This window comes from Georgenia sp. G2120 (genome assembly GCF_055326485.1).
The window spans coordinates 1-111962 of record NZ_JBUZNL010000003.1 but is presented as its reverse complement, the minus strand read 5'-3'; the positions used below and the strand labels follow the sequence as shown (position 1 = coordinate 111962).

The following is a 111962-nucleotide window of genomic DNA, read 5'->3' as shown; positions in this document are numbered from 1 at the left end:
CGGAGGGCTGCCCCTCGGCGGGGCCGCCGGCGGCGACGGCCTCCTTGCCCTGGTAGCCCGAGAGCAGCTGGATGACCTGCTGGCGCACGCGGTTGAGGTCGGCGCCGAGCTTGGTCAGCACCTGGGCGGCGACGCCCTCGCCCTCGCGGATGAGGCCGAGGAGGATGTGCTCGGTCCCGATGTAGTTGTGGCCGAGCTGGAGGGCCTCGCGCAGCGAGAGCTCGAGCACCTTCTTCGCGCGCGGCGTGAAGGGGATGTGGCCGGCCGGGGCCTGCTGGCCCTCGCCGATGATCTCGGTGACCTGGGCACGGACGGCCTCGAGCGAGATGTCGAGCGCCTCGAGCGCCTTCGCCGCCACTCCCTCGCCCTCGTGGATGAGCCCGAGGAGGATGTGCTCGGTCCCGATGTAGTTGTGGTTGAGCATCCTCGCCTCTTCCTGGGCGAGGACGACGACGCGACGGGCGCGGTCGGTGAACCGTTCGAACATGGGCACTCCCTGGGTGTGGTGCGGTCGCCGCACGGGTCGAGCGGGGACCCTCTGCGGGCGTTCGACGACGATAACCGCGCGAGGGTGCCGTACCTGCCCGTGTTCGCCATGGGCGTGAGCGGTCGTCGCGGGCGGGGACCTCGGCCCACCCCGGGCACTTGCCGCCGCGCCGGGGGCCGCCGACGATAGGGGCATGTCGACCGACGAGCAGCCGCTGGGCCGCGGGGTACTCATCCTCGCCGCCCTCGTCACGGCTGCCCTCGTGGGCGCACTCACCCTCACCGTCATCCTGTGGCCGCGCGGCGGCGACGACGGCGCGACCGACGGCGATGCGCTCACCCTCGAGGACCCGGGCACGTCCGAGACGGAGTCCGACGGCGGCGCGGACGTCGAGGAGCCGACCACGCAGGCGCCGGAGCAGGAGACCGAGGAGGAGACCGGGACCGGGTTGCGCGACCTCACCGACAGCGCCCTGGACGAGGCGGAGCGCCTCCGGGAGCGCGCCGACGAGGAGGCCCGCGAGCTTCGCGACCGCGCCGAGGAGGAGGCACGGAGCCGGTTCAGCGACCCCCTCGACACGCTGCGCGAGCTGTTCGGCCGGGGCGACGCCGACGAGGACGACGCGGAGGACGCCACGCCGTCCGACGAGGACGAGGACGAGGACGATCGGGACCGCGGTCGCGACCGCGGCGAGGACCACTCCGACGACGAACGGCGCGACGCCGACCGCGGCGAGCGCAACGGCAACGGCAACGGCAACGGCAACGGCAACGGCAACGGCAACGGCAACGGCAACGGCAACGGCAACGGCAACGGTCAGGGTCGTGGCGGCGAGGGCGAGGAAGACGGCGACGACGCGCCCGAGGACGAGCGCAGCATCCTCGACGAGCTCATCGACGGCGCCCGCGACTACTTCGGCCGACCCTGAGCCGCACTCTCGACCACGGGGGCTACCCGGTCTCGACGAGGACGGTGACCGGCCCGTCGGCGACCATCTCGATCTCCATGTGGGCCCCGAACCGGCCGGTGGCCACCTCGACGCCCGCCGCGCGCAGCCGCTCGACCACCTCCGCGACGAGCGGCTCGGCCACGGGCCCCGGGGCGGCCGCCGACCACGACGGGCGGCGCCCCTTGCGGGTGGCCCCGTAGAGCGTGAACTGGGAGACGACGAGGACCGGCGCGGCGGCGTCGAGCACGGAGCGCTCGTCGTCGAGGATCCGCAGTTCGGCGATCTTGCGGGCGACGACCTCGGCCTGGGCGCCGGCGTCGCCGTGCGTGACCCCGACCAGGGCGAGCAGCCCGGGCCGGTCGATCTGCCCGACCACCTCGCCGTCGACGCGGACGGCCGCCCGGGTGACGCGTTGGAGGACGGCCCTCATCGCAGCGCCCGGCCGGCGGGGTGCCGGCGTGGCGGCAGCGGCGGCGGCGCGAGGTCGCTCGGCGAGAACCTCACGAACGCCAGGCGGTCGGCGGCCGGTCGTCGAAGCCGCCGCGACCACCGCGGCCACCCCGACCACCGCGGCCACCGCGACCGCCGCGCCTGCGGGGCGAGGCGTCGCGGACGGCGGGTCTCACGTCGGCGAGGTAGACGGCTCCGGCGACCACGGCCGCGAGCGAGAGCAGGCCGCCCACTCCCCCGCCGACCCCGATCGGCGGCGGCACCGACACCAGCGAGACGCCGAGCGAGGCCGCGAGGATGACCATCCAGACGCGCCGCTGGAGCTTGCCGGCCGCCACGTAGGCCGCGTCCTTGCGCATGAGGGAGTCGACGAGCGCCCACCCGGTGAGCACGACCGCGCCGAGGCTCAGCGCGAGCATGACGTAGGTCTGGAGGGCGGCGAACATGACTGACACGGTAGTCGCCGCACGCCCGGTGCAGCTGCCGGGCCGCGGCATCCGGCACGCGGCGACGGTCAGGACGCCGGGCGCTGCTCGTCGTCGTCCCGCTCCTCGTGGTCCTCGTGGTCCTCGTGGTCCTCGGCGTCGGTCCACCGCCAGCCGCCGTCGACGGCGGGGAGCTGCGTGCGCGCGTCGGCGGCGGTCATGCCGGCGATCTGGAGGACGTCGACGACCAGGGAGCGCAGGACCGACACGAGGGTCTGCGTGGGCCAGCCGTCGGAGGCGTAGTCGTCGGGGTCGAGGGTGTGCGCGGCCTCGGTGAGCCGGGTGCGCGAGAGGTCGGGGGCGTCGCCGCGGCCGAGCTCCACGGCGAGGAGCCGCAGCCCGGAGGACATCGCGTCGAGCGAGCGCGCGAGGTCCGGCCGCGGCCCCGTCTCGACCACGCTCTCCGCCTTGCGGGCCACGACCCGGGCGTTGCGCACGGCCCGGTCCGCGAGGACGGAGGCCCGGGCGAGCCGCCGGACCTCCCCGCGGTCGCCGCGCATCGTGGGGTTGACCGCGATGACCTGCCGCGCGTTGCGGACCGTGCGCTCCCACGTGTCGAGGACCTGCTGCGTGTCCCGGCCGAGCGTGAGGGCGTCCCGGGCGAGCTCGCGGTCGCCGAGCCGCAGCCCCTCGCCGAGGGTGCGCAGGAGGTCGGCGAGGTCGGTGATCGCGGCCTGCGCGCGGCGCCGGGGCCGACGGATCGCGTTGTCCGGCAGGAACGCCGCGACGGCGAACGCGAGGGCGGCGCCGACGAGGGCGTCGCTCCAGCGCCCGAAGGCGCCGTCGGTCACCGCCGCGCTCGCCGGCATCGCGATGACGACGATCCCCTGGATGCCGGCCTGGTAGGTGAGCAGCTCGCCCCGGTCGACCACGCGGGCCAGCATCGTGGCGACGACGAGGACGGCGAAGACCTGGACCGGCCCGACGCCGAACAGCGAGGCGAACAGCTCCCCGAGGGCGACCCCGAGCGTGCAGCCGACACCGAGCTCGGCCACCCGCCGCAGCTGCCGGTCGGAGGTGAAGCCGAGGCAGAGCCACGCCGCCGTCGGGGCGAAGATCGGCATCTCGTGCCCGAGCACCTCCGAGGAGATGAGGAAGGCCAGCGCCGCGGCGGCCGCGGCCACGACCGACGGGACGAACGCCCAGCGCGCGCGCCGGGTCCCCTGCCGCAGGCGCGTGCGGGCGTGCAGGGCGAGGCGGCGCAGACCTCGGTCGGGGCGCCCCTCCTCGTCCGCCACCGGGTCTACCTCAGGCGGCGCAGACCCGCGCCGGGCCGCTCGCCCGGCCGGGCGTCGGTGACCCCGGAGGGGTCGACGACGACCTCTTGCGCGGCCGTGACGCCGCCGGTGGTGAGGACGGCGTCGGTCGGGACCGAGCGCTTGACGACCGCGAGCGCGAGCGGGCCGTCGGTGCCGTGCCGGACCACGGAGGTGAGGCGGCCGACGACCTTGCCGTCGTTCTCGACCGGGGCGCCCGCCTCCGGGGTGATGTGCTCGCTCCCGTCGAGGTGGAGGAGCACGAGGCGGCGCGGCGGCCGGCCGAGGTTGACGAGCTTGGCCACCGTCTCCTGGCCGCGGTAGCAGCCCTTGGTCAGGTGGACGCCGGTGCGCAGCCAGTCGAGCTCGTGCGGCAGGGTCCGGTCGTCGACCTCGCGGCCGTGCCGCGGGCGGTAGGCCGCGACCCGTACGGCCTCCCACGCCCAGGTGCCGGCGAGCGAGCCGACCGACCGGGCGTCGGCGGGCGCGAGCGCGGCGGCGACGGCCTCCTCGAGCCGGTCACGCGCGAGGAGGGCGAGGACGACCGGGTGGTCCGCGCCGGGGTGGTCGGCGTCGGCGGGCCCGTAGGCGGTGGAGCCGGGCGCGGTGACGGGCCACGGGTCGTCCCACACGGCGAGCGGGTCTGCGGCGCGCAGCCGGTCGCGGCCGCCCCCGAGGGCCCCGAGGACCGCGACGTCGGCGCGGACGCGGACCTCGACGTCGAGCATGAACCGCATCGAGTCGAGGAACGCGGCGAGCGGGGCGGCGCAGGCGCCCTCGACGACGAGCCACGTGGTCTCGGCGTCGTCGACCACGGCGGCCGCGAACGCGATGTGCCCCTGGTTGTCGAGCAGGAGGAGCTCGGCGGCCTGCCCGGGCGTGAGGTCCCGGACCCACTGCGAGGACAGGGTGTCGAGCCAGGTGAGCCGGTCGGCGCCCGAGACGGTGACGACGCCGAGCTGGGAGAGGTCGACGACCGCGTCGCCCGCCTCGAGCGCACGCTGCTCGTGCACCGGGCGGCCGAGGTGGAGCGGCACGCCGGCGTCGGGGCCGGAGCCCTCGACGGCGCCCTCGCGCGCGAGCAGCGGGGAGGGCTGGGGGTGCCAGTCGGTGAGGTCCGGCGCGGCGGCCGGGGTGGTGCCGGGCAGCATCACTCGACCCGTCCGAGCCGGCCGGAGGCGTAGGGGGCGAGCGGCTTGCCGAAGGCCGCGATGTCCCGCGCCCACATGAGATCGGACTGCACGAGCCCGAGCATCCAGGAGCCCGCCGACAGCTCGGACGCGCTGGGTGAGCGGACGACCGCGTCGGTGGTCAGCTCGATCCGGGCGGGCTGCGAGCGCCCGACGTACAGCGAGAGGTGGCCGGCCGGGTCCGCGAGCAGGACCTCGAGCTCCGCGGTCTGCGGGGCGGGCTGCCCGGCGGGGACCGGCTCGCCGGGCACCGTGCGGACGTAGCCCGTCTCGGTCGACCACTGCTGGCCCTTGACGAGGTTCGCGTAGCGCTCGAGGCCGGGCATCTCGTTGGCCACGGGCCCGGACAGCCCGGGCTCGGCGAGCCAGATCGTGGCCTGCCAGCGCAGGTAGGGGCCGCCGTCGTGGTCGACCTCGATCTCCTGGACCACGACCTGCTCGTCGATGCCGTCGTAGCCGATCGCGCCGGACCCGTGCCACGTCCCGACGAGCCACGCCACCGGGTAGTTCTCGGGTGCCAGTCCCTCGGGGAACGTGAACGTCATGCCACCAGGGTAGGCGAGCGCGCGGACGGCGTCGCCGGGCGGGGCGCTCCTCGACCTACGTGGTACCGAGCAGGATGACGGTGACGACCGCCCCGACGGCGAGGAGCGGGATCGTGGCGGCGGCGAGTGCCGGGCGCAGCCGCGAGGAGCTCGGCGAGCGGGCGGACGTGCGGTGCAGCGCGGCGGTGAGGACGCCGACCACGAGGCCGAGGAGGGCGCCGCGCCACCAGCCGACGTCGGGGACGAGCGCCCCGAACCCGGCGGTGACGAGGCCGCCGGCCGTGACCGCGAGGCTCGCCGCGAGCCAGGAGGTGACGGGCAGCGCGGCGCATGCCGTGCCGACCACGACGGCGAGCGCGCCGGCCGTCACCCACTGCTCGCCGCCCGGCTCGCGGGCCACGACGAACCAGCCGGTGCCGAAGGACATGAGGGCGAGGCCGAGGACGTCCCCGGCGACGGACTCGGTGAGCCGGGGCCGGCCGTCGCGCCGGACCATCTGGTGGACGAACGCGGTGGCGACAGCGCCCGCGACGAGCAGCACGACCCGGTCGAGGCCGCCGAACCACACGACGCCCGGGATGACGAGCGCCCCGCCGGAGAGGAACCAGGCGGCGCCCGAGCCGTGCGGGAGGTCGAGCAGGCGCGGGAGCCCGACCGCCAGGAGGATCGAGCACACGAGGGTGACGACGGCGACGCCCGCGGGCGGCCCGAGGGAGACGGCGGCGAGGACCGCCGCGAGGACCGCGGTCAGCGCCGCGCGCAGCGACGTCCCGCGCCGCGAGGGCGGGACGGAGCGCGGGGACGGCGACGACACCGGTCGATCATCCCAGGTCCGTCCCGGTACGCCGGGAACCGGGCGCCCCCGACCCGCATAGACTGGACAGCCAGACCGAAGGAGAGCGGATGGCCGAGCTGGTGCTCCTCACCGCCGACCCCGGCGGTGCCGTCCGGGCGCTGCCCGCCCTCGCCCTGCTCCGCCACCGCGTCACCCTCGCGCCGCTGACGATGAGCGCGCTCGTGGCTCAGGACCGCGCCGACGTGCTGCTGGTCGACGGGCGACACGACCTCGTCGGGGCCCGGGCCCTGTGCCGCACCGCCGGGGTCGGGGGGACGCTGCCGGAGGGCGTGCCGCTGCTGCTCGTCCTCGCCGAGGGCGGGTTCGCGGCCGTCTCGACCGAGTGGGGCGCCTGGGACGTGGTGCTCGAGAGCGCTGGTCCCGCCGAGGTCGAGGCCCGCCTGCGCATGCTGCTCGACCGCTCCGCCCCCGCCCGCGCGCAGGCCCTCGCGGCGTCCGGGGCGGGCACCGGCATCGGCTCCGGCCCGGGTGACGAGGCGGAGGTCATCGAGGCCGGCGATCTCGTCATCGACCCGACGGCGTACACCGCCCGGATCCGCGGCCGGGTGCTCGATCTCACCTTCCGCGAGTTCGAGCTGCTCCGGCACCTCGCCGCGCACCCCGCCCGCGTCCACACCCGCGCCCAGCTCCTCCAGGCCGTGTGGGGGTACGAGTACTACGGCGGCACGCGCACCGTGGACGTGCACGTCCGCCGGCTGCGCGCCAAGCTCGGCGCCGAGCACGACCAGCTCATCGGCACGGTGCGCAACGTCGGCTACCGGTTCGAGGTCCGCGCGGCGGGGTCCGGGGACGACCGGCCCGACGACGACGCGGACGGCACCGGCGACGACCGACCTGCGCGCCGGGACGCGCCGGCCGGGAGCTGACGGCCGCGAGCTGACGGCAGCGATCTGACGGCCGGGACGTGACAGCCGGCGGCGCGAGGGCGTACGTTGGATCTCGACGGCGGGCCGCGAAAGCCCCGGGCTCCAACATTTGCCGCTACGAGCGGCCTTCGCGCCGACAGGCGCTCTCCGGTCCGCCGTCCCTCCTTCGCCGGTGACGTCCCCCGGCACCCCAGGACCCCGTCCGGACGGGCCCCTCGATCGCGCGCGCCCGCCTGTTAGGGTTCCCGTTCATCCGCCCGTCACGCCTCGTTCACCTGGAGTCGCCGTGCGCCTGTCGCGCCGCCCGTCCGTGGTGTCCGGGGACGGCCCCAGCCTCGCGTCGAGCTCCCGCCTCATGGTCGACACGGCCATGCTGCTCGTCCGGGTCGTCGGCGCCACGACGGCTGACGTCCCCGAGCTCGACGAGCAGGTCGGCGACATCGCCCGGAGCACCGACCGGCTCGGCGAGGAGGTGACGGACCGCCTCGTCGGCGACCTCGTCCTGCCGTTCGAGCGCGGGGACCTCCATCGCGTGCTCTCGGCCCAGCGCGTCGTCGTGCGCACGCTGCTGCGGGTGTCCCGCACGCTGCTCGCCGACCGGTCCGCCCCCACGCACCACTCGGTCGTCCACGCCGCCGACGAGGTGCTGCGGGCCGCCGAGCTGGTGGGCGTCGCCACCGGGGCGCTGCGCGCGACGGGGCGGCTCGCCGACATCGCCCGCGAGACAGCCCGGGTCCGGGAGGACCTCGAGGCCTCCCTCCAGCGGGCCGTCCGCACGGCGTCGACCTCTGCCACGACCGACCGCTCCCCCGCGGCCGCCCCCCACGTCGTCCTCGCCGCGCTCGCCGACGCGGTCGCGGGCTGCGCCGACGTCGTCGTCGACATGCGGATCCTCGCGGCGGGAGCCGGCCGCCGGTGACGGACGTCCTCCTCGCGCTCGCGGTCCTGCTCGGCCTGGGGTTCACGTTCTCCGTCGGGGTCCAGGACGCCTCCAACGCCGTGGCCACCGCCGTGGCCACCCGCTCCCTCGGCCCGCGCTCGGCCACCCGGTGGGCGGCCGTCATGGTGCTCGTCGGGTCGCTCGCGGGCTGGTGGCTCCACCCGGCCCTGTCCGACCAGGCGGGCCTCGGCGTCGCCGAGCTGCCGGGCGGCGACCCCGGCCTCGCGGTCCTCGCGGTGGCGCTCGCCTGCGCGACCGGCTGGCTCGCGCTCGCGGCCCGCCTCGGCCTCCCGGTCTCGACCACGTACACGCTCGTCGGCGCCCTGGCCGGCGCGGCGGCCACGAGCGGCGCGCGCGTGGACTGGGCGCGGCTCGGCACCGGTGTCCTCGCCCCCATGGTCCTCAGCGCCGTGGCGGCGCTGGCGGTGACCTACGCGGGTACGCAGCTGGGCCGCAGGCTGGCGATGTCCACCCCCGCCGACCGGGTGGAACCGGCCGCCCGCGTCGCGCTGGCCGCCGCGACCACCGCGTCGGCGATGCTCATCGGCCTGCTCGGCAGCGCGAAGTCGGTCCTCGTGCTCGTCCTCGCCCTCACGCTCGCCGGTCGGCCCGCCGGGGAGGTGCCGGCCTGGGTCGTCGTCGCCACCGCGTGCGCCCTCGCCGCGGGGACGGCGATGGGCGGGCGCCGGATCATCGCCACCCTCGGCGACCTCATGGTCGGGCGCGCGGTCACCCGCGGGGCGTTCATCCAGGGAGCCGCGGTGACGGTGCTCGGCGTCGTCGCGCTCGCCCCCGGGCTGCCGGTCTCGACGACCCACACGATCGGGTCGGCCATGATCGGCTCGGGCCTCGTCACGCCCGGCCGCATGCGGTGGTCGACCGCCCGCCGGGTGCTCGTGGCGTGGCTCGTCACCCTCCCCGCCGTCGGGATCGTCTCCGCCCTGCTCGCCGGCATCGTCCACCAGAGCCTCACCGCGCTCCCCATGGGCTGAAGTCCCCCGGTCGAGCGGGGTTTCCGGGCCCCCGCTGGCGATATCCTTCCCAAGGCCTCACCGGCTCCGACCTCTCTCCCTTCCGGAAGGACTCCTCCCCCATGCGCGCCACCCACGCCCGCCGCGCGGCCGCCGTCGCCGCCGCCGCGCTCGCCGTCCCGTTCCTCGCCGCCTGCGGCTCGACCGTCCAGCAGTTCGAGGCCGGCCAGTGCCTCGACATGTCCGACGCGACCGGCGGCCAGGTCTCCGAGATCCCGGAGGTCGACTGCGAGGACGAGCACACCGGCGAGGTCTACCTCGTCCACACCTTCGACGGCGACGAGTTCCCGGGCCAGACCGAGGTCGGCACCGAGCTCGAGACCGCCTGCGCGGACGCGTTCGAGGGCTACGTCGGGACCGACTACGCCTCGAGCCAGTACATGGTCCAGCTCCTCACGCCCACCCAGGAGACGTGGGACGAGGCGGACGACCGCGACGGCATCTGCATCCTCTCGACCAGCTCGCCCACGACCGGCTCCGCCGAGGGCTCGGCCAGCTGATCCCCGCCGGTCGGCGCGTACCCCCGACCGGCCCCCGCACAGCCGCGAACGGCGCCGCACCCTGCGAGGGTGCGGCGCCGTTCGTCGTCGTGCGTGGTGGTGCGAGGTCAGCCGAAGCGGCCGGAGACGTAGTCCGAGGTCTGCTGGTTGGCCGGGTTCTGGAAGATCGTCTCGGTGACGTCGTACTCGATGAGCCGACCGGGCTTGCCGGTGCCCTGGATGTTGAAGAATCCCGTCTTGTCCGACACGCGCGCCGCCTGCTGCATGTTGTGCGTGACGATGACGATCGTGTAGTTCTCCTTCAGCTCGGCGATGAGGTCCTCGATCGCGAGCGTGGAGATGGGGTCGAGCGCCGAGCAGGGCTCGTCCATGAGGACGACGTCGGGCTTGACGGCGATCGCGCGGGCGATGCACAGGCGCTGCTGCTGACCGCCCGAGAGGGACGAGCCGGGCCGCGCGAGGCGGTCCTTGACCTCGTTCCACAGGTTCGCGCCGCGCAGGGAGCGCTCGACGAGCGCCTCGGCGTCGGAGCGGCTGATGCGCCGGTTGTTGAGGCGCACGCCGGCGAGCACGTTCTCCGCGATCGACATCGTGGGGAACGGGTTGGGGCGCTGGAAGACCATGCCGACCATGCCGCGGACGTCCACGGGGTCGACGCCGGGGGCGTAGAGGTTCTGGCCGTCGACGTTCACCTCGCCGTCGACGTACGCGCCGGGGATGACCTCGTGCATGCGGTTGAGCGTGCGGAGGAACGTCGACTTGCCGCAGCCGGACGGGCCGATGAGGGCCGTGACCGAGCGGGGCTCGATGGTGACGGTGACGTCCTCGACCGCCTTGAAGGAGCCGTAGTAGATGTTGAGGTCCTTGACCTCGATGCGCTTGGACACTCGGTCAGATCCTTCCGTTCAGGGCCGGCCGGTGGCCGAGGGGGACGGTGGCGGTGCGGGAGGCCGTACGGGTGGTCGGTGCGTGCGTCATGCCGGCGCTCACCGCTCGCCCTTCGGCGCGAACATCGCCGCCACGAAGCGGGCGATGAGGTTGAAGACGAGGACGATGAAGATGAGGACGAGCGCGCCGCCCCAGGATGCCTCGAAGTTGCCGGTGCGGAACGTGTTGTAGACGTACACCGGCAGCGTCATCATGTAGTTGTCGAACGGGTTGTAGTTGAACACGTCGGTCGACATGGCGGTGATCATCAGCGGGGCCGACTCACCGATGACGCGGGCGACGGCGATGACGACACCCGAGATGATGCCCGCGACCGAGGTGCGCAGGACGACCTTGACGATCGTCAGCCACTTCGGCACGCCGAGCGCGTAGGAGGCCTCGCGCAGCTCGTTGGGCACGAGCCGCAGCATCTCCTCGGTGTTGCGCACGACGATGGGGGTCATGAGGACGATGAGCGCGACCGCACCCATCGCGCCGGAGCGGTAGGCCGGCGCGCTGTCGAACCCGAGCTGGCCCATGACCATCGTCAGCATCGCGACGGCGAACAGTCCGGCGACGATCGAGGGGATGCCCGTCATGATGTCGACGAGGAAGGTGACGGCGCGGGCGAAGGGGCCCTTGCCGTACTCGACGAGGTAGATCGCCGTGAAGATGCCGAGCGGGATGGCGACGAGCGCCGTGAGCAGCGTGACGTAGAGCGTGCCGATGATCGCGTGCCCGAGGCCGGTCTCGACGTCCGCGATGGACGCGCCGACGTTGTTGTGCGTGAGGAAGCTCCACGAGATCGCCGCGATGCCCTGCTGGATGGAGGTCCACAGGAGGGAGACGAGCGGGAGGAGCGCGACCAGGAACGCGCCGCCGATGATCGTGGTGGCCACCCGGTCGCCGCCGTAGCGACGTCCCTCGTAGAGGTAGGCCACGAGGATCATGACGACGATGTAGGTGACGACGGCGTAGAGCCCGATGGTCAGGAGCGGCAGCGAGTACTGCGACTCGCGCTCCGGGTCCGACCAGGTCTCGACCGCCGGCCCGAAGGTCTCGGTGCGCATGCCGAAGAAGATGCCGACGGCCAGCGCGAAGGCGATGACGACCCACTGCACCCACCCGGGCAGGCGGCGGCCGTGGCTCGTGATGGACGGCGCCCCGTGGGCGCGCGTCGGCGGGCCGTCGCCGACCCGCTTGCCCAGCGCCGCACCGGCGTTGGTCGTCAGCTGGTCGTTCGCGGCGGTCTCCCGCCCGACGTGGCCGGTGGGGTCGGTGTCGCTCATGCGTTGGCTCCCGAGAACTCGGCGTACCGGGCGACGATGGCCCGGGAGATGTAGTTGACGACGAAGGTGAGGATGAACAGCATCAGGCCGATCGCGATGAGGACGTCCTGGCCGGCGACCGGGTCACCGGTGGCGTGCGCCTCGGGGAACGACAGCGCGATCTGCGAGGCGATCGTCGCGTGCTGCCCCGGGGACATGAGCCAGAAGTTAACCGCGAGGCCGGGCGAGAGGACCATGAGGAGGGCCATCGTCTCGCCGAGGGCGCGCCCGAGGCCGAGCATCGACGCGGACACCATGCCGGAGCGGCCGAAGGGCAGCACCGTCTGCTTGATCATCTCCCAGCGGGTGGCGCCCAGCGCGAGCGAGGCCTCCTCCTGCAGGCGCGGGGTCTGCAGGAAGACCTCGCGGCACAGGGACGTGATGATCGGCAGGATCATGATGGCGAGGATGAGCCCGCCCATGAGGATGTTGCGGGCCGGCGGGGTGAAGTCGAAGAGGAACGGCGAGATCGGCCACCACTCGAAGTTCTCCGCCATGTAGCTGAAGCCCGGCAGGCCGCCGTACCACTGCTCGGGGTCCTGGCCGAGCTCGGAGTCGCCCCAGTTGCCGGCGATCCACTCGAGCACGGGCGTGAAGGTCTCGGAGACCCACGTGAACGCGGGGCGCAGGAGCGGTTCGAGCAGGCGCATGCCCCACAGACCGAAGACGACCGAGGGGATGGCGGCGAGCAGGTCGATGACGTACCCGAGCGCGGAGGACATGCGGCGCGGCGCGTAGTGCGAGATGAACAGCGAGATCGCGATCGCGAACGGGACGGCGATGATCAGCGCGATGATCGACGCGAGCAGCGTGCCGAAGATCGTGATCCCGGCGTAGGCCCAGAAGCCGTTGCCGCTCGTGAACGGCGCGGCGGCGGCCACGTCCTCCGAGCTGGAGGTCAGCGCGGGGATCGACTGCAGGAGCAGGAACAGCGCGACGGCGCCGAGGACCGCGATGATGACGGCGCCCGCGGCGAACGAGAGTCCGTTGAAGACCCGGTCGCCGGTGCGGACCTTGCCTCCGTCGACCCGCTTGGACGGTGGGCGTTCAGCTGGCGGTGCGGAGGTGGTGACAGCTTCAGACACGGGGTGGCTCCAGTCGCCGTGGCGGTGGGGTGGGCCGGCCGCGCCGGGCCGGGGTGGACCCGACGAGCCCGAGGGGATGTCGGTGAGCGCGTCGACGGTCCGGCCCCGCTCGGGGCCGGACCGTCGACGTGGTCAGGCGTGGGTCAGCCGGCCGAGATCTGCTCGATCACGGTGTTGACCTGGCCACGCAGGTTGTCCGAGATCGGGGCGACACCGAACTCCTCGGCGGCCGACTGGCCCTCCGCGGAGGCGATGTAGGCGAGGAAGCCCTGGACGTTGGCGGCCTCGGCCTCGTCCTCGTACACCGAGCAGGCGGCGTGGTACGAGATGAGGACGATCGGGTACGCGTCGGGGATCGAGCCGTCGCGCTGCAGGTTGATCGTCAGCTGCGTCTCGGTGGCGCCCTCCGCGGGCTCCGAGCCGTCGACGATGGCCGCGGCGGCCTCGGCCGAGTACTCGACGAAGTTGCCGTCGCCGAGGCCGATCGCGGCGGTGCCGAGGTCACCGATCTGCGAGGCGTCGGCGTACGTGACGGCGCCCTCGGTGCCGGTGACGAGCTGGACGACGCCCGAGGTGGCCTGGGCCGACTGCGTGCCGTCGATCGGCCACACGTCGGACGGCTCGTGCTCCCAGCCCGAGCCCGACTCCTGCAGCCACTGCTGGAAGTTCTCCGTGGTACCGGAGTCGTCCGAGCGGTTGACCGGGATGACCGGGAGCGCGGGGAGGTCGGCGTCGGGGTTGTCCGCCGCGATCTCCTCGGCGTCCCAGGAGGTGATGTCGCCGTTGAAGATGCCGGCGACGGTCTCCGGGGTGAGGTTGAGGGTGTCGACGCCCGGGAGGTTGAACGTGACGGCGATCGGCGACACGTAGGTCGGCAGCTCGACGATCGGGTTCCCACCGCAACGCTCCTCGGCGGCGGCGAGCTCGTCGCCCTCGAAGTAGGAGTCGGTGCCGATGAAGGAGACCTGGCCACCGACGAACTGCTCGCGGCCGGTGCCGGAGCCCGTGGCGTTGTAGTTGACGGTGACGTCCGACTCCTGGCCGAACTGGTCACGCCACGCCTGCATGGCGGTCTCCTGCGAGGAGGCGCCCGAGCCGTTGAGCGTGCCGGACAGCGAGGCGTAGTCGATGCCGAGGTCCTGCGGGCCGGACGCACCGGCGTCGCCACCCTCGGACTCGGACTCGGAGGGCGACTCCTCGGACTCGGACTCCGAGGGGGCCTCCTCGGACTCCGACTCGGTGTCCTCCTCCTCGGAGGACTCCTCCTCCGAGGTCTCCTCCTCGGTCGACTCAGCGTCGTCGCCGCCACAGGCGGCAAGGGTCATGGCGACAGCGCCGACGGCGGCCAGGCCGGCCAGACGGCGGGAACCAGCAAGCTTCACGGTATTTCCATCCTCTACAAGTGGAGTCCGGTTCGGGAAAGCCCGACCACGTGGGGACGTTAGGCACCGCGGGTGTACGGACATCACGTCGTAAGTGAACAATCGGTGAACTCGACCAGTCACCTCAGTCACAGATTGACCACGGGCCACGGCTTGACCAGGATTTTTCGGACGCATGACGGTGGGATCAGACAGTCCCGGTCTACCGGGCCACAGCCGCGCCGACCTGGGCGGACGCCGTTCTGGAGGGGTGCCGGTGGGTGGTGGTTCGTCGTCGTCGGGGGCCGTTCCCGGCCCGGGGACACCCCCGCGCGCACGGGCGATCATCCGGAGGGTGAGTCTGCGCTCATTCGTCCTCGACGGCGCGGACCCGCTCGACGGCGACGACGACGGGGCCGTGCCGCGCCCGGCGCGCGCAGTGCACGACCAGCATCTCGCCGGTCCGCAGGAAGGGGTCCTTGTCCGGGACCGTGCGGCGCAGGGCGTGGGGCGCCCGGTCGAGCAGCGTGGCGACCACCGTGGGCAGCACGGGGCGGTGCGTGCAGATCGCCGTGGGCCGGGTGGGGCGGCTGAGCGCGGCCGCCACGAGGTCGCGGACGGGGCGCTTCCGGCGCTCGTGGGCGGCCTCGGTCAGCTCCTCGTGGAGGTCGACCTCGATGCCGCCGCGCTCCGCGTACGAGGCGAGGGTCGCCCGGCAGCGCTCCCACGGCGAGCTGACGAGCTGCTCGACCCCGTAGGCCGAGAACAGCGACCCCATGCCGACCGCCTGGACCGCGCCGCCCACCGTGAGCGGCCGGGTCGCCTCGGAGCCCTTCCACGACTTCCGCGCCCGCGCGCGGGCGTGCCGCACGAGGAGGACCGTCCAGGTGTCGAGGCGGGAGTCCTTCCACTGGTCGACGAGGCGGCCGAGGACCTCGCGGTCGCCGTCGTGCACGAGGGCCTTCTCGGCGTCGCGCACGGACATCCACCGCGTCTCGTCGATCTCGTCGGCGGACGCCGCCGGCGGGACGCGGCGCACCCGGGACCAGGCGCCGTCGGGCGTCGCCGCGCTGCTCGCCCAGTAGCTGACGTGCTTCCGGCGCCCGTCCCGCAGCCGGTAGCGCACGACCCCGAGGGGCTGGCCGACGACGACGAGCTCGCCGGTCTCCTCTGCCACCTCGCGGACGGCGCACTCCTGGAGGGTCTCGTGCGGGTCGAGGTGGCCCTTGGGGAAGCCCCACTCGTCGTACCGCGGCGAGTGGACGAGGAGGACCTCGAGCCGCCGGCCCTCCTCGCGCCAGACGACCAGGCCGGCGGCCCGGACGTTCCCCCGGCTCACCTCGAGCTCGCGACCCGCCGTCGCGCCTGGCGCATGTGGTGCTGCTGGACGTCGCGCAGGCGGTTGCCGTCGGCGTCGTGCGTGACCCTGGTCCAGCCGTCGGGGCCGAGGCGCCACGAGGACGTCTCGTCCGAGGCGGCGAGGTCGACGAGCTCGACGAGGCGCTCGCGCTGGCCGGGGTCGACGATGCGGATGAGGGCCTCGACGCGGCGGTCGAGGTTGCGGTGCATGAGGTCCGCGGAGCCGATCCACACCTGCGGGTCGCCGTCGTTCGCGAAGGCGAAGATCCGGGAGTGCTCGAGGAAGCGACCGAGGATCGAGCGGACCCGGAGGTTGGCGCCGGTGCCCGGCAGGCCGACCTTGATGGCGCAGATGCCGCGGACCACGACGTCGACCGGGACGCCCGCGCGGCTCGCCCGGTACAGGCCGTCGATGAGGCGCTCGTCGACGATCGAGTTGACCTTGATCTTGATCCACGCGGGGCGGCCCGCCTCGTGGTGGGCGATCTCCTTCTCGATGCCCTCGAGCAGGCCGGGGCGGATGTCGCGCGGGGCCACGAGCAGGCGGTGGTAGCTCGTGCTCGGCGCGTAGCCGGAGAGCTGGTTGAACAGGCGCGTGAGGTCCTGGCCGACGTCGCGGTGGCACGTGAACATCCCGATGTCCTCGTAGCCGCGGGCCGTCTTCGGGTGGTAGTTGCCGGTGCCCACGTGGCAGTAGCGGCGCAGCCCGTCCGCCTCCTGGCGCACGACCATCGACAGCTTGCAGTGCGTCTTGAGGCCGACGATCCCGTAGACGACGTGGACGCCCGACTCCTCGAGCTTGCGCGCCCACTCGATGTTCGCCTGCTCGTCGAACCGGGCCTTGATCTCGACGATCGCGAGGACCTGCTTGCCGGCCTCGGCGGCGGCGATGAGGGCGTCGACGATCGGCGAGTCGCCCGAGGTGCGGTACAGCGTCTGCTTGATGGCGAGGACCTTCGGGTCCTTCGCGGCCTGCTGGAGGAACTGCTGGACCGACGTGGAGAACGAGTCGTAGGGGTGGTGCAGGAGGACGTCGCGCTCGCGGATGGCGGCGAAGATGTCGGTCGGGTTCGCCGACTCGACCTTCGCCAGGCCCGCCGCCGTGACCGGCACGTACTTGGGATACTTGAGGTGCGGGCGGTCGAGGTCGTGGATGACGTTGAGGCCCGTGAGGTCGAGCGGCGCGGGCAGGCGGTAGATCTCCTGCTCGCCGACGCCGAGCTCGCGCGCGAGCAGGTCGAGCACCCGCTCGGAGATGTGCTCCTCGACCTCGAGGCGGACGGCCGGGCCGAAGCGCCGGCGGGAGAGCTCCTTCTCGAGGGCCTGGAGCAGGTTCTCGGCGTCGTCCTCCTCGACCTCGAGGTCCTCGTTGCGGGTGACGCGGAACGTGTGGTGCTCGACGATCTCCATGCCCGGGAACAGGGCGTCGAGGTGCTGCCCGATGATCTCCTCGAGCGGGACGTAGGAGGTGCGGCCGCCCGCGTCCTCCGGCACGTCCTCCGGGCGGTAGGGGCGGCCCTCGGCGTCGACGGCGATGAACCGCGGCAGCAGCGCCGGCACCTTGACGCGGGCGAAGTGCTCCATCCCCGTCTCGGGGTTGCGCACGAGGACCGCGAGGTTGAGCGAGAGGCCCGAGATGTAGGGGAAGGGGTGCGCCGGGTCGACCGCGAGCGGCGTGAGCACCGGGAAGATCTGGGTGCGGAAGAACTTGTGCAGGCGCTCCTTCTCGCTGTCCGCGAGCTCGCCCCAGTGGAGGATGTCGATGCCCTCCTCGGCGAGCTTGGGCTGCACGTCGTCGAGGAAGACCTTCGCGTGGCGGGACATCAGCTCCTGCGCGCCGGCCCCGATGCGCTCGAGAACCTGCCGCGGGCTCAGGCCGGATGCGCCCGGCACCGCGAGGCCCGTGCTGATCCGGCGCTTGAGGCCGGCGACGCGGACCATGAAGTACTCGTCGAGGTTGGAGGCGAAGATGCCGAGGAACCACGCGCGCTCGAGGATCGGGAGGCTCTGGTCCTCCGCCTGCTCGAGCACCCGCTGGTTGAAGGCGAGCCAGCTGATCTCGCGGTCGGCGAAGCGGTCGTCCGGCAGGTCGCCGTCCGCCGTCGCGGGCTCCTCGTCCTCGGGGTCCGCGGGGCTGCCCTGGATGACGAAGGTCGGCGGACCGTCGGTGGCGGAGTCGCCCGGGCCGCCCTGGGCGCCCTCGCCGGTCAGCTGCCGCGCGACCCGCGCCTCGACGTCCTCGCGGTCCTCGTGCAGGTCGGGGGTGTGCTCGTCGGTGCCGTGCGGCGCGGAGGAGGAGCTCATGGCGCCATCCAACCACCTCGCGGTCAGGTGGCGCTGCGGAGGGTCAGGCGTACTGGCTGTGCCGCTCGACGACCGCGAAGCCCTGCCGCTCGTAGGTCGCGAGCGCCGGCGCGTTGTCCCCCTCGACGTAGAGGTCGACCGAGCTCCGCCCGCGCGCGGCCACCTCCGCCAGGCCGCGGGCCGTGAGGTCGCGGCCGAGTCCGCGGCCCTGCGCCGACGGGTCCACGCCGAGGACGTACAGCTCCGCCTCGCCCGGATCTCCCGGCTTCATCCAGATGAAACCGAGCGGATCGGGGGCGCGGGGTCCGTCGTCGTCGGCCGCCTCGTTCGCCTCGTCGTACGCGAGGAGGAGCAGCTCGGCGTCGAACCACGGCTGCGCGAGACGCTCGTCGAGGTCGGCGCGCGTCATCCGCCCCTGCTCGGGGTGGGTCGCGAACGCCCGCGCGTTGACCCGCAGCCAGGGCTCGGCGTGCGCATCGACGTCGAAGGTCTCGATCCGGGTCCCGGCCGGCGGCTGTGGCGCGTCGTCGGTGCGGACCTGGGCCCCCATCCGCAGGAGCTCGCGCACGCGCGTGAGGCCGAGCGAGCCCGCGAGCGCCTGGGCGCCGGGGAGGTCGCCGTGCGCCCAGACGGCGAGGCCCGCGTCGGTACCGGACGTCCCCTCCACCGAGACGTCGCCGCCGATCTCACGCGCCGCGACCAGCAGCTGCCGGCCGAGTCCGCGCCGCCGGGCGGCGGGGGCCACGACCAGCTCGCCCGAGCCGTCGGCGACCTGGGCGTAGCCGAGCAGCGCGCCGTCCTCGTCCTCGAGCAGCAGGTGCGTGGCCGCGCGGGCGGAGTCGGGGGCGAGCCGGAGGAGGGTCTGCTCGTCGAGGGGGCCCACCCCGTCGGCGGCCTCGGCCTCGGCGGCGAGTGCTCGGACGGCGTCGGCCTCGTCGGCGCTCAGGCGGTCGGCGGTGCGCATGGGTGGATCTCCCGTTCGGTCGGGCACGTGCTGGTGGGCGGGGCTCAGTCGAGCTGGCCGCTGCCGTGCAGGGTGGCGGCGGCCTCGAGGTCCTCCGCGGTGCCGAGCAGCCCGCCGGCGCGGCGGGTGATCTCGAACGCGAGGTCGGCGCCGTCGCCCTCGGACTCCTCGTGGTCCGCGTGCAGCGCGGACCCGGTCGCGAGCACGCGGAGGAACGCGGCCGCGCGGTCGAGCGCGACGGCGAGGTCACCGGCGTAGACGCCGGAGAGGACCTGGTCGACCACGCCGACGACCTCGTCGGGACCGTTGGGCGCGGCCACGCCGGCGACGGCGCCGGCCACCTCGGCGCGGGTGAGCCCCTCGCGGTAGCGGGCGGCCACGGTGGCCGGGTCGCGGCGCACCCACTCGCGCAGCAGGTAGAGCCGCCACAGCGCGCCGGGCAGCGTGGCGGCGGGGCTGCGCGACCAGAGCTCGGCGATCGTGTCGAGGCCCTCGGAGTCGACGAGGGTGACGAGCCGGTCGAGCAGGTCGGGGTCGGTCCCGGAGTCGCGGCGGCCGCCGTCGACGATGAGGCGCGCGGTCGTGTGCGCGAGCTCGGACCGGGTGGCCGGGTCCTCGTCGCCCTCGATGCCCTCCGCCACGGCGGGGTCGAGCATCGCGGGCCGGCGGGGTCGTCGTGGTTCGTTCATGTCGACCTCCTTCGGCGTGCCCGGCGGACGGCCGGGCGGCGTCCGCCATTGTCGCGCATCTCGTCGCCGGAGGCCTCCGGGTCGAGCGCTCGTGCGGTGGCACCTACGCTGGCGAGCGTGCAGCGTTCCGTCACCGCCAGCCTCCAGATGACCACCCGCCGCGGCGCGACCCGCCTCGCCTTCCTCGTCTCGGTGGCCCGCCAGCCGGGCCTGACGATCGACGAGCGGCTCGTCTGCCGGCTCGGGGAGAGCGAGGTCGACCTCGTCGAGTTCGTCGGCCGGCACGGCACCGTCACCCACGTCCTCGACCTGCCGGACGACACCGAGCTCGGCACGCCGCTCACGCTCGACTACGAGGCGCAGGTCGGCGGGGACGGGGACCTCGGCGACATGGACGAGCCGGCCGAGCTGCTCGAGTTCCTGCGCCCCTCGAGGTACGCCGAGTCCGACCGCCTCTTCCGGTTCGCGCGCTCGCAGTTCGCCGGGCTGACGGGCCTCGAGCTCGTCCGTGCCGTCGAGTCGTGGGTGAACACGTCGCTCGCCTACGTCCGGGACTCCTCTCGGCCGACCGACGGCGCGGTCGAGACGATGCTCGCCCGCCAGGGGGTGTGCCGGGACTACGCGCACCTCGTCGTCGCCCTCCTGCGCGCGATGGACGTGCCCGCCCGCGTGACCTCGGTGTACGCGCCCGGGCTCTCCCCGATGGACTTCCACGCCGTGGCCGAGGCGTGGCACGAGAACCGCTGGCACGCGATCGACGCGACGCGTCTCGCCCCCCGCCAGCCCCTCCTGCGCATCTCGACCGGCCGCGACGCCGCCGACAACGCCTTCCTCTCCTCCTACGGCGGCGGGATCAACTTCCGGACGTTGCAGGTCGCGGCCACGATCGACGGCGACCTGCCCGCCGACGACCACGCCGACCCCGTCCAGATCGCCTGACACCGTGCCGACCCCCGACTTCATCCTCGAGCTCCGCGAGCACGTGGGGCACGCCCTGCTGTGGATGACGGGCGCCTCCGCGGTGGTCGTCCGGGAGGACCCCACCTCCCCCGCGCAGCACCAGGTCCTGCTCGTGCGGCGCGCGGACAACGGCAGGTGGACTCCGGTGTCCGGGATCGTCGACCCGGGCGAGCAGGTGGCGGACACGGCCGTGCGCGAGGTGCTCGAGGAGACCGGCGTGCGGGCGCGGGCGGACCGGCTCGTGCACGTGAGCACCTCGGGGCCGATGACGTACCCGAACGGCGACGTCGCGCAGTACGTCACCCTCGCCTTCCGCTGCTCGTGGATCTCCGGCGAGCCCTACCCCGCCGACGAGGAGAACACCGAGGCCCGGTGGTTCGACCTGACGGACCTGCCGGAGATGACGGACGACATGCGCGAGCGCATCGACGCCGCGCTCGACCCCGACGCCCCCGCGCGGTTCACGGGCGGACAGCCGCCGGCCGAAGAGCCGCCGGCCGGCTGAGTCGGTCGACGTCAGTGCCGGCCGGCCCAGTGCGGGCTGTGCATGAGGCCGAGCATGTTGCCGAACGGGTCGATCACCGACGCGGTGACGAATCCTTCCCCGCGCTCGGTCAACGACTCGGCGGGGGTGGCGCCGCGCGCGAGGAGGTCGGCGAGCGTGGTCGCGACGTCGTCGACGTGCCAGTACGTGGTCGACGTCCCCGGGCCCGCCGCGCCCGGCAGGTAGCTGCGGTCCATGAGGCCGAGCTCGTCCTCGTCCGGTCCGACCCGGAACTCGACGTAGGCCGCGGGGCCGGTCTCCGGGCGCCGGAAGTAGGGCTCGGCGCCCAGGACGTCGGCGTACCAGCGCGCGGCGGCGTCGACGTCGTCGGCGGTGAGGACCATCGTGGTCAGTCCGTGCAGCGTGCTCATCAGGGTGCCCTCTCTGTGCGTGGGTGGTCGGTGGTTCGTCGTCGTCGGGATTCACGCGTCGCTCCGATCCCGACGTAACCTGTGCGCTCGCGGGCCTCTAGCTCAATCGGTAGAGCAACGGACTTTTAATCCGTGGGTTGTGGGTTCGAGCCCCACGGGGCCTACTCGGCCTGCGGGTCAGTCGAGGCAGAACTCGTTGCCCTCCGGGTCGGCCATGACGATGAAGCCGATGCTCAGGGGCGGCTCGGGCTCGTGCCGACGCAGCCGCGACGCCCCGAGCCCGACCAGGCGGTCGCACTCGGCCTCGAGCGCGGCCATCCGCGGCGCGCCGCTGAGGTCGGAGGCCGTGCGGACGTCGAGGTGGACGCGGTTCTTCGCCACCTTGTCCTCGGGGACCTGCTGGAAGAAGATCCGCGGGCCCACGCCGTCCGGGTCCTCGAGAGCGGAGGACGAGTTCCGCTGCTCCTCCGGGACCCCGGCCGCCTCGAGGAACTCGTCCCAGGCGGCGAGCGGCTCGGCGCCGTCGGGCAGGTCGACGCCGGGCGGCGCCGGGTGGACGTAGCCGAGGACCTCGCGCCAGAAGATCGACAGGGCGCGCGGGTCGTGGGCGTCGAACGTGATCTGGACCGTCGCGCTCATGACTGCACCGCCCCTCCGGAGCTCTCGCCCGTCGTGTGCAGGTGGAGGTCGCGCAGGAGGGCGACCTCGGCGAGGTGGTGGACGAGCTCGCGATTGATGTGCAGGACGAGCCGCGCCATCGGGTCCTCCGCGAACGGGCCCTCCGCCTCGCCGCAGGGCCGCGCGAGGCCGTCCTCCCCCAGGCTCGCGACCCCCTCGGTCCACCGCGCGTACTCCTCGTCCAGCTGGGCGAGGGCGGCGTCCGCCGTCGGCGCGTAGTCGAAGGACTGGTAGTCGGCGGCCGCGCGGCCGAAGTGGGCCGCGTTGCGCACCGCCAGCACGCCGACGATCACGTGGCCGAGGCGCCAGGCGATCGTCGTCATCGGGGCGGGCTCGGGCGGCGGGAAGGCGAAGTCGATCGTCATCTCGCCGGAGCCGGCCTGGACCGGGGCCCTCCCGGTCCCGCGCGGGCGGACGTTCCAGGCACCGGGGGCGGGCTCCCAGAGGTACTCGTCGTCGGTCAGCCCGGTGAGGCGCTCGCGGACCTGGTTGGTCAGGTGCCAGTCGGTCTGGTCCCGGAGCAGCGCGTTCCAGGACGTGTCGGTCAGGGTCGCTGTCGGTTCGCTCATGACCACACCGTGACGGAGAACAAGGACAGATCCGGTCCGCGTTCGGTGGAAGAGTGTCCGCATGCGCACCGAGGGGACGACCGAACGGGTCCTGCGGCTGCTCGGTCTGCTGCAGCACCGCTCGCAGTGGACCGCCGCCGAGCTCGCCGACGAGCTCGACGTCACGCCGCGCTCGGTGCGCCGAGACGTCGAGCGGCTGCGCCGGCTCGGCTACCCGGTGGAGGCGGCGCCCGGGATCGGCGGCGGGTACCGGCTCGGCGCCGGGACGCGTCTCCCTCCCCTCCTGCTCGACGCCGACGAGGCCGCCGCCACCGCCCTGTCCCTGCGCCTGGCCGCCGGCGGCACGGTGGCCGGCGTGGGCGAGGCTGCGCTGCGCGCGCTGACCAAGCTCGACCAGGTGCTGCCGCCGCGCCTGCGCGCCGAGGTGCGGGCGCTCTACGACGCGACGGGCGCCGTCGTCGGCCCCCACTCGACGATCGACGCCGACCTGCTCGTCCGCCTCGCCCGCGCCTGCCGCGACTCGGTCCGGGTGCGCTTCCGGTACACGGCGCGCGGCGGGGACGAGAGCGAACGGACGGCCGAGCCCGTGCGCATGGTGTCCGTGGGGATGCACTGGTACCTCATGGCGTTCGACGTCGACCGGGACGGCTGGCGCACGTTCCGGCTCGACAGGATGCGCGCGGTCGAGGCCTCCACCTGGCGCTTCACCCCGCGCGACCACCCGGACCCGGTGGAGTACGTCCAGCGGTCGGTGACGACGTCGCCCTACGCGTTCGTCGCCCGGGTCCGCCTGCGGGCGGCGGCGGAGGACGTGCGGGCGCTCGTCCCGGCGACCGCCGGGCGCGTCGAGGAGGAGGCCGACGGGTGGTGCGTGCTCATCTCCGGCGGCACGGAGCTCGACTGGATCGCCATGCACGTGGCCTCCCTCGGCTACGACGCCGAGATCCTCGAGCCGCCCGAGCTGCGCGAGGCGGCGGCCCGGCTGGCGCAGCGGCTGTCGCGGATGGCCGACGATCCGCGGGATTCGGCAGAAACGCAGGACACGGCGGGATCGCCGACATGACGGGACCTACCAGGGCTCGCTCCCGCGCCGGATCCGTGCCGCGATCTCCGACACCTCGTCCAGGTCGCCGGCCGCCACGCTCATCACCAGCTCGTACGCCTCGTCGTTGGACAGGGTGAGCCGGCGACCGTTGATGCCGAGGAAGGCGATCAGCGAAGCCAGGCCCAGGCGCTTGTTGCCGTCGAGGAGAGGGTGACTGCGGGTGATCGAGTGCAGGAGTGCCGCACCCTTCTCCTCAAGGGTCGGGTAGGCGTCGGACCCGAGCACCGTGGAGCGAGGACGAGACACCGCCGCGTCGAGCAGACCGTGGTCCCTGACCGGCACCTCGCCCCCGAGGGTCCGTTCGCCGACGTGGATCACGTCGGCCAGGGTCAGGTAGATCACCGGCCGAGCCGCTCGAGCGCCTCCGCGTAACGGGGCAGCTCGTCGTCGAGCACTCGGTCGATGAGCTCGGACCGGCTGTGGTTCTCGATGTACTCGCGCACGGCCTGGCGCGCAACCTCCTGCATCGAACGGGACTCGTGCTCGGCGCGGCGGCGCAGGGCGCTGGATTCTGCGTCCGACAGACGCAAGGTCATGGACATCGCCCCACGGTATCAGCAGTGATACCACCCGGGCGAGGGTGCCCCGCACCGGCGAGCAGCTCGTCGGCAGCGCGCCCGGGACGACGCCTACCCGCACCGGCGAGCCGCTGACCTGGCACGCTCCTTCCATGCGCCGGCGCACCTCGATCGCCCTCCTCGCGGTCGGGCACGCGTGCGTCGACGTCTACCAGGGGGCGGTCGCCGCGCTCGTCCCCTTCTTCGTCGCCGAGCGGGACTATACGTACGCGGCGGCGTCGGCGATCGTCCTCGCCGCCTCGCTCGTGTCGTCGATCGTCCAGCCCCTGTTCGGCGCGCTGACGGACCGGTGGTCGATGCCGTGGCTCGTCCCGGTGAGCACGGTCCTCGGCGGGCTCGGCGTGGCGCTGGGCGGCGTGAGCGAGAACTACGTCCTCACCCTGATCTTCATCGGGGTCTCGGGCATCGGCGTCGCGGCGTACCACCCGGAGGGGGCCCGGCTCGCGCGCACGGCGAGCGCCGGCAGCCACACGGCGATGGCCTGGTTCTCCACCGGCGGCAATGTCGGGTTCGCCCTCGCGCCGGTCGTCGTCGGGCTGAGCGTCGGCGTCGGCGGCCTCGCACTCACGCCCGCGCTCGTGCTCCCGGCGCTCGTCGGTGCGGTCCTCACGCTGCCCGTCGTCCGCGTCCTCACCCGGCAGGTCGCGACCTCCCGCACGACGGCGACACCCGTCCGCCCCGACGACTGGTCCTCGTTCGGCCGCCTCAGCCTCGCAGTGGCCACCCGCTCGATCGCGTTCGTCGGGCTCGGCGCGTTCGTCTCGCTGTACGCGGCTGAGCGCGTGGACGGGGGCGAGAGCGCCGGCCTCGTCGCGCTGTTCGTCCTCTATCTCGGGGGCATCGTCGGCTCGATGCTCGGCGGCGCCCTCGCCCAGCGGTTCGGTCGGGTCCGGGTCTCGCGGTGGGCGTACGTCGTCAGCACGGTCGCGGTGGCCGGGGCCGTGTGGGTTCCCGGCTACTCGATCTACGCGTTCCTCGCGCTCGCGTCGATCGGCATGTACACGCCCTTCTCGCTCCAGATCACGCTCGGCCAGGACTACCTGCCCAGCCGGGTGGGGACGGCGAGCGGGGTGACCCTGGGCCTCGCGGTGAGCGTCGGCGGCCTGGCGAGCCCGGGGATCGGCGCCCTGGCCGACCGCACGTCGCTGCAGGTGGCGCTCGCCCCGCTCGTCCTCATGCCCGCGATCAGCTGGCTGATGTTCGCCACGCTGCGGGAGCCGGGTGGGCGAGGCGAGGCCGACGGACAGGGCACGTGAGGCAAGCCGGGCAAGCGGCGCTAGCCAGGTCGACGGGGCGAGCCAGGTGAACCTGACGAGCCAGATGAACGCGACCGGCCGGGGCCGTCGGACGGCTGAGCGACCGAACCGCTGTGGGCGTCCCTTCCGTCAGCGCCGGGCGTCGGCTCTCGCCGCGTGCAGAGCGCGCACCCGCTCGGCGAGCTCCGGGTCCGGCCCGTCGACGACCGCGCCGGGTACGACCGCCTGGATCGGCAGGCTCGCGAGCGGTCCGGACGGGAGCCCGAGCTCGCGCGACCACTGCGTCAGCTGCTCGGTCGACGACGCGTAGACGATCCGCCCCAGCCCCGCCCAGCCGTGGGCGGCCGCACACATCGCGCAGTGCTCGCCCGAGGTGTAGACGACGCACCGCGCCGCGACGCCGGGCTCGAGGTGCTCCGCAGCCCAAAGGGCGATGACGAGCTCGGGGTGCCGCGTACGGTCCCCGCCGGAGACGTGGTTGTGGTCCTCGAGAAGGACGTGGCCGTCGGGCGCGACGAGAACGGATCCGAACGGCTCGTCACCGGACTCGAGCGCCGCCTCGGCCAGCTCGACGGCGCGGACGAGGAAGGCGCGGTCGGTGTCGGTGATCATGCCGCCATCCTGCCCGTCGACGGTCGGTGGGTGTCAGCCGCGTCGGCCGGCCCCGGCCGCCTGCGCATCGGCCCACAGGTCGGCGACGATCCGCGCGGCCGGGCCGCTCGGCGCGTACTGCCACCGCTGCCCCGCCCACAGCGGGATGAACCGGGTGTCGCCCGCCGCACCGCCGGCCTGCCGGATCGGCCAGGTCACGTGGTTGAGCGCGGGGTAGGCCGCGGGCGCCACGGCGTCGAACCGCCGGACGAGGTCGTTGACGAGCGAGCGCGCGGGGCGGCCGGTGAACGCGCGGGTGACGGCGGTCGCGGTGAGAGCGGGGTCGCGCAGCGCGGCGCGGTGGCCGGGAGAGGTGCCGGCCTCGTCGGAGTCGAGCAGCGCGGTGCCGACCTGGACGGCATCCGCGACCTCGAGCGCCCGCGCCACCTCCTCCCCCGTCGTCAGCCCGCCGGCCGCGACCACGGGCACGTCCACCGCCGCGCGCACGGAGCGCAGCAGCTCGCCCAGCGGGGCGTCGTCCGGGGTGTCGACGACGGCGAACGTCGACCGGTGCCCGCCCGCCTCTGGCCCCTGCGCCACGACCGCGTCCGCGCCTGCGGCCACCGCGGCCTCGGCGTCCCGGGCGTGCGCGACGGTGACCCACACGGCGGTGCCGACGTCGTGGAACCGGGTGATCGTCTCCCCGCTCGGGAGGCCGAACGTGAAGGACACGAGCGGCACCGGGTCCGCGAGCAGGGCCTCGACCTTGGCGTCGAACCCGGAGTCGTCCTGGCGCGGCGTACCGAGCTCGTCGATGCCGAGCTCGACGGCCAGGGGCGCGAGGGCGTCGCGGTAGGCGAGGGCGGCGTCGAGGTCCGCGGCCTCGGGGTCGGGGACGAAGAGATTGACGCCGAACCGGGTGGCGCCGAGCTCGCGCGCTCGGCGGACCTGCTCGAGCAGCGCGTCGACCCCGCCGTAGCCGGACGCGAGGAATCCGGTCCCGCCGGCCTGCTCGGCGGCGGCGACGAGCTCGGGCGTCGACGGCCCTCCGGCCATCGGGGCAGCGATGAGCGGAACGGTCAGGTCGGCGGGGGTGAGCACGGCCTCGAGCCTAGTGACCGGCCGGCGCTCATGGCCCGGGAGGCGGCGGGAGCTCGACGACTCGTGCGCCCGGTCCCACCCGGTCGAGCTCGTCCGCGACCGCTTCCGCGAGCGCCGCGAACGCGGGGTGGACCGGGTGGCGCCGGTCCGCGTCGGGCGGGGGCGCGGTCGTCCGCACGAGCGTGACGTCGTTGCGCTCCCCGCAACGACGGCACACGGTCTCCCACCCGTCCTCGTCCGCGGCCACCGGGCCGACCGCGACGAGCCTCGCCCCCTCGACGTCGCCCTCGGCGAGCGAGCGGACGGCGACGGCGCCCGCGTGCGAGTCGAGCCGGGCCACGGCCGCGCTCACGGAGGTCAGCCAGCCCAGGTCCACGGACAACAGGTGCGGGCGGGCGCCGCGATCGGCGAGCGCGTCGGCGATCACGAGCTCCGCGCGCCCCCCGTCGCCCAGCACAGCCACGGTCGTGTCACGCATGCGTCGATCGTCCTCCTAGTTCCTGCGGCCCGCACGTCGGCGCCCGCCCGGCGGTCCCTGGCAGGCCGCATCCCCCGCGCCACCCGTCTCCGTCGGCCGGGCCCGAGACCGGTGCGGCCGCCCGAGGAGTCGGTAGACTGGCGCCTCGGTGACGGTCGGCCGCTCGCGCCGGACCGCGCCCACCCGGGGGCACGCACGCCGCCCGGACGACGGAGGTGTGGTGGCGGACGAGGACTTCTTCTCCCGGATGGCGCTCGACCTGCAGGCCGGGTCCGGTGCCGGGAGTCGCACGACGATCGAGCGGATCGCGGACTACGCCCGCTCCGCGGTCACGTGCGACGACGCCGGCATCATGCGTACTCACGCCCGTGACCGGCTCGAGACCGCCGCCGCCACGTCGAGGGCGGTCGCCGAGGCCCACCACCTGCAGCTGCACCTCGACGAGGGGCCGTGCCTCGACGCGCTGACCGCGGCCGAGGGCGGAGAGTACGTCTCCGGGGACGTCGGGGCGGACGCGCGCTATCCGGCCTGGGGCCCGGCCGTCGCCGCCCTCGGGTTCCGCAGCGTGCTCAGCGTGCCCCTGCGCACGCAGGAGCGCCGGTACGGGTCGCTCAACCTCTACTCGGCCCGGCGGGACGCCTTCGACGAGGAGGACGTCGCGGTCACCCACATCTTCTCCCGGCACGCCTCGGTCGCGATCGCGTCGGCGCACGAGCACGAGGGGCTGAAGGTCGCCGTCGACTCGCGCAAGCTCGTCGGTCAGGCCCAGGGGATCCTCATGGAGCGGTTCGACCTCGAGGCCGACCAGGCGTTCGCCTTCCTCCGGCGGCACTCCCAGGACCACAACATCAAGCTCCGCGAGGTCGCCGAGTGGGTGGTCGAGCACCGTCGTTCCCACCGCACCCCCCCGTCCGACGCCGGACGCGAGCACCAGCCCGCCGGCAACGGGACCGTGTCCTCCGACACCGAATCGGGCTGAGCGCTCACTCACCGGGCGCCGCGACCGTCCGCTCCTGCCCGTCCTTCTGGCGCGCCGTGGCGAAGGCGTGGCCGGTGACCCGGTCGTGCAGCCGGCCGATGACCTCGGCCTGCTGACGGGCGTCGTCGGCGAGCTGGTCGAACACCGCTCGGGGCAGCCCGAGCTCGTCGGCGAGGCGCGCGAGCACCTCCCAGACGCCCAGCTTGCCGATGACGGCACTGCGCAGGAGCTCGGTCTCGAGCACCGGTGTCATGGGCGAGTCCACCAGCCGTCCGTTGAGCTTGAGCCTGCCGATCCGCTCGGCCGCCCACGCCGCCACCTGGCGGTGCGCGCGTGGCCGCAGGTCGAGCGTCTCGACGAGGTCACGGAGGAAAAGTCGCTCGGACTCGATCTGCTCCGCCAGGTCCGCCAGCTCGGGGCCGAGCTCCGTGCGGCCGTGGGCGTCGGCCATGCGTCGCGCGCGTGCGCTGCCCCCCGTCGCCCCCGTGAGGTGGTCGGAGAGGTAGAGGCCGAGCAGGTGCCGGTCGAGCGTCGCGGGAACCCGGTGAGCGGCGGGCGTCCCGCCGGACTCCTGGGCGCGGAACCGCAGCGCGCCGCCGGCCGGGGTGGCGTCCGTCGGCCACGCCTCGGCCGGCCGCATCGGAGTGCTCGGCATCCCGGTCCCGTCGGCGATCCCCGTCAGGAGCGCGCGCAGCGCGCTGCCGGCGTCGTGCCGGGGGTGCCAGCCGAGCTCCGTGCGGGCGCGCGTCGCATCCATCACCGGGACGGCCATGCCCATGTCGAGCCATCCGGCGTCGGCGGCGACCGCGCGTGCCTCCCACGCGAGCGAGACGGCCGGCCGCAGCAGCCGCGACGGGACGCGGACGAGCCGGCCGTGGTCGAGGACGTCCGCCAGGTCCTGCGCGGTGAGCACGGGGTCGGCGGCGATGTTGAAGGGTCCCGCCGCCCGCTCGAGGACGACCCGCAGGTAGGCGTCGGCGAGATCGTCGGCATGGACGACCTGCAGGCGCAGACCCGTCGGCACGGGCATCACGGGCAGCCGCCCGGGCCGCAGCAACCCGGCGGGGACGAGCGGACCGAGGAAGTACCGCCGGATCTCCGCGGCCGGTTCGCTCCCGAAGACGAGCGCCGGGCGCAGGCGTGCGACCCGCAGGTCGGGGTGCTGCTCCTCGTAGTGGTCGAGGACCCGCTCCTGGGCGGCCTTGTCCACCGAGTAGTGGGACGTGGGGATCCCCTCGGTGGGCCAGGACTCGTCGCGGGGCGTGTCGTCGTCGACCGGTGTGTAGGCACCCACCGAGGAGGCGACGACCAGGTGCGGGACCCCCGCCCGTGCCGCCGCCTCGGCGACCCGCGCCGTCCCGGTGACGTTGGCTCGCCGCAGGAGGTCGCGCTGCCGGTTCGGCTGGATGAGCCAGGCCAGGTGCACGACGGCGTCCGCGCCGCGGATCGCCGTGGCGATCTCGTCGATCAGCCGGTCCTCGTGCTCCCGGGTGCGCGCCGGCAGCGCGAGGTCGATGCGGTGCCACGTGGCGGACGCGTACGGCTCTGCGTCGGGCTCGGGCAACCGCCGGGCGATGGCGACGATCTCGTCGACCTCCGCGGATCCGGCCAGTGCGCGCAGCACCGCGGTGCCGGCGTTGCCGGAGGCTCCGACGACGGCGACCCTCACGGTCCGTCCTCCGGCTCGCCCTCGGCCTGGGAGGGATGTCCGCCGGGCGGTTCGGGGTGGTCCTCGGAGTGGGCGTCCGACGGGTCCTCCCCCTCCGCCTGCGACGGCCGGCCGGTGGGACGGTCGTCCGGCTCCTCCCGCTGCGCGGGGTCGCCGGCGAGCGCCTCCCCGGTGCCGGTGAGCTCCTCGGTCGTGGGGTCGTCCCTACGGTCGGGCATGGCTGGTCTCCTTCTCCTGTGCGTGCCCGACGCCGACCCTCGGCGTCAGGGTGAGTCGCACCCTGACCGGTGCGAGGGTGCGCGGGAGCGGCGCGTCGGCGGACAGGTCGGCCGGGTCCGCCAGGCCGACGTCGAAGCGGCGCACGAGCGCGGCGAGCACCTCGCTCGTCACGTCGAGCACGAGCGTTCTCCCCGGGCACCGGGCGGGTCCGGCGCTGAACGGCACGAGGCCCCGGTCGGCGTCGGCGCGGCCGTCGCTCCACGCCTCGGGCGTGAACCGGTCGGCCCAGCGGTGGCGGCGCGGGTCCCGGTGGAAGAACGTCGACACGACGACGAACGCCGTCCCCGCGGGGGCCTCGCGACCCCGCCATGTGGTCTGGGTCGTGGAGTCGCGCAGGATCGCGAGCGTGGTCGGCCAGAGCCTGAGCGACTCGAGGACGGTGGACCGCGCGGCCGGACGCAGCCCCCGGTGGTCGGCCGGGTCCTCCGCCCGGACGCGCGCCTGGGTCTCGGGATGGATCGCCAGCAGCGCGAGTGCCCGATGGACCGCGATGGCGGCGGTGTCGAAGGCGAACAGCCAGTGGGGAAGCTGGCCGACCGTCGCGGTCCCCCGCGCGGCCGGTGTGGCGGCGACGAGACCGGCGAGGCTGTTCGGGTCGGCCGTGAGCACGTACCCGCGAAGCGAGGCGGCGAGCTCGCGCATCCTCGCCGTGCTCCGCGGCACGAGGAAGGCCCAGTTCGCCCGGGCCCGCAGCTGGTCGAGGACCGTGGTCACGCGGGTGTCGTCCCGCGCCAGGTCTCCGAGCGTCACGCGGCGGGCGACGCGACCGAACGAGGCGCGCAGCCGAACCCACGTGAGGTCCGGCCCGGTGAGCGCGCCCATCTCCTCGTCGGCCGCACGGACGCACGTCTCGTGCAGGCGGTGCAGGTCCGCCCCGTGGTCGAGGACGGCCTCGTTGAACGGCCGGCGGAGTCGGCGCCGTGCGGCGTCGGAGACGAGCAGGCCCGCCGGCTGGAAGTGGCTCAGGGAGGCCACCTTCTCCCGGTTGGCCGGGGTGAACGTGTCGACGTCATCAAGCAGTCGCTCGACGTCACCGACGTCGAGCGGGAGCGCGATCTCTCGCAGCGGCAGGCGCAGCCGGACGGGTCCGGGCCCGTACCGCTCGCGGAGCGCGGCGAGGACGTCGGCGACGCGCCGGTCGGCGTCGAGCCGGTCGACGAGGGCGGTCGCGCGCGGCCGGCGCACGATGATGCCGCGGACGAGCAGCGGCAGCAGGACGCCCGTGACGGCGCGCGCGGTGTCCCGGCGACCGAGCGTGACGAGCCCGGTCACGGTCCGAACATCCCGCCCGTGACGCCGAGCGTCTCGCCGACGACGTAGCTGGACTCCGGGGACGCGAGGAAGACGAACGCCGGGGCCACCTCGGTGGGCTGGCCGGCCCGGCCCAGCGGCGTGGACCGTCCGAACTCGGGCAGCTCCTCGGTCGGCTGGCCGTCCGAGGGCTGGAGCGGGGTCCAGATCGGGCCCGGTGCCACGGCGTTGACGCGGATGCTCCGCGGGGCGAGCTGCTGCGCGAGGTTCGTGCTGAAGTTGTTGATCGCGGCCTTCGTCTCGGCGTGGTCGAGCAGCACGGGCGGCGGCTGGAAGGCGACGATCGACGTGGTGCTGCGGACGTCGTCGGACATCGCGTGCTCCCGTTCGTCGTCGGAGGATCGGTGCGGGGTGGGCATGCCCCCGACGTACCCGCGGGGACGTCCGGCAAACCGAGGGCCTCCGTTTGACACACGTCACGGACTCGGCAAGGTTGGAGACCTGGTGATGCAGCCGCCAGGACGCGCACGTTCTGCTCGGGGGGACCTCCGTGAACGTACGACCGACAGCTGACCACCGTGGGAGCCGGCGCTCCCGCACCCACCGATCCGGGCGACGCAGCACCGCACGCCGACGCGGCGGCGAATCTCGCGGCCAGGAACCGTCGCCCGACCCGGCTCACGCCGACCACGACGACGCGGTGCTCGAGCATCTCGGCCTCGCCCGCACCCTCGCCCGCCGGTTCCGGGGCCGCGGACCGGAGCCGGAGGACCTCGAGCAGGTCGCCTACCTCGGGCTGGTCAAGGCCGTGCGAGGTTTCGACGCCGGCCGCGGCAGTCTCGCCGCCTACGCGACCGCCACCATCCTCGGCGAGCTCAAGCGCCACTTCCGCGACGGCGGGTGGATGGTCCGCCCCCCGCGGCCCGTGCAGGAGCTGCAGATCGAGATCCGCGGGGTAATCGACGAGCACCTCCAGCGCCACGCGTCCCCACCCTCCGACGCCGAGCTCGCGCGTTCGCTCGGGCACGACGTGCACGCGGTCCGCGAGGCCCGCGCCGCCGTCGGATGCTTCGCACCGCAGTCGATCGACGCCGCTCCCGGCCCGGACACCCGTCCGATCGGCGAGGACCTGCCGGCCGCCGACGACGGGGCGTTCGAGCGGGTCGAGGAGCTCGCGAGCCTCGCGCCGTTGCGCGGGCGGCTGACCGGGTCCGACCGTGTGCTCCTGCGGATGCGGTTCGTCGAGGAGCACACCCAGCAGGAGATCGCCGACGTGCTCGGCGTCAGTCAGATGCAGGTGTCCCGCCGGCTCGGCCGCGTGCTCGCCACGCTCAGGCTGGCCGCGGGGACACCGGCCGCGGCGTCACGGCGGGGCACGGCGGCGCCGTCCCCGACCGGTACGACCGCCACCACGCCAAGGACCCGCGCCGCCTGAGGGCCGCGTGCGCGACGACCACAGGAGGCACCCGATGGCTGAACTGTCCCGACTTCCCGAACCGCTGCTGGACGTGTGGAGCTGGCAGCTCGAGGGGGCGTGCCGCGAGGTCGACCCCGAGGACTTCTTCCACCCCGAGGGCGAGCGCGGCCAGGTCCGGCGGCGCCGCGACGAGGCCGCCAAGGCGGTGTGCGCGGCCTGCCCCGTCATCGACGCCTGCCGTGAGCACGCGCTCGCCGTCCGCGAGCCGTACGGGGTCTGGGGCGGCATGAGCGAGGACGACCGCCTGGCCGCCTACCGCGCGGCACGTCGGGCCGGCTGAACCCCCGACGGCCCGTTCGACGGGGCGCCGCCCGAGGTCGCATGCATGCCGCGGCCGATCGCGGGTACGACCCGGGCAGCGCCGCCGACGGCGGCGCACCGACGACGGGAGCGAGACCATGGACACGGCACGCGACATCATGACGCCCGACGCCCGCTGCGTGGGCGAGAACGAGACGCTGGTCGACGCGGCGCGACAGCTGGCCGAGCTCGACGTCGGCTCGATGCCGATCTGCGGCACCGACGACCGGCTCAAGGGCATGCTCACCGACCGCGACATCGTCGTGAAGTGCCTCGCCCAGGGCGGTGACCCGTCGACGACGACGGCGGGGCAGCTCGCCGAGGGCAAGCCCGTGACCATCGGCGCCGACGACTCGATCGAGGAGGCGCTGCGGACGATAGCGGCGCACAAGGTCCGTCGACTCCCGGTGATCGACGGGCACGACCTCGTCGGGATCGTCAGCCAGGCCGACGTCGCCCGGAGCTGGCCCGACGACCGGGTCGGCGAGCTCGTCGAGCTGATCTCGGAGTGACGCCGACGTGCGCGCACTGACCTGGCAGGGGCCCGAGCACGTCAGCGTCGAGGACGTCCCCGACCCGACCGTCGTGGAGCCGACCGACGCCGTGGTGGAGGTGACCTCGACCGCGATCTGCGGCTCGGACCTGCACCTCTACAGCGTCCTCGGCGCCTTCCTCGACCCGGGGGACGTCCTCGGCCACGAGACGATGGGCATCGTGCGAGAGGTCGGGGCGGAGGCCACCGACGTCTCGGTCGGCGACCGGGTGGTCGTCCCGTTCCCGATCGCGTGCGGGAGGTGCCGGATGTGCGCGCGCGGCCTGCACAGCCAGTGCGAGACCACGCAGGTGCGCGAGCACGGCAGCGGGGCTGCGCTGTTCGGCTACACCAAGCTCTACGGCCAGGTGCCCGGCGGCCAGGCGGAGTACCTGAGGGTCCCCCACGCCGGCGCGGGGCTCGTCCGCGTGCCGGACGACGGCGAGCCGGACGAGCGCTACCTCTACCTCTCCGACATCCTGCCCACCGCCTGGCAGGCCGTGCGCTACGCGCAGGTGGAGCCGGGGTGCGCCGTGGTCGTGCTCGGGCTGGGGCCGGTCGGCCAGCTGGCCGCGCGCGTCGCCCGGTACCTGGGTGCCGGTCGGGTGATCGGCGTCGACCGCGTGCCCGAGCGGCTGGCGATGGCGGCGCGGCACGAGATCGAGGTGATCGACGAGCGGGACGTCGACGACGTCACCGCCGCCCTGCGGGACCGGACCGACGGCGAGGGCCCGGACGGGGTGATCGACGCCGTCGGGATGGAGGCCCACGGCTCCCCCGTGGTCGGCGTCGCCCACCGGGCGATGGCGAAGCTGCCGGACGCCGTCGCCGCCCCGTTGATGGAGCACGCCGGCGTCGACCGGCTGGCCGCGCTGCGGACCGCGATCTCCGCCGTGCGCCGCGGCGGCACGGTCTCCGTCTCCGGCGTGTACGGGGGCGCCCAGGACCCCCTGCCGCTGCTGGAGATGTTCGACAAGCAGCTGACCGTGCGGATGGGGCAGGCCAACGTCCACCACTGGGTCGACGAGCTCCTGCCCGTCGTCATGGACCGCGAGGACCCGCTCGGCGTCCTCGACCTGCGCACGCACCGGCTGCCGCTCGAGGAGGCGCCGGCCGCGTACGCGATGTTCCAGAAGAAGGAGGACGGCTGCGTCAAGGTCGTCCTCGACCCCAGGGCCTGACGGGGCGCGCCGGTGCGGCGGCCGATCTGCCGCCCGGTGCGCCGGCTGTTTGACTCCCGGCGGATCGGGTACGAGGCCCGGGAGGCACGACCAGCGGCGCGGCTCACGCGCCGACGAGGAGGGAGACGACATGCCGAGGGACGAGACACCCAGCCTGAAGAAGCCCGAGATGTACGAGGAGCTGCGGGACGAGGGCGCGTCGAAGGAGAAGGCGGCCCGCATCTCGAACGCCGCGGCGAACGAGAGCAAGAAGGAGGTCGGCCGCCGCGGCGGGGAGGCCGGCAGCTACGAGGACTGGACCGTGGAGGAGCTCAAGGACCGGGCGAAGGAGCTCGGCATCGAGGGCTACTCCGACAAGAGGAAGTCGGAGCTCGTCGACCTGCTCCGCAACCACTGAGGGGGACGCCATGGCCATGTGCGCCACGTGCGGGAACAGCTACGAGAAGACCTTCACGATCACCACGCACGACGGCACGACCGCGGACTTCGACTCGTTCGAGTGCGCCATCCACGCGGTGGCGCCGACCTGCGCCCACTGCGGGTGCCGGGTCGTCGGCCACGGGGTCGACGTCGACGGCACGTCGTACTGCTGCAGCCACTGCGCGCGTCAGGTCACCGCGGCCGACCTCACCGACAGCGCCTGAGGCCCGGCCCGCCGCCGGTCGGCCCGCGGTCGTCAGGCCGTCCGACCGGTGAGGCGCTCGTCCGACGTCGGACGAGCGCCCTGCGGCGAGGGGGCAGGTGACGGTTCGGCGTGCGCGCCGCCCGTCGCGGCGGTCCGTCCGTGCACGAGGTGGTAGCGCCCGAGGGACACGACGACGACGCCGGCGAGCACGAGGTACATCTCGGCGTAGCCGGTCACGCGCAGGAGCTGGGCGAGGATGACCGGCCCGAGGCCGACGCCGAGGTCGACCATGAAGAAGTGCGTCGAGATCGCGAGGCCCACGCGCCGCATGGGCACCTTGGACACGGCGATCGCCTGCAGGGCGGACATGAGCGTGCCGTAGCCGAGGCCCATGAGCGCGCCGGCGACGACGACCATCCAGTCCGCGGTCGCGAGCCCGAGGACGGCGAGGCCGGCGGCGAACGCGACGACGGCGATGCCCACGACGACGTTGTCGCCCCGGGGGTCCTGCAGCGTGCCCATGAAGAACCGGGTGAGAAACATGACGACCGCGTAGACGAGGAAGAACGCGCCGGCGCCCGCGACGAGGTTCGCTGCCTCCGCGTAGGAGTTGAGGTAGGTGAGCACGCCCGAGTAGGCGATGGCCATGACGAGCATGAACGAGGCGATCGGCAGGACGGCGGGATGGAGCATCTGGGCCGGGTCGAGGCGGCGCATGCGGGCGCGCTCGTCGTCGGGGATGGGCTCGTCCTGGGTGCGCAGGAACAGGGAGACGACCATCGCGAGGACGGCCGCCACGGAGGCGACGACGAACATCGCGGTGGCGCCGGGCCCGTTCCACAGCATCAGGCCGAGGAAGGGGCCGACCGCCGTCGCGAGCGTCATGCTGAGCGAGAAGTAGCCGGTGCCCTCGGCGCGCCGGACGGACGGGATGACGGACTGCGCGATCGCCATCGCCGCGGTGCTGGCCAGCGCGAACGCCACGCCGTGGATCGCGCGGACCGCGAGGAGCAGTCCGAGCGAGTCGACGAGCAGGTAGGCCAGCGAAGCGACGACGAACGCGACGAGCGACCCGGTGAGGACGCGCCGCTTCCCGAGGAGGTCACCGAGCCACCCGGCGAAGAGGCGCGCGACGGTCGAGCCGATGACGAAGATCGAGGACGCGAGTCCGCTGGCCGTCTCCCCCGCCGCGAACCGGTCGACGGCGTACATCGCCATCGTCGTGACGAGGAAGTAGAAGACGAAGGCGAGGAGGAAGTTGACGATCCACGCGAGGACGAGGTCGGCCGTCCAGAGGCGGGCCCTGCCGGCCGGTCGCGGGGAGGAGGTGCCGTCCGGCCGTCGTGCCGTCCGCCGCGGGCGCGCGCTCGTCGACCACTGCTGACCATCCGTTCCCGTCTCAACTCGCCCGGCTCGCGCCGGAGGACCGGTCGGAGGGGTCGGGCCCAAGGGTTCCGGGCCGCCGATGATCCTGACATCGGGTACGCCGTTATGCCGGTCGTGCGAATCCTCACCCCGGTGCCGCTTGCGGGATCTTCGGGCACCCGCTCGAGCGCCGGCGGGCGGGGCGGGGCGGCCGGGGGTAGCGTCGGGCTCACCATCGGCGGGGCACCGGTCCCCGCACCGAGAGGGGGCCAGGATGGCCGACCCCGACCGCGACACGGTCGAGATCGACGGCCGCCGGGTGCGCCTCACGCACCCCGAGAAGGTGATGTACCCGTCGACCGGGACGACGAAGCGCGACGTCGTCGACTACGTCGTCGCCGTGGCTCCCCTCGTCGTGCGGCACGGCGCGGGCCGGCCGGCGACCCGGAAGCGGTGGCCGGACGGCGTCGGGACCGCGCAGGATCCCGGCCAGTCGTTCTTCGCGAAGGACCTGCCCGGCAGCGTCCCGCACTGGGTGCCGCGCCGCGAGCAGCAGCACGCCGACCACGTCAACACCTATCCCCTGCCCGACGACGCCGCGACGCTCGCCTGGTTCGTCCAGATGGGGACGCTCGAGATCCACGTGCCGCAGTGGCGGTTCGGGCCGGCGGCGAGGCAGGAGCTCCCGCCCGACCGGCTCGTCCTCGACCTCGACCCCGGGGAGGGCGCGGGGCTCGCCGAGTGCGTCGAGGTGGCCCGGCTGCTGCGGCCCCGGCTCGACGACCTGGGCCTCACCTCGGTGCCGGTGACGAGCGGCAGCACGGGGGTGCACGTCTACGCCGGGCTCGACGGCTCGGCGACCAGCGACGAGGTGGCCGAGGCCGCCGCACGGCTCGCCCGCGAGATGGCGGAGGAGCACCCGGACCTCGTCGTCAGCACGATCCGCCGGGACGTGCGGCGCGGGAAGGTGCTCATCGACTGGAGCCAGAACCGGGCGGCGCGGACCACGGTCACGCCGTACTCGATGCGGGGGCGCACGCGACCCACCGTCGCGGTCCCACGCTCCTGGGACGAGCTCGAGGACGCGGACCTGCGCCAGCTGACGATCGACGAGGTGCTCGAGCGGGTGCGGGACGTCGGCGACCCGATGGACGTCATCGCTCCGCTCGAGGGCCGCGCGGGCACCCGCCACGGCGCCGCGATGCCGGTCGAGGAGGGCGGCGACGCAGGGACGACGGAGGACGGCACGGGCACGGGGACGGGGACCACGGGGGACGGCACGGGCACGGGGCGCTACGAGGACCGCACGGTCGCCGAGCTGCGGCGCCGCGCGCGGGATCTCGGCCTCCGCGGCTACTCCGACCTGAGAAAGGCGGAGCTCGTCGACCTGCTCCGCAACCACTGACCGACCGCCGGACGTGCCGGAGGGGCCGGCGCCCGGTCGGGAGCCGGCCCCTCCGGGCCGTGCAGGTCGGACGGTCGGTCGACCGCCCGGTGCGGGCGCCGGGTGGCGCCCCGGGGTCAGAGCCCCACGGGTCAGCGTGCTGCGCGACCCGCGCGGCCACGGACCGCGATGAAGATCGTGATGAAGACGATCGCGAGCACGACGCCCGCGATCCAGGTGACGATCGTGGAGCCGTCGAAGAGCGAGTCCGCGATCCACCCGCCGGCGAGCGCTCCGAGCGCGCCGAGGATGATGGTCCACAGGATGCCGAGGTTCTGGTCACCCTTCATGAAGAGCCGGGCGAGGGCGCCCATGATGGCACCGACGACGACGAGAGAGATGAACGACCACATGATGTGCCTCCTTGTCCGAGGGCCGGTGGGCAGCCCCCTGTTGTGACAGCGGGCCTACTGTTGCACCATCTGCGCACAACCGCACGCAGGCGCGGCGAGGGGAAAGTCACGGTTCGGCACCGCGTTATCGGGAGGCCCCCGCACGGTCGCCCGCCGGACATCTCGTCCTTCTCGGCGCGATCAGGCCTTCTCGGACCCCGGCCGACCCTGCCGCGGCGGCGCTGGGCGGCTTGCAAGCCCCACGGCGACCGAGACCATGACGAGCCCGGCGATCTCGGCGGCGTTGGGCACCTGCCCCAGCAGGACGAGTCCCACGAGCAGCGACGTCACGGGCAGCAGCGAGCTGAGCAGGGCGAACATCGCCGCGGTGAGCCGCCGGAACGCGACCTGGTCGATGACGTAGGGCACCACCGAGGACAGCACGGCCACGGCGACGACGAACAGCAGGTTCTCCGGCCGGAACAGCGGGCCCGACCCGGGCAGCCCGACCGGCGCGTACACCACGGCGGCGATCGCCAGCCCGACGGCGAGCGTGTCCGCCCCCGGCACCCGCGCGGCCTGACGCTGGCCGACGAACATGTACATCGCCCACGTCGCCCCCGCCAGGAGCGCGTAGATCGTGCCGACGAGCTGGTCGGGGTCGGTGAGGTCGACCCCGAGGCCGCCGATCGTCGCCACGCCCGCGAAGGCGAGCACGACCGCCGCCCGGGCGAGCCACCCGCGGCCCCCGATCGCCGCGAGGATCACGGGACTGAGGTATTCGAGGGACACGGCGGTGCCCAGCGGCAGCCGGGCGATCGACTCGTAGAACAGGAGGTTCGTCCCGCCGAGGGCCAGCCCGAACGCGACGGTCCAGCCGAGCGCCGTCCACGGGTGCTCGCGCGGCCAGCGCCGCCACGGCCGACGCCACGCCACGAGGATGAGCGAGGCGACGAGGATCCGCCCCCAGCCGACGGCGAGCGCCGGCGAGGACGCGAACAGCCCGACGGCGAGCCCCGAGCCGACGTAGCTCGACGTCCCCGACATGAGGAAGTACACCGGCGGCGGCACCTTGCCCACCGCGCGGGAGAGCGCCCCGCCTCGGCCGGGACCGCCGCGCGAACCGCCGGGCGGTCCGCCGGGTGCGCCGTCCGGCGTCGTCGGGCCGGGTGTCCCGCTCACGACAACAGCCCGGTCGCGGCGACGATGACGGGCACGCACGCCACGCTGGTGACGAGGATCGCGCGGCGGGCGAGGTCGACGTGGGCCTCGTAGCGCATGGCGTAGACGAAGACGTTCTGGGCCGTGGGCAGGGCGGCCACGACGACGACGCCGAGCAGCACGTCGCCCTCGAGGCCCGCGACCGGCCCGCCGATCACCCAGGCGAGGAACGGTCCGAGAGCGACGCGCATGGCGATCGCCGTCCACACCACCGGGGTCGGTTCCCGGTCCGGCCCGCTGCCGCCGCCGTGGATCGACAGGCCGAACGCGACGAGCAGCATCGGCACCGTCATGTCGGCGAGCATCTGGACGGGCTGCGCGAGCACGGTCGGCAGCTCGAGGCCGGTGAACGACAGGACGAGGCCCGCGATCACGCCGAGCACCGGAGGGGAGAGCACCGGGGTGACGACCCGCCGCCGGCCGGAGCCGGAGCGGCCGGTGAACCGGTCGAGCAGGGCGAAGCTGAGCGGCGCGAGCACGAGGAGCTGCAGCATCATCGCGGGCACCACGGGTGCGGCCGTACCGACGGCGAGGACGAGGATCGGCAGCCCGATGTTGCCCGCGTTGACGTAGGACGCGGACAGGGCGCCGACCACCGTCCCGGCGGCGTCGACCCTGAGGATCGTCCGGGCCACGACGACGAAGAGCGCGGCGACGACCAGCGCCGTGACGATCGTGACGACGGAGGCGAGCGAGAGGACGTGCGCGACGTCGGCCGTCGCGACCGTCGTCAGCATGAGCATGGGCACGCCCACGTGGAAGACGACGGTGCTCAGGGTGTCGGCGCCGCCCTTCCCGACGACGCCGGTGCGCGCGAGCACGTAGCCCACGACGACGATGAGGGTGAGGCCGGCGAACCCGGTGACGACCCCGGTCACGAGGCGCCGGTGGCGTGCGCGCCGGCGACCCGGGCGTCGGTGATCGTCGCGACGAGCGTGAGGTGGTCCGAGACGGGCAGGCGGTGGACCTCGCCGGAGGCGACCAGGTCGCTCGTGCCGAGGACGTGGTCGATCTGGCGGTGCGGGCGGCGGGCGGGGAACGTGGGCCCGACGGCGAGGGGCGTGAGCCCGGTGGCGGCCGCGACGTCGTCGGGGCCGAGGTTGAGGTCGCCGGCGAGGACGTGGGTGCCGGGCAGGGCGGTGAGCCGCTCGGTGACGGTGCGGAGCTGGGCACGCGCGGCGTCGGCGCGGGTGCTCAGGTGCGTGGCGGCCACGGCGAGCGGGCCGCCGGGGGCGTCGATCTGGGCGGCGAGCGCGACGCGGGCCTCGTCGCGCCGGAGCACGCGCGGGCCGACGCGGAGGACGGGGCCGCCCTGCGCGAGCGGGTGGCCGGGGCGCAGGAGCCGCAGCTCGGCGGGGAAGCTCCATGCGTGCCAGGCGCGCACGGGCAGCCGGCTGAGCAGCGCGACGCCGTAGCCCGGCTGCCACACCGCCGGCGCGACGAGCGGGCGGAGGCGGGGGCCGCCGCGCGGGCCGACCTCGGCGGCGGCGAGGCGCCACCACGACGTGCCGAGCATCCGCGCGAGCACCCGGGCCTGGTCGACGTAGCGCGAGCGCCGCTGACCGCGGTCGACCTCCTGGAGCGCGACGACGTCGAGGTCGAGCGCCGCGAGGGCCCGGCCGGCGGCGACGAGCGACGCGTGGTCGGGGTGGAGCGCGCAGGCGCCGGCGCGCGCGGGCGCGGTGCCGGTGGGCGTGGTACTGGTGGGCGCGGTGCCGACGTCGGCGGGCAGGCCGGGGCCTCCCCCGCTCGCCGGAGTTCCGTGCTGGAGGTTGACCGTGGCCACCCGGATCGGGCGGCCGGCCGTCACGGTCGCGACTCGGGGGCGGCCGCGTCGTCGGCGGTGGGGGCGGCCGCGTCGTCCGCGGGCGCGAAGCTGAGCGAGACCGAGTTCATGCAGAAGCGGTCGCCGGTGGGGGTCTGCGGGGCGTCGTCGAAGACGTGCCCGAGGTGCGAGCCGCACGTCCTGCAGCGGACCTCGGTGCGGACCATCCCGTGGGAGCGGTCCTCGATGAGCTCGACCGCGTCGGAGTCCTGCGGGGCGTAGAAGGAGGGCCAGCCGCAGTGCGCGTCGAACTTGGTCTCCGAGCGGAAGAGCTCGGCGCCGCACGCGCGGCAGGAGTACAGGCCCTCGCGGTGCTCGTCGAGCAGCTCGCCCGTGCCGGGGCGCTCGGTGCCCGCGAGGCGGAGGACCTGGAACTCGGCCGGGTCGAGGATCTGCCGCCACTCCTCGTCGGTCCTGCTGACGGCGTAGTCGCCGGTGGAGGTCGTCATGAGGCCATCGTCCTCCTCTTCGGCGCGGACGTCACGTCCGTCCGCCCCCGGCCGATGTGGTCGAGAGTGCGGGTCAGTCGCCGCCGCCCCCGTCGCCACCCTCGCCGCGGCCGGCGCCCGTCGCACCGCCGCCGCCGTCCGAGGCGTCGCGGCCGTAGACGACCTCGTGGCCGCGCGGCGGCCGGCCCGACCGGTCGCGGTACCGGCGCGGGGTGGACCCGGGGTCGACGCCCGGGGTGGACTCGGGGTCGTCGGCCGGGGCGACCGCGGGATCGTCGGCCGGGGCGACGTCCGCATCGGCGCCGGGCCCGGTACCGGCACCGCCCGCGGCCCCTCCCGCCGGCTCGACGGCCGCATCGGTCGCGGCGAAGTGCTCGGCGTCCAGTGCCGGCAGCACGGACGTCTCTCCGGAGCGCGGCGGCTGCACGTCGGCGGGCGGGGCGTCGCCCAGCGCGCCGGTGACCTCGACCGGCCCCTCGACGACCCGCTCGTCGCCGAACGCCTCCGACCCGTCGTACACGGCGGCGCGATCGTCGTCGTCGACCACCGGGATGCCACCCGTGGCGACGGAACCGAAGGCGACCGCCGCGGCGTCCGAGGTGTGATCCTCGCCGTCGACCGCCTCGCCCTCGCCGGTGGTCGCCGCCCGGCGCCGCTCCACGCCGGCCTCGAGCTCGGCCTGCACGGCCTCGTCGGGCCCGGTGAACTTCGCGCCGCGCTCCTCGTTCTCGGGGGTGCCCGTGTACATCGAGGAGGCGTGCGCGCCGGTCGTCGTCGTGACCGACGTCGCGTCGGACACGTCGGGCCGTTCCGCCGCCGACTGCGGCGTGATGACGGGCGGGAGCTGCCCGGCTGCGGCGGCGGAGCGCGCGCTCGGCGCCGACAGCCCGCGGCCGAACCGGTAGACGAGGCTCGTGCGCAGGGGGCCGAGCGGGAACTCGTCGCGCAGGCCGGGGACGGCGGACCCCTCGGCGGACTCCCCGCGGTTCTGCCACACCATGTCGTCCGGGTAGCCGGGCGGGTAGACGGCCGCGGTGTTCGCCGAGCCGGCGGAGATCGCCGAGACGGCCGACGTCCGTGTCCGGGCCGTCCACGCCACCGGCCCCTCCGACGCCGACGACGCCGAGGGCGCCGCCGCGTGGGCCGCGGACTGGGCCGAGTGCGCCGACTGGGCGGAGGAGGCCGACTGCGCCGACCCGGCGGAGCTCGCGGAGCGGGCGGACCAGGCCGAGCGGGCCGAACGCGCGGACCGGGGCGATCGTGCCGACCTGCCCGAGCGCTCGCCGCGCTCCGCACGCTCACCGCGCTCGCCGCGATCCGCCCGCCCCGGACGCCCGGAGCGGGTCGCTCGGCCCCGCTGCCCGTCCGTCGCTCCCGTCGAGGGCGCGCCGGTCCCGCTGGTCCGGGAGTCGGCGTCGGGGGCGTGGGTCGTGTCCCCCGGGCGCGAGGCGGCGAGCGCCTCCTCGAGGGCCTCGGTGCTCATGACGGTGGTCTGGGAGCCGGTGTCGTCGTGGTGCCCGACCTGCCCGCGCCGACCGAGCGCGCCGCCGACCTCGCGGGCCCGGCGCCGGTCCTCGCGGGCCGCCCGCCGACGCGCCCGGCGCGCAGCCGACTCGCGCTGCTTGCGCGCCTCGACCGTCTCCTGCCGGACGGCCGCGGCCTTCTGCGCCACCTGCTCCTGGTCGCGGTAGCTCTTCTCGATCTCCGCGAGCTCGGCGAGGTCGGCGTCGAGGTCGGCCTGCTCGTGGACGTCGCGCGGGCGGGGCGGCGTGAGCGCCTCCAGCGGCGGCTCGTGGTCCTCGATCCGCGTGCGCGGCAGCGCGTAGGGGGCGTGGGTCTGGAGGAAGTCGAGGAGCTCCTCGCGCAGGTAGTAACGCAGGTCGACGAGCGTCCCGGGGTCCTTCGCGGAGACGAGCGCGCGGACCGTGACGAACCCGCCGACGGCGTCGTACACCTGGAAGATCCCGAGATTCTTGTCCCACAGCGGCGTGGCGTCGAGGAGGCGCTGCATCTCCGCGCGCATCGCGGGCACGGGCACGCGCCAGTCGACGTCGAAGGTCACCGTGCCGAGGATGCTCGTCTCGCGTCGGGTCCAGTTCTCGAAGGGGTTGGTCGTGAAGTGCGACGACGGGAGGATGATCCGCCTGTTGTCCCAGGTCAGCACCACCACGTAGGTAAGGGTGATCTCCTCGATGTAGCCGTACTCGCCGTCGATGACGATCGTGTCGTCCACGCGGATCGCGTCTGTGAACGCGAGCTGGATGCCGGCGAACAGGTTGGCCAGCGTGCTCTGCGCCGCGATACCGGCGACGACCGACAGCACACCCGCCGAGGCCAGCATCGAGGCGCCGGCCGCGCGGGCCCCCGGGAAGGTCAGCAGCACGATGGCGATGCCGATGATCCAGACGACCACCACGCCGACGCGGCGCAGCATGACCGCCTGCGTCTGGATGCGGCGCCCGTGGGTGGAGACCTCGCCGCCGCCCGCGCGCTCCCGGACGCCCTTGAGCGCGAAGTCCTCGGCCACGTTGGCGAGCGCCGCCACGAGCCACGTGACGCTGAGGATGATCGCCACGACGAGCGCGTGCTGGATGACCCCGCGCCAGCCCGGCACGCGCGCGTCCGCCGGGAGCCGCGTGGCCAGGTAGAAGCCGACCATGGTGCCGATGACCATGAGCAGCAGCCGGACCGGCCCCTTGATGCGGGCGTAGACGATCCGGATGCCGGCCCTGCGGCGCGCGAGGAAGCCGAACACGGCGCCGAGCAGCAGCGCGACGACGAGGCCGGCCGCCGCCCCGATGACCGAGCTGCCGGCCACCGAGAGGACGTCGAGCGTGGTCTCGATGGCCTGGTCGGTCTGCTCGTCGTCCATGCCTCCAGGCTAGGGCGCGGGGCCCTGCCCGTGCGTCACCCCCAGCCGAGCTCGTGCAGCCGCTCGTCGGAGATGCCGAAGTGGTGGGCGATCTCGTGCACCACGGTAACCGCGACCTCGTCGACGACCTCCTCGACGTCCTCGCACCAGCGCAGCGTGGGGCCGCGGAAGATCGTGATGCGGTCGGGCAGGGACCCGGCCCAGCCGTCGTCGCGGTCGGTCAGCGGCGTGCCCTCGTAGATGCCGAAGAGCTCGCCCTCCTCGACGCCGTCCAGCTGCTCCGGCGTGGCCTCCTCCTCGATGAGGACCACCACGTTGTCCATCGCCGCCGCGAGCTCGGGCGGGACGAGGTCGAGCGCGTCGGCCACCGCCTCCTCGAACTCGGCCTCGCTCATCTCCACCACGGGGCCATGGTCGCACCCGGCCCGCGGTGGGCCCGGGACGGGGGCGGCGTCGGGACGGGGGTGGCGGCCGGGGCAGTTCGTCGTCGTCGGATGTTCGTCCGGGCATGACGGAGCGCACACCCGAACTGGTTGGAACCATCGCCGCGGGCCACCTATGCTTGTCCAGGCCTCAGGACGCCTGGGCGACGGGAGTCTCCGGCCCCCATCGTCTAGCGGCCTAGGACCCCGCCCTTTCACGGCGGTAGCACGGGTTCGAATCCCGTTGGGGGTACGCTCCTTGACCGGTGCGTACCGAGCAGGTCAGCACGACAGCAGGATCAGAAGTACACAGCAAGGCCCTGTAGCGCAGTTGGTTAGCGCGCCGCCCTGTCACGGCGGAGGTCGCGGGTTCAAGTCCCGTCAGGGTCGCAGTCGAGCCGGTCGAACGGCCGCGCGTCGGCGCAGGGCTCTGTAGCTCAGTTGGTAGAGCGTCCGACTGAAAATCGGAAGGTCACCGGATCGACCCCGGTCGGAGCCACTGCACAGAAGGGGCCGGATCCCACGCGGATCCGGCCCCTTCTCGCGTCTGCGTCACGAGAAGCGGTAGATCCCGAGCGTGTCGGAGCCGTCGCCGTCCCAGTCGCCCACGTAGGTCTCGTCGGCGGCGCGGCCGTAGTCGATCTGGGTGTCGGCCCAGCCGGACTCCATCGAGTTGCGCACGAAGTAGGTGAACCCGCGGCGCACGGCGAAGGTGTCCTCGCCGTCGGCGTCCCAGTCGCCCACGTACACGTCGTCGCCGGCGCGGCCGTAGGAGATCTCGGCGTCGGCCCAGCCGGACTCCATCGTGTTGGACACGAAGAACTCGTTGCCCCGGCGCACGGTGAACGTGTCGGTGCCGTCGCCGTCCCAGTCGCCGACGAGCACCTCGTCGCCGGCGCGGCCGTACTGGAGGACGACGTCCGCCACGCCCGACGTCAGCGAGTTGCGGATGTAGAACTCGTTGCCGCGGCGCACGGCGAAGGTGTCGGTGCCGTCGCCGTCCCAGTCACCCACGTACACCTCGTCGTCGGGGCGTCCGTAGTTGATGGTGACGTCCGGGTTGCCCGGGCTGTTGGTCTGGCGGATCCGGTAGGTGGCCTCGCGGCGGTAGGCCACGGTGTCGGTCCCGTTGCCGTCCCAGTCGCCCACGTAGAACCGGTCGTAGTAGCTGCCGAAGCTGAAGATCGAGGTGGCGCTCGTCGTGAAGGTGTCGGCGAGGAAGAATCCCTCGTCGATCCCGTGCCGCACGCCGGGGGTGACCGCCACGGTCGAGTGGTGCAGCCAGCCGGAGCGGGAGCCGACGGTCACGCGGTACCAGCCGTCGATGAGGGCGTCGACGACGTCGATCCGCGCCCCCGCCCCGAGCGACGCCACCTGGTTGCCGGCGTCGAAGGCGCGGGAGGAGCGCAGGATGGTGGCCGCCGTCGTGCGGGCCTGGGGCTCGCCGGAGCGGACGGGCGAGACGTCGGAGGCGTGCGCCCAGCCGGTGACCCCGTTCGCGCGGACGCGGACCCAGTCGCCGGTCTTGTCGCCCGGCCAGCCGGTCATCGGGGTGAAGTTCGGGACGGTCGTCAGCACCCGGGCCCCCGACGACGCCGACGCCCGGATCGGGGTCGACCCGATCGCGTAGTACCGGCAGGTGGCGGGCGTGGTCATGGGGACGGCGCGCACGGCGGCCTCGCGCAGGTCGACGCCGCGGCCCGAGAACCAGCCGATCGGCTCGACGCGGGTGCCGCGCAGGTAGGCGTCGAGCCAGATCTCGAGGTGGAGGTGCGGGGCCGTGGACACGCCGGTCGAGCCGACGTCGGCGATCCGCTGGCCCGCGCGCACCGTGTCGCCGACCCGGACGTAGCGGTCGCGGTCGAGCGTGTGGGAGTAGCTGGCGAACACGTGCCGGCCGTCGATGGTGTGGCGCACGAGCAGCCACTCCCCCGCCACCGGGTCGTTGAGCTGGTTGACGACCACGCCGTCCGCGATCGCGTAGAGCGGCGTGCCGGCGGGGGCGCCGAAGTCCACGCCGCCATGGCTCGTCGAGCCGTACATGATCGGGATGCAGCGCGGGCCCATGTACGAGGTCAGCGCGTACGTGTTGCTGCCGAGCGGCCCGACGATCCCCCGGTTGCCCGCCGGCGGTGCGTCGATCTGGGCGAGCGGCCCTGCCGTGATCGGCGCGTTGCTGCGGGTCTGCGGGACGAGCTCGCCCTCGCGCAGGGGGTCGTCCGAGGGGGCCGGGTCCGCCGGGAGGGCGTCCGGGCCGGTGGCGCCGGGGGTGTCGGCGTCGTCGGGGGCGTTGCTGCTGTCCTCGGTCCCCGGGACGGTCGTGGGCTCCTCGAGGGCGGGGTCCTCGGGCGCGGGTTCCGGGGTGGTGGGGGCCGGAGTCGCCGCGGCGGGGCCGGCGGCGGCCGGACCGGCGAGCGTGAGGAGCAGGCCGAGCCCGACGGCGGCGCTCAGGCCGGTCGGGCGACGTCGCCCGGTCGAGCCGGTCGGGAGGGGAAGGGACGAGCGCACGGTGGTCCTCATGGTGGTCTGCGGGGTGGCCGGGGAAGTGGAGCCGCGCACAGCGTGCCACTCGCGCCGGCTCCGGAAGCCGTTATGCGCGGGAGGTCGCCGGTTGTTCACCTCGGGGAGGTTGTGGATGGCGCCGACGGCCCGACGCGAACCGGCCGGTCGGCGCTCCGGTTGGGGTCGGGTGGCGCACACCATTACGCTGAGCGAGAGTCACACCAGGCGGCATCAACGGCCGCCGGTGCAGCGACACGGAGGAGATGATCCACGGTGAGCCAACCCGATCTGGGCGGCGTCGACCCCACAGAAGCGCGCCAGGCACCGGGGCTGTCCCCGAACGCCCCGAACGCCGAGCCGTCGGTCGGCGAGCTCTTCAGCCGGATGTCCCAGCAGGTCTCTGCCCTGGTCAAGGGTGAGATCAACCTGGCGAAGACGCAGGCGACCGAGAAGATCAGCAAGATCTCCAAGGGCGCCGTCTTCCTGGCGGTCGCGGGCGTCCTCGCGCTCTACGGCCTGGGCATGGTGTTCCTCACCGCGACGTGGGGCATCGCCGAGGCGCTGCCGCTGTGGCTGTCGGCGCTCATCGTCACGGTGGCGATCTTCCTCGTCGTCGGGATCCTCGCCCTCGTCGGGATCAAGACGCTCAACAAGCACAAGCAGTACAACGTCGCCCCGCAGGAGGGCCTCAAGGAGGATGTCGCGGCCCTGAAGAAGGGTCTCGGCAGCGACGACGACACCACCTCGGACGAAGGGTCTCAGCGATGAGCGAGGCGAACGGCTCCGCGCCGGAGAAGAAGAAGCAGTCGGCCGAGGAGATCCAGGCCGAGATCGAGCGGACCCGGGCCGAGCTGACGTCGACCGTCGGCGAGCTGTCCTACAAGCTCGACCCCAAGCGTCAGGTCGAGGCCGCCAAGGCCGGGGCCAAGGACGCCGTGGGCGGGGTGAAGGACAAGGCCACCGGCCTCGCGAAGGGCGTGAAGGAGGGCGACTCCGGCGCGCTGACGGTCGCCGGTGTGGCCGCGGCCGTCGTCGGCGTCTTCGTCATCGCCGCCATCCGCGGCAAGAAGGACTGACCGGAGCAGACGCTCCACGCGCCGAGCCCGCAGGCCCCGTGCCGAGCCCACCGACGCCGTCGGTGAGGTGGACGCACGACCTACGGGCTCGGCGTCGTTCTGTGCGGCCTCACCCGGCGGCGCGCTGCCGGGCCTCCGGGTCCAGCCCGACGCTGCGCATGAGCTCCTCGACCTCGTCGCGGCGGAACCGGCGGTGCCCACCGAGGGTGCGGACCGCCGCGAGCTTGCCGGCGTTCGCCCACCGCGTGACCGTCTTGGGATCCACCCGGAAGCAGGCGGCCACCTCGGCGGGTGTCATCAGGTCGTCGGTCGGCGTCGCGTCCATCTTCTGCATCCCTCGTCCCGGTTCGAGCGGTCCTCATCATCGTCGGCCTTGCACGGTCCGAAATCCTGGGCCCATGGTCCCGACATAAGGGACCACTCCGGCGGACCGGGCAGCGGTGGACGGCGGCACATCACACCCCGCACGACGCCGAACAGCAGAGCGCTCCGGGCCGGCGCGTCGTCGTCGTGCACCCGTGGTGTGTGCCCAACGACGCCCTGGCGGGAATGGGCACCCGCCCCGACGGCGGGGTACGGTGGGCCCACGACAGATACTTGACCACTCAGCCGGGACCCCATCGTTCGCGATGCTTGCCCCGGTTCCTACGTTGGAGGGGGTCGGCTCCATGGGGCGCGGCCGTCAGAAGGCAAAGCAGACCAAGGTTGCCCGCGAGCTGAAGTACTTCAGCCCTGCGACCGACTACGCGGCACTCGAGCGCGAGCTCGCGTCCCGGGGAGACGGTGGCGACAACCAGAGGTCGTACGAGACGACTCCGGCGGCGGACGACGACGACGAGTGGGACGGCTACTCGGCCCGTTCCTGACGCCGAACGCCCGGTGACCGCCGGGCGAGGTCAGGGCGGGGCGTCACCACCCCGGTACGTCGGACGAGGTCCACAGCGACACGGCGCGAGGCGTCGTCGGTTCGGCGTGCCCGCGGGCGTGGGAGGCGGCTGAGCCGCGCTCTCGACATGTGCGCGGGGCGGGCGGCGGCTCCCCACCGCAATGTCGGCGTGCACCAACCGCAATCTCGACGAGAGACGACGGCGCTGGACCGCACCCTCGACACGTGCGGGGCTCCCAACCGCAATCTCGACGTGCACCAACCGCAATCTCGATGACGACCAACCGCAATCTCGACGAGGGAGAGCGAGCGCCGGTCAGGCGGGGCGGTAGCTGCCCGTGAGGTGGACGGCTCCGCCGTCGACGCCCTTGGTTCCGCTGACGACGCGCGCGCCGTCGGGGGCCGAGCCGTCACCGAGCGCGATCTCGCCGATGACCCACGAGGGCACGTCGGCGTCCGCGAGCAGGACCATCGCCTCGTCGACGCGGTCGGCCGCGAGCACGGCCACCATGCCGACGCCGAGGTTGAGCGTGCCCTCGAGGTCGTCCCACGGCACGCGCCCGAGGCCCTGGAGCAGGCCGAAGATCGGCGGCACGGCCCACGAGCCGCGGTCGACGCCGGCGACGAGCCCGGCCGGCAGCACGCGCGCGAGGTTCGCCGCGAGCCCTCCCCCGGTGACGTGCGTGAACGCGTGCAGGTCGGCACCCAGCGCGCCGGCGAGGTCGAGCGAGGGGCGCGTGTAGAGGGCCGTCGGCTCGAGCAGCTCCTCCCCCAGCGTCCGGCCGAGCTCGGGGACGTCGCGGTCGAGGGCCCAGCCGGCCGCGTCCACCACCCGCCGCACGAGCGAGTACCCGTTGGAGTGCAGGCCCGAGGACGCCATGGCGAGCAGGACGTCGCCGTCGCGGACGCGCTCGGGGCCCAGCACGTCCTCGGCGTCGACCACGCCGGTGGCGGCGCCGGCCACGTCGTACTCGTCGGGGGCCATGAGGCCCGGGTGCTCGGCGGTCTCGCCCCCGAGCAGCGGGACGCCGGCGATCTCGCAGGCGGCGGCGATGCCCCGGACGATGTCGGCGATCCGGGTGGGCTCGACCTTCCCGCACGCGATGTAGTCGGTCATCAGCAGCGGCTTCGCACCGACCACCACGATGTCGTCGACGACCATCGCCACGAGGTCCTGCCCGATCGTGTCGTGCACGCCCATGGCCCGCGCGATCGCGATCTTCGTGCCGACGCCGTCGGTCGAGGTGGCGAGCAGCGGGCGGCCGTAGTCCTTGAGCGCGCTCGCGTCGACGAGCCCGGCGAAGCCGCCGAACCCGCCGAGCACCTCGGGGGTCAGCGTGCGCTGGACGGCGGACCTCATCAGCTCGACGGCGCGGTCGCCGGCCTCCGTGTCGACGCCGGCGGTGGCGTAGGTGATGGCCTCCCCCGTCTCCCCGCCCGAAGGTGCGGGGACCACGGGGCGAGGCTCCGGCGTCGTGGGCGTGGTCATGCGGACACCACCGGGGTCAGTGAGGCGTTCTCGTGGCGGATCGGGTACGTGCCGGTGAAGCAGGCGGTGCACAGGCGCCCGGCGTCGACGGCGGTGGCCGCGACCATGCCGTCCACGGAGATGTAGCCGAGCGAGTCGGCGCCGAGGGAGGCGCGGATCTCCTCGACGCTCATCCCGTTGGCGATGAGCTCGGCACGGGAGGCGAAGTCGATGCCGTAGTAGCAGGGCCACTTGACCGGCGGTGAGGAGATCCGGACGTGCACCTCGGCGGCGCCGGCCTCGCGCAGCATCCGCACGAGCGCGCGCTGGGTGTTCCCGCGGACGATCGAGTCGTCGACGACGACGAGCCGCTTGCCCGCGATGACCTCGCGCATCGGGTTGAGCTTGAGCCGGATGCCGAGCTGGCGGATCGTCTGCGTGGGCTGGATGAACGTGCGGCCCACGTAGGCGTTCTTCACGAGGCCCTGGGCGAACGGCAGGCCGGACTCCTGGGCGTAACCGATCGCGGCGGGCGTGCCGGAGTCGGGGGTGGGGATGACGAGGTCGGCGTCGGCGGGGGCCTCGCGGGCCAGCGCCCGGCCCATCTCGGTGCGCGCGGAGTTGACGGAGCGGCCGGCGATCGTGGTGTCGGGGCGCGCGAGGTAGACGTACTCGAAGATGCAGCCCCGGGGCTCGGCCTCGGCGAAGCGGCTCGATCGCACACCGTCGGCGTCGATGGCGAGCAGCTCGCCGGGCTCGACCTCCCGGACGAACGTGGCGCCGACGATGTCGAGCGCCGCCGTCTCGGACGCCACCGCCCAGCCGCTCTCGAGCCGCCCGAGGACGAGGGGGCGGATGCCGTGCGCGTCCCGGGCGGCGTAGAGCGTGTGCTCGTCCATGAACACGAGCGAGAAGGCGCCGCGCAGGAGCGGCAGGACGGCCGTCGCGGCGTCGCCGAGCCCGCCCGCGGTGGCCGGCTCGGTGCCGAGGAGGTGTGTGATGACGGCGGTGTCGGTGGAGGAGCCCTTGCCGAGGTCGCCGCTGAGGTCCGTGCCCGAGCGCTCGCGGACGATCTCGAGGAGCTCGCGGACGTTGGTGAGGTTGCCGTTGTGGCCGAGTGCCACGGTGCCGGTCGCGGTGGGGCCGAGGGTGGGCTGGGCGTTGTGCCAGGCACGGCCACCGGCGGTCGCGTAGCGGGCGTGGCCGACGGCGAGGTGCCCCTGCAGCGACTCGAGCGCCTGGTCGTCGAAGACCTGGGACACGAGCCCGGTGTCCTTGTAGACGAGGATCGACTGCCCGTCCGAGGTGGCGATGCCCGCGGCCTCCTGGCCCCGGTGCTGGAGGGCGTACAGGCCGAAGTAGGTCAGCCGCGCGACCTCCTCGCCGGGCGCCCACACGCCGAACACGCCGCAGGAGTCCTGCGGGCCCTTCTCTCCGGGGATGAGCTCGTGCGAGAGCCGACCGTCGCCACCTGCCACGCCCGGCAGTCTCTCACGAGGGTGGGCGGTGGTTCGGGGAGCGTCCGCGGGGGGGCGGTGCTCAGGCGGCCGCGGCGGTGCGGGCGGCGTCGGCGAGCGGGACGCGCGCGCCGGGCTCGACGCCGAGGAGCGTCGCCAGCTCCGCGTCCCGGATCGGGGCGGTGATGTCGCCCTGGCGCAGGAGGAACAGCACGTCGAGGATCTCGTAGCGCGGCCGCCCGTCGGCGAGCGCCTCGGTGAACCGGGACCCGCCGGGCACGAACCCGCACTCGACGGCGGCGAAGGTGCGCGGCGCGTCGTCGGCGCGGTCGTGGACACGCACGGACGCGACGACGTCGGCGACCGCCTGCCCGTACCGCTCCGCGTTGGCCCGCACCGCCTCGCCGACCGTCGCCGCCGCGCCGCCGAGCAGCTCGAAGCCGGGCCAGGACGAGTCGACGGCGCGGGCGACGAGGGCGTCCCAGTCGACGTCGGCACCGGCCCTGATCTCGACGCCGCCGCACGGCGAGAGGTCGTCGAGGTCGCAGGACGAGTCGTCGACGACGACGTCGAGGCGCTGGGCGTCGGGGTTCGTCGTCGGGGCGGTCGTGGTCATACCGCCATTGCACGCCGACAGCCGCGCGGCCGCAAGGGGTGGTGCGGTCGCTCGGCGATCGGGGCGGGCAGGGAGCGGGGCGGGGTTCGCCGTCGGGCGGGGTGTGTCGACCCCCGCGTCACATGGCGGTGTAGCCGCCCTCGAGCATGACCGTGCTGCCGGTCATGAAGTCGGACGCGGGGGCCGCCAGGTAGAGGACGAGGTCGGCGACCTCGACGGGCTGGCCGAATCGGCCGAGCGGGATCTTCGCCTTCATCGGGTCGCCCTTCTCGGGCGGGCCCCAGACCTGCTCGCCCATCGGCGTGAGGATGACGGTGGGGGCCACGGCGTTGACCTGGATGTTGTGCGGGCCGAGCTCGCCGGCGAGGACCTTCGTCAGCGAGATGAGGCCGCCCTTGGAGGCGGCGTAGGCGGCGTGGTCGTCGGCGGCGATGACGCCGGTCTGCGACGCGATGTTGATGATCTTGCCGCGCCCGCGTTCGATCATGCTCGGCGCGATCTCCTGCGTGAGGGCGAACGGGGCCGTGAGGTTGACGGCGAGCGTGAGGTCCCAGTCCTCCTGGCTCAGCTCGGTGTAGGGGGCGACGCGCGCGACGCCGGCGTTGTTGATGAGCACGTCGACGTGGCCGAGGAGCTCGAGGGCCTTGCGGCCGAGCTCGCGCGCGCCGGCCGGGGTGGTGAGGTCGGCGGGCACGAGGTGGGCGGTGCGGCCGTGGGCGCGGACGGCGGCGGCGGTGTCCTCGAGCGCGGCCTCGTCGCGGCCCGAGAGGACGAAAACAGCGCCGGCCTCCGCCAGAACCTGGGCGATCGCCTCGCCGATGCCGCGCGAGGCGCCGGTGAGGAGGACGGTCTTCCCCTCGAGCGAGAACCGGGCGTTGAGGTCCGACATGGGGTGCTCCTTCGTCGCAGCGTGGGCCCGCAGGGTGGTGCCGTGCGGGCCTGGGCCCGCAGCTCCGGTCGGTGCGGGTGCTCGGGAAGGTATGACCGGTGCAGACAGGTTGTCCACCCGGTGCTCAGATGTGGGTTCTGGTTCTCCGAAAACTAGGTGCTGCCACGCTCATGGACGCACAATCAGGGGCATGCCTGATGTCGACCTGCCGTTCCGCTCCGCCGCCGGCGAGAGGGTCGCGCTGCGCAAGGCGATCGACCGGGACCTCGACGGTCTCGTCGAGCTGCGGTCCGACCCGGACGTGCGCCGCCACCTCGGCGGGGCCGTCCCCGCCGGGCGCGTGCGGGACCTGTTGACGGCCCGCAGCATCTCGTGGTCCACGGAGGGGTCGGGCGAGTTCGTCGTGGCCGACGCGGAGTCGGACGACCTGCTCGGCATGGTCGTCCTCGACCGCCGGCCCGCGACCCGACCCGGGCACGTGCGCGACGAGGGCGAGGAGCTCGAGCTGTCCTACGTGCTGCGTCGGTCGGTGTGGGGGCGCGGGCTCGCGCGCGAGGCGGCCGGCCTGCTCCTGCGGGAGGCCGCCGCGCACCTCGAGGACCAGCCGGTGCTGCTGGTGAGCACGGTGGACAACGCACGGTCGATCGGGCTGGCCAGGCGGCTCGGGTTCGAGGACGCGGGGACCTTCACCGAGTTCGACGCCGAGCAGTGGCTCGGGAGTCTGCGGCTCGGTCGCTGGGCCTGACGCTCCCCCGCCTGTTGCGCATATTTGCGCATCCGCTCCACCTGCTTGCTCTCCTCCCGACGCAGGTGCACCATCATGCGCAAACGTTTCCGCATCGGCAGTGACGCCAGGACAGACCCGGCATCCCCACGACCGCCGCCCCGCCGAGGGGCGCGGCGAGCATCTCCGGCGCGGACCTCGACGAGGAGGACCAGGTGGGCATCAGGGAGGTCGCTCGAGCCGCGCACGTCTCGGTGACGACCGCGTCCCGCGCGCTCAACGGCACCGGGCGCGTCGCGGAGACGACCAGAGAGCGCGTGCGCGCCGTCGCCGAGGAGCTCGGCTACCGCCCCAACGAGCTGGCCCGTCAGCTCAAGCGCGGGAAGAGCTCCTCGGTCGGGATCGTCGTCCCGGACATCACCAACCCGTTCTTCTCCGAGCTCGCCCAGGGGGTCCAGGAGGTGGCGGCCCGCCACGGCGCGGTCCTGCTACTCACCGCGACCGGCGCCGACCCCGGACGAACAGCCGAGGCGATTGCTCAGATGCGGGCACGCCACGTCGCCGGAGTCGTCCTTGTCGAAGACCAGCTCGACGACGACCGGCTCGTCCGGGCGCTGGACGGCATGCGGTTCGTCGCCCTCGACCGCGAGCTCGACCCGAGCCGCGCCACGTCCGTGACCAGCGACCACCGGTCCGGCGGCCGGCTCGCTGTCCAACATCTCTTCGACCTCGGGCACCGGCGGATCGCCCACGTCGGGGGACGGCCGGAGATCGCCGTGGCGAGCGAGCGCGCCGCCGGCTATCGGGAGGGTCTCGCAGCCGCCGGGATCGACGTCGACCCGACGCTCGTCGTCGAGGCGGACTTCGAGGAGGAGGCCGGCTACCAGGGCACGCTCCGTCTCCTCGCCCGCGGCACCGACCTCACCGCGATCGTCGCCGTCAACGACCTGGCCGCCATCGGGGCGATCCGCGCGCTCGACGAACACGGCCTCGCGGTACCGCACGACATCAGCGTCGTCGGCTTCGACGACATCCACCTCGCGTCCTACGTGCGACCGGGGCTCACCACGATCCACCAACAGATCGACGAGCTCGGGCGGCAGGCCGCCGAGCTGCTGCTCGACGACGAACAGGAAGGGCGTTCCCGCATGCTCGATGTCCACGTGGTCACCCGAGGGACCACCGCACCGCCTCCGGCCGTCGCTGCCGATCGGCGCCTGGGAGGCCTGGAGCGTGATGAGGTCGTACGGGCTGAGGTCGAGGGCCTCGGCCGCCGTCACCTCGGGCTGGCCGTAGGTGTCCCGCCACCACCGGAGCACGACGCCGGCGGCATGCGCGGTGCCCTCCATGTCCCAGCGGTGCGGGATCGCGTGGGCGCCGAAGGAGACGCCGCTGTCGAGGTTCGCCGCCATGTCGGGGGCCTCGTCGAGCTGGGCGACCATCACCGCCGCCGTGCCCAGCGAGAGCTCGGCCATGCCGGCCTTGTTGACGGCCGAGCCGACGGCCGCGCACTGCTGGTCGCCGCCGCCCGGCGAGAGGACCGTGCCCTCGGCGAAGCCGGTGGCCAGCGCGCCGGCCGCCGAGACCGCACCGACGGGCCGCAGGTCGTGGACCATCGGCGGCATGAGGTCGAGGTCGAGCCCCGCCCGCTGGAACAGCTCCGGGGAGTAGTCGAGCGTGGTGAGGTCGAACATGCCGTTGTAGTTGAGCGCCGACGGGTTGGCGAAGAGCTCGGTCGACCCGAGCCGGTGGAGAATCCACTCCTGGCCGTTGAGGATCTTCCACGTGCGGTCGTAGATCTCCGGGCGGCGGTCCTTGAGCCACTTGAGCTTCGGGTAGACCCACAAGCTCGAGGGGTTGAGGCCGGTGATGCGGCAGTACTCGTCGGAGCCGATCTCGTCGTTGATCCACTGCGTCTCTGCGGTGGCGCGGCCGTCCGACCAGACGATGGCGTCGCTCAGCGGCTCCCAGTCCTTGTCGACCGGGACGAACGAGCCGCGCTGCGAGGAGACGCCGATCGAGACGATGCTCGTCAGATCACCGCGGAACCGGCTGGTGGCCTGCTTCGAGGCGAGGCAGACGCCCTCCCACAGCTCGTGCATGTCCTGGTCGACCCACCCGGGGTGCGGGTGCTTCGTCCGGTACTCGGCGTAGCCGCTGCTCATGACGTTGCCGTCGCGGTCGAAGATCATGACCGTCGTGCCGGTCGTCCCGGCGTCGATGCCGGCGAAGTACTTCTCCATCGGGGCCTCCCCAGGCGGTTGCGTCGTTGCGTTTCGACACTATCCGAGGGGAGTGGTGGGCCTGAGGGTGGGTGCGAGCGCAGGCGGAAGAACGCGCTTATGTGCGGGGCTGAGCCGCACTCTCGAGGACGACAAACCGCAATCTCGACGAAATCGCGTCGGGAGCGCGGTCAGCGTGCGTCGTGCTCCTCGCTACGTGCCGCTCAGACCGACGACGCCGACCTCGCCGGCACCTCGCCCGCCACACCACCCGGCGCCGCCCGCGGCACGAGTCGCTGCAGTTGCGTGACGTGCCGCGGCTCGAGCTCCTCGACGGATGCGACCTGCAGCAGCTTCATCGTGCGGACGACCTGCTCGGAGAGGATCTGGATCGCGCGATCGACGCCGTCGCGCCCACCGGCCATGAGCCCGTAGAGGTAGGCGCGCCCGACCATCGTGAACCGCGCACCGAGCGCGAGCGCCGCCACGATGTCGGCGCCGTTCATGATCCCGGTGTCGAGCGCGATCTCCGTGTGGTGGCCGACCTCGCGCACGACCTCGGGCAGGAGGTGGAACGGAACCGGTGCACGGTCGAGCTGACGACCGCCGTGGTTGGACAGCACGATCCCGTCGACGCCCAGGTCGACGAGCCGCCTGGCGTCGTCGACGGTCTGAACGCCCTTGACCACCAGCTTCCCCGGCCACATCGAGCGGATGGTCGCGAGGTCGTCGTCGTCGATCGTGGGGTCCATCGCGGAGTCGAGCAGCTCGCCCACGGTGCCGCCCGTGGAGGACAGGGAGGCGAACTCGAGCTTCGGCGTCGTGAGGAAGTCGTACCACCACCAGGGCCGCGGGATCGCGTCGGCGATGGTGCGGAGCGTGAGGCTCGGTGGGATGGAGAAGCCGTTGCGGGCGTCGCGCAGGCGGGCGCCGGCGATCGGGGTGTCGACGGTGAAGAGCAGCGTGTCGAAACCGGCCGCAGCCGCGCGCTCGACCAGGTTGTACGACGTCTCGCGCTGCCGCATGACGTAGAGCTGGAACCAGTTGCGGCCCGTGGGGTTGGCGGCGCGGACATCCTCGATCGACGTGGTGCCGAGGGTGGACAGGGCGAACGGGATGCCCGCCGCGCCGGCCGCCCCCGCGCCCGCGCTCTCGCCCTCGGTCTGCATGAGGCGGGTGAAGCCGGTGGGCGCGATGCCGAACGGCATGGCGGACGGTCCGCCGAAGATCGTCGTGCTCGTGTCGACGGTCGAGACGTCATGGAGGATCGACGGGTGCAGCTCGACGTCCCGGAAAGCCTGCCTGGCCCGCGCGAGCGACAGCTCGGCCTCCGCGGCGCCGTCGGTGTAGTCGAAGGCGGCGGCGGGCGTGCGGCGCTTGGCGATGCGGCGCAGGTCCTCGATCGTCAGAGCCGAGGCGAGCCGCCGCTTCTTGAGGTCGAGGCTCGGCCGCCGGAGCTGCACCAGCTCGAAGATCTCGCTGGGGCGGGGGAACTGCCGCTGGACCATGGTCCGACCTCCTGGGCGATGAACGATCACGCACGTGCCCGACGTCGGACGCGTGCCACCCAGCACGCTACCGCTCTGCGCGTGGTGCGGTGGACGCGCGCCGGGGTTCTCCCGATACCTCCGCTCCCCTTCTCGGCACCCGCGCCCCCTCTGCGCCGAGGCCACAGGTTGTGCGCCGACCCCGATGATTGTCGCCGAAGCTAGATGTTGGGTGCCTACCCCGAGGGTTGCCGCCGAACCTAGAGGTTGTGCGCCGACCCCGAGGGTTGTCGCCGAAGCTAGATGTTGTGCGCCGACCCCGAGGGTTGCCGCCGAACCTAGAGGTTGTGCGCCGACCCCACCCACGCCGTCACCTGGTTCGGCGGACAGGTACACGGGTCGGCGGACGAGTACATGGGTCGGCGACAAGGTGGTGGTTCGACGATCGCCGGGCCCCCACAGGTCGCGTCGCACGCTCGAGTGTGCGAGCAGCACGCGCCTCCGTCCATGCCTGCCCAGCTTCCGGGCGTGAGCACCATCCGGGACGCCACGGGATCACCACAGGCACTGCGGTTACACGTCCATCCACAGGTCGCGATGTCCTCCTCAGTCGTACCGGACGTCGTGACTCAGGGTCGGGCCATGATGAACTCGGCGCTGCCCACGGGAACACCGACGTTGCGGGTCCTCCTGGGCGACGTCCGCGGCCTTCACGACCCCTTGGCCAGGTCGCGGTCGAACGAAGGAACTGAGCTGGTCACGGTCCGCCGCGGTGCCGTCGCTGTGGTGCCGAAGGGGCTCAACGGAGGTGCACGCACACGGGCCCTCTACCGCGCACGATGCACCGCGGCCCAGGCACGGACGTCGACTCCTCGGCCCTTGGTACTGGAATCGGCTGCTGCGGTCCACGACCTCTACACATGGACGGTGCCGACCACGGTGCACCTCGCGGCCCCGAGTCCCGCGGGGCCCGGGAGTGCCCGTGACGTGCTCCGACACGAGTTCACCGTGGCTGACCACGACATCGTGATGATCGGCGGCCAGCCTGTCACCACGCTCGAGCGGACAGCGATGGACTTCGCACGCCTTCGTGATCCAGAGCAGGCGATCGTCACGCTGGATCACGTGTTCGCCAGGATGTGCCGAGCGAGTCGGACGGAGCGCGAACGGGTCGATCGGGAGGCGGGCGAGCTGCGAGCCCTGCTGATCAGCCGGCTGCGCACCGAGTTCCGGGGCGCACGGGGCGTCCGGCGCGCCATCCGACTGGTCGAGCTGGCGTCGCCTTGGTCGGAGTCGGCGTGGGAGTCGCGTGTCAGGTGGATCGTTCTCGTCTGGGGCGTGCGCGACGCGGTACAGCAGTGCCCGATCGCGGCCGACGGGCACCGGTGGTGGGTCGACCTTGCCATCCCCATCGGCACGACGCCGGACGGGAGGCCGCGATGGCTCATCGTCGAGTTCGACGGGCACTCGAAGTTCGGCACCGACCCCACCGTCACCTCGGACGCCCTGATGAAGGAACGACGTCGGGACCAGGCACTCGAGCGTGCGGGCCACACGGTGCTGCACCTCAGCGCTTCCGAGGCCGGCAACCCTGCCCTCACGGTCGAGCGGATCGTCGCAAAGGTGCCCGACGGTGTCCGGCTCAGTCTCTCGCCGGTCACCGACCTCATGCCCCGGACGCGGCGACGCACCGGCCGGTCGGCCTGACGGGCCCCTCCCTGCACCAGGCCGGTGGGGCGCCTCGCAGTGACGGACCAGGCGCGACGGCGCCATTCATCCACGCCCGCTCGCGGTCGCCGTGACACACGAGTGGTCGGACCGACTCGATGTGGTGTGGTGACCGTGCAGGTGCCCCGTCACCGCCCCCCGAGAGCCGGAAGGCAGCTTACGGACCCGCGCCGACACCAGCGGTCGCGTGCCGAGCCGCGATGCTCTCGTCGACCCCAGTCGTTGTACGCCGACCCCACCCCCACCGTTACCTGGTTCGGCGGACAAGTACACGGCTCGGCACGCAGGTACCTGGCTCGGCGGACAAGTACATGGCGCGGTGCACGAGAGAGCGACGTCAGCAGTGGCCACCCGCCCCCCTCGCCGACCTCACAGACGCCGTCGGCCGTCTCGGCGACAGAGCGTGAGGTCGGCGAGGGAGCGTGGTGCCGTCGGACCGAGCGTGAGGTCGGCGAGGGAGCGTGGTGCCGTCGGACCGAGCGTGAGGTCGGCGAGGGAGCGTGGTGCCGTCGGACCGAGCGTGAGGTCGGCGAGGGGGCGTGGTGCCGTCAGACCGAGTGTGAGGTCGGCGAAGAGACGTCGGTCCCGCAGCGGGGGTGAGGGGTTCGACGTCGTGCTCCGTTCGCGAGCCGCACCCACCCCCGCGGGACCGGGCCTTACTCCGGCTGCGGGAGGATGTCCTTGTCGAAGATGTCGACCGGCACCTTGAGCACGACCGCCGCGTTCGGGATGTCGACGATCCCGCCCACGTGCATCTCGCAGGGCGCCACCGAGATGATCGTGTACGCCTGCTCGGGCGTGTAGCCGAACTTCCCCAGGTACTCGATCGCCTGCTCGAGGGCCTGGACGGCGGCCATCGTCGTGTCGAGGTACTTCTGCTCGGAGCCGCTCGCGGACAGCCCGGTGAAGGAGAGGTACCTCGTCCCCATCTGCGGATCGAACGGCGAGGGCCGGAACATCGGCGTGCTCACGCCGTAGCGCGCCATCCCATCCTTGATGACGCCGAACCGGTACCAGCCGGCCCCGTCCATCTCGATGGCGTTCCAGGTGACCTCGCCGTCGCCCTCGGCGAAGTGGAAGTCGCCCGAGGAGAACAGAGCGCCGTCGACGAACACCGGGTAGTAGACGCGCGAGCCCCGCGAGAGGTTCTTGATGTCCATGTTGCCGCCGTTCTCGCGCGGCGGGATCGTGCGGGCGGCGTCCTGGGCCACGCGCCGCCACTCGTCGCCCTCGAGGTCGCGGAGGACGGACGTCGCGACGGCGTCCGCACGCGGACCGGCCAGGCCGTCGGCGATCAGGGGGTCCTCGCGCTCGTTCCAGATCCGCAGCAGCTCGTGCGAGGGCGCCACGCCCATGATCCCCGGGTGGCTGATCGCCGGGATCTCCACGCCCGGGATCTGCCGGCTCGTGGCGTACGTCCCGTGCAGGTCCCAGATCGTCTTGAAGCCCTGCGGAAACTGCGACGCGAGCGGCCCACCCATGCCGGGCAGGATGTTCGAGTAGCCGATCCCGGACAGCGGGAGCACGTCGAGGATGTCGACGACGAGAAGATCACCCGCCTTGACGCCGTCGACCTTGACCGGGCCGGTCAGCGGGTGCGTGCGGGTGAGGTCGAAGGAGTGGATGTCGGCGTCGTCGTCGACGTCCTTGAGCTGGTAGTCGTCGTAGCCGCCGGACTCGAGGATGAGCTCGTCGCCGATGCCCACCTCGACCAGGGGCGGGATGTCCGGGTGCCAGCGGTTGTGGCCGAGATGCTTCTGCTCGGCGAGCGGGACGCCCACCTCGCAGCGGAACCGCTGGACGCCCAGGTCGCGGTCCTTGAACCGGGAGACCCCGGAGCGGGTGAAGTCGGTCGAGTCGGTCATGATGTGCCTCCTTGACAGGTGGCGACACGCGCACCACTGGCTCGTCGTTGACCAGGTGTGGTGCCTGCTCGCGCGGATCGCCGGGTGGATGCCGCGGCCCTGATCCGGGCGATGGCTCCCGCGCACACCCCCGTACGGCCCCGACGACGCCGATGCTATCGAGGAGTCGCTCGCCGTGGTAGGGGTCACAGGCGGGCGGCGATCGCCGGACGGTCGCGAGCTGTCACCGGCCGGCGACGTCGCCCGACTCCTTCACATCCTGAGCGCCAGCTCGCCCTTCGGCTTGTACTCCGAGCCGCTGAGCAGGGTCACGCTCCGGTAGCCGTTCCCGTCGCCGCGGACGTGGTCGAGGAAGGAGGCGTCGAGGTTCTCGTTGTACACCAGCGCGCCGCTGCGCAGCTTCGGCTCAATCACGCGCAGGACCTCGAGGGACACGTCCGGCGCCCAGCCGTCGATGAGGGCGAGGTCGACGCCGTCGGGCACGGACGTCAGCGTCTCGCGCGCATCCCCGACGAGGACCTCGACGTACTCCCCCAGCCCCGCCCGCTCGACGTTCGCCCGCGCCCGCTCCGCCTTCTCCGGCACGAGCTCGGCGGTGCGGACGATCCCGCCTCCGGCGTCACGTACGGCGGCCGCGAGGTAGATCGTGGCGAAGCCGAGCGACGTCGCGAACTCGACGACGTTCCGAGCCCGCCCGTACCGCGCCAGCAGGTAGAGCTGGTCGCCCTGCTCGGGGCTGAGCGAGAACCCGGTCTCCGCGTGCCGGTGGGGGTCCGCGTGCCAGGCGTACTCGGCCCACTCGATGTGGCGCTCACGCTCGTAGAGCTCGTCGAGCACCGCCAGGACCTGCGGGTCCGTGATCATCGAGCTGGAGTGCGCGTCGCGGGGCATGGTCGTCCTTCGTTCGGGGGCGGGTCGGTTCATCGTCGCGCACTCGCCGGGCGGGATTCCGCTCGCTCACCCGACCGAAAACCCCTCACTCGCCAGGGGTGGGGGTCAGGTCTCGGAGCGGTCGCGTGCCGAGCCGCGATGCTCTCGTCGACCCCAGTCGTTGTGCGCCGACCCCACCCCCGCCGTTACCTGGCTCGGCGCACAAGTACATGGCTCGGCGCGCAAGTACATGGCTCGGCGCACAAGTACATGGGTCGGCGCGCAAGCACCTGGCTCGGCGCGCAAGTACATGGGTCGGCGAACAACGAGAACTCCCCTCACTCGCCGAGGGCCTCCTCGATGAGCGGCTCGAGCTGCTCGAGCGCGTACAGCCTGGCCTCGGGCGTGGCCAGAGCGAAAGCGTCGGAGACCTCGTTGTCGATGAGGATCGAGCGGCCGTCCTCGACCGCGGGGATCGCGAGCCAGCCGGCGTCCTCGGAGATCTCGGTGGGCTCGATCCAGATGGGGGTGGCCATGACGAGGTCGGCGTCGAACACCGGCAGCTGCTCGTCGGACAGGGAGACGCTCCAGCTGCCGTCCTCGGAGAGCTCCTCGATCTCGGGGTTGGGCACGAACCCGAGCTCGGTCATGAACGACACGCGGCTGCCCGCGGCGGTGTACGCGCCCCAGCCCTCGGAGGTGCGCGACCCGACGGTCACCGTCTGCCCCTCCCAGCCGGGGTGCGCCGCCGCGACCTCGGCGAACGCCTCCTCCTGCTCGGCGAGGATCTCCTCGACCTGGTCGCTCTCCCCCAACGCTGCGGCGATCATCTCGAGCTGCTCGGTCCCGGTCGTCAGGTAGTCCCCGCCGCCGGGGGCCACGCCGACCACGGGTGCGATGTCGCTGAGTCGGTCGTAGCGCTCCTGGTCACCGCTCGAGTGGACATCGAGGATGAGGTCCGGCTCGAGCGCGCCGATCGCCTCGTACGACAGCTCGAGCGTGCCGAACATCTCGGGGGCCTCGTCGTAGGCGCCCTCCATCCACGGCCCCACGCCGGTCGGGTCGTCGAAACCGATCCAGTCCGACGCCCCCACGGGCTGCACGCCGAGCTGGAGCGCGACCTCGGCGTCGCCCCAGCCCAGCGCCACGACGCGCTCGGGGCGCTCCTCGATCGTCACCTCGCCGAACTCGGTCTCGACGGTGGCCGGGAACGCCTCGCCCGAGTCGCCCGCGCCGGCGCCGGAGCCGGACTCGCCAGAGTCGCCAGAGTCACCCGACTCCTCGTCGGAACCACCGCCGCAGGACGCAAGGGTGAGGGACACGGCGAGCGCGAGGCCGGCGCCGATCGTCAGGCGTCGGGTGCGCGCGGGGCGGTCGATGGTCATCGATACTCCTTGGTCGAACCGGGGGTGCGGACCGGGGCGGCCCACCGAGCCCCTAAGGTAAGCCTCACCTAATAGATCAAGGAACAGGCACGACGACGATGAGACCACCGCCACCTGCCGGCAGCGCCGACCCCGCCGAGAGCGGCAGGCACGGCGCGAGCTCAGGCGCGCCCGCCGGCAGTCCGGTCGCCGAACGAACCACCACACCCGTGCCCGACGACGACGCCGCACCCACCACTCCCCCGCCCGCCGGCGGCCGCGCGGGCTCCGGCGGGCGTGCCGCCGGCCGCGCCGGATCCGGCGGGCGGGACGCCGGCCGCGCGGACTCCGGCGGGCCGGCCGTCGGCCGCGCGGGATCCCGCGGCTCAGCCACGCGGGCGCGCATCGCGGCGCTGCTGATCGGCGTCGGGGCGTTGGTCGTTCTCGGGGTGCTGAGCATCGTCGTGGGCAGCAGCCACATACCCTTGCCCACCGTGCTCGACTCCCTCACCGGCGGAGACGTCCCGCCGGCCGAGCAGCACGCCGTCACCGGCCTGCGGCTCCCGCGCACGCTCGCGGCCGCCGCCGTCGGGGCCGCTCTTGCCGTCGCCGGCGCGCTCATGCAGGCGCTCACCCGCAACCCGCTGGCCGAGCCGGGGCTGCTGGGGGTGTCGGCGGGGTCGAGCTTCGCCGTCGCGATGGCGATCTCGCTCCTCGGCGTGTCCGCGCCGAGCGCCTACGTGTGGTTCGCGCTCGCGGGGGCCTTCCTCGCCACCGTCGCGGTCACGCTCATCAGCCGCACGGGCGGCGGGCGGGTCGACCCGGTGCGCATCGTCCTCGCCGGCGTGGCGCTGAGCGCGGTCCTGTCCGGGATCCTCGGCGCGCTGCGCCTGTCCGACCCGCGCACCTTCAACGCCCTGCAGGTCTGGGAGGCGGGGATCCTGTCCGGTCGGGGGCTCGACGTCGTCGGGGCCGTGGCGCCGCTGCTGATCCCCGGCCTCGTGCTCGCGCTCCTGCTCGGCAAGGCGCTCAACGGGGTGGCGATGGGCGACGACGTCGCCACCTCCCTCGGCGTCTCGCTCGTGCGGACGCGGGTGCTGAGCGTCGTCGCCATCACGGTGCTCGCGGGCAGCGCGACGGCCATCGCCGGCCCCATCGCCTTCATCGGCCTCATGGTCCCGCACGCCGCGCGGCGGTTCGCCGGGGCCGACCAGCGGTGGGTGCTCGCGCTGTCCCTCGTGCTCGGGCCGGTCCTCATGATCGGCGCGGACATCCTCGCCCGCCTCGTCGTGTGGCCGGCCGAGATGCCCGTGGGTCTGGTCAGCGCGCTCATCGGCGCACCCGTTCTCGTGGCACTCGCCCGACGACGAAAGGCGCTGACCCTGTGACCGCCCAGGAGCCCGGGACCGCGACGCAGCACCCGCAGACCGCCGGTCAGGGTCTGGCGGGAGCGCGGAGGCGGCGTCGTCGTCGTCCGATGGTCGTGGGTCTTGTGCTCGCGGCGGTCCTGCTCGCGCTCACCGTGCTGGCGCTCGGTTTCGGCGACTACCCGCTGACGCCGCTCGAGGTGCTGCGCGCGGCAACGGGGCAGGAAGGGTTCGCGTCGACTGTGGTGCTCGAGTGGCGGCTGCCGCGGGTGTCGGCGGCGCTGGTGTTCGGGGCCGCTCTGGCCGTGGCCGGCGCGCTGTTCCAGACGCTCACGCGCAACCCGCTGGGCTCGCCGGACATCATCGGGTTCTCGACCGGCGCGTACACGGGCGTGCTCGTGGCGACGATCGTGCTGGGCGGCGGACTCGTCGGGGCCACCGGCGGGGCGCTGCTCGGCGGGCTCGGCACCGGCGTGCTCGTCTACCTGCTCGCGTGGCGGGGCGGGGTGCAGGGCTTCCGGCTCATCGTCGTCGGGATCGCGGTGACGGCGGCGCTGCACGCGGTCAACTCGTGGATCCTCCTGCGCGCCGAGACGGAGACGGCGATGACGGCGGCGATCTGGGGGTCGGGGTCGCTGAGCCTGGCGAGCTGGTCGGACGTGGTGCCGGCCGTCGCCGTCGTGCTCGCCGCGCTGCCGCTGCTCCTGCTGTCGATTCGGCCGATGCGGCAGCTCGAGCTCGGCGACGACGTGGCCGCCTCCCACGGCGTGCACGTCGAGCGGACGCGGCTGCTCGTCCTCGGCGTCGGCGTGCTGCTCACCGCGCTGGTGACCGCGACGACGGGGCCGATCGCGTTCGTCGCCCTGTCCGCGCCGCAGATCGCGCGGCGGCTCGCGCGCAGCCCGGGGATCCCGCTCGTGCACTCGGCGCTGACCGGGGCGTTCGTGCTGCTCGGGGCGGATCTGCTGGCGCAGCACACGCTCGCGCAGCCGGTACCCGTGGGCACCGTGACGGTGGTGCTCGGCGGGGCGTACCTGGCGTGGCTGCTGGCGGCGGAACCGCGCAAGGGGCGGTGAGCGTTCGGTCGCGGCACGGCCTTGACAGGCGAAGTGAACAGGTATGAACATGTGCAGCATGTCCGGTCCACCGGCTGCGATGACGCAGCGCGAGCGCATCGTCGCCGCCCTGTCCGCGCGCATCAACGCCGGCGCACTGCGCACCGGCGAGCGCCTCGACAGCGAGTCAGGAATCGCCGCGGAGTTCGGCGTCTCCCGCGGCACCGTCCGCGGCGCCCTGGCCGAGCTGCAGCGCCGCGACCTCATCGCCACCCGCGCGGGGCTCGGCTCGTTCGTCACCTTCGACGGCAGCCCGCTGGATCCGGACGTCGGTTGGGCGCGCGCCCTGACCGACGCGGGCGCCGCCGTCACCACCGAGATCCTCGGCATCACGCTCGTCCCCGCGGCCAGCGCCACGCCCCCACCCGGCCCCGCGCACCCGACAGCCGCCCCGGCACACGCCGTGCCGCCCGAGCTCGCCGGCCGCGACGTCGTCGTCCTCGCCCGCCGCCGCCTCCTCGACGGCCGCCCGATCTCCTACGAGCGCGCGGTCGTCCCTGCGACGGGCCCGCTGCGCGACCTCCCCACGAGCGGCCTCGTCGACGGCTCGCTCACGGCCACGCTCCGCCACGCGGGCCTCGTCGCCCACCACGGCACGCAGGATGCGCGGGTCGTCCCCACGTCCGACGACGTGGCGGCGCACCTCGCGCACGAGCCCGGCACCGTCGTCCTGCGCACGACCCGGCTCTCCTTCTCGGCGGACGGCGACGTCGTCGAGCTCGTCGAGTCCTTCCTCGACCCTGCCCACTTCAGCCTCCACCTCACGTTCGGAGACACCCCCGCATGACCTCCCAGCAGTCCCGCGCCCTCGGCGCCCTCACCGGCCTCGCACTCGGTGACGCCCTCGGCATGCCCACGCAGTCGATGTCCCGCGAGCGGATCGCCCGCGAGCTGGGGCCGATCACCGGGCTCATCGACGCGCCGGCGGACCAGCCGATAGCCCCGGGCATGCCGGCCGGCTCGGTCACGGACGACACGGAGCAGGCCCTGCTCGTCGCCCGCCTGCTGGTCGACGGCCGCGGCCGGGTCGAGCCCCAGACGTTCGCGGACGCGCTCATGGCCTGGGAGGCCCAGATGCGCGCGAAGGGTTCCCTCGACCTCCTCGGCCCCTCGACGTCCGCGGCGATCCGCGCGATCGCCGACGGCGGCGACCCTGCCGAGGCCGGCTCCGGCGGGACGACGAACGGCGCCGCGATGCGGGTGACGCCGGTCGCCGTCGCGGTGCCGTCCGCCGACGCGGGCGCCCTGCTCGGCGCCGTCCACGACCTCAGCTTCGTCACGCACAACACGGGCCTCGGGCTCTCGGGCGCGGCGGCCGTCGCGGGCGCGGTCTCGGCCGCGATCGACGACGCCGGGATCGACGAGGCGCTGGCCTACGGCGTCGAGCTGGCGCGCCGGGCGGAATCGATGGGCCACTGGGTCGCGGGCGCCTCGATCCCCGACCGCGCCGCCTGGGCCCTCGACGCCGCCCGCACCCTGGGCAAGCCCGAGCTGGCCGATTTCCTCACGGGCGTCGTCGGCACGTCGGTGCAGTCCCAGGAGTCGGTGGTCAGCGCGCTGGTGATCGCCAGCCGCTTCCGCGACGACCCGTATGGCGGCCTGTGCCTCGCGGCGTCGATCGGCGGGGACACGGACACGGTGGCGGCGATGGCCGGCGCGATCCTCGGCGCCACCCGCGGGCCCGCCGGCTTCCCCGCCGACGACGTCGCCACCGTCTCGTCCGTCTCCGACCTCGACCTCGCCGGCGTCACGGACGAGCTGCTCGCACTGCGCCGGTCGCACGCCCCCGCTGCACCGGACCCCGCCTGACGCACCGGGCACCGCCCGACCAACCCGAACGACTCCGAACTACCCGAACAACCCGGAACCGACGATCCGCCGGCGCGTACCGGCGCCCACCCGTCCTTCCCCGGACCATCCAACGAAGGGTGCATGATGTCCCCGAACCACGACGCCTCACCGACCGCGGCCGAGCAGGCCCAGGACGTGATCCTGTCGAAGTACGAGCAGCGCGGCATCGAGCCGGTGCCCGTCGAAGAGCAGAAGGGCAACCCGCTCGAGCTGTTCTGGGTGTGGTTCGCCGCGAACCTGTCCATCCTCGGCATCCCGCTCGGCGTCACGCTCGTGGCGCTGGGGATGAACGTCTGGCAGGCGCTGCTCGCCGCGGCGCTCGGCGCGTTCGGCTCCTTCGCGATCGTCGGCGTCATCTCGGTCGCGGGCCGCCGCGGCGGTGCCCCGAGCCTCACCCTGTCCCGCGCGATCTTCGGCGTGCGGGGGAACATCGGCCCCACGCTGGTCTCGCTCGCCTCCCGGCTCGGCTGGGAGACCGTCAACACCACCACCGGCGCGTTCGCGCTGCTCTCGCTGTCCACGCTGGTCCTCGGCACGAACCCGAACGCCAAGGAGACGCCGGTCCTCGCGCTCGTGTGCATCGCGATCTTCGTCGTCTGCACCGTGGCCGTGTCCGGCATGGGCCACGCGTTCCTCGTCGTCGTCCAGAAGTGGGCCACGTGGATCTTCGGGGCGCTCAACATCTTCGTCGCCGCCTACCTCGTGACCACCGTGGACTGGGACCTCGTCCTGTCCGCCCCGGCGGGCCCGGCCTCGGCCGTGATCATCGGTGTCGGCACGATCGCGGCCGGCACCGGCATCGGCTGGGCGAACGCCGGCGCAGACATGGCCCGCTACCAGTCGCCGCGCGTGAAGGCCGGCGCACTCATCGCCTCGGCGTCGGCGGGCGCCGGCATCCCGCTGGTCATCATCATCGGCCTCGGCGCGATCCTCGGCGCCGGCGACTCCGGGCTTGCGAGCGCCGGAGACCCGGTGGCCGCGGTCCGCTCGGTCCTACCCGCCTGGGTGGCGATCCCCTACCTCGTCACCGCGTTCGGCGGGCTCCTGCTGTCCAACCACCTGTCCGTCTACTCGGCCGGCCTCACCACGCTCACGCTCGGCATCCGCATCAAGCGCGTCAACGCCGTCATCCTCGACGTCGTCGTCACCACCATCGGCGCCATCTACTTCATGCTCGTCTCGGAGAGCTTCTACGGCCCGTTCATCACGTTCATCTCGCTGCTGGCCGTGCCGATCACGGCGTGGGTGGGCGTGTTCGTCGTCGACATGATCGGCCGCCGCACCTACCACCCGGACTCCCTCATGGACCTCAAACGGTCCTCGGGCTACTGGTACCGCGGCGGGTTCGAGTGGCGCTCCACGCTCGCGTGGGCGGTGGCGATCGTCGTCGGCTTCCTGTTCAGCACCGCGCGCGTCAGCTCCGACGAGGTCTGGTTCACCGGCGCACTCGCCGAGACGTGGATCGGGTCGAACGGTCTCGCGTGGGTCGCCACGTTCGTCATCTCCGCCGGCCTCTACGCCGCGCTCGGCGGGGCGCGCGCCGGCCGCCGCGACCCGTCCGTGGCCACGCGATGACGGCGCGCGTCGTCCACACCGGGCAGGCGATCGTCGACGTCGTCATGCAGGTGGCCGCTGTCCCGCGACCGGGCGAGGACGTGTTCGCGCGCGAGCACGCGATGGAGGTGGGCGGCGGCTTCAACGTCATGGCCGCCGCCCGCCGCGAGGGCGCCGACGTGCTCTACGCCGGCGGGCACGGCACCGGCCCGTTCGGGGATCGCGTGCGGGCGGCGCTCGCCAGCGAGGGCGTCGGAGTGCTGTTGGACCCGCACCCGACGCTCGACTCCGGGTTCTGCGTGGCGATCGTCGACGACGACGCCGAGCGCACCTTCGTCTCCACCCTCGGGGCCGAGGGCGAGGTGCCGGTCGACGCGCTCGACGTGCTCGCGGCCGGGGGCAACGAGGTCGACAGGGGCGCGACGGCGCCGGTCGGAGCCGACGACGTCGTCTACGTCAGCGGCTACACGCTCCTCCATCCGGGCAACGCGGCGATGCTCGCCCGCGCGCTGCCACGGCTGGCCGGGGCCGCGGAGATCGTCGTGGACGCGTCCCCCGTCGTCGGCGAGATCCCCGACGACGCCCTGCGCACCGCGACCGGCGCCGCCACCGTGTGGACCGTCAACGAGCGCGAGGCCGGCATCCTCGCCTCGCGAGTCCTCGGCACGAGGCCCGACGACGGCGCACCTGGCCCTCGGGAGATCGTCGGCCGGCTGGCCGGCCACCTGGGGACGACGGTGCTCGTGCGCGTGGGGGCCGGCGGCTGCTGGGTCGCCCGGCCAGGTGAGGCGCCGGCACACGTCCCGGGCATCGAGGTGGAGGCCGTCGACACCAACGGCGCCGGCGACGCCCACACGGGCGTGCTGTGCGCCGGCCTCGCGGCGGGGCTACCGCTGCTGGACGTGGTGGCGCGGGCGAACGTGGCCGCCGGCATCGCTGTCACGCGGCGTGGACCGGCGACGTCGCCGGCGTCGGCCGAGATCGACGCTCGGCTCGTTCGGGGCTGAGTCGACAGCGGGCGCTCGTGCGGAGCGCCGCCTACGATCGAGCCTGCGCGCGTGGCACGGGCTCGGCTCGTACGGGGCTGAGCGGGCCGGGCAGATGGAGGACCGTGACGTCGACCAGTTCGCAGGAGCACGAGGAGCGGGCCGCCCGGATCGCCGAGCGGCTCTCCGGCGTCCTGCTCGAGCACCACCTCACGGCCGCCGTCGCCGAGTCACTCACCGGAGGCAAGATCGCCACCCAACTGGCGGCCGCGCCCAGATCCGGCGAGTGGTTCGCGGGCGGCGTGGTCTCCTACTCGTCCGAGGTCAAGCACCGGCTCCTCGAGGTCCCGCCCGGCCCCGTCATCTCGCGCGAGGCCGTGGAGACGATGGTGCGTACGGTGAGCCGGCTGATGGACGCCGACGTGGCGGTCGCCGCCACGGGGGCCGGCGGCCCCTCGAGCCAGGAGGGCCAGGAGCCGGGCACCACCTGGCTCGCCGTGCTCGCCGGAGGCGACGTCCGCTCCGAGCTGCACCACTTCACCGGCGAGCCGCTCGACATCCTCGCCCTGACCGAGGAGCGCGTCCTGACGATGATGTGGGAGGCGGCCCGGCGCTGGACGGTGTGAGGCAGCCGGCGACCGTCACATCGACCGCTCGACGATCTCGACGACCTCCGCCTCGATGAGCTCGACGGGGTTGCCCTTCATGCTGCTGGCGCGGCGGCCCTTCGCCGCGGCCTCCGCCACCCGGTCGGGCGTCAGCCCGATCTCGCCCAGGGTGCGCACCTCGAGAGGGCGGGCGGTCTCGCGGATCCAGGCGACGCCGTCGTCGACGGTCGCCGCGCCGTCCCCGGTGAGCAGGCGCGACGCCTCGGTGTAGCGGGTCAGCGCGACGCTGCCGGGCTCGCGCTCGGTGAGTGCCCGGACGTTGACCTCCGTGGCGGCCGCGAGCACGGCGGCGCAGATCTCGCCGTGCGCGGCCTCGATCATCCCGCCCAGCGGCGCGGCGAGCCCGTGCGCGGCGCCGAGCTTGGCGTTCGCGAGCGCCATGCCGCCGAGGAGGCTCACCAGGGCCATGTCGGTGCGGGCCTCGACGTCGGACCCGTCGGCGTAGGCGGCCCGCAGCCCGGTCGACGCCCGGCGCAGCCCCTCGGCCGCGAACAGGTCCGTCACGGGGTTCGCGGCCCAGGACGTGTAGGGCTCGAGGCACTGCGTGAGCGCGTCCAGGCCCGACGACGCCGTCACCGCCGGCGGGCTGCTCACCGTGAGCAGCGGGTCGACGACGGCGTGGGCCGGGATCATCGCCGGGCTGCGCAGGCTGGCCTTGAGCCCGTGCTCCGGGGAGAGCAGCGGCGCGTTCGCGGTGACCTCGGCGCCGGTCCCGGCCGTGGTGGGCACCGCGATCACGGGCACCGAGTCGGGTGCGAGCGGCTTCCCGTCGCCGACCACCTCGAGGTAGTCCAGCGGCTCGCCGCCGTTGCGCAGGAGGATGCCGACCGACTTGGCCGTGTCGATGACCGATCCCCCGCCGACGCCGACGATGACGTCCGGGCCCAGCTCGCGCGCGGCTGCGACGGCGTCGGCGACGCCCTGGACCGTCGGCTCGCCGGCGACCCGGACGACCACGCGCTCCTCGCCCACGCCGGCGACGGGCGCCTCGTCCGCGCTGCGTGAGGAGCCGAGCACGAGGAGGACGCGCGGGCCGAAGCCGGCGGCGATCGTGGAGAGGTCGTCGGCGGCGCCGGCGCCGAAGGTCACGCGGTCGGCGGTCGCAAAGCTGAAGATCATGGGGGCCTCCCTGGGACGTGGCGGTCCTTCGAGGGTAGGCGGGTCGGCGGCGAGCACCGGCGCACGGCCCGGCTCGGCGCACGGCCCGGCTCGGCTCAGCCCGGATCGGACCGGAGCCCCGGCGCACCTCCCGTCAGACGACCTTCAGCGCCTGCAGGATGTTGAGCACCCCGAGCACGGCGACGAAGGCGACCGCCACGAACGACACGATGTTGAGCAGGGCCTTGTTCCTCAGGTCGCCCATGAGGCTGCGCCGGTTGACGAAGATCAGGACGAGGATCGCGGTGACCGGGAGCAGCATCCCGTTGATCGACTGCGCCGCGATGATGGTCGCCACCGGCGAGGAGTTCATCACCACGAAGATCACCACCGGCAGCCAGGCGACGGCCGTGAGGATGCCGCGGAAGGTGGGCGCCCTCAGGTCGGAGGAGAGTCCCATGGACTCGGTGGTCACGTAGGCGGCGGAGAGCGCGGCCATGGGCATCGAGGACACCGCGGCCGCGAAGAGCCCCACGTTGAAGAAGAAGTACGCCATCGGGCCGAGGATCGGCTCCAGCGAGGCGGACATGTCGGCGGCGTTGTCGATCGTCACGAGTCCCTCGAGGAACTGCGGGTGGAGCACCGATGCCGCGACGACGCCGACGGACATGGTGACGATACCGCCGAGGAAGACGGGGACGATCGTGTCCATGCGGGCCATGCTGAGGAAGCCCTTGGGGTTCTTGTGCCAGCCGCGCTCGAGGACCGCCGAGGAGTGGAGGTAGAGGTTGTACGGCACCACGGTGGTCCCGATGAGGCCGGTGACCAGCAGGATCTGGCTGCCGGAGAACTGCGGGACGACCAGGCCCTGCGCCACGGCGCCGTAGTCGGGCTGGGAGACGATCATGTCGACGACGAAGACGAGCCCCATCACGACCACCAGCACCGTGACCGTCTTCTCCAGCACCTTGAACTTGCCGATCATCAGCAGGCCCCAGTACAGCAGGGTGACGACGACGACCCAGAAGGCGGAGGGGAGCCCGCCCGGCATGCCCTCCATGGCCAGGGAGACGCCGTTGACGTTGCCGACGCTGTAGACGATGTTGCCGCCGAGGATCGCGAGCACCGCGATGACGCTCATCCAGAGGCCAACCCTGGTGCGGACGAGCCGGGCGAGCGTCTGCCCGGTGGCGAGCGTGAGTCGGGCGACCATCTCCTGCAGGACGATGACCAGCACGACGGCGAAGGTGACCGAGGCCCACAGGAGCTGGTAGCCGAACTCGGTGCCGGCGACGATCGCCGTGGTGATGGTGCCGGTGCCGATGAAGGCTCCCGCCACCATCATTCCTGGGCCGAGCGCCCGGATCTTTCCCAGCACCGTCGACGGCGGGGTGGGGGCGGACTCGTCCACCGGGGTTGCGGCGCTATTTGCCTGGTCAGTCATGGCTCATGACTCCTTCGTCATCGCGAGTGGGCGGATGGGAGAACCGGTCGCGCCGACGAGCTTCAGCGGCGTCGCGTGGAAGAGGAAGTCGTACCGCCGCTGGGCGGCGAGCTCCTCGAGCAGGAGGTTCTCGAAGATGTAGATGCCGGCTCGGACGATGAGCACGAGATGGCCGGGCAGGTCGCAGTTGATCTCCGGGTCGACGTACCCGGGCAGGTCCCAGGCCGCGTTGTCGGCGCCGACGGCGAAGACCTGGTGGTCCGCGAGCCACTGCGAGGCACTGGGCGCGATGCCGGGGCCGTCGAGGTAGCGGTCGGCGTCGTCCCAGTACCGCCCGTTGCCGGTGCGGACGACGACGACGTCGCCTGCCGTGATGGTCGTCCCCTGACGCTCGGCGCAGGCGCGGAGGTGGTCGGCGGTCACGAGCGTCCCGGGTGGGACCTCGTCGCCGCCGAACTCCGGTACGACGTCCAGGAGTCGCCCCGGGTGGTGGAACACCGGTAGCTGCGACGCGTCGCCCTGGGTGAAGCCCTTCGCCGTCTCCACCTCGTCGACCGACCCGCAGCCGTAGAACGCGAGGTCCTCGGCCTGGTGGCAGAGCGCGTCGACGTGGGTGCCCGAGTGCTCCGCCATCGTGATGAACCCCGAGGAGCTCGATCTCCCGAGCATCCCGGGCTGGGTCTTGAGTGTGTCGGAGTGCCTGCGGTGCAGGTAGTAGCTGTAGCCGGGCCGGTGCGACTCGAAGACCGGCATCGTGGCGCTCCGCGGCTGCTCGAGGTCCACGAACGTGAGGCCCGCGCCTGCCGCCTTTTTCGTCGTCGTCCCCGGTCCAGTCATCTCGTCCACCGCTCCCGTCGCTCCGTCGCCGCCATGGGTGCGCGGGCCCCCACCGCTCCCCCGTTTCTCGACCGCATCATGCATGACGCGGTCGCAGCCCGTGCTCGGTGATGGCCCGGTCCACGATGTGTTCGGCGATCGCCATGGACGAGGTCGCACCTGGCGAGGGCGCGTTCCGCACGTGGGTGACGCGGCCGAGCTGCTCGATGACGAAGTCGTCGACGAGGCTGCCGTCCCGCTCCAGCGCCTGGGCGCGGATCCCGCGCGTCGCCCGCCTGGCCCGGGCGTCCGCCACCGCGGGGACGTACCTCGCGGCCTGCGCGACGAAGCGCTTCGGGGAGAGCACGCCGCCGATCTCGCGGGCGGCGCCGGAGATGTTGCGGGCCGCGAACCTCCAGAACCCGGGGTCGGCGGCGACCGCCATCGAGTCCCGGGGATCGACGCCGAGGCCGCGGTAGACCTCGCGCGAGAAGGAGAGGAACGCGTTCGGGCCGACCAGCATCCGGCCGTCGACCCGTTTGGTCAGGTGCACGCCGAGGAAGGGGTAGGCGGGGTCCGGCACGGGATAGATCAGGCCGTTGGTGACGCCCCGGAACCTTGGTTCGAGCTCCATGTACTGGCCGAAGAACGGGACGATCGACGGCGACCGGGCCGCTCCGGCACGACGGGCCAACCGGTCCGACTGGAGCCCCGCGCAGGCGATCGCAAAGTCGAAGCCGAGCTCGCCGTCGGCGGTGCCGAGCCGTACCCCCTCACTGGTGCTGGCGGCACTGGTCACCTCGGTCCCGAGCCGGACCTGACCGCCGGCGTCGCGCAGGTCCTGCACGAGCCGCTCGGCGACGCGGGCGTAGTCGATGATCGCCGTACCCGGTGAGTGCAGTGCGGCGACGCCGACGGCGTTGGGCTCCAGCTCGCGCAGCTCCTCGGGGCCGATGAGTCGCACGCCGGGGACGCCGTTGCGGGAGGCGCGGTCGTGGATGGCACCCAGGCGGTCGCGCTCCGACTCGTCGAGAGCGACGACCACCTTTCCGCAGCGGTCGTAGGGGAGGTTGTGCTCGGCCACGTACTCCTCGAGCAGGTGCACGCCGCGGCGGCACAGCTGCGCCTTGAGCCCGCCCGGCTCGTAGTACAGGCCGGCGTGCACGACGCCCGAGTTGTGCCCGGTCTGGTGCGCCGCGAGGGTGTCCTCCTTCTCGAAGAGGGTCACCTCGGCGTCGGGCTGCTGCTGGATGACGCGGCGCGCCACCGCGGCGCCGATGATGCCGCCGCCGATGACGGCGAAGCGGGGGCTACGTGGCATTCGGGAACCTTTCGGGCAAGGAGCGGGTGGGGTGGTGGCTCGGCACGCACGACGCCGGTGCCGGCCGTCCCCGTGTGCTGCGAGACTGTGGGGCGTGGAGCGGATCAGCACGACGCAGGGCGTCACCGGTCAGGTGTTCGACCAGCTGCGTCGGGCGATCATCAGCGGCGAGCTCGCGGCCGGGGAGCTGCACAGCTCCGCGGCGCTCGGGCGCGAGCTGGGCGTCTCGCGCACGCCGATCCGCGAGGCCAGCCTCGAGCTCGCCCGCCTGGGACTCGTGCAGATCGAGCGGAACCGGGGCATCCGGATCGTGGCGACGACGGTCGAGTCCTTGCTGCAGGGCTTCGAGGTGCGGCTGATGATCGAGGTCCCGCTCGCCCGCCGCGCGACGCAACGGGCGGTCGCCGACCCGACGCTGCGTGAGGGGCTGACCGAGGCGTTCACCAGGTTCGGGGAGGTGGCCCGGTCCGGGGACGAGGAAGGCACGCTGCGCGCCGACCGCGACTTCCACTCGGCGATGCTCACGTCCAGCGGGAACAACCGGGCGATGCACATCCTGCTCGAGCAGCGGAACATGGTGCTCGAGAGCGGGGTCAGCACGGTGCCGAGGTCCCGCAGCACCGTCGAGTGCTTCGAGGACCACGTGGACGTCTACGAGAGCTTCATGTCCGGCGACAGCACGACGGTGACGCACGCGATGCGGCGCCACATCGCCAACACCGCGACGCTCCTGGTCACCCAGGAGGCCAGGCGCCGGCCGGACTTCGAGCAGATCGACGTCGAGACGCGCCTGGCGGAACTCACCGGTACGCCCGAGATACCGCGGCTGCCGTAGTGCCCGCGGCGCGCGGGCGCGCCTCAACCCCCTCGTCACGAGGAGCACGTTAACCCGCCTTGCATGTTACATGCAACAGGGGTGGCCCATCGGCGTCGAACACATGGGTGGGCCCGCCGCTGGTGGCGCGGCAGATGCGGGTGGTGACGTCGATCGTCCGCTCGGCTCCATGCGCGCCGATGTCGCGGAGCAGCCGGTCGCCTGTCACCGGAGATCCGCGTCGCGTCAGGCAGGCGGCTGGAACACCACGCGCTCAAGCCGATCGAGCCGCTGGGCCACCGTGCCACCCGCCCCCTCCTGCTCCGCACCGAGGCGGTCGAGCACCCAGAGTCGGATGAGCGTCGACACCGGGAGGTTCGCCTCCGCGGCAGCCTGCTGCAGCTCTCCGTGCTCGTCGTCGGACAGGCGCACCGACACGACCGCGCCTCGGCCGGCATTGGGCCGACTCGCCCGGACGTGCGCCGGGAGCCGCTCGGGGGTCTCGTACTTCTCGGCTACCGCGCCTTCCTGCGCGAGGAGGTCATCGATCCTGCTCATAGTTGATCCTTTCCGTAGAGCCGAAGGTCGCGCGGGCTCGCGAGCCAGGCGTTGCTCCCCCACCAATCGCCGTCCGGTCTCTCGTGGCGATCAGCCGCAGGGTCCACCAGGACGACCGTGATGACGGCAACTGCGCCGACCGAGTAGCCGATGACTCGGACTGCGAGCCCGGACCTGCTTGCGGGGTCAGGCACAAGCCAGACAGCTTGTGCGTCACCAACTGCTTCGTCGGCCCAGCTCGGCTCGATCGAGTGTCTCGCCCAGATGTAGTGAGCACGCCTGCTCCAATCCACGCGCGCGGCCACGAATACAGAGTACTACAAACCACTACGCCCCAGATGGGCCAACGAATACGGTGGATATCGCTGGACGCCACTCATGGCTGCGCGCACGTCCGAGATCGATGCGATAGACGGCTCCCCTGATCACCAGGCGTCCGGCTCCGCATCGAGATCCTCGTCCTTGAGCAGCTCCGCATCCGCACGGAAGTGCGTGAGCCACCGCTCGTGGTCCAACAGCCGGAGCGCCCGTCGCAGCGTGTCGGAGGTGCTCTCACCGGGCTGGGCGGCCTCGCGCAGGATCCGCTCGTCGTCCTGCGTCGGACGGAAGCCGATAGGACGAGGCGTGGCTGGCACGCTAGTGCGTGTTCGACACGTGTTCTACGTGTTGCGCGCGAGCGAGGAAGAAGCCGTTCCAGTTCGGTGACTCCACACCGCCGCGGGGGGCCACAGCAGCGTGGTCGCCAGCCGAATGGGAATCAGCGTGCAGGCGTCGAGGAGCACCGCCGGGCGGCTCATCGGGTGCTGACCGGGACCTCGTCAGCGGGCAGCCCTTCGTCGAGGTCCCCTCCGAGCACATCGACCGCCCTGCTCCGCGCACGGGCGCGGCGTTCTTGATAGCGACGCACCTCCGCCGCGGCGATGCGGCGGTGGACGGCTGACCCGGCGCCTGCAAGCTCTCCCTTGTCGACCAGTCGCACCACAGTCGTGCGGCTGACGCCGAGAAGCTCGGCGACCTGGCCGGTGGTGAGGAGATCGTCGGACGGGAGGATCGTGGCGTCGGGACTGGATTCCATGACATCGAGGGTGCGCAGGAGTCTGTCGCGCACCACGGGCGGGATGCTGACCAGCTCACCGTCACGCGTGCGCAGCGCGCCGGCGCTCAACGCGTCCCGGAGAGCGGCGGCGTCCTTGTGCGCGAGTGCCCCGACCATGCAGCCACCTTAGCAAAACGTGCAAAACAAACACCAGACCGCGCACCGTGCACTTCCTCGTCCAACGCCTCAGCGTCCCTGCACGCACCTCTGGCACTCACAGCTGTCAGCTCCGAAGGAGCCGTGCCCGCAACCCTCCGCGCTACGTACACAATCCTGGACACACCTCCCACTACTGCCCACATTCACAGTCATAGCAGCGGCGGCAAGGAGCGTGTGCTGTCCGGCTACAGGATCGATCGGGAGCTGACGGAGCTCGGCACACGCATCCGGGGGCGTCGCATGGTGCTCGGTCTGACCGCACAGCGGGTCGCCGAGCGTGCGGGCATCGTCCGCGCCACCCTGCACATGATCGAGAAGGGGGATCCGGGCGTGAGCTTCGGCAGTGTCGCGCAGGTGCTCCGCACCCTGGACGTGCTCGTGCAGACGGTCGATGCTGCCGATCCTCTGAGCAGCGACATCGGTCGTCTGCGGGCCGGGAGGCTCACGCGGAAGCGGGCGCGATGAGCACCGAGACCACACTCGAGATCTACGAGGTCCGGCCGAACGCTCCGGCGGTCCTCACGGGAAGGGCGCACATCACCAGGAATCGCGGCCAGATCTCGACGACCTTCCTCTACGACCCGGGCTATCTGAGCACAGACGGCACGAGCATTGATCCTGCCCTGCCGCTGATCTCCGGCGCTCAGCACCAGGTGGGCCTCGTGCGCGCCTTCGCCGACAGCGCCCCCGACCGCTGGGGACGCGGCCTGGTCGAGAAGTCGGAGCGGACTCGTGCACGCGAGGAGCGCAAGGCACCCCGGAGACTGGATGATCTCGACTTCCTGCTCGGGGTCAGCGACGACACCAGACAGGGTGCCCTGCGGTACCGGCTGCCCGGCGACGACGTCTTCCTGGGGCCGCCGGCCACCGTGCCGCAGCTCGTGTCGCTACCGAAGCTGCTGCATGCCGCCGATGAGCTCGCTTCGGGCGATGATGCCGCTGAGGCCGTGAAGCAGCTGCACGACACGGGGACAACCGGGCTCGGCGGGGCCCGCCCCAAGGCCTCCGTGCGACTCGAGGACGGATCGCTCGCCATCGCGAAGTTCCCCCACGGCAGCGATCAGTGGGACGTCATGGCCTGGGAAGCCGCGTCGCTGGACCTGATGGAGCGAGCGGGCATCCGCACGCCCGAGCGCCGTCTCACCCATGTCGGCGATCGCAGCGTGCTGATCCTGCGCCGCTTCGACCGCTCCGCCGACGGGCACAGGATCGGCTACATCAGCGCGATGACGGCCTTGGGAGCATCTGACGGCGATCACCGCGACTATGCGGAGATCGCCGAGGCGACCCGAGACCTCTCCTTCTCGCCACGAGCCGACCATCATGAGCTCTTCGACCGCGTCGTCGCCGGCGTCCTGCTCGGCAACACTGACGATCACCTGCGAAACCACGGATTCCTTGCCTCGCACGGATCGTGGACACTAAGCCCGGTGTTCGACGTGAACCCCGTCCCGGACCCGTGGCGTCCTCGCGCGACGTCGATTCTGGGAGCCGACGCTCCGCCGGAGGAGGCGGCAGCTCTGCTCATGTTCGCCGAGGAGTGCGGACTCCGGGCTCGTGATGCCCGGGAGCGAATGCGGCGGGTCGCGCAGTCCTTCACGGGCTGGCGCGATGTCGCCCGGCACCACCGGATCGGTGAGCGCGAGATCACGATGATGGCCGAGTCGATCGACTCTCGTGGCGCAGCTGTGCACCGTGTGGCGCAGAGCAGCACCTGAGACGGTGGACGCATCCCGCGGCAGTGACGGCCCGACATCGACGCCGCGGCTCGCGAGCTGCTCGACCTGCTGCCCGGGTGACAGCCAGGGCTTCGTCTACTCCACCGTGAGACCCTCGTGACAGAAAATCAGCCCGCGCCTTGCGGCAACGGACTGATCATGATGCGGGAGACCCTGGCGCGCGCAGGTGACAACCAGTCCAGCGCCTTCCCCACCCCGGTGACCTCACACCACCTCGACGACGACGTTCCTCGCCTCGACGTCGACCTGCGCCACACGCACGGCCACCTCGGCCCCGAGCTCGAGGCCGTCGCCCCGGGCGTCCACGTGCACCGCGGGCTCGGTGATCTGGATGTCCCCACGCCGGCCGTTCTTCTCGTCGACGTCGATCACCACCCCCCGCAGTTCCTCCCCCTCGCGGCCGCGCAGGATGAGCGCCTCCATCGCGTCGACGGCGCCCCGCTCGTACGCGCTCGCCTTACGCCCACCGGAACCCATGGCGCTCGGCAGCTCGGGCAGCGACTCGCTCACCCACGCCGGCACCTGGGCATCGGCGGCGATCGCCAGGCACGCCTCGAGCCCGTACCGGTCCACGAGCCGGCGCAGCGGCGCGGTCACGTGCGCGTAGTCCGACGCGATCGACCGCACCAGGTCCGGATACGTGATTCCCTCCGGCCAGTGCAGGTCGTTGGTCACTTCGTCCGTCACACCGGACGACGCCGCGGTGGTCGCTCCCAGCAAGCATCGGCTCGATGAACTTCCCGTGGTTCGCAGCCCACGCCCGGCGTGTCATCGACGATTTCCACGGGCAAGGCGAAACCCCCGCGATGTGGCCTGGCTGCCAGGGATCGTTCCAGGGTCTTAGGGTGCGAGCAGGCGCAGCTGCCGGTCGAAGTCGATGATTGCCGTGCCCCTCCCGGTAGTGCACGTCAGATGGTGGTGTCGGTGCACTCGTTGCGAGTGCGGGCCTACTGGCGACCGAGTGCGACGGACTCGGCCCGGACCTCGTCGACGAACGCGCTGACCTGGGTAGCAACAGTGGCGTCGGTCAGTCCGAGCTCGCGCTGCAGCAGGTCCCCGACGGCGGGGGCTGCGGCCGCAGCGGCGCGCGCGTCGAGCAGTCGTGCCGGGATGCGGCGCCGGAGCACGTCGTCGACGGTGGTCGCCATCTCGTGGCGCACCGCGAACAGTGCCTCCGCCCACAGGTAGGGCAGCCCCTCGACCACGGTCTCGGCCATCTGGGGATCGGCGAGCGCCAGCTCTTCGACGAATCGCGACTCGGTCCCGTATCGCTCCCCGAGGTGTGCGAGCCGGCCGCCGGTCGCCGTCACGGCCTCGTGGTCGAAGCCTGCCCCGCCGACGAGGGGTACGCGCGTGGTCCGGCACGGTCGCCGTACGCCGAGCACGGCGCACGCTCGGTCGACCGCCTGCTCGGCCATCGTCCGAGCGACGGTCAGCTTGCCGCCCGCCACGGTGACGACGCCGTCCTTCTCCGTGACCTCGTGCTCGCGGCTGAGCTCCGCCGTCGTGCCGCCGCCCGTGTCGATGAGCGGGCGCAGGCCGGCCCAGGTGCCGGTGATGTCGCCCATGGTCAGGTCGGTGGTCAGGGTCGCGTTCAGAGAGTCGAGGAGCAGCTGCGCCTCGTGCTGCTCGCAGCGCGGCGAGTCGAGATCGCCGTCGTAGGCGGTGTCGGTCGTGCCGATGTAGCAGTGATCGCCCCACCGGACGACGAATGCTCGTCCGCCCTTGCCGCGCAGCCCACCCAGCATGGGGAAGACCAGAGTCGACTGGCTCCGCACCTTCTCCCACGGGACGACGATGTGCACACCCTTCGCCGGGCGCATCCGAGCGCGGTGGCCTGCGTCGCCCATCCCGTCGACGTCGTCGGACCACACGCCGGCGGCATTGACGACCACCCGCGCTCGGATCACGCGTTCGCCGCCGGCACCGCCGGGCGCGGTGTCACGCACGGTCGCCTCCCACGCCTCACTGGCCGTCCTCCGGCTCAGCCCGACCACCTCCGACCGGGTCGCGACCTGTGCGCCGTGGAGTGCGGCTGTTCGCGCTACCGCAAGCGTGAGGCGCGCGTCATCCGTCCGGGTGTCAAAGTAGAGCAGTCCGCCGCGCAACCCCTGCGCCGGCAACGTGGGGCAGTGTGCGAGCGTCTCCGCGGCGCCGATGCGGCGGTAGCGCTGCCCGATCCGCCAGCCGCCCGCGAGATCGTAGGTCCGCAGCAAACCTTCGAACGCCCTGGCCATGGTGGGCCCGAAGTGTTCCGACCGCCTGTACACGGGAAACAGGAACGGCAGGCGGGTGACCAGGTGAGGGGCACGCCGGTACATGCGCTGACGCTCGAGGAGCGAGTGGTAGACCATTCTCAGCTGGCCCTGCTCGATGTAACGCAGCCCGCCGTGGATCATCTTCGATGAGCTCGACGACGTCCCCGAAGCGAGGTCGGCGCGCTCGACGAGCCCAACGTCAAGGCCGCGCAGCGCCGCGTCGAGCGCGACGCTCACCCCCGTGATGCCCCCGCCGACGACGAGGACGTCGAGCTCACCTGCGGCCATAGCCTCCAACGACTTCATGCGGTCGAACCCGTGCGGTGTCAGCACGCCCGCACTACCGGCTGCTGCTCCGATGCTGGCCCGCCCGCGGCGCCGTCCCTGTCCCATACCGACTCCTTAGCTATGTGCCACCAGCTATGTACCACCGCGCTCAGTTCGAGCGCACCCGGCTCGTACGCGCCCTCGCGCGTCGGGGATCACGCTGCGCCTCTCGAGAGAGACCGGTCAACGCGCCTGACACAGGATGTCAATCACGTTGACGCTCGATCAGCGCGGGCAACAGCATGACCGCGTGCCAGATACCGACCGCGTGCCCGCCGCGCTCCGCCACAGTTTCACCGTGCTGGACGCTGTCGCGCAGGCCGGCCCGGGCGGCACGAACGTGCCCGAGATCGCCGTGGTGACCGGTCTGAACGAACGCACGGTCTACCGGCACCTGGCCTCGCTCAGGGCCCTGGCGATGGTGGTCTCGGCCAGTGGCTCGAAGAACCGCTACCGTCTCGGTCCCGGCATCGCCGCGATGGCCGTCCAGGCGTCCGACCAGGCGCACTTCCTGCGCATCGCCCGGTCGTTCGCCGAGGAGACCGGGGAACGCACTGGTCAACCCGTGCACGTCACGGTGCTCGACCACGGGACGGCGGTCACTGTCGCCTCGGCGACGCCGGACCTGGTCGCGAAGAAGTCGCCGCCCATCGTCCTGGGCGCCCGGCGCCCGGCGCACGCCAGTGCGAGCGGGAAGCTCTTCCTCGCCCACAACGTCTCCGCGTTCCGTTCGTACGTGCTCAGGCCGCTCGAGCGGTTCACGGAGCACACGCTCGTCACTCCGGAGGCCCTCGAGAAGGAGTGCCTCGCCGTGCGCGAGAACGGCTGGGCGACCGACCGGCAGGAGTTCATGACCGGCGTGACCTGCGTGGCGGTCCCGGTCCGCGGGGCGAACGACCGCGTCGTCGGCACCCTCTCGGTATCCACCACCTCTCCGACCATGTCGGCACGGCGCCGCAACGAGCTCCTCGGGCACCTCGTCCCGGCCGCGGCCGAGTTCAGCCGCGCGGTCGGCGGACGCTCCCAGAACCAGACCCCCTGAACGACACGGCGCGGCACCCGCCGTCGCCGCCTACTCCCGAAGAAGTGAGAACCGTCGTGAACCATCAGCGCACCCCCCATGTCGTCGTCATCGACGAAGGCACCACGAGCACCCGCGCCGTGCTGTTCGACGACTCGAGCGCCGTGCTCGACGTCGAGTCACACCGCATCAGCGTGCACACACCCAGCGCGGCGGTCGTTGAGCAGGACGCCACGGAGATCGCGGAGCGCTCGGCCGAGGTCCTGCGCACGGTCATCGCCCGTGCGGCCTCCGCCGAGCGCGAGATCGCCGCCGTCGGGGTGACAAACCAGCGCACCACCACGGTCCTGTGGGATCGGCACACCGGGGCGCCCGTCGCCCCCGTCGTTTCGTGGCAGGACTCGCGCACGCAGCCCCGCGTCGACCGGCTCGCCGGATCCTGGGCCGAGCGCTTCACCGCCACCACGGGTCTGCAGCTCGCCCCCGCGAACGTCGCCCTGCACCTGGCCGACCTCCTCGACGACGGCGACCTTCGTCGTCGGGCGGAGGCCGGCGACCTCCTCGCAGGCACGCCCGACTCCTGGGTGATCTGGACACTCACCGGCGGGCCGGCGGGCGGCCGGCACGTGACGTCGTACTCCAACGCCGGTTCGACCGGTGCCTTCGACATCGGCTCGGGCACCTGGTGGCAGGAGTGGCTCGACGAGCTGGACGTCCCGGCCTCCCTGCTGCCGGAGGTCCTCGAGGAGAACGCGCACTTCGGCGACACGGACGCGGAACTGGTCGGCGCGTCCCTGCCGATCCGCTCATGCTTCGCCGACCAGCAGTCGGCGCTGTACGGGCACGGCGGCTTCGAGGCGGGTGCGGTCAAGTGCACCCACGGCACGGGCAGCTTCATCGACTTCAACGCCGGCGAGGAGCCGAACGTGGTCGGCGGGGGCCTCGACACCCGCATCGCCTGGCGCACCGCCGACGAGGTCCGCTACATGTACGAGGGGAACTCCTTCGTCACCGGCAGCGCCATCGACTGGCTGGTCGACGGTCTGCGCATCCTGCCCGACGCCGCAGAGCTCGACGCCACCTACGCCCGTACCCCCGACACCTCCGGCGTGGTGTTCGTCCCCGCGCTCGCCGGGTTCACGGCCCCGCACTGGGACCAGCAGGCCCGGGGCGTGGTGTTCGGCCTGCATCGCGGCGTCACCGCGGAGCACCTGATCAAGGCGACCGTCGACGGCATCGCGCGCACGACCGCAGACCTCGTGCTTTTCATGGCGGAGAAGGCCGGGTCGCTCCCGACCGTCGTCCTTGCCGACGGCGGACTGGCACGCAGCGACGCCCTCCTGCAGGCGCAGGCAGACTTCACTGGCGTGCCCGTGATCCGCGCCGGCGACGCCGAGTACGTCACGGCCCGCGGCGCGGCGTGGATGGCGGGCCTCGCCGTCGGCGTGTGGCCTGACCGCGAGACGGCCGCCGTAGCCGCCACCGAGCTCCGGACCTTCGACCCCTCGCTCGGGGAGTCGGATCTCGAAGCCTCCCGCAGCACATGGCTCGACACCGTCGACCGTGCGCTCGGCTGGCGCCCACAGACCCACAACTGAGAAGGAGCTCCATGACCATCACCGACACGCAGCTGTCCGACCTCACCGGCAGGCTGTCCGGCTCGACCGTCGCCACCGACCCCGGGACGATCCGCGCGGCGTCCGCCGACCTCTCACCGCGCAGCCGCAAGGCCGAGGCGGCGGACACCCCGCTCGCCACCGCGGAGGCCGTCGTACAGGCCACCTCGACAGAGGACGTCGCCGCCACGGTCCGTTGGGCGAACGAGCACGGTGTCCCGATCGTCGCTCGGGGCGGAGGCTCGGGCGTCGTCGGCTCCGGACTCCCGATCGAAGGTGGTGTCGTCGTCGACGTCAGCGCGCTGGCCTCGATCGGCGAGGTCGACCTCGAGAATCGACTCGTCACCGTCGGCGCCGGGCTGCTCGGCAGCGACCTCGAGGAGGCGCTCAAGCCGCGCGGTCTCGCGACCGGCCACTACCCGCAGTCGTTCTTCCTCGCGTCGGTCGGCGGCTGGATCACCATGCGCGGCTCGGGCACCTTCTCCTCGCTCTACGGCAACATCGAGGACCGTCTGGCCGACCTGGTGGTCGTCCTGCCGGACGGCGAGATCCTGCGCACCAGCTCGATCCCGCGGGCCTCGCAGGGGCCGGACCTCAAGCAGCTGTTCATCGGTTCGGAAGGCGTCCTCGGCATCATCACGGAGGTCACGCTGCGGCTCGTTCCGCTGCCGGCGTCCCGCCGGTTCGCCTCGGCCCTGTTCGACACCTTCGAGCAGTCCCTCGCCGTGGCCCGGAAGATGCTCGAGGCAGGGGTTCGCCCGGCGGTGCTGCGCATCTACGACCCCGTCGAGGGGGCGGCGAAGCATGCGAAGTTCTCCGAGTCCGAGGGCTGGCTCATGGTGCTCGCGTTCGACGGCGCCGCCGAGCTGACGGCCATCCAGGAGTCGATCGCGCTGCGCCTCGTCGACGAGCACGGTGGCCAGTCGCTCGGCGAGGAACCCGGCATCAACTGGGAGCAGCGGCGCTTCAACTACTCGTGGTTCACCGACAACGTCGGCAAGGTCGGCGGTATCGCCGAGGCCATCGAGATCGCCGGCACATGGTCCGAGCTCCCGGCCCTCTACGAGAAGGTGGCGAAGGCGGCGGGGACCGTGATGGACGAGGTCATGGGCCACGTGTCCCACGTCTACGACCAGGGCGCGTCGCTGTATGTCATCTCGCGGGGCCTGTTCGACTCCGAGGAGGAGGCGATGTCCGCCTACGACCGGCTCTGGGAGGTCGTCATGTCGGCGACGCTTGACGCCGGCGCACGGATCGGCCATCACCACGGCATCGGCCTCGAGCGCGCCCCGTGGATGGAGCAGGCCGCAGGAGAGAACGGCATGACGGTGCTGCGCCGCATCAAGGGCGCCCTCGACCCGGCGGGAATCATGAACCCGGGCAAGCTCGGAATCTGACAGCCCCAGCGGCTCCGCACCGGTCCGGGCGCTCCAGCCTTCGCCTTCTCGCGTGAGTCGCGCCGTGCTACGGGCTCCTCGGACGCCACGGGCCGGGACCGACTCCTTTGGTCCCGGCCCGTGGCGGTCGCATCGAAAAACGCCCGCACTCAAGTGCGGCGGTCATCCTGGCGGCGGCAGGTCACTGTGAGGATCGGGGCGACGACAGCGAGGTCCGAACGAGGCGGCGACCTTAGCGATGTCCGAACGAGGCGGCGACCTCAGCGAGGTCATCGGCGGCAACGCCGCCTACGGTCGCTTGGCCCGCGTTCGCAAAGCCGAAGATCAAGAGGCCCCCGCGTCGCTGGCGGTCGAGCGCATCCAGGCGCTACGGACACGCGACGCCGAACAAGTGGTCCGGGACAAGTCAGTTGTGGACACTGTGCCAATGGCAGCACAGCACGAGGGACCGTCCAACGGCAGGTCACGTGTGACGATGCGCGACATCGCGGAGCTAGCCGGCGTCTCGCGGACCACGGTGTCGCACGCCCTCAACGGCCGCGGCCGGGTCGAGGCTTCGACGCGTCGACGTATCCGCGAGATCGCGGACGAGCTCGGATTCGTGCCGAGCGCAACCGCGCTGGCGCTCAAGACCGGGCGTACGGGCGTCCTCGCCATTGTCAACGCGACGGTCGGCGGGTCGCTGGAGTACTTCATGCTCGCGGCCAACGCCGCGTCGCACACCGCCCTAGAGGCAGGCTACGTCCTCGCGCTGGTACCCCCCGACCACCAGGAGGCGTGGGTCGCGCAGCTTCCGCTGGACGGTGCGCTGGTTCTCGACCCGCTCGACGACGACCCGATCATGAGGGCGCTACGCGGACGCGGGTCGCCGGTGGTGACGATCGGGAATGCACCGGGGGCTTCCGGCGCGGACGAGCTGACGATCCGCACGGACAGGACGTCAGGAACGACGACGGTCCTCGACCACCTGCAGAAGCAGGGCGCCCGACGCCCCGCCCTGGTCATCGACAGCGAACAGCGCCAGTGGATCCTGGAGACGCGGGACGCGTACTCCAGCTGGATGCGCGCCCACGAGCTCGAACCGCTCATCGTCGACACGATCGGGGAGTCGGCGGAACGGGCAGGCCATGCCGCCGTCCACGAGATGCGACAACATCCGGGGGTCGACGCAGCCTACGTCCCGTTCGGCCCGCTCGTCGGCGGCGTGATGGCCGCGCTGGCCGACCTCCGGCTGCGGGTCCCGGAGGACTTCCGTGTCGTCTCCCAGGAAGGGATCCGCGCGCGGTCCGGCTACCCCAGGCTCACGGCGCTCGACGACCGCCCCGACGAGGCGGCTCGGCTCGCCATGCTTGCCCTCCTCGAGCGATTCGGCGAGAACGAGTCGCCGGCGCAGGTCACGCTCGTCCAGCCGGAGCTGATCGTCCGCGAGACCACCTGAGAACACGGACCCGCACAGAGCGCGCTTGACGTGCCAACTCGAGTTGGCTAGGTTCGTGCGCACTCGAGTTGCCATGGAGACATCGACGGACGGCGAGGTAGCGCCGGCCGACCGACGAACATGTCGCTGCCGTCCGACCTGCGTCACCGACCACGACAGCACATCTGAATACAGCACCAGCCTGAGGCTTGCGCGCTTCACCGAAGAAGCTCACGCCATCGGGCCTGGCCCCCGGGAGAACCAGTGGTCGCCGACGACTGCTGCGGCACGTCCCCCTCCCGTCCCGACGATCCAGTCCTGGAGCACCCCATGACGACGCAAGACTCGACCATCACGGTCGGCATCGACGAGCGGACTTCCATCCCAAGGAGCCTCGTCCTTGCCGTCCAGCACGTGCTCGCCATGGACGTGTATATCGTCCCGATCGTGCTCGCGGGCATCCTCGCCATGGGGGTCGGCGAGACCTCGACGCTCGTCCAGATGACCCTGGTCGCATCAGGGATCGCCACCATTCTGCAGGTGACCATCGGTACGCGTCTTCCCGTCGTGCAGGGGCCGTCCTACATCCCGATCGGTGCGATGGCCGCCATCGGTGGGGGCTTCGGACTCGCCACGATGATCGGCAGTCTCATCCCGGGCGCCCTGCTCATCACGGTGCTCGGGTACCTCAAGGTGGTCGGGAAGGCGATCAGGTGGCTCATCCCGTCGATCGTGGCGGGGACGGTCATCCTCGTGATCGGCATCTCGCTCATGCCGGTGGCGCTCGGCAACATCTACACGGCCGGAGAGGGAGCTTCGACGGCAGAGCTGACGGTCGCCTTCACGACGGCTGCCCTGCTCGTGCTGTTCCTCATCGTCGGAGCGCGGGCAACCAAAGCCTTCAAGATCTTCAAGCTCTGTTCAGTGCTCCTCGCCATTGCCGGCGGCACGGTGGTCGCCGGCTTCTACGGGATGGTCGACTTCTCTCCGGTCGGGGACGCCGCGTGGATCGCGCTGCCAGGAATCTTCGACTACGGGCTGCCGGTGTTCGAACCCACTGCCGTCCTGACGATGGTGGTGATCTACCTCGTCATCCTCGTCGAGAGCACCGGCACGTGGTTCGCCGTCGGCGGTGTGACCGGCCGGAAGGTGACCGACCGGGCGATCAACGGAGGCGTCGGGGCGGAGGGTCTCGGTTGCGTCGTCGCCCCGGTGATCGGCGGGCTGCCCGTCACCGGCTACTCGACGAACGCCGGCGTCATCGCGATCACCGGCGTCGCGAGCAAGCGCGTCATCCTGTTCACCGGTGGCGTCCTCATCGCCCTGGGTCTCGTACCGAAGTTCACGACACTCGTCGCCAGCATCCCCGGCGTCGTGATCATGGGGGCCTTCAGCATCGTCACCGTCATCATCGCGATGAACGGGATCAAGATCCTCGAGCGCACGCGGAAGTCGGAGCGGAACATGCTCGTCATCGGGCTCCCGATCCTCGTCACGATCGCCGCCTCCACCATGCCCCAGGGACTGAAGGAGTCGTTCCCGTCCCTCGTCCAGTACCTCATCGAGGGTGGCATGGCACTCGGAGCGATCGCCGCCGTCGTGCTCAACATGATCCTTCCTCGCGACAGGGTGCTCGATCGCGAGGATGAAGGGGTTAGGGATGACACCGAGGTCATCTGAGAAGCGTTCCCTCGACCGATCGGACCGAGACAGAAGATGACGGAGGTGCACCGTGCCTGATGTGCGCGGAAAGACCGTGATGGGGCGCTTCTCCCACGCGCCGAGCCCAGGAGCCCTGGAGACCTGGGACGAAACACTTGTCTCCGTAGGGATCGACGGCGTGATCGACGAGCGCATCACGAGCTCGGACCCACGATTCCGTCAGGCGGTCGCCGAGGCCGAGCGGCGCGGCGAGCTCGTCAGGCTCCCGGCGTCGACGTGGGTGCTTCCGGGCTTCGTGGATCTGCACGTGCATGCCCCGCAGTACCCCCAGCTCGGATCCGCGCTGGACCTGCCGCTCAAGGAATGGCTGGACCACTACACGTTCCCGCTCGAGGCCCGCTACTCCGACCTGCAGTTCGCCGAGCGGGTCTACTCGATCCTCGTCCAGGACCTTCTCGCGTCCGGGACCACGACCGCACTCATGTTCGCGACGATCCACCAGGAGGCCACGCGGGCCCTGGTGGACGTCAGTCTCGACCGTGGCATGCGCTCCCTCGTCGGGAAGGTGGTGGCCGACGACCCGGCGCAGTGCCCGGACTTCTATCGGGACCCGTCCACCGCGGCAGCGCTGGAGGGCACCGAGTCGCTCATCGAGTACGTGCGCAACCACCCGGACAACGCAGGCGGTCTGGTGCACCCCGTGGTCACGCCACGGTTCGCGCCCAGCTGCACCGACGAGGCCCTCCGCGGACTGGCCGAGCTCGCCCACCGGTATGACTGTCACGTCCAGACCCACTGCTCCGAGAGCGACTGGGCCGAGGGCTACGTGCAGGCACGGACCGGTCTCCGCGACGCGGAGTACCTCGACTCCGTCGGCCTCCTGACCGACAGGACGGTACTCGCGCACGCCGTGTTCCTCAGCGAGTCGGACATGGACCTCGTCGGGACGCGCCGCACCGGGATCGCCCACTGCCCGCGCTCGAACGCATACTTCGCGAACGCCGTGTTCCCGCTCCGGGCCGCACTCGAGAAGAACATGCGGGTGGGACTCGGGACCGACGTGTCCGGCGGCCCGAGCATGTACATGCTGGACGCGATCAAGGACACCGTCGGTGCCTCACGGATGCTGGAGGCCGGCGTCGACCCGGGCCTACCACCGGAGCAGCGTGGTCGCCCCGGAAGCAGCGCGGACTGGCGCACGGCGTTCCATCTCGCCACCGCAGGCGGCGCCGCCACGCTCGGTCTCCGGGTGGGTGTCTTCGACACGGGCTACGCGTTCGACGCCCAGCTGATCGACACGGCGACGCCCGCCGGCACGGTCAGGATGTTCGACGACGACTCCAGCAGCGACGCGAATCTGGCCAAGGTCCTGTACACCGCCACACCGCCGAACGTGTCGGAGGTCTGGGTCGGAGGACGATCGGTATCGGGCGGGTGAGTCGCGAGGACTGAGCCGCGTACTGCACGAACCCCATCACCGCGGAGGCGCGAGTCCTCGCGCAGGTGGGTGAGTCCGCCGCTGGTGGCGCGGCAGGCGACGTGCTCTGCGGCGTGAACAGGGATGCGGGTCCACGCGGCCACCACGAAGCTGAGCGCTCCGCCGTGCGGCACGACGAGCTGGTGCTCGACCTCGCGCGCCGTGATGTCCTCCATGGCCCGGTAGATCCGGGCGGCGAGGTCAAGAATGATCTCGGCAGCGAGTGCGCCCTCGTCGTGCTCCATCCGCTCACCCGTCGCGGGCGGGGCACGAACCGGTCGTCCAACCACGCCTGCGGAGGCCCGCCGGCCTCGCGGTAGGGCTTCTCCCGCAAGTCCGGCAGGACGACCGGCTCGGCTTCCAACGCGCCACCGATGAGCTCGGCCGGCTCCGCCTCGCGGCGCAGGTCGGAGCTGAACATTTCCGCGTCGCCACCGCCGGGCACCAGCTCGCGGATCACGGCCGCGATGGCACGAGCGTCCTGTCGGCCCCGCGTCGTGAGGTCGGAGTCGTACCAGCCGCCGACGAGGCCGTCGTCGTGATGCGTCGCCTCCGGAGGGGTGTGACGACGTAGAGGCTGCGCATGGCGGTCACGCCAACGGCCGCCGCGACGGCTCAGCCACCTTCGTGCGCCGCCACACTCGTGCACCGCGGCCATAAGGCCCGCGGGCGCGCACGCACGCGCGGCTCCAGGCACGCGTGACGACGCGGCACCGGAGCCGCGACTCTCGCGCGCCGTCGTCAGGCGCCTTCGACCGCCGGCGCGGGCTCGTTGTTCCAGAAGCCGACGTGCGGCGCGGCAGCTTCGTCCTCCAGCGCGGGACCGACGACGTCGATGTGTCGCTGGCCGCGCGCGACGACCTCCCGGCACGGCAGGTCGAACGTCGGGTTCTCCGGGTCGTCGCCGGTGAGGGTGAGGAGCCGCGACTCCGACAGCGCGTAGACGATGCGCCCGATGCCGGTCCAGTAGACGGCGCCGGTGCACATCACGCACGGCTCGGCACTCGTGAAGAGCGTCGCGCGCGCCAGCTGCTCGGGCGTGAGGTGCGAGACGGCCGCGGCCGCCGCAGTGAGCTCCGCATGCTGCGTGGGGTCGCCTTCGGGGGGCATCGAGTTGTTGCCGCGCTCGACGACGACACGGCCGTTCTCGTCGGCGACGAGGGCCGCGAACGGGTGGCGCCCGCGATCCTTCGCCTCCTGCGAGAGCTCGATCGCCCGGCGCAGGAGAGACAGGTCCGTGGTCGAGAGGTCGGTCGTCTGGTCAGTTGTCACGTGGACTCCCTTGTGTGGATTCAGTTGGCGGGCTGGAGGACGCGTCGGCGTCGTCGGGTTGTTGGAGTTCCGGTAGTCCACCTGCGCGAGCTCCTGGATCCCAGCGGCGGTCGTCATCCCGAACTTGACGATGGCACCGCCGCCGAGCACCGACGGCGGGACCGCGGCGATGACCGCACCGAACTTGGGGAACAGGCCCATCACGATCATGACCACCCCGGCGACGGCGACGACCGCGCCGACGAGTAGGCCGACGAGAACGGACAGCGACGTCAGCAGACCCGTGAACGTCACGTAGACGAAGACCGTCACCACCACCGTGATGAAGGGTGACGGTCTCTGCGCTGCTCAGACCGAGGGTGCCCGAGAGAAAGTACGGCACGGCGACCACGCCCGCATAGACGGCAAGCACGTGTTGAAGACCGAGGGCCACCATCGACCGGGCGGGCAGCATCTCGTCCACTGGGTCGACCGGTGATGCGCTGCGACTGCGGCGATCAGTCATGCGACATCTCCTTCCGTTGAGCACGAGCAGCGTTGCGCGCGCTGCGGGAAGAGTAGGTCGCAGTCGACCGTGAGCGCCGCCGTCGCCAATCTGGAGATCGCGCTGGACACCGAGCTGTTCGACCGCTCGACCCGCGCGCCGGGCCTGACGGAGGCCGGGCGAGCGATGCTCCTCGAGGCGCAGGCGCTCTACGACCGGCTCATCGCCTTCCAACGGCACGGCGATGCGCTCTCGACGGGCGTGCCGACGTCCGTCTCGGTCGCCGTCGCCATTCCGCACCGGATCGTGGTGCCGGTGTTCGCGGAGTTCGCGGCGCAGTTCCCGCACACCGAGATCGTCGTGCGCAACCCGGTGCGGGGCGACGCGGTGGGGCTGGTCCTCGACGACGACATCTCGCTCGGCATCGCCTTCGCGCTGCCCGAGCACGACGACCAGCTCGCCTTCCACCAGATGGACTGGCTCGTCTCGGTCGACCTGCTGTGGCGGCGCGGTCGCCGATACAACGTGGCCGAACAATGGTTGATCGACCGACTGCGAGAGCTCAAGATCACCGAGGTCTCACCGTTCAGGCAGGCGACGACGCGCTGAGCCGACTCACGTCATCGGCGTCCAGCACAAGCCAGGCCTTGAGACGTCTTCCACCGCGGCAGGCCTTTCGATACCGAGGGGGCCGGGCGGGGATGTCGGTCGTCGCGGCCAGTGAGCACTCGACGTGTGCCTCCCCCGGACCTCCTTGCGAACGGTCGGGCCCGTCTAGTTCCAGGGTTCAGGAATGTCGAGGTCCTCGATCGCTGTCAGGATCCGACCGCCCGTCGTGTACCACGCCGAGAAGTTGGTAGTCTCGAGCTCGCAGTAGTACTCCAGGTTGACTGGCGCGTCGAAGGAATCCCACTGGATCTCGACCTCGCCCCAGGCGTAGTAAGCGTAGCCGTCGTTGCCGCCATTGATGCTGGTAGGGCCCAGGTAGATGGCCGTCGAAGGATCAACCTCATACTCGACCGCGGCATCATTGTCCCGAAGCATGTCCTCCGTCATGCCATCGCACATGGTTGCTGCGGACCCAGCAGACTCAACGGGATCGCGTCTCTCAGGCGCCGGAGGCGAAGTTGTGGCCGGCTGAGTGGCAGGCGCCGGCTCGACGGTCGGAGCTGGCTCAGTAGGCGGCGCAGGCTCCTCCGGCGTGGCCGTGTCTGACACGGGCGCCGCAGTAGCTTCCGTCGCAGTTTCACCGCTGCCAGAACTACCGCAGGACGCCAGCATCCCGACAGACATCAGTGCCAGAAGCGAAGCGCGCAACAGTGCTTTCTTCACGTCGAGAACTTTACCGCCTGACCTAGCGAAAACTCCTCCGAAGAACTTCAAATGTTAGCGACGCAACACTGCGTGCAGTTTTCCGGATCGTAAATCCGTCGTCGAGTGAGCTGCCAGCTGGAACGGGCGCGCGAGCGGAGATGAGGGTCCCCGACCCCCGGAAAGGACGAAACCCCGGCGATGTGGACTGCCGTCCAGGGATCGTTCCGGGGTCTTCGAGCACCACGCTATCGGATGGCTTCGAGACGCCACGCCTCCGTCCCCCTCACGGCCCGGCACGTTCGCTAGCGTCGCTACACGTGCCCCCACCCGCGTCGCCCGACGACCGTCCCGGCGAGGACCGCCCAGCCCGCCGCGACAGCCGCCCCCTCCCCCGTCGCGCGCTCTCCGCAGCCACCCATGCGCTTACCCGCATCGGCCTGACCACCCGGGCCGACCGCTTCCTCGTCGTCGCAGTCGCGGTCTGGCTGCTCTGGGCGGGGATCTCCACGCTCGCCCGCGGCAGCGCAGTCTCGCTGCTGTCGCCCTACCTGACGGCGCCGGTCCTCCTCCTGGTCGGCGTCCTGGCCGGCCGCGCCCTCGCCGCGCGGGCACCGGGCCGTGTCATCGTCGCGGGCGCGGCGATCGTCGCCCTGGCCGTCCTGGTCGCCATCCCGTTCTACGCCAACGCCCAGGCCGCGCTCGGCGTCCAGCTCGTCGCCCTCACCGGCCTCGTCGTCCTCGCGGACCCACCAGCCGGCCCGGGCCACACGCGCTCCCTCCCCCTTCCCCTCCCGGCGATCATGTCCCTCGTCCTCGGCACGCTCCTCGCGGCCCGCGCCCAGGCGGGCACGGTCCTGGTCATCGCCGTCGCGGCCGTCGTCGCGCTCGCGGTCGCCCGCGAGAACCGCCCGGCCCGACGCCGTCTCCCCGCCCCGCGCACGGTCGTCGCCGCCGGGATGGTCGTCATCGCCGCCGCAGCGCTCGCCGTCGTCTGGCTCGGCACGCGCGGCGCCTGGCCGAGCCTGCTCACCTCGAGCGGCAGTCTGAGCAGCACCCGCCACATGCTGTGGGGCGACGCCCTCAAGCTCTGGGAGCACAGCCCCGTCCTCGGCTCCGGCCCGGGCTCGTTCCTCGAGACCTCGCCGCTGGCCGGCACCCGGGAGCACCTCCACGAGGCGCACTCCTCGATCCTCCAGGTCGGCGCCGAGCTCGGGATCCTCGGGGTCCTGCTGTTCCTCGCCCTGCTCGCCGCGGGTCTCGCCGTCGCGGCGCAGCAGCGCGGCCCGTCCTCCGTTGTCGCCGCCGCGGCGTGGACGGCCCTCGCCGTCCACTCGATGATCGACCACCTCTACGAGTTCCCACCGCTCACGTTCGCCGCCGGCCTCGTCCTGGGCTACGGCGCGGCCGCCGCACCTGGCGCCGCCGCGCCTGGCCCCGCCGCACGTACCCGCACGCCCTCCGCCCCGCGCTCCCCCTGACCCACCGACGTCCTTCGCCGTGGTCGCAGCCACCACGCCGCGCGCCGGGCGGATACTCTCGGATCTCGAGCCCGACCGGCGACCATCGAAGGGGATGGACATCTTGTCCGAGGGGAGCCTGCTGCACTCTGCCCATGGTCGCGACCGGGCCCGAGGTCGCGCGCACCTGGACGAGAAGCCGCGACCGGTCGTCGTCGACACCGGTGAGGTCGTCCTGCGCGGCGACCATTACGCGGGGCCCGGCCCGGACGCCCGGCACATCGTCCTCGTGCACGGCGGTGGCCAGACCCGGCACTCGTGGCACTCGACGGCGGCCCGCCTCGCCGCGGCGGGATACGCGGCCACCACCGTGGACCTGCGCGGGCACGGCGACAGCAGCTGGTCGACGCGCGGGGACTACAGCCTGTCGAGCTTCCGCGGGGACGTCGCGCAGCTCGTCCGCCAGGTCGGCGCCCCGGCCACGCTCGTGGGCGCCTCGCTCGGCGGGCTCACGGCACTCTCGGTCGCGGCCCACCACCCCGAGCTGACGGACGGCCTTGTGCTCGTCGACATCGTCCCGCGCACGGTCCCCGAGGGCGCCGCGCGGATCCGGGACTTCATGGCGCGCCACACGGGCGGCTTCGACAGCCTCGACGAGGTGGCGACGGTCATCGCCGACTACAAGCAGCAGCCGCGCCGCTACAACCCGGACGGGCTGCTCCGGGTGGTTCGCCTGCGCGACGACGGCCGCTGGTACTGGCACTGGGACCCGCGCGTCGTCGACTCCCGGCACGACGACGCGCACCCCGGTTCCGCGGCCGACGCCCTCATGCGGGTGGCCGCCCGCGTGACGGCCCCGACGGTGGTGGTGCGGGGCGAGGCGTCCGACGTCGTGGACGACGACGGCGTCGCGGCGCTCCTGCAGGCGATCCCGGGCAGCACGAGCGTGGACGTCGCCGACGCGGGCCACATGATCGCCGGGGACGCCAACGACGCGTTCACCGACGCCGTGGCGCGGTTCCTCGCCGGCCTCGGCCGGTAGCGCCCGCACCGCCGCCCGGCCGCGCTGCGTCCTCAGACCACCTCGACGACGACGTTCCTCGCCTCGACGTCGACCTGCGCCACGCGGACGGTCACCTCGGCGCCGAGCTCGAGGCCCTCGCCCTCCACGTCCACGTGCACGGCGGGTTCGGTGATCTGGATGTCCCCGCGGTGCCCGTTCTTCTCGGCCACGTCCACGACCACCCCGCGCAGCTCCTCGCCCTCGCGGCCGCGCAGGATGAGCGCCTCCATCGCGTCGACGGCGCCCCGCTCGTACGCGCTCGCCGTCCGCCCGCCGGCGCCCATGGCGCTCGGCAGCTCGGGCAGGGCCTCGCGCACCCACCCCGGGACCTCGTCCTCGGCGGCGATCGCCAGGCACGCCTCGAGGCCGTACCGGTCCACGAGCCGGCGCAGCGGCGCGGTCACGTGCGCGTAGTCCGACGCGATCGCCGAGTGCGCCGTCGAGACCACCTCGCCGACCGGCTCACCGTCGTGCTCGACCGGCAGCGCCACGTAGCCCGCCCCACGGAACAGGGCGGTCGCCTCGTTGAGAAAAGCTGCCCCCTGCGGGGTGTCCGACGCGACGGACCGCACGAGGTCCGGGTAGCTCATGCCGTCGGGCCACGGCACGCCCAGGGCGTGGGCGGTGCGGCGCAGCTTGTCGACGTCCCTGTCCTGCGCGGGCGGGAGGGTGCGCAGGATCCCCACTCCTGCGCCGAGCATCATCTGCGCGGCCACGATACCGGTGAGCAGCGAGACCTGGGCGTTGTAGCCCTCGACCTCCAGGGCCGCGCGATGGTCGAGGACGTAGCGGCCACCGTCTCCGGGCTCGACGACCTGCTCGGGCAGGTCCAGCGACACCGCTCCCCTGGCGACCTCCTGGGCCTGCCGGGCTCGCCCGACCTCGGCCAGCCGCTTCGGCAGGTCCTTCGGCACGCCGGACGGCAGTTGTGCGCGGCCGTCGAGGGCGTCCTGCACCTGGTCGTAGGTGAGCTGGGCGCGCGAGCGGACCCGGGCCCGCTCCACGTGGAAGGAGCGGAGTTCGCCGCTCGAGTCGATGCGGATGTCCCACACGCATGCGGGTGCCACCTGACCCGGTAGCAGGCTCGCGGCTCCGGCCGAGAGGACCTCGGGGTGGAGGGGGATCGAGCCGGTGGGTCCGTAGACGGTCATTGCCCGACGCCGAACCTCGGCGTCCAGCGCCCCGCCCGGCCGGACGAACGAGCCGACCGAGGCGATCGCGTAGCGGATCCGATGACCGTCACAGTCAGGTTCGATGAGCACGGCCTGGTCGAGATCACGAGAACCGGGCGGGTCGATCGTCACCAGATCCAGATTGGTCAGGTCGAGAGCCGGCACGACGGCGTCGCGCACCGACTCCTCGGCCTCGGCCAGGACCTCTGGCGGGAACTCGGAGGGGATCTCCAGCTCCGAGGCCAGCGCGTCGAGCGCGGCCTTGACCTCGTCGGGGGCGGCGGTGTTGATGCGCAGGTGGCGTGTGGGCACGCACACACAGTAACGAGGGAGCGCGTCGGCGATGGTCCACTTCTACACAGTCAGTCCGGCGGGTAGAGCGTGCACGGCGTATCCCGCCTCACGGAACACCTCGGGAACCGCACGCTCGCCGAGACTCTTGTCGACGTAGATCTCAGGCAGCGAGTCCGTAGTGGCGGACAACCGCTTCGACCTCGTCGGGCGTGACGGCGAACTCGCGAGCCACGGGCGTCACCGAGTCGCCGGCGTAGAAGAGGTCGGCGATGTCCTCGACCCGCACGCCGCTGTCCCTTGACACCGTAGAGGGTGGCGAAGCCTGCGACATCGAACCGGCTCAACCGCCGCATCACGAGCGATGCCACGTCATGCTATTCAGTTCACGTCGGCGAGGAGAGTCTCGACGTCACGACCTCCGTAGTAGATGCCGAGCACCTCGACCAACGTGTCCTGCACCGCGAAAGCAATGGTCACTCGACGGCGAAACCCCAGGACACGCAACCCCGGGCGCAGGTCGTCGCGCGCGACGCCCCGGAAGGGGAACCGGGCGAGGCCCTCGCAATGCGCGACGACCGACGACACGAACCGTTCTGCCGCCACGGGAGACCCCGCTGACCCGATGTAGTCGAGCAACTCCGTGAGCTGATCGCGCGCTCGGGGCGAGTACGCGACCCTGCGGGTCATTCGACCGGGTCCGGGATCGTCTCGCGCCGGGCCTGGTGGTCGCGCAGGTGTGCGCGTAGATCGTCGGCGCCGACTGCTTGCGCCGGGTCCCTTCGAAGGTCGTCGTAGGCAGCGACGGCCTCGGTGCGAAGCCACTCCTCAACCGCCTGGTCGCGACCGAAGAGGGCGCGCAGCCCCTCACGCACGACTTCGCTCTCGGTGGCGTACGCACCTGACGCCACCCGTTCCTTCACCTCATCCGCCATCGCATTCGGCAACGTGATGCTCAACTGTCGAGTCGTCCTCATGTCCGCCTCCCATACCTCAACCGCCGACCCCTCTGTGGGATTAGATCCTACTCGTCGCATCGACAGCACGATAGGTCTTGCGCCACGCGTCCCCGTCCGATGACTCCCATCAGCGACGCGAGCTCCTCGCCCGTCCCGAAGCCTTCTTTCCGGCGGCGATCACACAGGCCGAAGGCCAGGGGCAAAGGCGAACCGCGAAGTGCGGAACGCGGGCCACACGTGCAGATCGTTCCCCCTCCGAGGGGGCGGGGAGTCGTGAGGCGCGCGGCGTCCACACGGCGTCCGCTTCGAGCGCCACCTTGTCCGACAGGAGCACGCCGAGAGGGTGGCAACTGACCGTCTTCCGGCTTCGTGCGGGTCAGTAGCCACCCTTTCGACGCGGCGCGGGACAGTTGGCATCCTTCGGCGCGGTGTGGGCGGAGCGAGAAGGGCGGGCGACCTCGAGGGGGCAGGTGGCGCGGCGGACACACGGCGTTCGCTCGCTCATGCAGCAGATCGCCGAAACATGCCCCGAGGGCGGCTGACTCAGCGAATTGCCCATTGAGTCGGCGAAAGGGGGAAGCGCGCGGAGCGGGAGGGGCCCGTCGGTGAGGTGACGCGAGGGAGGGTCAGCCCGCCACCCCGAACTCGCCCTTCAGCGCTTCAATCTCCCGCACGAACCCCTCCCGCATCTCCGCCTTCGCCGCATCCGCCAGCCAGCTCGCCTCCACGCCCGCCAGCGCCATCCCAGCCAGCTCCGCCAAGCCAACCCCGACCTGGTCGTGCAGGATCCGGTACTCGCCCACCAGCGTCGTCGGGAACATCCCCGGGTCGTCCGAGGCCGGGTACACGTTCAGCCCGGCGTCGATCATCGCCCGGATCGACGCCCGCCGCCACGGCCGCCAGGACCGCCGCGACGTCGTCGAGACCACCGTGAACGGCACCTGCTCGGCGCGCATCCGCTCCACCACGGCATCGTCCTCGAGCACGAAGTACCCGTGGTCGAGTCGCTCGCAGCCCAGCACGTCCAGGCACGTCACGGCGTTCCGCGCGCTCGGCACGTGCTCCGACGTGTGCGCCGTGCGCCGCAGCCCCGCCTCCCCCGCGAGCCGGTACGCGTCGGCGAACCGCTCGGGCGGTCCGGACGTCTCGAGGTTGTCCAGCCCGATGCCCACGAGGTACTCGTGCGGGTGGTCCACCACGGTGCGGATCCACTCCAGCGCCTCCTCGCCGGTCCCGGAGCGGTCGACGGCGGCCAGCATCCGCGCGCTGATCCCGAAGTCACGCTCGGCGAGCCGGATCCCCTCCGCGTACGCCTCCACCATCGCCTCATACCCGAGCGCCTCCAGATGCTCCGGCGGCCGGTCGATGGAGAACTCGACGTGCCGCGTCCCGGAGATCGTGTGCTCGTCCTCGAGCGCCTCGTACACGATGCGCGTGAGGTCATCGGGCCCGCGGAGCACGTCCCGCACCCACCCCGACGCCTGGAACAGCGAGTACGACACCTCCGGCTCGTCGTCGCTGCGCCCCTGCGGCATGGGGATCCGCGTGTCGAGGTACAGCGACGGGTCCGGCGGCGTGGAGTTGATGTCGGCGAAGATCCGCTCTGGCTCGGCCGGCAGCTCCAGCCCCTCGCGCCGCGCGAGCTCGGCGAACGTCGTCGGCCGCGTGGTGCCGAGCAGGTGGCAGTGCAGGTCGACCTTCGGCAGCCGCTCAAGGAACCGGTGGGCGTCGGTCGCGTCGCTCCCGCCGGCCGGGCCAGGCCCGCCGACGACGCCGCTCGCGTCAGCCGATCCGTTCACCTCAACCACCGACGACCTCCCGCGCGAACCGCTCGACCCACTCGCTGCGGTTCGGCGTGGTCTCGGCGGGGTCCAGCGTGGTGTAGCCGGCGGCCTCCGGGTCTTCGGCGACGTCCCCGACGACGGCGGTGATCTCCTCGGGCATCTCCACCTCGAGGTTGACGGGCAGGTCGCCGACGAGCTCGGCGGACGCCTGCTGGGCCTCGAGGGAGAGCAGGTAGTCGATGAACTGCTGCGCCCCGTCGAGGTTCGGCGCCCCGGTCGGGATCATGGCGCGGTTGGTCGCCATGTAGCGCCCCTCCGCGGGCGGCGTCCACGCGATCGGCTCGCCGGCGGCGACGAGGTCGGTGGCGAAGCCGTTGAGCGCGGCGCCGGCGACGATCTCGCCCTGGGTGAGCAGGTTCGTCATCTCTGTCGTCGAGCCGTAGAACTGGAGGATGTTCGGCGCCCACCCGGCCATCGTCGAGAAGGCGGTGTCGACGTCGTAGGGACCTTCCCCGTACGCCTCGGCCACCCCGGAGACGGTGAGCTGGCCGGCGGTGACGGAGATGTCGGGCAGGACGAGGCGGCCGCTGTTGGCCTCGTCGGCGTAGATGTCCCACTGCGCGGCCTCCTCGGCGGAGAGCTCGTCGGTGTTGAACATGGTCCCGTTGAGCTGGTAGCTGTAGGCAGGTCCGGTGAACCCCTCCTCGACGGCGAACGGCGCGATCTCCTCGATGGCCGGCACGTCCTCGGCGCTGACCTCCTGGAAGAGCTCCTCGTCGTCGGCGATGGCGGCGTAGGTGTCGGAGATGAGCATGACGTCGATGCCGGAGTCGCCCTGGTCGAGCTGCAGCTGGGAGAGCCGGTCGGCGTTGGAGCCGGTCTCGATCTCCACCTCGATGCCGGTGGCCTCGGTGAACGGGTCGACGACGGCCTCGGTGAAGGGCTCCACGTTGAACGGGAACGTGCTGACGACGATGGTGTCGGCGTCGGCCTCGTCCCCACCTCCCCCGCAGGCCGCGAGGCCTGCCGAGGCGAGGACCAGGACGGTCGAGGTGGCGAGCAGGCGCCGGGTGCGTGTCGTGCGCATGGGGTGTGCCCTTCGTCGGGGATAGGCGGCGGTCAGGGTCGAGCGGCGGTCAGGAGTCGATCGAGACGAGCTGGCCGCCGGGCACGTGCACCTGCACGAGGTCGCCGGCGCTCAGCGAGGGCGCGGTGGCGGCGCGCAGGTCCGCGGTGAGGGTGACCCGCTCACCGCTGGGGTCGTCCCCGGCCACGGTGACGAGCACGTCGACGCCCCGGTAGGCGACGTCGAGGACGGTGCCCGCCATCTCCAGGCCGCCCACCGCCCCGGCCGCGCGAGCACCGGCGGAACCCTCGAGCCGCAGGTGCTCGGGCCGCGCGGTGTGCAGCCGCCCGTCCGCGTCGTGGAGGAAGTTCTCGTACCCGAGGAACTCGGCGACGAACCGGTTCGCGGGGGCGGGGAAGACGTCGTGCGGCGAACCCTGCTGCTGGATGCGCCCGTCCTTCATGAGGACCATCTCGTCGCTCATCTCCAGGGCCTCGTCCTGGTCGTGCGTCACGAGCACCACGGTCAGCCCGGTCTCCGCCTGGATGCGCCGGATCTCGGCGCGCATCTGGATGCGCAGGCGGGCGTCGAGGTTGGACAGGGGCTCGTCGAGCAGGAGGAGCTCGGGCTCGATGGTGATGGCGCGGGCGAGCGCCACGCGCTGCTGCTGCCCGCCGGAGAGCTGCTTCGGCTTGCTCCCGGCCAGGTGTGCGAGCCCCACCAGCTCGAGGGCCGAGGCCACCCGCCGCGTCCGCTCCGCTCCCCCGACGCGCCGGACCTTGAGCCCGTAGGCCACGTTCTCGGCGACGGTCATGTGCGGGAAGAGCGCGTAGGACTGGAAGACCATGCCGAGGTTGCGCTTCTCGGGCGGGGTGCGCGTGGCGTCCGTGCCGCCGATGAGGATCTGGCCCGCGGTGGGCGCGAGGTAGCCGGCGAGCATCCGCAGGCTGGTGGTCTTGCCGCAGCCGCTGGGGCCGAGCAGGGTGGTCAGCTTCCCCTCGGGGATCGAGAGGTCGATGGAGTCGACGGCGGTGAAGTCGCCGAAGACCTGGCTCACGCCGATGAACTGGGCAGCGGTCATCCGTTGATCCCTCCGAAGACCTTCGCGAACCCGAGGGTCCGTTCGGTGATGATGGCGACGATCACGGTGGCGGCGAGGATGAGCACAGAGATCGCGGCGATGATCGGCGTGTAGCTCTGCTGCACGTAGTCGAGCATGACGACCGGCAGGGTGCGGAAGTCGCGGCTCTGCAGCAGCAGGGACAGCGGCACGTTGTTGAACGAGGCGATGAAGCTGAGCAGCGCGGCCGAGACGATGCCGGGTCGCAGGAGCGGCAGCGTGACGGTGAAGAAGGTGCGCACCGGGGAGGCGCCGAGGCCCCGTGCGGCCTCCTCGACGGCGGGGTCGATGAGGGCCAGCGACGCCCCGGTCACCCGCACGGCGTAGGGGAACATCAGCACGGTGTGCCCGAACAGCAGGGTGGGGAAGTTGCCCAGGCCGAGGCCCACCATCAGCTGCTGGTACAGGGCGAGCCCCACCACCAGCTCGGGCACGATGAGCGGCGAGAGGAACAGTCCCTCGACGAGCCCCTTGCCGGGCAGCGTCCCGCGGTGGATCGCCAGCGTCACCGGCACGCCGAGCGCGAGTGCGATCACGGCCGCGAGCAGGGCGAGTTGGAGGCTCGAGACGAGCGAGGCGGTGAACGGCTCGTAGGCGAGCGCCTCGGAGAACCACCTGAGCGACCACCCTTCGGGCGGGAAGCGCAGCGTGGAGCCGGCGGAGAAGGCCGTGACGACGACGAACAGCAGCGGCACGATCATGACGATGTAGCCGAGCAGCGCGAGGGACGCGGCCACGGGTCGACGGTTCTTCATGCGGTGGCCCCCCGCCTGCCGATGACGGAGGAGACCCCGGAGATCGCGAACACGAGGACGGTCATGACGAGGGCGGTGGCGCTCGCGGCGGCCCAGTCGATCGTCGTGCTGGCGTACTGGTACAGCTGCGTGGCCAGCATCCGTTCGCGGGAGCCGCCGAGCAGGTAGGGGGTCGTGTAGGCGGTGATCGACCCGGCGAAGACGAGGACGGAGGCCACGACGACGCCGGGCAGGGACAGCGGCAGGACGACGGTCCAGAAGGTGCGGATCCGGCCGGCGCCGAGGCCGCGTGCGGCGTCGTCGAGCCCGGGGTCGACCTGGGCGACGGCGGAGTAGGACGCGACGACGGCGAGCGGCAGGAACAGCTGCGTGAGCCCCAGGACGATGGCGAGCGGAGTGTAGAGCAGCTGCGGCGCCTCGTCGACGAGGCCGAGCCGCAGGAGCAGCTGCGGGACCGCGCCCTGGGAGCCGAGCACCACGAGCCAGCCGAAGGTGCGCACCACGGAGCTGAGCAGCAGCGGGAAGATCGCCAGCGCCAGGAGGATGCCGCTCCACCTCGACGTCGAGCGGGCGAGCAGGTAGGCGATCGGGAAGCCGAGCAGGATGCAGAGGATCGTGGTGATGACCCCGAGCCCGAGGGTCCGTCCGATGATGGCGAGGTCGTAGGGGTCGGTGAGCATCTGGCCGAGCCGGGCGAACACCTCGCCGGTGCCGACGTCGGGCGGCGAGAGCAGCATCGCCACGGCCGGGACGAGGAAGCCGACGAGGAGGACGGCGAGTCCGGGCAGGAGGAGGAGCACGCTCGTGGTGCGTCGCTGACGCATCGGCGCTCGCCTCCCTCGGCTCGTCATCACGGCCAGAGCTGACTCCCAGAGCGACCGCAACCGGTTCCACAACCGGTTAGCGTGGGAGCATACATACCTGACCGGTTCCTGACGAGCCCCCTTCCACCGGGCGAACGATCGGACCGACGACGAAGGGAGCTCCGGTGGCGACGCTGAGCGATGTGGCGGCGCGCGCAGGGGTGTCGAAGGCGACGGCGTCCCGCGCGCTCAACCGACCGGACCTCGTGGCGCCGGCGACGGTCGAGCGGGTGCGCGCGGCGGCGGAGGACCTGCGGTTCGTCCCCAACCGCGGGGCGCAGCACCTGGCCCACGGCCGGACCGGGATCGTCCCGCTCGTGGTGCCGACCCTGCACAACGCGTTCTTCACGCCGATCATCGTGGGCGCGCAGACCCGCGCCGAGGCGGCCGGCCTGCACGCGACGGTGGCCGTGCACCCGCTGGAGGACGAGAACGAGCGGTCACGGTTCGAACGCCTTGCCGCCCAGGTCGACGGCCTCGTCATCGTGGCCCCCCGCGGTGAGGACGAGCTCGTGCGGCGGGCGTGCGCGCTCAAGCCGTCCGTGCTGGTGGACCGGGAGATCGAGGGCCTGGCGTCGGTGGCGGCCGACACCGCGGCGGCCTTCGCGTCGTTGATCGCTCGTCTCGCGCAGGCGGGGCACGAGCGGATCGCCTTCCTCAACGGTCCGGACAAGTCGTGGCAGAACCTCCAGCGCACCGCGGCCGTGCGCGAGGCCGCCCGGAGCGCGGGCGTCCACATCGACGTGCTGGGCCCGAACCCGGCCACGTTCGCCGCGGGGGCGGAGCTGGCCGGCGCGGTCGAGGCCACCGGAGCGAGCGTGGTCCTCCCCTACGCCTCCGACCTCGGCCTCGGCCTGCTCTTCGAGCTGGTGGCACGCGGACGCGCCCAGTTCGGCCGAGGACAGCCGTCGGACGGCGCGATCGAGGTGGTCGGCGTGCCCGGCGCGCCGGCGGTCGACGTCGACGGCGAGGCCCTCGGCGCCGCGGCGATGGACCACCTCCTCACGGTGCTTGACGGCGGCACACCCGAACCCCACCAGCTGCGGCTGCCCGTGCCGGTGTCGGAGCACTGGGCAGGGCCGCACGGCGAACACTGAGCGGCGTTCGCCCTCGCGCATCGCCGGGCTCCGTCAGCCCCTCGGGCCGGCAGCCCTCACCCGGGTGTCCCTTTCCCGGGGCGAGAGGGGCGGTCAGACAGTGGCGGCAGCGCGACCGACGTACCCTGGTCGCGATGTCATGGCTCCGGGGTGTAGTCCTCGTCGCGCTCCTGTGGGGCAGTCTCTTCCCGCCCGTAGGTGGGCTCGACCTTGGGCTCGTCGGCGCCGGCCTCGCTGCGCCGCTCATCCTCTTAGAGCTCTGGCGTGCGCTGCCACGCATCCACCCAGCCCTGCCGTTCACCGCCCTTGTCGTCGGCGCGCTCCTCCTCCCGGTCCTTCTGGGAGGGATGCCGACGAACCCCTACGGCTTGGAGAAGGTGGAGCGGCTGGCGACGCTCACGCTGGCGTCCATGCTCGCCGCGTGCCTCATTCGGGACCGGCGCGACCTCGTCACCCTCGCGAAGGTCATGGCCCTCGCGGGGGTTGTGCTCGGCGTCGCGGCCCTAGCCGGGGAGACCACGGCCGCCGGCCGCGCTGTCGGCTTCGCATCCAACCCCGTCTGGCTGGGTCGCGCCCTCGCGAGCGCTGTCGTGGCGGCAGCCTGGTTGGGGTGGCGGGGACATCTCCGTGTGCCGCTCGTGGCTATCGGCATCCTCGCGACCAGCGCGGGCTTGTTCGCGACCGGGTCCCGGGGGCCGATGCTCGGGATGATTCTCGCCCTACTGGTCTTGCTCGGCTACCAGATTCGCCGCATGGGGCTGGCCAGTATGGCGATCCTACACTTCCTCGGGGCTGGCCTGGTCTTGTGGCTCGGACTCGGCGCCAATGAGCGCATCAATCGGCTGATCGAGGTCATCGTCTCGCCGGGCGAGCAGCTGGATGCATCCTCGCGTGGCGCTTTCTGGGATGCGACCTTCCCTGTGATCGCGAGCAACCCGCTCGGCGTCGGGTACGGACGTTGGGGGGCGGAGACGCTCGCGCCCCCCAACATCCACTACCCGCACAACCTGTTCCTTGAGGTGCTGGCCGAGGCGGGGTGGCTTCCTGGGTTGGTGCTGATCGCTGTGACTGTGGTGACCCTCGCCCGCCTCGCGAGGGCAGCACGATCTGACACGAGTGCGCTGCTCGTGCTCCTGTTACTCATCATGGAGACGGTCGCTGTGTCGACGTCCGGGGACCTCGGGGCGCGAACGTTCTTCACACTCCTTGTTCTGGGGCGTGTCGTCACCCGTCAGGCTTCGATGGATCCGAAGGACTTCCACGTACCGGGAGTGCCGGCGACCACGCAGACCCAGCCGAGGACGCCACCTGCGGCGGGTGCCGTGTTCCACGCCATAGCGCCACGATCGTAGGCTCCTGATGTCGGCGCCGTCGGGCCGAAGACCGTCCGGGCGCGGAAACCCCCGCCGTCGCTCGGCGGATTCAGCACCGCCCCGAGCGCCCCCGAGAAGTCGTTCCCTCGGTACTCCCGGATGGCCCCCACGGCTGCGAACCTGGCGCCGTAGTCAGTGGCATCCTTGGCGATGTTGTCGCGGACCACGAAGGTGTCGACCGGGACGCCAGTGGCGAAGACCAGCCCCCAGCGCATGGAGCCCGTTGAGTCCGATATGCGGTTGTCGGCGATGACGCCGTCGCTACTCGTCCCGGAGATCGAAACGCCGAAGTTCGTGCTCGGGTTATTCGCCTGCGCCGGGTCCGCGACCCGGTTGCCGACCATCTCGAAGTCCGACGAGCTTGCGACGACGATTCCCTGTGCGCCGGACCGGGTGACGCGATTGTTGCTGACCGTGAACTCGGAGGAGTCGGCGACGCTGATTCCACCTCGGACTTCCGTGATGATGTTGTCGGAGACGATGCACCCGATGACATTGTTGACGCCGATCCCGTCGGCGGTGGCTGCGGTGATGACGTTCCCCGTGACTGCGATCCGACGCAGGCGTCCCACGCTCGTGCTTGTGTTCGTCAGGAGGACGCCGTGGTCTCCGACGCCCACGATGACGTTTCCGCCGATCGTGACGTCCGAGGCGTCGGGCGAGGTCGCGCCGAGCTGGATCTTCATCCCGAGGACAGCGCAGTCGCGGATGATGTTGTTCGCGATGACGCTACGGACCGTCTCGGTGAGGTAGAGGCCGTGCTGCCCCGGGATGTCGTGGATGACGTTCCCGACGATCTGGGAGTCGGCGACGAGGCCCCCCGTGACAATGCCCTGCGCGTAGCCGCTGATGTCGTCGTAGGTGGCGGACCACTCAGATGCCCCCATGCTGATGCCCGCGCCGTAGGCGTCCATGTAGGCGATGGTGGGCGAGCCGGGGCCGGCGATCGTGCAGCCGGTGACGGTGACCTTGCCGACGCCGGCGGACGTGCGGACCCCACCTCCAGCGAAGTCTCGGAAGGTGCATCCCTCCACGCGGACATCGCCCGCGGTGCCGCTGATATAGACGGCGGCGGCGACGTAGACGCCGGAATCGTTGGAGTAGTCCGAACCGACGCCGTGCGCGGTGACGTTCGACAGGGTGATGCCATTGCTGTTGTCGATCCGGAAGAGCGTGGTGCGGGTGGCGGTTTGGGGGCTCTTCGTACTTGAGGTGGGTGTGAGCGACTCGCTGGTGTCGGCTTCGGGGTAGATGGGGTCGAGGCCTTCCAGGATCTGGAGCGACCAAGCAACCAGACCGGAAGGCCTCGACGGTGTCCGAGCCTACGGCGTGTACGTATGCGCGCCCGTGTCCTGACCACTCCTGCTACTGCCGGCGCTGTGATGTCCTCGTTGGGCTCGAGGGTGTCCATGTCGTAGACGTCAGCGAGGACGATCACGGGCTCGTGGTCGTCGTGGAGACCACGCCCGGACCGATGGGGTGCACCTCGTGCGGGGTGATCACCTACAGCCACGGTCGCCGCGCGGTGCCCCTGGTGGACGTGCCGTCCTTCGCTCGCCCGGTGCGGCTGATCTGGCGTAAGCGGACCTGGCGGTGCGCCGAGGCCGCCTGCCCGGTCGGGGTGTTCACCGAACGCCGTGACGATCTGGCCCGCCCCAGGGCGCTGCTGACCACCCGGGCGACGTGGTGGGCGGTGGGCCAGCTTCGTCGTGAGCACGCCTCCATCGCCGGCCTGGCGTGTCAGCTTGGCACGACCTGGCGCACGCTGTGGCGCTCGGTCCAGCCCCTGCTTCAGGCGATGGCAGCCGATGAGACCCGGTTCGCCGATGTCACCACCTTGGGCGTGGATGAGCACCTGTGGCACCACGTCGACCCGCGCAGGCGAGGCCCGAAGGAACTCACCGGGATGGTCGACCTGACCCGCGACAGCCGCGGGCAGGTGCGGGCACGGCTGCTGGACCTGGTGCCGGGCCGGTCAGGCAGGGTCTACAAGGACTGGCTCACCCAGCGCGGGCAGACCTTCCGCCAGGGCGTGCAGGTCGCCGCCCTGGATCCCTTCGCGGGGTACAAGAGTGCGATCGAGGACAAGCTGGAAGACGCCGTCGCGGTCCTGGACGCCTTTCATGTCGTCAAGCTCGGCACCGCCGCGGTCGATGAGTGCCGCCGCCGGGTCCAGCAGGAGACCCTCGGGCACCGTGGCCGCAAGGGTGAGCCGCTGTTCGGCGTCCAGACCATCCTGCGCGCCGGCGCAGAGAACCTCACCGACAAACAACTGAACCGGCTGACCACCGCGATCGAAGCCAACGAGGCACACACCGCCGTCTACGTCGCCTGGCGCTGCGCCCAGGACCTCCGAGCGGCCTACCGCGCCCGCGATCTGACCCAGGGGCGCAAGCTCGCCGAGAAGATCCTGGCCAGCTTCCACACCTGCCCGGTGCCCGAAGTCGCCCGCCTGGGCCGGACCCTACGCCGCTGGTCCACCGCGTTCCTGGCCTACTTCACCACCCAGCGATCCTCCAACGGTGGCACCGAAGCCGTGAACGGACTCATCGAGCTCCATCGGCGCATCGCCCGCGGTTTTCGCAACCGCGACAACTACCGCCTCCGCATGCTCCTCATCGGCAGCGGACTCACCAGCCCCCACCTCAAGTAAGAAGAGCCACTAAACCTGTGCAACTCAGGCCGGAGTTCCGCAGTTAGTAGGCACATCCGGGACTTCTGGGGTTGTGGATCGGCTTGATTCCGCGGTTTTGTGGCTCTTCACATTCGAGGGTGTAGTTGGGGTCGGAATCCGCCCGTCTCGAGTAGTGATCGGGCGATGTAGTTGGTCAGGTTGCGGAAGCCGAGGGCCGAGCCGCGCAGGTGCTCGAGCCTGCCGTTCATGGCCTCGGTGGGGCCGTTGGACGTGCCGGGCCGGTCGAAGTAGGCGAGCACGTCGGCGGCGCGGCGCT

At 72.5% G+C, this 111962-nt stretch carries 109 protein-coding genes, 4 tRNA genes and 7 pseudogenes (1 of these 120 running past the window's edge); 49 read left to right on the top strand and 71 right to left on the bottom strand.

The window, feature by feature from the left end; translation table 11 throughout:
- A protein-coding gene (locus tag ACZLMO_RS04445; protein WP_463652990.1) for an ATP-dependent Clp protease ATP-binding subunit crosses the window boundary here: on the bottom strand, positions 1–487 show its 5' end (the start). Its footprint begins 2090 nt before the window's first position; 487 of the gene's 2577 nt are visible here — the first part of the coding sequence; the start codon lies at positions 485–487; its stop codon lies beyond the left edge, outside the window.
- A 193-nt stretch (positions 488–680) separates the two neighbouring features.
- Here ACZLMO_RS04445 and ACZLMO_RS04440 point away from each other — a divergent pair, with 193 nt between their 5' ends.
- The gene (locus tag ACZLMO_RS04440; RefSeq protein WP_463652989.1) at positions 681–1415 is read left to right on the top strand and encodes a hypothetical protein; all 735 of its coding nucleotides are present in this window, start codon (positions 681–683) and stop codon (positions 1413–1415) included.
- 22 nt (positions 1416–1437) lie between these two features.
- Here ACZLMO_RS04440 and dtd read toward each other — a convergent pair whose 3' ends face one another.
- From dtd to ACZLMO_RS04410, 6 genes are all read right to left on the bottom strand, one after another.
- Positions 1438–1866, bottom strand: a complete 429-nt coding sequence (gene dtd / locus ACZLMO_RS04435; RefSeq protein ID WP_463652988.1) for a D-aminoacyl-tRNA deacylase — start codon at positions 1864–1866, stop codon at positions 1438–1440.
- Between the two features lie 70 nt (positions 1867–1936).
- Entirely contained in the window at positions 1937–2332 is a 396-nt protein-coding gene (locus ACZLMO_RS04430; RefSeq protein WP_425713723.1) for a DUF2516 family protein, read from the bottom strand.
- Between the two features lie 68 nt (positions 2333–2400).
- Positions 2401–3609: an FUSC family protein gene (locus tag ACZLMO_RS04425; RefSeq protein WP_463652987.1), complete on the bottom strand. Its 1209-nt coding sequence runs from the start codon at positions 3607–3609 to the stop codon at positions 2401–2403.
- Positions 3610–3614: 5 nt separating this feature from the next.
- The gene (ygfZ, locus tag ACZLMO_RS04420; protein ID WP_463652986.1) at positions 3615–4778 is read right to left on the bottom strand and encodes a CAF17-like 4Fe-4S cluster assembly/insertion protein YgfZ; all 1164 of its coding nucleotides are present in this window, start codon (positions 4776–4778) and stop codon (positions 3615–3617) included.
- Positions 4778–5362, bottom strand: a complete 585-nt coding sequence (locus ACZLMO_RS04415; RefSeq protein ID WP_425713726.1) for a heme-binding beta-barrel domain-containing protein — start codon at positions 5360–5362, stop codon at positions 4778–4780. Before ACZLMO_RS04415 ends, ygfZ begins: the two co-directional genes overlap by 1 nt.
- 55 nt (positions 5363–5417) lie before the next feature.
- Positions 5418–6176, bottom strand: a complete 759-nt coding sequence (locus ACZLMO_RS04410; protein ID WP_425713727.1) for a hypothetical protein — start codon at positions 6174–6176, stop codon at positions 5418–5420.
- A gap of 89 nt (positions 6177–6265) precedes the next feature.
- On the opposite strand from ACZLMO_RS04410, the gene ACZLMO_RS04405 reads away from it, so the two are divergent.
- The 4 genes from ACZLMO_RS04405 (at position 6266) to ACZLMO_RS04390 (ending at position 9555) form a co-directional block, all read left to right on the top strand.
- Positions 6266–7084 (top strand): winged helix-turn-helix domain-containing protein, encoded by an 819-nt coding sequence (locus ACZLMO_RS04405; RefSeq protein WP_463652985.1) that lies wholly within the window; start codon positions 6266–6268, stop codon positions 7082–7084.
- Between the two features lie 286 nt (positions 7085–7370).
- Positions 7371–8003: a hypothetical protein gene (locus tag ACZLMO_RS04400; RefSeq protein ID WP_425713729.1), complete on the top strand. Its 633-nt coding sequence runs from the start codon at positions 7371–7373 to the stop codon at positions 8001–8003.
- Positions 8000–9016: an anion permease gene (locus tag ACZLMO_RS04395; protein WP_463652984.1), complete on the top strand. Its 1017-nt coding sequence runs from the start codon at positions 8000–8002 to the stop codon at positions 9014–9016. Before ACZLMO_RS04400 ends, ACZLMO_RS04395 begins: the two co-directional genes overlap by 4 nt.
- A gap of 101 nt (positions 9017–9117) precedes the next feature.
- Positions 9118–9555: a septum formation family protein gene (locus tag ACZLMO_RS04390; protein ID WP_425713731.1), complete on the top strand. Its 438-nt coding sequence runs from the start codon at positions 9118–9120 to the stop codon at positions 9553–9555.
- Positions 9556–9662: 107 nt separating this feature from the next.
- Here ACZLMO_RS04390 and pstB read toward each other — a convergent pair whose 3' ends face one another.
- The 8 genes from pstB to ACZLMO_RS04350 all read right to left on the bottom strand — a co-directional run bounded on the left by pstB (position 9663) and on the right by ACZLMO_RS04350 (position 19572).
- Entirely contained in the window at positions 9663–10442 is a 780-nt protein-coding gene (pstB, locus tag ACZLMO_RS04385) for a phosphate ABC transporter ATP-binding protein PstB (RefSeq protein WP_425713732.1), read from the bottom strand.
- Between the two features lie 99 nt (positions 10443–10541).
- A complete protein-coding gene (pstA, locus tag ACZLMO_RS04380) occupies positions 10542–11771 on the bottom strand; it encodes a phosphate ABC transporter permease PstA (protein ID WP_463652983.1) in 1230 nt (409 codons plus the stop codon).
- Positions 11768–12895, bottom strand: coding sequence for a PstC family ABC transporter permease (locus ACZLMO_RS04375; RefSeq protein ID WP_425713734.1), 1128 nt, complete (start codon positions 12893–12895; stop codon positions 11768–11770). The genes pstA and ACZLMO_RS04375 overlap by 4 nt, the downstream gene beginning before the upstream one ends.
- Positions 12896–13038: 143 nt before the next feature.
- Positions 13039–14277 (bottom strand): phosphate ABC transporter substrate-binding protein PstS, encoded by a 1239-nt coding sequence (gene pstS / locus ACZLMO_RS04370; RefSeq protein WP_463652982.1) that lies wholly within the window; start codon positions 14275–14277, stop codon positions 13039–13041.
- A gap of 346 nt (positions 14278–14623) precedes the next feature.
- Positions 14624–15595, bottom strand: a complete 972-nt coding sequence (locus tag ACZLMO_RS04365) for an NUDIX hydrolase (RefSeq protein ID WP_463652981.1) — start codon at positions 15593–15595, stop codon at positions 14624–14626.
- On the bottom strand, positions 15592–17919 hold the full coding sequence (locus ACZLMO_RS04360) for an RNA degradosome polyphosphate kinase (protein WP_425713737.1): 2328 nt from the start codon (positions 17917–17919) through the stop codon (positions 15592–15594). Before ACZLMO_RS04360 ends, ACZLMO_RS04365 begins: the two co-directional genes overlap by 4 nt.
- A 43-nt stretch (positions 17920–17962) precedes the next feature.
- Entirely contained in the window at positions 17963–18883 is a 921-nt protein-coding gene (gene mshD / locus ACZLMO_RS04355; RefSeq protein ID WP_463652980.1) for a mycothiol synthase, read from the bottom strand.
- Positions 18884–18927: 44 nt separating this feature from the next.
- Positions 18928–19572, bottom strand: a complete 645-nt coding sequence (locus ACZLMO_RS04350) for a hypothetical protein (RefSeq protein WP_425713739.1) — start codon at positions 19570–19572, stop codon at positions 18928–18930.
- Between the two features lie 117 nt (positions 19573–19689).
- Between ACZLMO_RS04350 and ACZLMO_RS04345 the strand changes: the two genes are divergently transcribed.
- Both ACZLMO_RS04345 and ACZLMO_RS04340 read left to right on the top strand, forming a co-directional pair.
- Entirely contained in the window at positions 19690–20511 is an 822-nt protein-coding gene (locus ACZLMO_RS04345; RefSeq protein WP_463652978.1) for a transglutaminase-like domain-containing protein, read from the top strand.
- Between the two features lie 4 nt (positions 20512–20515).
- The gene (locus ACZLMO_RS04340) at positions 20516–21037 is read left to right on the top strand and encodes an NUDIX hydrolase (RefSeq protein WP_463652977.1); all 522 of its coding nucleotides are present in this window, start codon (positions 20516–20518) and stop codon (positions 21035–21037) included.
- Positions 21038–21048: 11 nt separating this feature from the next.
- On the opposite strand, the gene ACZLMO_RS04335 is transcribed toward ACZLMO_RS04340, so the two are convergent.
- Complete coding sequence (locus ACZLMO_RS04335; RefSeq protein ID WP_425713742.1) at positions 21049–21447, bottom strand: VOC family protein; 399 nt, start codon at positions 21445–21447, stop codon at positions 21049–21051.
- A gap of 91 nt (positions 21448–21538) precedes the next feature.
- On the opposite strand from ACZLMO_RS04335, the gene ACZLMO_RS04330 reads away from it, so the two are divergent.
- Positions 21539–21611, top strand: a tRNA-Lys gene (locus ACZLMO_RS04330).
- A gap of 13 nt (positions 21612–21624) precedes the next feature.
- On the opposite strand, the gene ACZLMO_RS04325 is transcribed toward ACZLMO_RS04330, so the two are convergent.
- Positions 21625–22086 carry a VOC family protein gene (locus tag ACZLMO_RS04325; RefSeq protein ID WP_463652976.1) on the bottom strand — a complete coding sequence of 154 codons (462 nt, stop codon included), beginning with the start codon at positions 22084–22086 and terminating at the stop codon, positions 21625–21627.
- The gene (locus tag ACZLMO_RS04320; protein ID WP_463652975.1) at positions 22083–22694 is read right to left on the bottom strand and encodes a DinB family protein; all 612 of its coding nucleotides are present in this window, start codon (positions 22692–22694) and stop codon (positions 22083–22085) included. The genes ACZLMO_RS04325 and ACZLMO_RS04320 overlap by 4 nt, the downstream gene beginning before the upstream one ends.
- A gap of 61 nt (positions 22695–22755) precedes the next feature.
- On the opposite strand from ACZLMO_RS04320, the gene ACZLMO_RS04315 reads away from it, so the two are divergent.
- Positions 22756–23757: a helix-turn-helix transcriptional regulator gene (locus tag ACZLMO_RS04315; RefSeq protein WP_463652974.1), complete on the top strand. Its 1002-nt coding sequence runs from the start codon at positions 22756–22758 to the stop codon at positions 23755–23757.
- Positions 23758–23763: 6 nt separating this feature from the next.
- On the opposite strand, the gene ACZLMO_RS04310 is transcribed toward ACZLMO_RS04315, so the two are convergent.
- Positions 23764–24141, bottom strand: coding sequence for a type II toxin-antitoxin system death-on-curing family toxin (locus ACZLMO_RS04310; RefSeq protein WP_463652972.1), 378 nt, complete (start codon positions 24139–24141; stop codon positions 23764–23766).
- Positions 24138–24341 carry a DUF6290 family protein gene (locus ACZLMO_RS04305; RefSeq protein ID WP_463652971.1) on the bottom strand — a complete coding sequence of 68 codons (204 nt, stop codon included), beginning with the start codon at positions 24339–24341 and terminating at the stop codon, positions 24138–24140. Before ACZLMO_RS04305 ends, ACZLMO_RS04310 begins: the two co-directional genes overlap by 4 nt.
- A gap of 128 nt (positions 24342–24469) precedes the next feature.
- On the opposite strand from ACZLMO_RS04305, the gene ACZLMO_RS04300 reads away from it, so the two are divergent.
- Positions 24470–25633, top strand: coding sequence for an MFS transporter (locus ACZLMO_RS04300; RefSeq protein WP_463653113.1), 1164 nt, complete (start codon positions 24470–24472; stop codon positions 25631–25633).
- A 129-nt stretch (positions 25634–25762) separates the two neighbouring features.
- Here ACZLMO_RS04300 and ACZLMO_RS04295 read toward each other — a convergent pair whose 3' ends face one another.
- From ACZLMO_RS04295 to ACZLMO_RS04285, 3 genes are read right to left on the bottom strand one after another with little or no spacing between them, the layout of a single operon-like run.
- Complete coding sequence (locus tag ACZLMO_RS04295) at positions 25763–26245, bottom strand: nucleoside deaminase (RefSeq protein ID WP_425713748.1); 483 nt, start codon at positions 26243–26245, stop codon at positions 25763–25765.
- Positions 26246–26278: 33 nt separating this feature from the next.
- On the bottom strand, positions 26279–27325 hold the full coding sequence (locus ACZLMO_RS04290; protein WP_463652970.1) for a nitronate monooxygenase: 1047 nt from the start codon (positions 27323–27325) through the stop codon (positions 26279–26281).
- Between the two features lie 28 nt (positions 27326–27353).
- Positions 27354–27803, bottom strand: coding sequence for a hypothetical protein (locus tag ACZLMO_RS04285; RefSeq protein ID WP_463652969.1), 450 nt, complete (start codon positions 27801–27803; stop codon positions 27354–27356).
- Between the two features lie 220 nt (positions 27804–28023).
- Between ACZLMO_RS04285 and ACZLMO_RS04280 the strand changes: the two genes are divergently transcribed.
- Positions 28024–28782: an ANTAR domain-containing protein gene (locus ACZLMO_RS04280; protein ID WP_425713751.1), complete on the top strand. Its 759-nt coding sequence runs from the start codon at positions 28024–28026 to the stop codon at positions 28780–28782.
- A gap of 4 nt (positions 28783–28786) precedes the next feature.
- On the opposite strand, the gene ACZLMO_RS04275 is transcribed toward ACZLMO_RS04280, so the two are convergent.
- From ACZLMO_RS04275 to ACZLMO_RS04260, 4 genes and pseudogenes are all read right to left on the bottom strand, one after another.
- Entirely contained in the window at positions 28787–30451 is a 1665-nt protein-coding gene (locus ACZLMO_RS04275; protein ID WP_463652968.1) for an NAD-dependent epimerase/dehydratase family protein, read from the bottom strand.
- Positions 30448–30669: a hypothetical protein gene (locus ACZLMO_RS04270; protein WP_463652967.1), complete on the bottom strand. Its 222-nt coding sequence runs from the start codon at positions 30667–30669 to the stop codon at positions 30448–30450. Before ACZLMO_RS04270 ends, ACZLMO_RS04275 begins: the two co-directional genes overlap by 4 nt.
- Entirely contained in the window at positions 30656–32002 is a 1347-nt protein-coding gene (locus tag ACZLMO_RS04265; protein WP_463652966.1) for a cytochrome P450, read from the bottom strand. The genes ACZLMO_RS04270 and ACZLMO_RS04265 overlap by 14 nt, the downstream gene beginning before the upstream one ends.
- A pseudogene (locus tag ACZLMO_RS04260) lies at positions 31999–32337 on the bottom strand (SDR family oxidoreductase); the annotation flags it as partial. The gene ACZLMO_RS04265 and the pseudogene ACZLMO_RS04260, both read right to left, overlap by 4 nt.
- Before the next feature lie 344 nt (positions 32338–32681).
- Between ACZLMO_RS04260 and ACZLMO_RS04255 the strand changes: the two are divergent.
- The 6 genes from ACZLMO_RS04255 to ACZLMO_RS04230 all read left to right on the top strand — a co-directional run bounded on the left by ACZLMO_RS04255 (position 32682) and on the right by ACZLMO_RS04230 (position 36115).
- Positions 32682–33416 (top strand): sigma-70 family RNA polymerase sigma factor, encoded by a 735-nt coding sequence (locus ACZLMO_RS04255; protein ID WP_463652965.1) that lies wholly within the window; start codon positions 32682–32684, stop codon positions 33414–33416.
- A gap of 34 nt (positions 33417–33450) precedes the next feature.
- Positions 33451–33738 carry a WhiB family transcriptional regulator gene (locus tag ACZLMO_RS04250; RefSeq protein WP_463652964.1) on the top strand — a complete coding sequence of 96 codons (288 nt, stop codon included), beginning with the start codon at positions 33451–33453 and terminating at the stop codon, positions 33736–33738.
- Between the two features lie 118 nt (positions 33739–33856).
- Entirely contained in the window at positions 33857–34270 is a 414-nt protein-coding gene (locus ACZLMO_RS04245; protein ID WP_463652963.1) for a CBS domain-containing protein, read from the top strand.
- 7 nt (positions 34271–34277) lie between these two features.
- On the top strand, positions 34278–35471 hold the full coding sequence (locus ACZLMO_RS04240) for a zinc-dependent alcohol dehydrogenase (protein WP_463652961.1): 1194 nt from the start codon (positions 34278–34280) through the stop codon (positions 35469–35471).
- Between the two features lie 130 nt (positions 35472–35601).
- Positions 35602–35868: a DUF7218 family protein gene (locus ACZLMO_RS04235; protein ID WP_463652960.1), complete on the top strand. Its 267-nt coding sequence runs from the start codon at positions 35602–35604 to the stop codon at positions 35866–35868.
- Between the two features lie 10 nt (positions 35869–35878).
- Positions 35879–36115, top strand: coding sequence for a hypothetical protein (locus ACZLMO_RS04230; RefSeq protein WP_425713759.1), 237 nt, complete (start codon positions 35879–35881; stop codon positions 36113–36115).
- 32 nt (positions 36116–36147) lie between these two features.
- Here ACZLMO_RS04230 and ACZLMO_RS04225 read toward each other — a convergent pair whose 3' ends face one another.
- Positions 36148–37545: an MFS transporter gene (locus ACZLMO_RS04225; RefSeq protein ID WP_463652959.1), complete on the bottom strand. Its 1398-nt coding sequence runs from the start codon at positions 37543–37545 to the stop codon at positions 36148–36150.
- A gap of 190 nt (positions 37546–37735) precedes the next feature.
- Between ACZLMO_RS04225 and ligD the strand changes: the two genes are divergently transcribed.
- The gene (gene ligD, locus ACZLMO_RS04220) at positions 37736–38866 is read left to right on the top strand and encodes a non-homologous end-joining DNA ligase (protein WP_463652958.1); all 1131 of its coding nucleotides are present in this window, start codon (positions 37736–37738) and stop codon (positions 38864–38866) included.
- A gap of 131 nt (positions 38867–38997) precedes the next feature.
- On the opposite strand, the gene ACZLMO_RS04215 is transcribed toward ligD, so the two are convergent.
- The 7 genes from ACZLMO_RS04215 to ACZLMO_RS04185 form a co-directional block, all read right to left on the bottom strand.
- Complete coding sequence (locus ACZLMO_RS04215) at positions 38998–39258, bottom strand: GlsB/YeaQ/YmgE family stress response membrane protein (protein WP_425713762.1); 261 nt, start codon at positions 39256–39258, stop codon at positions 38998–39000.
- A gap of 180 nt (positions 39259–39438) precedes the next feature.
- Positions 39439–40419 (bottom strand): EamA family transporter, encoded by a 981-nt coding sequence (locus ACZLMO_RS04210; protein ID WP_425713763.1) that lies wholly within the window; start codon positions 40417–40419, stop codon positions 39439–39441.
- A complete protein-coding gene (locus ACZLMO_RS04205; protein ID WP_463652957.1) occupies positions 40416–41336 on the bottom strand; it encodes an AEC family transporter in 921 nt (306 codons plus the stop codon). The genes ACZLMO_RS04210 and ACZLMO_RS04205 overlap by 4 nt, the downstream gene beginning before the upstream one ends.
- Positions 41333–42268 carry an endonuclease/exonuclease/phosphatase family protein gene (locus ACZLMO_RS04200; RefSeq protein WP_463652956.1) on the bottom strand — a complete coding sequence of 312 codons (936 nt, stop codon included), beginning with the start codon at positions 42266–42268 and terminating at the stop codon, positions 41333–41335. Before ACZLMO_RS04200 ends, ACZLMO_RS04205 begins: the two co-directional genes overlap by 4 nt.
- The gene (gene msrB, locus ACZLMO_RS04195; protein ID WP_463652955.1) at positions 42265–42732 is read right to left on the bottom strand and encodes a peptide-methionine (R)-S-oxide reductase MsrB; all 468 of its coding nucleotides are present in this window, start codon (positions 42730–42732) and stop codon (positions 42265–42267) included. Before msrB ends, ACZLMO_RS04200 begins: the two co-directional genes overlap by 4 nt.
- A 73-nt stretch (positions 42733–42805) precedes the next feature.
- A complete protein-coding gene (locus ACZLMO_RS04190; RefSeq protein WP_463652954.1) occupies positions 42806–45604 on the bottom strand; it encodes a mechanosensitive ion channel family protein in 2799 nt (932 codons plus the stop codon).
- A 35-nt stretch (positions 45605–45639) separates the two neighbouring features.
- Entirely contained in the window at positions 45640–45999 is a 360-nt protein-coding gene (locus ACZLMO_RS04185) for a metallopeptidase family protein (protein WP_425713786.1), read from the bottom strand.
- A 207-nt stretch (positions 46000–46206) separates the two neighbouring features.
- Between ACZLMO_RS04185 and ACZLMO_RS04180 the strand changes: the two genes are divergently transcribed.
- The 3 genes from ACZLMO_RS04180 to ACZLMO_RS04170 all read left to right on the top strand — a co-directional run bounded on the left by ACZLMO_RS04180 (position 46207) and on the right by ACZLMO_RS04170 (position 46525).
- Positions 46207–46279: transfer RNA gene (locus ACZLMO_RS04180), tRNA-Glu, on the top strand.
- A gap of 63 nt (positions 46280–46342) precedes the next feature.
- Positions 46343–46416 (top strand) — tRNA-Asp (locus ACZLMO_RS04175).
- A gap of 36 nt (positions 46417–46452) precedes the next feature.
- A tRNA-Phe gene (locus ACZLMO_RS04170) sits at positions 46453–46525 on the top strand.
- A 53-nt stretch (positions 46526–46578) separates the two neighbouring features.
- On the opposite strand, the gene ACZLMO_RS04165 is transcribed toward ACZLMO_RS04170, so the two are convergent.
- Entirely contained in the window at positions 46579–48546 is a 1968-nt protein-coding gene (locus ACZLMO_RS04165; protein WP_463652953.1) for a peptidoglycan DD-metalloendopeptidase family protein, read from the bottom strand.
- A 255-nt stretch (positions 48547–48801) separates the two neighbouring features.
- Here ACZLMO_RS04165 and ACZLMO_RS04160 point away from each other — a divergent pair, with 255 nt between their 5' ends.
- Complete coding sequence (locus ACZLMO_RS04160; protein WP_425713769.1) at positions 48802–49296, top strand: phage holin family protein; 495 nt, start codon at positions 48802–48804, stop codon at positions 49294–49296.
- Positions 49293–49604: a DUF3618 domain-containing protein gene (locus ACZLMO_RS04155; RefSeq protein WP_425713770.1), complete on the top strand. Its 312-nt coding sequence runs from the start codon at positions 49293–49295 to the stop codon at positions 49602–49604. Before ACZLMO_RS04160 ends, ACZLMO_RS04155 begins: the two co-directional genes overlap by 4 nt.
- 109 nt (positions 49605–49713) lie before the next feature.
- On the opposite strand, the gene ACZLMO_RS04150 is transcribed toward ACZLMO_RS04155, so the two are convergent.
- Positions 49714–49929 carry a BldC family transcriptional regulator gene (locus ACZLMO_RS04150; protein ID WP_425713787.1) on the bottom strand — a complete coding sequence of 72 codons (216 nt, stop codon included), beginning with the start codon at positions 49927–49929 and terminating at the stop codon, positions 49714–49716.
- A gap of 343 nt (positions 49930–50272) precedes the next feature.
- Here ACZLMO_RS04150 and ACZLMO_RS04145 point away from each other — a divergent pair, with 343 nt between their 5' ends.
- Positions 50273–50470, top strand: a complete 198-nt coding sequence (locus ACZLMO_RS04145) for a DUF3073 domain-containing protein (RefSeq protein ID WP_425713771.1) — start codon at positions 50273–50275, stop codon at positions 50468–50470.
- 336 nt (positions 50471–50806) lie between these two features.
- Here ACZLMO_RS04145 and purM read toward each other — a convergent pair whose 3' ends face one another.
- The 4 genes from purM to ACZLMO_RS04125 form a co-directional block, all read right to left on the bottom strand.
- Positions 50807–51979 carry a phosphoribosylformylglycinamidine cyclo-ligase gene (gene purM, locus ACZLMO_RS04140; RefSeq protein ID WP_463652952.1) on the bottom strand — a complete coding sequence of 391 codons (1173 nt, stop codon included), beginning with the start codon at positions 51977–51979 and terminating at the stop codon, positions 50807–50809.
- A complete protein-coding gene (gene purF / locus ACZLMO_RS04135) occupies positions 51976–53436 on the bottom strand; it encodes an amidophosphoribosyltransferase (protein ID WP_425713773.1) in 1461 nt (486 codons plus the stop codon). The genes purM and purF overlap by 4 nt, the downstream gene beginning before the upstream one ends.
- A 61-nt stretch (positions 53437–53497) precedes the next feature.
- Positions 53498–54031 (bottom strand): hypothetical protein, encoded by a 534-nt coding sequence (locus ACZLMO_RS04130; RefSeq protein WP_425713774.1) that lies wholly within the window; start codon positions 54029–54031, stop codon positions 53498–53500.
- A gap of 118 nt (positions 54032–54149) precedes the next feature.
- Entirely contained in the window at positions 54150–54920 is a 771-nt protein-coding gene (locus ACZLMO_RS04125; protein WP_463652951.1) for an SDR family NAD(P)-dependent oxidoreductase, read from the bottom strand.
- A 190-nt stretch (positions 54921–55110) separates the two neighbouring features.
- Between ACZLMO_RS04125 and ACZLMO_RS04120 the strand changes: the two genes are divergently transcribed.
- Complete coding sequence (locus ACZLMO_RS04120; RefSeq protein ID WP_463652949.1) at positions 55111–55665, top strand: GNAT family N-acetyltransferase; 555 nt, start codon at positions 55111–55113, stop codon at positions 55663–55665.
- A 194-nt stretch (positions 55666–55859) separates the two neighbouring features.
- Positions 55860–56768, top strand: a pseudogene (locus tag ACZLMO_RS04115) (LacI family DNA-binding transcriptional regulator); the annotation flags it as partial.
- Positions 56769–57152: 384 nt separating this feature from the next.
- Here the strand turns inward: ACZLMO_RS04115 and ACZLMO_RS04110 are convergent.
- Together ACZLMO_RS04110 and ACZLMO_RS04105 are read right to left on the bottom strand one after the other, a co-directional pair.
- A pseudogene (locus tag ACZLMO_RS04110) lies at positions 57153–57887 on the bottom strand (xylulokinase); the annotation flags it as partial.
- Between the two features lie 203 nt (positions 57888–58090).
- Positions 58091–59374: an alpha-hydroxy acid oxidase gene (locus tag ACZLMO_RS04105; RefSeq protein WP_463652948.1), complete on the bottom strand. Its 1284-nt coding sequence runs from the start codon at positions 59372–59374 to the stop codon at positions 58091–58093.
- A 987-nt stretch (positions 59375–60361) separates the two neighbouring features.
- Between ACZLMO_RS04105 and ACZLMO_RS04100 the strand changes: the two genes are divergently transcribed.
- On the top strand, positions 60362–61060 hold the full coding sequence (locus ACZLMO_RS04100) for a hypothetical protein (RefSeq protein ID WP_463652947.1): 699 nt from the start codon (positions 60362–60364) through the stop codon (positions 61058–61060).
- A gap of 677 nt (positions 61061–61737) precedes the next feature.
- On the opposite strand, the gene ACZLMO_RS04095 is transcribed toward ACZLMO_RS04100, so the two are convergent.
- The 3 genes from ACZLMO_RS04095 to ACZLMO_RS04085 all read right to left on the bottom strand — a co-directional run bounded on the left by ACZLMO_RS04095 (position 61738) and on the right by ACZLMO_RS04085 (position 65201).
- Positions 61738–62946 carry an acetamidase/formamidase family protein gene (locus ACZLMO_RS04095; protein ID WP_463652946.1) on the bottom strand — a complete coding sequence of 403 codons (1209 nt, stop codon included), beginning with the start codon at positions 62944–62946 and terminating at the stop codon, positions 61738–61740.
- Positions 62947–63198: 252 nt separating this feature from the next.
- Positions 63199–63837, bottom strand: coding sequence for an O-methyltransferase (locus tag ACZLMO_RS04090; RefSeq protein ID WP_425715535.1), 639 nt, complete (start codon positions 63835–63837; stop codon positions 63199–63201).
- Positions 63838–64154: 317 nt separating this feature from the next.
- Positions 64155–65201: an ABC transporter substrate-binding protein gene (locus ACZLMO_RS04085; protein WP_463652945.1), complete on the bottom strand. Its 1047-nt coding sequence runs from the start codon at positions 65199–65201 to the stop codon at positions 64155–64157.
- 209 nt (positions 65202–65410) lie between these two features.
- Here ACZLMO_RS04085 and ACZLMO_RS04080 point away from each other — a divergent pair, with 209 nt between their 5' ends.
- The 7 genes from ACZLMO_RS04080 to ACZLMO_RS04050 all read left to right on the top strand — a co-directional run bounded on the left by ACZLMO_RS04080 (position 65411) and on the right by ACZLMO_RS04050 (position 72679).
- Positions 65411–66568, top strand: coding sequence for a FecCD family ABC transporter permease (locus ACZLMO_RS04080; RefSeq protein WP_463652944.1), 1158 nt, complete (start codon positions 65411–65413; stop codon positions 66566–66568).
- Positions 66565–67623: a FecCD family ABC transporter permease gene (locus ACZLMO_RS04075; RefSeq protein WP_463652943.1), complete on the top strand. Its 1059-nt coding sequence runs from the start codon at positions 66565–66567 to the stop codon at positions 67621–67623. The genes ACZLMO_RS04080 and ACZLMO_RS04075 overlap by 4 nt, the downstream gene beginning before the upstream one ends.
- 58 nt (positions 67624–67681) lie before the next feature.
- Complete coding sequence (locus tag ACZLMO_RS04070; protein WP_463652942.1) at positions 67682–68449, top strand: GntR family transcriptional regulator; 768 nt, start codon at positions 67682–67684, stop codon at positions 68447–68449.
- Entirely contained in the window at positions 68446–69471 is a 1026-nt protein-coding gene (locus ACZLMO_RS04065; RefSeq protein WP_463652941.1) for an ADP-ribosylglycohydrolase family protein, read from the top strand. The genes ACZLMO_RS04070 and ACZLMO_RS04065 overlap by 4 nt, the downstream gene beginning before the upstream one ends.
- 123 nt (positions 69472–69594) lie before the next feature.
- Positions 69595–71088, top strand: a complete 1494-nt coding sequence (locus ACZLMO_RS04060; protein WP_463652940.1) for a purine-cytosine permease family protein — start codon at positions 69595–69597, stop codon at positions 71086–71088.
- Complete coding sequence (locus tag ACZLMO_RS04055) at positions 71085–72074, top strand: PfkB family carbohydrate kinase (protein ID WP_463652939.1); 990 nt, start codon at positions 71085–71087, stop codon at positions 72072–72074. The genes ACZLMO_RS04060 and ACZLMO_RS04055 overlap by 4 nt, the downstream gene beginning before the upstream one ends.
- Before the next feature lie 104 nt (positions 72075–72178).
- The gene (locus tag ACZLMO_RS04050; RefSeq protein WP_463652938.1) at positions 72179–72679 is read left to right on the top strand and encodes a CinA family protein; all 501 of its coding nucleotides are present in this window, start codon (positions 72179–72181) and stop codon (positions 72677–72679) included.
- Positions 72680–72694: 15 nt separating this feature from the next.
- Here ACZLMO_RS04050 and ACZLMO_RS04045 read toward each other — a convergent pair whose 3' ends face one another.
- The 4 genes from ACZLMO_RS04045 to lhgO all read right to left on the bottom strand — a co-directional run bounded on the left by ACZLMO_RS04045 (position 72695) and on the right by lhgO (position 77400).
- Positions 72695–73840, bottom strand: coding sequence for an iron-containing alcohol dehydrogenase (locus ACZLMO_RS04045; RefSeq protein WP_463652937.1), 1146 nt, complete (start codon positions 73838–73840; stop codon positions 72695–72697).
- 133 nt (positions 73841–73973) lie between these two features.
- Positions 73974–75263, bottom strand: coding sequence for an Nramp family divalent metal transporter (locus ACZLMO_RS04040; RefSeq protein ID WP_463652936.1), 1290 nt, complete (start codon positions 75261–75263; stop codon positions 73974–73976).
- 3 nt (positions 75264–75266) lie between these two features.
- Positions 75267–76100, bottom strand: coding sequence for a cyclase family protein (locus tag ACZLMO_RS04035; RefSeq protein ID WP_463653112.1), 834 nt, complete (start codon positions 76098–76100; stop codon positions 75267–75269).
- Positions 76101–76176: 76 nt separating this feature from the next.
- Positions 76177–77400, bottom strand: coding sequence for an L-2-hydroxyglutarate oxidase (lhgO, locus tag ACZLMO_RS04030; protein ID WP_463652935.1), 1224 nt, complete (start codon positions 77398–77400; stop codon positions 76177–76179).
- A 94-nt stretch (positions 77401–77494) separates the two neighbouring features.
- Between lhgO and ACZLMO_RS04025 the strand changes: the two genes are divergently transcribed.
- Positions 77495–78235: a GntR family transcriptional regulator gene (locus ACZLMO_RS04025; protein WP_463652934.1), complete on the top strand. Its 741-nt coding sequence runs from the start codon at positions 77495–77497 to the stop codon at positions 78233–78235.
- 225 nt (positions 78236–78460) lie between these two features.
- Here ACZLMO_RS04025 and ACZLMO_RS04020 read toward each other — a convergent pair whose 3' ends face one another.
- The 3 genes from ACZLMO_RS04020 to ACZLMO_RS04010 form a co-directional block, all read right to left on the bottom strand.
- Positions 78461–78772 carry a CopG family transcriptional regulator gene (locus tag ACZLMO_RS04020; RefSeq protein ID WP_463652933.1) on the bottom strand — a complete coding sequence of 104 codons (312 nt, stop codon included), beginning with the start codon at positions 78770–78772 and terminating at the stop codon, positions 78461–78463.
- Between the two features lie 425 nt (positions 78773–79197).
- On the bottom strand, positions 79198–79407 hold the full coding sequence (locus tag ACZLMO_RS04015; RefSeq protein ID WP_463652932.1) for a hypothetical protein: 210 nt from the start codon (positions 79405–79407) through the stop codon (positions 79198–79200).
- Between the two features lie 158 nt (positions 79408–79565).
- Positions 79566–79985 carry a helix-turn-helix domain-containing protein gene (locus ACZLMO_RS04010; RefSeq protein ID WP_463652931.1) on the bottom strand — a complete coding sequence of 140 codons (420 nt, stop codon included), beginning with the start codon at positions 79983–79985 and terminating at the stop codon, positions 79566–79568.
- A 219-nt stretch (positions 79986–80204) separates the two neighbouring features.
- Between ACZLMO_RS04010 and ACZLMO_RS04005 the strand changes: the two genes are divergently transcribed.
- Together ACZLMO_RS04005 and ACZLMO_RS04000 are read left to right on the top strand one after the other, a co-directional pair.
- Entirely contained in the window at positions 80205–80492 is a 288-nt protein-coding gene (locus ACZLMO_RS04005) for a helix-turn-helix domain-containing protein (RefSeq protein ID WP_463653111.1), read from the top strand.
- Positions 80489–81745 (top strand): type II toxin-antitoxin system HipA family toxin, encoded by a 1257-nt coding sequence (locus tag ACZLMO_RS04000; RefSeq protein ID WP_463652930.1) that lies wholly within the window; start codon positions 80489–80491, stop codon positions 81743–81745. The genes ACZLMO_RS04005 and ACZLMO_RS04000 overlap by 4 nt, the downstream gene beginning before the upstream one ends.
- Positions 81746–81970: 225 nt before the next feature.
- Here ACZLMO_RS04000 and ACZLMO_RS03995 read toward each other — a convergent pair whose 3' ends face one another.
- Complete coding sequence (locus tag ACZLMO_RS03995) at positions 81971–82441, bottom strand: hypothetical protein (RefSeq protein ID WP_463652929.1); 471 nt, start codon at positions 82439–82441, stop codon at positions 81971–81973.
- A gap of 272 nt (positions 82442–82713) precedes the next feature.
- Positions 82714–84312: a glycerol-3-phosphate dehydrogenase/oxidase gene (locus ACZLMO_RS03990; protein ID WP_463652928.1), complete on the bottom strand. Its 1599-nt coding sequence runs from the start codon at positions 84310–84312 to the stop codon at positions 82714–82716.
- A gap of 289 nt (positions 84313–84601) precedes the next feature.
- Here ACZLMO_RS03990 and ACZLMO_RS03985 point away from each other — a divergent pair, with 289 nt between their 5' ends.
- The 6 genes from ACZLMO_RS03985 (at position 84602) to guaD (ending at position 92902) form a co-directional block, all read left to right on the top strand.
- Positions 84602–85393 carry an IclR family transcriptional regulator gene (locus tag ACZLMO_RS03985; protein WP_463652927.1) on the top strand — a complete coding sequence of 264 codons (792 nt, stop codon included), beginning with the start codon at positions 84602–84604 and terminating at the stop codon, positions 85391–85393.
- 56 nt (positions 85394–85449) lie between these two features.
- Positions 85450–86970, top strand: a complete 1521-nt coding sequence (locus ACZLMO_RS03980; protein WP_463652926.1) for an FGGY family carbohydrate kinase — start codon at positions 85450–85452, stop codon at positions 86968–86970.
- Positions 86971–86981: 11 nt separating this feature from the next.
- Positions 86982–88385 carry an FAD-binding oxidoreductase gene (locus ACZLMO_RS03975; protein ID WP_463652925.1) on the top strand — a complete coding sequence of 468 codons (1404 nt, stop codon included), beginning with the start codon at positions 86982–86984 and terminating at the stop codon, positions 88383–88385.
- Between the two features lie 427 nt (positions 88386–88812).
- Positions 88813–89823: a LacI family DNA-binding transcriptional regulator gene (locus tag ACZLMO_RS03970; protein WP_463652924.1), complete on the top strand. Its 1011-nt coding sequence runs from the start codon at positions 88813–88815 to the stop codon at positions 89821–89823.
- 309 nt (positions 89824–90132) lie between these two features.
- Positions 90133–91482: a uracil-xanthine permease family protein gene (locus ACZLMO_RS03965; protein WP_463652923.1), complete on the top strand. Its 1350-nt coding sequence runs from the start codon at positions 90133–90135 to the stop codon at positions 91480–91482.
- 52 nt (positions 91483–91534) lie between these two features.
- Positions 91535–92902 carry a guanine deaminase gene (gene guaD / locus ACZLMO_RS03960; RefSeq protein ID WP_463652922.1) on the top strand — a complete coding sequence of 456 codons (1368 nt, stop codon included), beginning with the start codon at positions 91535–91537 and terminating at the stop codon, positions 92900–92902.
- 140 nt (positions 92903–93042) lie between these two features.
- Here guaD and ACZLMO_RS03955 read toward each other — a convergent pair.
- The 4 genes and pseudogenes from ACZLMO_RS03955 to ACZLMO_RS03940 form a co-directional block, all read right to left on the bottom strand.
- Positions 93043–93117: pseudogene (locus tag ACZLMO_RS03955) on the bottom strand (histidine phosphatase family protein); the annotation flags it as partial.
- 125 nt (positions 93118–93242) lie between these two features.
- Positions 93243–93599 (bottom strand): annotated as a pseudogene (locus ACZLMO_RS03950) (histidine phosphatase family protein); the annotation flags it as partial.
- Between the two features lie 83 nt (positions 93600–93682).
- Positions 93683–94213 (bottom strand): nucleoside deaminase, encoded by a 531-nt coding sequence (locus ACZLMO_RS03945; RefSeq protein ID WP_463653110.1) that lies wholly within the window; start codon positions 94211–94213, stop codon positions 93683–93685.
- A gap of 69 nt (positions 94214–94282) precedes the next feature.
- A pseudogene (locus ACZLMO_RS03940) lies at positions 94283–94507 on the bottom strand (solute carrier family 23 protein); the annotation flags it as partial.
- Positions 94508–94709: 202 nt separating this feature from the next.
- On the opposite strand from ACZLMO_RS03940, the gene ACZLMO_RS03935 reads away from it, so the two are divergent.
- Positions 94710–95306, top strand: a complete 597-nt coding sequence (locus ACZLMO_RS03935; protein ID WP_463653109.1) for a LysR family transcriptional regulator — start codon at positions 94710–94712, stop codon at positions 95304–95306.
- 165 nt (positions 95307–95471) lie between these two features.
- Here the strand turns inward: ACZLMO_RS03935 and ACZLMO_RS03930 are convergent, their stop codons facing one another.
- Positions 95472–95753, bottom strand: coding sequence for a hypothetical protein (locus ACZLMO_RS03930; protein ID WP_463652921.1), 282 nt, complete (start codon positions 95751–95753; stop codon positions 95472–95474).
- A gap of 575 nt (positions 95754–96328) precedes the next feature.
- Between ACZLMO_RS03930 and ACZLMO_RS03925 the strand changes: the two genes are divergently transcribed.
- Both ACZLMO_RS03925 and ACZLMO_RS03920 read left to right on the top strand, forming a co-directional pair.
- Positions 96329–97489, top strand: a complete 1161-nt coding sequence (locus tag ACZLMO_RS03925) for an O-antigen ligase family protein (RefSeq protein ID WP_463652920.1) — start codon at positions 96329–96331, stop codon at positions 97487–97489.
- 94 nt (positions 97490–97583) lie between these two features.
- The gene (locus ACZLMO_RS03920; RefSeq protein ID WP_463652918.1) at positions 97584–98510 is read left to right on the top strand and encodes an alpha/beta fold hydrolase; all 927 of its coding nucleotides are present in this window, start codon (positions 97584–97586) and stop codon (positions 98508–98510) included.
- Between the two features lie 32 nt (positions 98511–98542).
- Here the strand turns inward: ACZLMO_RS03920 and ACZLMO_RS03915 are convergent, their stop codons facing one another.
- The 9 genes from ACZLMO_RS03915 to ACZLMO_RS03875 form a co-directional block, all read right to left on the bottom strand.
- Positions 98543–100015: an RNB domain-containing ribonuclease gene (locus ACZLMO_RS03915; protein ID WP_463652917.1), complete on the bottom strand. Its 1473-nt coding sequence runs from the start codon at positions 100013–100015 to the stop codon at positions 98543–98545.
- Between the two features lie 142 nt (positions 100016–100157).
- Positions 100158–100301, bottom strand: coding sequence for a hypothetical protein (locus ACZLMO_RS03910; protein ID WP_463652916.1), 144 nt, complete (start codon positions 100299–100301; stop codon positions 100158–100160).
- 74 nt (positions 100302–100375) lie between these two features.
- On the bottom strand, positions 100376–100684 hold the full coding sequence (locus ACZLMO_RS03905) for a type II toxin-antitoxin system RelE/ParE family toxin (RefSeq protein ID WP_463652915.1): 309 nt from the start codon (positions 100682–100684) through the stop codon (positions 100376–100378).
- Positions 100681–100971, bottom strand: coding sequence for a ribbon-helix-helix domain-containing protein (locus tag ACZLMO_RS03900; RefSeq protein ID WP_463652914.1), 291 nt, complete (start codon positions 100969–100971; stop codon positions 100681–100683). Before ACZLMO_RS03900 ends, ACZLMO_RS03905 begins: the two co-directional genes overlap by 4 nt.
- Before the next feature lie 608 nt (positions 100972–101579).
- A complete protein-coding gene (locus ACZLMO_RS03895; protein ID WP_463652913.1) occupies positions 101580–102752 on the bottom strand; it encodes an adenosine deaminase family protein in 1173 nt (390 codons plus the stop codon).
- Between the two features lies 1 nt (position 102753).
- A complete protein-coding gene (locus ACZLMO_RS03890) occupies positions 102754–103824 on the bottom strand; it encodes an extracellular solute-binding protein (RefSeq protein ID WP_463652912.1) in 1071 nt (356 codons plus the stop codon).
- 49 nt (positions 103825–103873) lie between these two features.
- Entirely contained in the window at positions 103874–104884 is a 1011-nt protein-coding gene (locus ACZLMO_RS03885; protein WP_463652911.1) for an ABC transporter ATP-binding protein, read from the bottom strand.
- Complete coding sequence (locus tag ACZLMO_RS03880; RefSeq protein WP_463652909.1) at positions 104881–105660, bottom strand: ABC transporter permease; 780 nt, start codon at positions 105658–105660, stop codon at positions 104881–104883. The genes ACZLMO_RS03885 and ACZLMO_RS03880 overlap by 4 nt, the downstream gene beginning before the upstream one ends.
- A 14-nt stretch (positions 105661–105674) precedes the next feature.
- A complete protein-coding gene (locus tag ACZLMO_RS03875; protein WP_463652908.1) occupies positions 105675–106502 on the bottom strand; it encodes an ABC transporter permease in 828 nt (275 codons plus the stop codon).
- A gap of 164 nt (positions 106503–106666) precedes the next feature.
- On the opposite strand from ACZLMO_RS03875, the gene ACZLMO_RS03870 reads away from it, so the two are divergent.
- Positions 106667–107638: a LacI family DNA-binding transcriptional regulator gene (locus ACZLMO_RS03870; RefSeq protein ID WP_463652907.1), complete on the top strand. Its 972-nt coding sequence runs from the start codon at positions 106667–106669 to the stop codon at positions 107636–107638.
- A gap of 134 nt (positions 107639–107772) precedes the next feature.
- Positions 107773–108990 carry an O-antigen ligase family protein gene (locus ACZLMO_RS03865; protein ID WP_463652906.1) on the top strand — a complete coding sequence of 406 codons (1218 nt, stop codon included), beginning with the start codon at positions 107773–107775 and terminating at the stop codon, positions 108988–108990.
- Positions 108991–109142: 152 nt separating this feature from the next.
- On the opposite strand, the pseudogene ACZLMO_RS03860 reads toward ACZLMO_RS03865, so the two are convergent.
- Positions 109143–110174, bottom strand: a pseudogene (locus tag ACZLMO_RS03860) (right-handed parallel beta-helix repeat-containing protein); the annotation flags it as partial.
- A 149-nt stretch (positions 110175–110323) separates the two neighbouring features.
- On the opposite strand from ACZLMO_RS03860, the gene ACZLMO_RS03855 reads away from it, so the two are divergent.
- Positions 110324–111664: an ISL3 family transposase gene (locus ACZLMO_RS03855; RefSeq protein ID WP_463652905.1), complete on the top strand. Its 1341-nt coding sequence runs from the start codon at positions 110324–110326 to the stop codon at positions 111662–111664.
- Positions 111665–111771: 107 nt separating this feature from the next.
- On the opposite strand, the gene ACZLMO_RS03850 is transcribed toward ACZLMO_RS03855, so the two are convergent.
- Positions 111772–111962, bottom strand: a 191-nt coding sequence (locus ACZLMO_RS03850) for a transposase (protein WP_463652904.1), incomplete at its 5' end; no start/stop codon positions are given.

Bases quoted from the DNA above. Each gene is read 5' to 3' on its own strand.
- ACZLMO_RS04440 (WP_463652989.1), top strand. From the start codon at position 681: ATGTCGACCGACGAGCAGCCGCTGGGCCGCGGGGTACTCATCCTCGCC.
- dtd (WP_463652988.1), bottom strand. From the start codon at position 1,866: ATGAGGGCCGTCCTCCAACGCGTCACCCGGGCGGCCGTCCGCGTCGAC.
- ACZLMO_RS04430 (WP_425713723.1), bottom strand. From the start codon at position 2,332: ATGTTCGCCGCCCTCCAGACCTACGTCATGCTCGCGCTGAGCCTCGGC.
- ygfZ (WP_463652986.1), bottom strand. From the start codon at position 4,778: ATGCTGCCCGGCACCACCCCGGCCGCCGCGCCGGACCTCACCGACTGG.
- ACZLMO_RS04415 (WP_425713726.1), bottom strand. From the start codon at position 5,362: ATGACGTTCACGTTCCCCGAGGGACTGGCACCCGAGAACTACCCGGTG.
- ACZLMO_RS04405 (WP_463652985.1), top strand. From the start codon at position 6,266: ATGGCCGAGCTGGTGCTCCTCACCGCCGACCCCGGCGGTGCCGTCCGG.
- ACZLMO_RS04390 (WP_425713731.1), top strand. From the start codon at position 9,118: ATGCGCGCCACCCACGCCCGCCGCGCGGCCGCCGTCGCCGCCGCCGCG.
- pstA (WP_463652983.1), bottom strand. From the start codon at position 11,771: ATGAGCGACACCGACCCCACCGGCCACGTCGGGCGGGAGACCGCCGCG.
- ACZLMO_RS04360 (WP_425713737.1), bottom strand. From the start codon at position 17,919: ATGAGCTCCTCCTCCGCGCCGCACGGCACCGACGAGCACACCCCCGAC.
- mshD (WP_463652980.1), bottom strand. From the start codon at position 18,883: ATGCGCACCGCCGACCGCCTGAGCGCCGACGAGGCCGACGCCGTCCGA.
- ACZLMO_RS04350 (WP_425713739.1), bottom strand. From the start codon at position 19,572: ATGAACGAACCACGACGACCCCGCCGGCCCGCGATGCTCGACCCCGCC.
- ACZLMO_RS04335 (WP_425713742.1), bottom strand. From the start codon at position 21,447: ATGAGCACGCTGCACGGACTGACCACGATGGTCCTCACCGCCGACGAC.
- ACZLMO_RS04325 (WP_463652976.1), bottom strand. From the start codon at position 22,086: ATGAGCGCGACGGTCCAGATCACGTTCGACGCCCACGACCCGCGCGCC.
- ACZLMO_RS04320 (WP_463652975.1), bottom strand. From the start codon at position 22,694: ATGAGCGAACCGACAGCGACCCTGACCGACACGTCCTGGAACGCGCTG.
- ACZLMO_RS04315 (WP_463652974.1), top strand. From the start codon at position 22,756: ATGCGCACCGAGGGGACGACCGAACGGGTCCTGCGGCTGCTCGGTCTG.
- ACZLMO_RS04305 (WP_463652971.1), bottom strand. From the start codon at position 24,341: ATGTCCATGACCTTGCGTCTGTCGGACGCAGAATCCAGCGCCCTGCGC.
- ACZLMO_RS04300 (WP_463653113.1), top strand. From the start codon at position 24,470: ATGCGCCGGCGCACCTCGATCGCCCTCCTCGCGGTCGGGCACGCGTGC.
- ACZLMO_RS04295 (WP_425713748.1), bottom strand. From the start codon at position 26,245: ATGATCACCGACACCGACCGCGCCTTCCTCGTCCGCGCCGTCGAGCTG.
- ACZLMO_RS04285 (WP_463652969.1), bottom strand. From the start codon at position 27,803: ATGCGTGACACGACCGTGGCTGTGCTGGGCGACGGGGGGCGCGCGGAG.
- ACZLMO_RS04270 (WP_463652967.1), bottom strand. From the start codon at position 30,669: ATGCCCGACCGTAGGGACGACCCCACGACCGAGGAGCTCACCGGCACC.
- ACZLMO_RS04250 (WP_463652964.1), top strand. From the start codon at position 33,451: ATGGCTGAACTGTCCCGACTTCCCGAACCGCTGCTGGACGTGTGGAGC.
- ACZLMO_RS04245 (WP_463652963.1), top strand. From the start codon at position 33,857: ATGGACACGGCACGCGACATCATGACGCCCGACGCCCGCTGCGTGGGC.
- ACZLMO_RS04235 (WP_463652960.1), top strand. From the start codon at position 35,602: ATGCCGAGGGACGAGACACCCAGCCTGAAGAAGCCCGAGATGTACGAG.
- ACZLMO_RS04230 (WP_425713759.1), top strand. From the start codon at position 35,879: ATGGCCATGTGCGCCACGTGCGGGAACAGCTACGAGAAGACCTTCACG.
- ligD (WP_463652958.1), top strand. From the start codon at position 37,736: ATGGCCGACCCCGACCGCGACACGGTCGAGATCGACGGCCGCCGGGTG.
- ACZLMO_RS04215 (WP_425713762.1), bottom strand. From the start codon at position 39,258: ATGTGGTCGTTCATCTCTCTCGTCGTCGTCGGTGCCATCATGGGCGCC.
- msrB (WP_463652955.1), bottom strand. From the start codon at position 42,732: ATGACGACCTCCACCGGCGACTACGCCGTCAGCAGGACCGACGAGGAG.
- ACZLMO_RS04190 (WP_463652954.1), bottom strand. From the start codon at position 45,604: ATGGACGACGAGCAGACCGACCAGGCCATCGAGACCACGCTCGACGTC.
- ACZLMO_RS04185 (WP_425713786.1), bottom strand. From the start codon at position 45,999: ATGAGCGAGGCCGAGTTCGAGGAGGCGGTGGCCGACGCGCTCGACCTC.
- ACZLMO_RS04165 (WP_463652953.1), bottom strand. From the start codon at position 48,546: ATGAGGACCACCGTGCGCTCGTCCCTTCCCCTCCCGACCGGCTCGACC.
- ACZLMO_RS04155 (WP_425713770.1), top strand. From the start codon at position 49,293: ATGAGCGAGGCGAACGGCTCCGCGCCGGAGAAGAAGAAGCAGTCGGCC.
- ACZLMO_RS04150 (WP_425713787.1), bottom strand. From the start codon at position 49,929: ATGGACGCGACGCCGACCGACGACCTGATGACACCCGCCGAGGTGGCC.
- ACZLMO_RS04145 (WP_425713771.1), top strand. From the start codon at position 50,273: ATGGGGCGCGGCCGTCAGAAGGCAAAGCAGACCAAGGTTGCCCGCGAG.
- purM (WP_463652952.1), bottom strand. From the start codon at position 51,979: ATGACCACGCCCACGACGCCGGAGCCTCGCCCCGTGGTCCCCGCACCT.
- ACZLMO_RS04130 (WP_425713774.1), bottom strand. From the start codon at position 54,031: ATGACCACGACCGCCCCGACGACGAACCCCGACGCCCAGCGCCTCGAC.
- ACZLMO_RS04125 (WP_463652951.1), bottom strand. From the start codon at position 54,920: ATGTCGGACCTCAACGCCCGGTTCTCGCTCGAGGGGAAGACCGTCCTC.
- ACZLMO_RS04120 (WP_463652949.1), top strand. From the start codon at position 55,111: ATGCCTGATGTCGACCTGCCGTTCCGCTCCGCCGCCGGCGAGAGGGTC.
- ACZLMO_RS04105 (WP_463652948.1), bottom strand. From the start codon at position 59,374: ATGGTCCAGCGGCAGTTCCCCCGCCCCAGCGAGATCTTCGAGCTGGTG.
- ACZLMO_RS04095 (WP_463652946.1), bottom strand. From the start codon at position 62,946: ATGACCGACTCGACCGACTTCACCCGCTCCGGGGTCTCCCGGTTCAAG.
- ACZLMO_RS04090 (WP_425715535.1), bottom strand. From the start codon at position 63,837: ATGCCCCGCGACGCGCACTCCAGCTCGATGATCACGGACCCGCAGGTC.
- ACZLMO_RS04085 (WP_463652945.1), bottom strand. From the start codon at position 65,201: ATGACCATCGACCGCCCCGCGCGCACCCGACGCCTGACGATCGGCGCC.
- ACZLMO_RS04070 (WP_463652942.1), top strand. From the start codon at position 67,682: ATGTCCGGTCCACCGGCTGCGATGACGCAGCGCGAGCGCATCGTCGCC.
- ACZLMO_RS04065 (WP_463652941.1), top strand. From the start codon at position 68,446: ATGACCTCCCAGCAGTCCCGCGCCCTCGGCGCCCTCACCGGCCTCGCA.
- ACZLMO_RS04060 (WP_463652940.1), top strand. From the start codon at position 69,595: ATGATGTCCCCGAACCACGACGCCTCACCGACCGCGGCCGAGCAGGCC.
- ACZLMO_RS04055 (WP_463652939.1), top strand. From the start codon at position 71,085: ATGACGGCGCGCGTCGTCCACACCGGGCAGGCGATCGTCGACGTCGTC.
- ACZLMO_RS04045 (WP_463652937.1), bottom strand. From the start codon at position 73,840: ATGATCTTCAGCTTTGCGACCGCCGACCGCGTGACCTTCGGCGCCGGC.
- ACZLMO_RS04040 (WP_463652936.1), bottom strand. From the start codon at position 75,263: ATGACTGACCAGGCAAATAGCGCCGCAACCCCGGTGGACGAGTCCGCC.
- ACZLMO_RS04035 (WP_463653112.1), bottom strand. From the start codon at position 76,100: ATGACTGGACCGGGGACGACGACGAAAAAGGCGGCAGGCGCGGGCCTC.
- lhgO (WP_463652935.1), bottom strand. From the start codon at position 77,400: ATGCCACGTAGCCCCCGCTTCGCCGTCATCGGCGGCGGCATCATCGGC.
- ACZLMO_RS04020 (WP_463652933.1), bottom strand. From the start codon at position 78,772: ATGAGCAGGATCGATGACCTCCTCGCGCAGGAAGGCGCGGTAGCCGAG.
- ACZLMO_RS04010 (WP_463652931.1), bottom strand. From the start codon at position 79,985: ATGGTCGGGGCACTCGCGCACAAGGACGCCGCCGCTCTCCGGGACGCG.
- ACZLMO_RS04000 (WP_463652930.1), top strand. From the start codon at position 80,489: ATGAGCACCGAGACCACACTCGAGATCTACGAGGTCCGGCCGAACGCT.
- ACZLMO_RS03990 (WP_463652928.1), bottom strand. From the start codon at position 84,312: ATGGCCGCAGGTGAGCTCGACGTCCTCGTCGTCGGCGGGGGCATCACG.
- ACZLMO_RS03975 (WP_463652925.1), top strand. From the start codon at position 86,982: ATGACCATCACCGACACGCAGCTGTCCGACCTCACCGGCAGGCTGTCC.
- ACZLMO_RS03970 (WP_463652924.1), top strand. From the start codon at position 88,813: ATGGCAGCACAGCACGAGGGACCGTCCAACGGCAGGTCACGTGTGACG.
- ACZLMO_RS03965 (WP_463652923.1), top strand. From the start codon at position 90,133: ATGACGACGCAAGACTCGACCATCACGGTCGGCATCGACGAGCGGACT.
- ACZLMO_RS03930 (WP_463652921.1), bottom strand. From the start codon at position 95,753: ATGACGGAGGACATGCTTCGGGACAATGATGCCGCGGTCGAGTATGAG.
- ACZLMO_RS03920 (WP_463652918.1), top strand. From the start codon at position 97,584: ATGGACATCTTGTCCGAGGGGAGCCTGCTGCACTCTGCCCATGGTCGC.
- ACZLMO_RS03905 (WP_463652915.1), bottom strand. From the start codon at position 100,684: ATGACCCGCAGGGTCGCGTACTCGCCCCGAGCGCGCGATCAGCTCACG.
- ACZLMO_RS03900 (WP_463652914.1), bottom strand. From the start codon at position 100,971: ATGAGGACGACTCGACAGTTGAGCATCACGTTGCCGAATGCGATGGCG.
- ACZLMO_RS03890 (WP_463652912.1), bottom strand. From the start codon at position 103,824: ATGCGCACGACACGCACCCGGCGCCTGCTCGCCACCTCGACCGTCCTG.
- ACZLMO_RS03885 (WP_463652911.1), bottom strand. From the start codon at position 104,884: ATGACCGCTGCCCAGTTCATCGGCGTGAGCCAGGTCTTCGGCGACTTC.
- ACZLMO_RS03875 (WP_463652908.1), bottom strand. From the start codon at position 106,502: ATGCGTCAGCGACGCACCACGAGCGTGCTCCTCCTCCTGCCCGGACTC.
- ACZLMO_RS03865 (WP_463652906.1), top strand. From the start codon at position 107,773: ATGTCATGGCTCCGGGGTGTAGTCCTCGTCGCGCTCCTGTGGGGCAGT.